This is a genomic window from Streptococcus oralis (assembly GCF_964238205.1).
In the GTDB taxonomy this organism is placed as follows: Bacteria; Bacillota; Bacilli; order Lactobacillales; family Streptococcaceae; genus Streptococcus; species Streptococcus oralis_CZ.
Genome location: NZ_CAXSLF010000001.1, coordinates 636,135 through 719,211, shown reverse-complemented (window position 1 = coordinate 719,211; position 83,077 = coordinate 636,135). Strand labels below are relative to the sequence as shown.

The window sequence follows — 83,077 nt, the reverse complement described above, 5'->3', positions numbered from 1 at the left end:
AAGTTATTTTAGACTCGTTAGCTCAGTTGGTAGAGCAATTGACTTTTAATCAATGGGTCACTGGTTCGAGCCCAGTACGGGTCATCATTGCGGGTTTGGCGGAATTGGCAGACGCACCAGATTTAGGATCTGGCGCTTAACGGCGTGGGGGTTCAAGTCCCTTAACCCGCATAATAGAAATAAGCCGGCTTAGCTCAGTTGGTAGAGCATCTGATTTGTAATCAGAGGGTCGCGTGTTCAAGTCATGTAGCCGGCATTTTTTAATATAACCAAGAGGTCGATGCGAACGTAGTTCAGTGGTAGAACACCACCTTGCCAAGGTGGGGGTCGCGGGTTCGAATCCCGTCGTTCGCTTAGAGAGGCCGGGGTGGCGGAACTGGCAGACGCACAGGACTTAAAATCCTGCGATTGGTAACGATCGTACCGGTTCGATCCCGGTCCTCGGCATATAAAGAGCACCCTTAGCTCAACTGGATAGAGTACCTGACTACGAATCAGGCGGTTAGAGGTTCGACTCCTCTAGGGTGCATTTTTCTATTTAACTCGGGAAGTAGCTCAGCTTGGTAGAGTACTTGGTTTGGGACCAAGGTGTCGCAGGTTCGAATCCTGTCTTCCCGATTGATGGCGGTGTAGCTCAGCTGGCTAGAGCGTCCGGTTCATACCCGGGAGGTCGGGGGTTCGATCCCCTTCGCCGCTATAATGATCTTGTTGGACCTTTAGCTCAGCTGGTTAGAGCTCTCGGCTCATAACCGAGTGGTCGTAGGTTCAAGTCCTACAAGGTCCATTAAATACTATGGAGGATTACCCAAGTCCGGCTGAAGGGAACGGTCTTGAAAACCGTCAGGCGTGTAAAAGCGTGCGTGGGTTCGAATCCCACATCCTCCTTTATTATTAACGCGGGATGGAGCAGCTCGGTAGCTCGTCGGGCTCATAACCCGAAGGTCGTAGGTTCAAATCCTGCTCCCGCAATAAGGCTCGGTAGCTCAGTTGGTAGAGCAATGGATTGAAGCTCCATGTGTCGGCGGTTCGATTCCGTCTCGCGCCATATTTATTTTTATGCGGGTGTAGTTTAGTGGTAAAACTACAGCCTTCCAAGCTGTTGTCGCGAGTTCGATTCTCGTCACCCGCTTTGAACATATAGTTCATTTACCAAGTTTTTAAAACTTGGGCGCGTAGCTCAGGTGGTTAGAGCGCACGCCTGATAAGCGTGAGGTCGGTGGTTCGAGTCCACTCGTGCCCATTAATAGGAGAATTACTCAAGAGGCTGAAGAGGACGGTTTGCTAAATCGTTAGGTCGGGTAACTGGCGCAAGGGTTCGAATCCCTTATTCTCCGTAATTAGAGCTTTTTAGCTCTTTTTTTGTGTTTTTGACTGTAAAATTTAGGCTTTTTGATAACTATGGTAGGGCGATGAATTGTTACAATCATGACCACCCGTCTAACGGGTGGTTTGAACCAGGGCTATAAGCCCAAATTACCAGCCAGCGCCTAAAGACGCTGGCTTTCACGTTGTTCAAGCCTCATTGCTCTTGACTCGTCACTTGCCTCTTAAAGAGGCGTGAGTATTACTTACCACTATCCCTAAAGGGATCCTCATATTCTTTTACACTCAATTTATCTAGTGCTATATCATGCTTTTCCTGATCTTGTATGTATTTCCTTATCGTGGCTTCATTGAGACCTACTGTACTCACATAGTAACCTTCTGCCCAGAAATGCCGATTCCCAAACTTGTACTTGAGATTAGCGTGTTTGTCAAACATCATGAGTGCACTTTTACCTTTTAAATAACCCATGAAACTTGAAACACTTATCCTCAGTGGAATACTGACTAACATATGTACATGATCAGGCATTAAATGGCCCTCGATAATCTCAACACCTTTATAACTACATAATCGGCGGAATATTTCTCCCAAACTACTTCGATATTGATTATAAATGACTTTTCGTCTATACTTAGGGGGGAACACAATGTGATACTTACAGTGCCACTTTGTGTGATAAACTATGTGTCTTTTGTGCCATGGTTTTCTCCTTTTGCTTTACAATTGGCTTGAACACCTTTATTGTATCGCGTTTGGAGTTTTTTTGGTATAACCTTCGATGCGCACCCGCATAGCGGGTGGTTTATTTGTCTCGCATCTCACGGAGCGAGACGGACTGAAAGTCACATAATCTGGAGTGAAACAAAAGATTCACTCTTTTTGTTTCACACTTAGGAAGTTTCTTGGTTTTATGTTATTAAACTAACCGAATATATAAGTTTTTTTAGCAATTTTGTATTTTTTTTCTAGATTCTATCTGCATTTTTATTTTGGTCTTTCGATGTGTTAATGTTCTTTTCTTTATTTCATGTAAGTTTCTATTATAATTTAATCGTATTATAAATTACCTTTAAATAATGGTTTAATCTCTTTTTGTTATAGCTCCTATTGGCCTTTCCTACATTATGTTTAGATATATAGTATTTATCGAACGTGTATCTAATATAAGAATAATAGAACTTATTTACTTAGTATTTGTATATATAAGTTTTTTTTATTTTACCGAAACTCTAAAATATTTGATATAATGTAGGCAAAGCTATGGTCACCATTCATTTCAAGAGGAGATTTTTATGGGTAATAGAAGTATAGTAGGAAATCTGTTTATTCTTATATTTAGTTTTTTAACAGTTGGTTGTAGTAATCAAAATTCTGTTGTTTCTAGTAATGATATTAGTTTATCTACTACAACTAGTCAGTCAACTACTAGTAACGAGATAAAGTCTGGGGAGTCTAAGAAAGATTACAAAGATTTATACAAGCCAGTTTTTGAGGATTACAAAAAGATATTTTCTTCTTCTAAAGATTCAAGTGCAATTGCAAATCTTTATCAAAAATTGAATGCAACTGAACGCCCTATCAATAGTTGGTCGGTTGAAAATGCGGTTTTTCAATCAGATAAAATGGGTTATGCCAATGCGGATCTTAATAAAGATGGTGTAGAGGAATTGCTAATAGGAGTTGAGCAATCTAATGGTGATTATTTTATTTCGGGTCTTTATTATCTTGTAAATGAGAAACCGGTCCTTTTAGCAGAAGGTTTTGTTGCAGGCCATGGTGGTGCTAGAAATTCTATGAATATCTATAAGGGTGGAGACATCTTAGAATTAAGCTGGTCATCTGGTACAGGTCAAGGTAGGGGAGTACTTTATCATCTGAATTCGAGCCAACAAGCAGCAAGTAAAGTTCAGGAACAGGACATTCGTGTTCCTGGTAACAAAAGTTTGCATTCTGATTTTGGTAAGACAGAGGCAGAATCAATGAATTTCAAGCAACTAGATTGGCAGAAATTTGAAGATTCTAGTAACTCGGCTATCTCGGGAGATAAGCAAAGGGCCCCTTGGAATGCTAGGAAATCTGCTAAATTAGAAGAGTTCATAAAAGGGTGGGGTGAAAGACTTGGTCAACCTAATTACGAAAAGGGAATATCAGGAGGGGATGTTGGTGCAGATAATCTCTATACCTTTGGAGATGGACCAAGCGAAAAAATGAATGCCGAATACACGGATACAGGTTTAGGAACTGCTAAGTACCGTATTGTGGAACGCTATAGTAACTGGAATAAATACCCGGACGTGCATAGCTACTTTTTTGCGATAACTGATACTGGGGAAGCGATTGTTTTTCATTCTCCAACAACAAATGGTGGGGTTATGTACCTAAAACCGACAGAGAATACAGAGATCCAAGCAGAGTTTAAACGCTTAGTTGAGGAAGACTAGAAAAATGAAGAGTTTGGTCTTGGTCAATCTCTTTTTATAAAAATCTCTTTCTTCCATTTTTATGCTTTTTGAGTGTTTAATGTTATACTTGTGTTAAGTTAGATAGAAAAGTGTCATTCGATGATGATTTTATCAGTAAGGAGAATATATGCCAAAAAGTGTGAAGTTTCATAGTATTTATTATAGATTTGTTCTATTTATAATTATTTTATATTTTTTGGGTGTTCATCAAATTGCTGGGCGAGGTATTCAAACAGTTACTATCTTTGATTACGTCTTCAACTTTCATCAAACACAGTTAGGGTATTTCCTTCTTTTATTAATTTTAGTTGGCATTGGTATTAATTTTCTTTTTCCTTGGAAATTTTATATTACTCAGGATGGGATATACATTAGAAGGTTAGATTTATTTGTTCCTTGGAGTGATATTAGTGGAGTTTCCCATGTTTGGATTAACAAAGCGAGTAATTTTAGCAGAGGGCTTGTTTTTTATAATAATAAATGTTTAGTTTTCTATCGTAATAATTATAAACCGATTTGTATCTATAATACTTCTTTATTAGCCTTATTTCTTGTCAAACTCTTTAATTCTCAGATCAAGACGAATATCATGTCAGCTAGTTTTGCTACGGGATTTAATATTCTATTGAATACATCAATTGTCTGTTATCTTTACTTTCTTGATTTAAAAACTCTTAGTTTTAGTTATTTTTTACTTTTTTGCTTACTCTACTTTATAAAAATTTTTATCATTCCTTTATGTTTGGTTTCTAGTCAAAATTCTAAGTATGGTCCTTATCTGGTCCATAGTAGTTTCTTTAAGAGGAATGCTTCAGATATGATTCATGTTTAATTTTATAAAAATGATGACTTTCTACTTTTGGGTAGGAAGTTTTTTATTATTTCTATATCGAAATAGTTGACAGATGTAATGAAAAGTCTTACAATAAATTCAGAAAGTTCGATATAGAAGTAAAGGAGACAAAATGGACAAGATGTTAGGGGGCTACCAAGCTCTACAGATTCGATTGTTGAATGGGCGTATCTTTCAAAAACTCTTGAGCAAGGAACCAGATGCCCAATACAGAAGTGAGCAGGGAAAAATTTTAACAATCTTGTGGAAGCAAGAGTTGGGTTGTGCTACCGCAACTGATATTGCTCTTGCGACAGGTCTGGCAAACAATACGCTGACCAGTATGGTTAAGAAATTAGAAGAACAGGGTTTGGTTGCGATTAAGCCTTGTACACAGGATAAAAGAAAAAAATATATCTCTTTGACAGATCTCGGTTGGGCGCAAAAAGAAATTGGAGACCGTGTCAGTAAAGAGTTAGGTGAAATTTTCTACCAAGGATTTTCGGATCAAGAAATCCAGGAATTTGAAGCTTATCAAGAGCGTATTATCACTAATTTAAAGAAAAAAGAAAACGAGGAATAAATCATGTCCATTCAAGCACAAAATGCACAAAATCTATATATTCGTGCTATTCAAGATGGCCGTGTAGCAGAAGCGCAAGCAAGCTTATTAGGGGATACCTATATCCAACACTCGACAGGAGTGCCGGATGGGAAAGAAGGATTCGCTACTTTTTTTGCAGATTTTATCAAGCGCCATCCAGAACGTGAAATCAAGATTGTTCGTACCATTGAAGATGGCAATCTGGTTTTTGTTCATGTGCACCAGTACCTAAACGGTGGAGAAGCCCAATGGGTGACTACAGATACTTTCCGTGCAGATGAAAATGGTCATATCGTTGAGCATTGGGATGTTATTGACTATTATTGTACACCTGAAAATGGCCAACTTGATCAGATCTTTGGAGATTTTGAAATCAAGGACTTGGACAAGTCAGCGGAAAATAAACAGCTGGTCCGTCGTTTCTTGACAGAAATTTTCCAAAACAAGGAGCTCGATCAATGGGAAGACTTTGTGACAGAGGATGTGATTCAGCATAATCATGAGATTGGGCAAGGGAGTCAAGCTTATAAGGATTACGTACGCGAGCACCATGTGGCCTATGACTTTGTTTTCCAACTCTTGACTCAAGGAAATTTTGCAGTGAGTTATGGTCAGGTATTGATTGATGGCGTTGCCTATGCTCAATACGATATCTTCCGTTTAGAAAATGGGAAAATTGTTGAACATTGGGATAATAAGGAAGTTATGCCCAAGGTAGAAGACTTGACCAATAGAGGGAAATTTTAAAAAGGAATACATTATGAAAGCAGTTGTTGTAAGCACTCCAGGTGGACCGGAGGTATTAGAAGTTGTCGAACGACCAAAACCAGTCCTGAAGGCAGGTTGGACCCTGGTGAAAATCCAAGGATTTGGCATCAATCATAGTGAAATTTTTACCCGTAAGGGACAATCACCATCTGTGAAATTTCCTCGTGTATTAGGGATTGAGTGTGTCGGTCTTGTGGAAGAAACGACACGACCGGATTTGAAGATTGGGCAACAAATCATTTCCATTATGGGAGAGATGGGGCGAGCCTTTGATGGAGGTTATGCAGAGTATACACTTCTTCCAAATGAACAAATTTATCCAATCAAGACAGAACTTGATTTGGAAAGCTTGATCGCCCTTCCGGAAACCTATTACACGGCATTTGGCTCTTTTCTCAATCTTAAGATTGAGGAGAAAGATAGCGTGTTAGTTCGAGGAGCAACCAGTGGTGTAGGAATTGCCTTTGCTAAACTGCTGAAAGAGAAATTTCCTAATATTCACTTGGCAGGAACTAGCCGAAACCTAGCTAAGGAAGAGAAACTGAAAGCGGTCGGATTTGATCAGGTGATTTTGGAGAAGGATGGTATCTTGCACACGAAAGAGCAGTTCGATAAGGTTTTGGATCTTGTTGGTCCAAGCGCTATTCTCGATACTTTTGCGCGGACAGCAGAAGGCGGGATTATCTGTTCTTGTGGGTTACTGGGTGGTCAGTGGACTGTTCCAGACTTTGATCCAATCGAAATGCTCTCTCGCAATCTCTACTTGACGACCTTTGCTTCTGGCAATGTGTGTCAAGACAAGCTTCAGGCTTTGGTAGATTTTGTCGAGCAGTATCATGTAGATGTAGGACCTGAAAAAGTTTATAAGATTGACCAAATTCAGGAAGCGCATGCTTATCTGGAAGGAAGCCATTCTTTTGGCAAAGTTATCGTGAAAAATGAGGTAGATTAAATGATTGAATACAAACATGTAGCCTTGCGCTATACGGAAAAGGACATTTTAAAAGATGTCAATCTCCGCATTGAAAATGGAGAATTTATGGTGCTAGTGGGCCCTTCAGGATCTGGCAAGACCACCATGATCAAGATGATTAACCGTCTTTTGGAACCGACAGATGGCAATATCTATATGGATGGGAAACGCATCAAAGACTATGATGAACGAGAATTACGTCTCAGTACCGGCTATGTCCTTCAAGCCATTGCCCTATTTCCTAACTTGACCGTTGCGGAAAATATAGCTCTCATTCCTGAGATGAAGGGCTGGAGCAAGGAGCAAATCACTTCTAAAACAGAAGAACTCTTGGATAAGGTTGGCCTGCCTGCGGCAGACTACGCTCATCGGTTACCAAGCGAGTTATCTGGTGGGGAGCAACAGCGGATTGGCATTGTGCGAGCCATCATTGGGGAACCAAAGATTCTATTGATGGACGAGCCTTTTTCAGCCTTGGATGCCATCTCTCGCAAGCAGTTGCAAGAATTGACTAAGGCATTACATAAAGAATTCGGCATGACTACCATCTTCGTAACACATGATACGGATGAGGCCTTAAAATTAGGGGATCGAATTGCAGTTTTGCAGGATGGAGAAATTCGCCAGGTGGCAGAACCTGAAACAATTTTACAAGCGCCTGCGACAGACTTTGTAGCAAACTTGTTTGGAGGTAGCCTTCATGTCTAATTTGATTTCAACATTTCAAGAGCGTTTTAGTGAATGGGTAACCGCTCTTGGGCAACACTTACAATTATCGCTTTTGACCTTATTGGTTGCTATTTTTCTGACCATTCCACTTGCTGTTTATCTAAATAGCCACAAAAAAGCGGCGAACTGGGTGCTACAAGTTGCGGGTATCTTCCAGACCATTCCCTCAATGGCTTTATTGGGGCTCTTTATTCCTTTAATGGGGATTGGAACCTTACCAGCACTCACAGCCCTTGTTATTTACGCTATTTTCCCGATTTTAGAAAATACGATTACAGCCTTGAACGGCATTGATCCTAGTCTTGAGGAGGCAGGGATTGCTTTTGGAATGACCAAGTGGGAGCGACTCAAGAAGTTTGAAATTCCACTTGCCATGCCTGTCATTGTATCGGGGGTTCGTACAGCAACCGTTATGATCATTGGGACAGCGACTTTAGCCGCTCTTGTTGGAGCTGGTGGATTAGGCTCCTTTATCCTTTTGGGAATTGATCGTCGGAATGCTAGTCTGATTTTAATCGGTGCAATCTCATCAGCCATTTTGGCCATTCTCTTTAATGTTGTTCTCAAATGGTTGGAAAAGGCAAAGTTGCGTACAATTGTTGCAGCCTTTGCTGTTATGGTGCTTGGTTTAGGAGCAAGTTATGCTCCAAGCATGATTCGAAATAAAGAGAAAGAAAATCTGGTTATAGCTGGGAAGTTGGGACCTGAACCTGAGATTCTCATGAATATGTACAAGCTTATCATTGAGGAAAATACGGATATGACGGTGACGGTCAAGCCTAACTTTGGGAAGACAGATTTCCTTTATCAAGCGCTGAAAAAGGGTGATATTGATATCTATCCAGAATTTACAGGGACTATTACAGGTTCTCTCTTGCAGCCAGCTCCTAAAGTGAGCAATGACTCTGAAGAAGTTTTTGAAGCTGCGCGTGATGGAATTAAGAAACAAGATAATCTAGTCTTACTGAATCATATGGCTTATCAAAATACCTTTGCGATTGCAGTTCCTAAAAGTATTGCGAAAGAATATAATTTGAAGACTATTTCCGATCTTAAAGGAGTTCAAGATAAACTGAAGGCAGGATTCACTCTGGAGTTTAACGACCGTGAGGATGGAAACAAGGGGTTACAGTCTGTTTATGGATTGAATCTAAATGTGGCAACAATGGAGCCAGCTCTTCGCTATGATGCGATCAAGGCTGGTGATATACAGATTATGGAAGTCTACTCGACAGATCCAGAAATCGAACGTTACCAACTTCAAATTTTAGAAGATGATCAACACCTCTTCCCTCCTTATCAAGGCGCTCCACTCATGAAAGCTGAATTACTCGAAAAACATCCGAAGTTGGAAGCTGTTCTTAATAAACTAGCTGGTAAAATCACCGAGAGCCAGATGAGTCAGATGAACTACCAGGTTGGTATTGATGGTAAGGATGCTTATACTGTTGCACATGATTTCTTGGTGGAACAGGGATTGTTGAAGAAATGATAAAGCAAGAAGAAATACAAGAAACTCTTTTGCGACTCTGTGAGCACTATGGAGAGCAAAATTGGTGGCAATCGGATAACAAGCTGGAAGATTTGGTATCGACTATTTTGATCCAGCGAACAACTGAGAAGAATGACAAGTTAGCTTTAGCTGGTCTTATGGATATCATGACAGTAGAGGGGATTCTGGATTTATCGCTAGAAGAGTTACAGGAACGTATTCGACCTGCTGGATTTTTTAAGCAAAAGTCTCAAACGATTAGGGGACTTCTGATCTGGTTAAGAGAAGTTGGTGGTTTTGAGGTTCTTGCTAGGTTTCGGACAGAAGATTTACGGAAGCAACTTTTGGAGTTAAAAGGGATTGGACCAGAGACTGCAGATGCACTTTTACTTTATCTTTTTGATCGTCCCGTTTTTATTTCGGATGAATATGCGAGAAGACTTTTTCGACGCTTAGGATTTGGAAACTTTGATACCTATAATGAAATGCATGCTGTTTATAGTGATGTCTTGGAAGGACTCACTCTCAAACAATGCCAAGAGATTCATGCTGTTATTGATGAGCATGGAAAAGCTTTTAGCAAAAGTAAAGGCCAGTTAGACGAAAGTTGGTTACGATAAAAAATTCTAAGACTTCTTGTCTTAGAATTTTGTTAGTAAATTTATTGCCTCAAAAAATCATAGTTTGATTAGATTAGTAAGTAGAAAGTAGATGTAAAATACTCGTGATGAATTGGAATATTTGAATGATAGAATGTCAACTAGTATTTTTCTTTTGAGTGGGTATGAAATCTATAGTTGTGTTTGCTACTTCATCTCCAAGACGCCTAAGTAAAAGCTTACTACTTGGTCTTCTGTATAAGATTTTCCTTTTTTGAGCCACCAGGTTAGTATTTCAATAAAGTTAGTTACAACAAAATGCTTGAGGTAGGAAGCAGGAATACTAGGATAGGAAACATGCAAGTCTTCCGCCACCATGGGATAAACATGGTGTTCCAATTCTTTCTGTAATTGGCGGAGGAAGTAGTCATTTTTAGAGAAAAGGAGGCTGGTGATCTGGTCCTGGTTTTTCTTGAAATGTGAAAAGATATGGGACAAATAAGCTTCTGTAGTTATATTTTCCTCGCGTTCAAAAAGATGATGGAAGAGATAGCGACAGAGCTCATCTAGGAGTAATTCCTTACTCTCATAGTGACTGTAGAAGGTAGAGCGACCGACATTTGCGAGGTCAATAATCTCTTGGACTGTGATGGATTCGTAATCTTCTTGATTCAATAATTGTAAAAAAGCAGTATAGATAGCTTTTCGTGTCTTGGTAATGCGGCGGTCTTGACTAGTCATATGGACACTTTGAACAAATTGTTCAGTAACTTACAAAGAGAACAGTTTGCCCCTATCCTTTCTTTTCGGAGTAAGAGATAATACTAGTAAAGGGAATATTTATACTACTATTATACCAAAGGAGGATGAAAAAATGACAACGAAAGGTGCGGTTTGGCTAGCTTTTTTCTTAAATTTGAGTTATGCCATTATCGAGTTTATCGCTGGTGGAGTGTTTAGTTCCAGCGCTGTTCTTGCTGACTCTGTCCATGATTTGGGAGATGCCATCGCAATTGGTGTATCAGCTGTTCTTGAAACAATTTCCAATCGTGAAGAAGATAGCCATTACACCTTGGGTTACAAACGGTTTAGTCTCTTAGGAGCCTTGGTAACGGCTGTGATTCTCATGACAGGCTCTGTTCTGGTTATCTTGGAAAATATAACGAAACTCTTTCATCCACAACCTGTCAATGATGAGGGAATCCTCTGGCTAGGAATCATAGCGGTCAGTATCAATGTGTTGGCGAGTCTAGTAGTTCGTAAGGGAAAAACTAAGAATGAGTCTATTTTGAGCCTGCACTTTCTGGAAGATACTCTGGGTTGGGTGGCTGTTATCCTAATGGCCATTGTTCTGCGATTTACCGACTGGTATATTCTGGATCCGCTCTTATCTCTGGTCATTTCTTTCTTTATTCTCTCAAAAGCCATTCCTCGTTTTTGGTCTACGCTCAATATTTTCCTTGATGCTGTGCCAGAAGGAGTGGATATCAAGCAAGTAAAGAGCGACTTGGAGCAATTGGACCGCGTTGCTAGTATTAATCAGCTAAACCTCTGGACCATGGATGGTTTGGAAAAAAATGCCATTGTCCATGTTTGTCTAAAAGAAATTGAACAGATGGAGGTCTGTAAAGAAGCAATCCGTGCCATGCTCAAAGATTATGGCTTTCAAAACATCACCATTGAAGTTGATGCTGACCTAGTAACTCACCAAGCCCATAAGCGAAAAATTGAGGAGTTGGAAGTAAGTCAAAGTCATGGACATGAACATCATCATTAATGAGATGTAGTATAAGTGAGCGAAAGCTAAATAAAAAGTGTATACTTAAAGTAGTTAGATACAGAGAGGAAATTTTATGAAATCAGCAGTATATACTCAAGCTGGGCAAGTGGGCTTAGCAGAAATTGATCGTCCGAAAATTGAGGCGGCAGATGATGCCATTATCCGCATTGTTCGCACTTGCGTTTGCGGTTCAGACCTATGGAGTTACCGAAATCCAGATATTAAAGCGGGTCACAAAAATAGTGGACACGAAGCAATTGGAATCGTTGAAGAAGTTGGTGAGGCTGTCACTACTGTAAAACCAGGTGACTTTGTCATCGCGCCTTTCACTCATGGTTGTGGAGAGTGTGATGCCTGTCGTGCTGGTTATGATGGGACTTGTGACCGCCATATTGGCACCAACTGGTCAGGTGGTGTCCAGGCTGAGTATATCCGTTTCCACTTTGCCAATTGGGCACTTGTGAAAATCCCAGGTCAACCTTCAGATTATAGTGAAGGCATGCTCAAGTCACTTTTAACACTTGCTGATGTCATGCCGACGGGTTATCATGCGGCGCGTGTGGCTAATGTGCAAAAAGGCGACAAGGTGGTCGTTATCGGGGATGGTGCTGTTGGTCAATGTGCCGTGATTGCAGCTAAGATGCGTGGAGCATCGCAAATTGTCCTTATGAGTCGCCACGAAGACCGTCAAAAGATGGCCTTGGAGTCAGGCGCGACAGCGGTCGTAGCTGAACGTGGTGAAGAAGGCATTGCCAAGGTGCGAGAAATTCTCGGTGGTGGAGCAGATGCAGCACTTGAGTGTGTGGGTACTGAAGCAGCCGTCGGCCAAGCTATCGGTGTACTCCATAATGGAGGACGCATGGGATTTGTCGGTGTGCCTCACTACAATAACCGTGCGCTTGGTTCGACCTTTGCTCAAAATATCTCAGTGGCAGGTGGAGCAGCATCAGTTACTACTTATGATAAACAAGTTTTATTAAAAGCAGTTCTTGACGGTGATATCAATCCGGGTCGTGTCTTTACTGATAGCTATACTCTGGACGAGATTGATCAAGCCTATAAAGACATGGATGAACGCAAGACTATCAAGTCTATGATTGTGATGGATTAATACTCTTCGAAAATCTCTTCAAACCACGTCAGCTTCACCTTGTCGTTGATATAGGTAACTGACATCGTCAGTCTTATCTACAACCTCAAAGCAGTGCTTTGAGCAACCTGCGACTAGCTTCCTAGTTTGCTCTTTGATTTTCATTGAGTATAAAAAGAAAAACCTAATAGGATTTGAGAATCTCTATTAGGTTTTTTTGTGTTTAACTATTGCGCTTAATGCAAGGTACTTTCTCTTAAAGTCAGTTTGGTTCCCAGCATGGTTAGGCTTGGGATTTTACGGCCGTGAAGGACTTCTCTGTTCAGGATATCCATTCCTGTGCGCCCCATTTCTTCGGTGTAGACTGTAATACTGGAAAGTGGTGGGAACACTTGCTTGGTTAGAATAGTATCATTAAAAGAAATAATGCTCACGCGCTCAGGTATGCTGATGCTGGCTTCTTGAAGGGCGCGAAGGGCACCAATAGCCAAGCTATCACTGGCAGCAAAAAAGGCCTGTGGAAGCTTTTCTCCTAATTTTTCGATAGCTTCCTTCATCAAGTCATATCCAGATTGGGCAGTAAATTGACCTTGAAAAACGAATTCTTCGTTATAGATTCCCTTTTCTTGCGTATAGGACTTAAAGTAATCTAAGCGTTTATCTGCGATAACTTCTTCATGGTCAGTAGTAGTTTCAAGACCGGATAAGATACCAATCTTTTTAAGCCCATGATCTGTAAAGTAATCAACAACCTGTCTAACAGCATTATAAAAATCTGTAATGACACAGGTATGACCAAGAGCAATCGTATCACTGTCTAAAAATACTAGGGGTTTGTGGTATTCCTCAAATGATGCAATCTGTGCTTGGCTAAATTTCCCAATACAAAGAATACCAATCACTTCTTCGCTAAGCGTGAAAGGCTGGTCATTAAAATAGCGCAAGATGTCGTAATCTAATTCTTGGGCTCTATTTTCAATTCCTAGTCGAATCTGATAGTAGTAGAGGTCTTCTAACTCTCCCTGTTCACTGACCCACTGGATGATGGCAATTTTCTGTTTGAGTTTATGTGATTCACCTGTTTTGAGATGTTTGGTATAGCCTAGTTCTTCGGCAACGGTTAAAATACGATGTCTGGTTTCTTCTGTCACAGATAGACTCTGATCGCGATTGAGGACACGGGATACAGTTGCGATCGAGACAGAGGCTAGCTGAGCAATATCTTTGAGTGTAGCCATAATTCCCCTCCTTTTTAGGTTATTATAGCATATTTTTCTTCCTTTTTACTCATAGTTTAGTAAAATATCGGTAAAAATGTTGACCTAAGCAAAACCCTTGGGTACAATAGAAGAAAACGATTACAGGATAAACTTTTTTACCTAATATTTCGTCAAAGGAGAATTCATATGACACAACATCTTACTGCTGAAGCACTTCGCAAGGATTTTCTTGCTGTTTTTGGTCAAGAAGCGGATCAAACCTTCTTCTCACCAGGGCGTATCAACTTGATTGGAGAACATACTGACTATAACGGTGGGCATGTTTTCCCAGCAGCTATTTCATTAGGAACTTACGGAGCTGCACGCAAGCGCGATGACCAAGTATTGCGTTTCTACTCCGCGAACTTTGAGGACAAAGGCATCATCGAAGTGCCTCTAGCTGACCTTAAGTTTGAGAAGGAGCACAACTGGACCAACTATTCAAAAGGTGTCCTTCATTTCTTGCAAGAAGCTGGTCATGTGATTGATAAAGGTTTTGATTTCTATGTTTTTGGGAATATCCCAAATGGTGCGGGCTTGTCTTCTTCTGCATCTTTGGAGCTTTTGACTGGTGTCGTGGCAGAATACCTTTTTGACCTAAAATTGGACCGTTTAGATTTAGTAAAAATCGGAAAATTGACAGAGAATAACTTTATCGGTGTTAACTCTGGTATCATGGACCAATTTGCGATTGGTATGGGGGCAGACCAACGTGCTATTTACCTAGATACTAATACTCTAGAATACGACTTGGTTCCTCTTGATTTGAAGGACAATGTTGTTGTTATCATGAATACCAACAAACGCCGTGAATTAGCAGATTCTAAGTACAATGAACGCCGCGCTGAGTGTGAAAAAGCAGTAGAAGAACTCCAAGTGGCCTTGGACATTCAAACCTTGGGTGAATTGGATGAGTGGGTTTTTGACGAGTATAGCTATCTCATCAAAGACGAAAATCGTTTGAAACGTGCTCGTCATGCTGTTCTTGAAAACCAACGTACCCTTAAAGCACAAGCCGCTCTTCAAGCAGGAGATTTGGAAAAATTTGGTCGTTTGATGAATGCATCTCATGTTTCACTTGAGCACGATTACGAAGTGACTGGATTGGAATTAGATACCCTCGTTCACACTGCATGGGCTCAAGAAGGTGTTCTTGGTGCTCGTATGACAGGAGCAGGTTTTGGTGGTTGTGCTATTGCCTTGGTTCAAAAAGATGCGGTTGAAAACTTTAAAGAAGCTGTTGGCAAACACTATGAAGAAATCGTTGGCTATGCTCCAAGCTTCTATATCGCTGAAGTTGCAGGTGGAACTCGCGTCTTAGATTAGGAGAGAAGGATATGGAAGCTGTAATATTTGATTTAGATGGCTTATTAGCCGATACTGAAATCATTTCTCTAAAAGTTTATCAAGAATTGCTTAGAGATTTTGGAATTCCTTTCACAGAAGAAACTTATTCTAGAGACTACAGTGGACATAGGGAAGAGGAGAATGTTCAACGATTTTTGGATACCTATGATTTACCCTGGAACTTTGACCAAACCTTGGATAAAGTTTATGAACTGGAAGCTCAAATCTTAGCCAAAGGTGTAAATTTAAAAAAAGGTGCTAAAAATTTGCTTACTTATTTGCAAAGAGAAGGCATTCCAATCGCTTTAGCAACATCAAGTGTTAAATCTCGAGCTAAAATGATCTTGGATAGCAATGGGATACTATCCCTATTTGACCATCTAATTTTTGCAAAAGATGTAAAGCGAAGCAAATCATACCCTGATATTTTTTTAAAAGCCTGCAGTGATTTGAACGTTTTACCAGAGAATTGCTTAGTACTAGAGGATAGTGAAGCAGGGATTGAAGCGGCATCTAGAGCTGGGATTCCAGTTATTTGTATTCCAGATTTAAAAATACCAGCACAGTCTTTCTTAAATAAAACAGAACAAGTTTTTCAAGATTTAGATGCTGTTAGAGACTATTTAGAAAGTAAGAAGGAGGTTTTCTAGTGACCTTAGTAGAAAGATTTGTTACCAAAGTCATTGCAGAAAGTGCCTTTGAAGAGTTGGATCGGATCTATCTAACCAATCATGTTTTAGCACTGGTGGGGAATGGGGTTCTTGAAGTCAATACTGACCAAAATGATTTGATTGAACTAAAAGATCAGCTTGTTGAGGAAGCAGTTCGCTTGGAAACGATTGAAGATAGTCTGGCTGCGCGTGAGATTCTCGGTGCAGACCTCATGGACTTGGTAACGCCTTGTCCAAGTCAGGTTAATCGTGACTTTTGGGCTACTTATGCCCAGTCACCAGAGCAGGCGATTGCGGACTTCTACCAACTCAGTCAGAAGAATGACTACATCAAACTAAAGGCTATCGCAAAGAATATTGCTTATCGTGTTCCTTCTGACTACGGTGAACTGGAGATTACCATCAATCTCTCTAAGCCTGAAAAGGATCCAAAGGAGATCGCGGCAGCTAAGTTGGTCAAGTCGAGCAACTATCCTCAATGTCAGCTTTGTATGGAAAACGAAGGCTACCATGGTCGTGTCAACCATCCAGCTAGGAGCAATCATCGTATTATTCGTTTTGATATTTCTGGGCAGGAGTGGGGCTTCCAATATTCGCCTTATGCGTACTTTAATGAGCACTGTATTTTCCTAGACAGTCAACACCGTCCTATGGCTATTAGTCGACAAAGTTTTGAGCGTTTGTTAGCAATTGTGGAGCAGTTCCCAGGCTATTTTGCAGGCTCGAATGCGGACCTACCAATTGTTGGTGGTTCAATCTTGACCCATGATCATTACCAAGGTGGGCGCCATGTTTTCCCGATGGAAGTGGCTCCTATTCAGAAAAGCTTTACCTTTGAAGGTTTTGAATCTGTCAAAGCAGGGATTGTTCAGTGGCCTATGTCAGTCATTCGATTGACGTCGGATTCAAAAGACGATTTGATAAATCTTGCTGAGAAAATCTTACTGGCTTGGCGTCAATACTCCGATCCAAGTGTGCAGGTCTTGGCAGAAAGCAATGGAACTCCGCACCATACTATCACACCGATAGCCCGTAAACGAGATGGACAGTTTGAGTTGGACTTGGTCTTGCGGGACAATCAAACATCTCCAGAGCATCCAGACGGCATCTATCATCCCCACAAGGATGTCCAACATATCAAGAAGGAAAATATCGGCTTGATTGAGGTTATGGGCTTAGCAATCTTGCCCCCACGTTTGAAGGAAGAAGTAGAGCAAGTAGCAGCTTATCTAGTCGGAGAAGAAGTATCAGTCGCAACTTATCACCAAGAATGGGCGGATGAGTTGAAGGAAAGTCATCCTGGATTGACTGATAAAGACCAAGCTCTCGAAATTGTCCAAGAATCTGTGGGTAAAATCTTCGCTCGGGTATTGGAAGATGCAGGAGTTTATAAGCAAACAGAAGAAGGACAAGCAGCCTTTATGCGCTTTGTGGAGCAAGTTGGTATTAGTCCCGAATAAGTGCTTCTCCCTTGCACAGAGTCTTGAAAAGTAGTATCATAGTGTCGTTTGAAATATCAGGAGGAAAGTATGAAAGATTTTCACTTTGACGCTATATCTGCCTTTGAAAACTACGAAATTGAAAAAATGAGAGATGGTCACGTTGTGGTAACGACAAAAGTAGTGGACTCCTCACTCAACTATTATGGGAATGCCCATGGAGGCTATCTATTTACCCTTTGTGACCAAATCAGTGGTCTTGTGGTGATTTCGCTTGGCTTAGATGGCGTGACACTCCAGTCTTCTATCAACTACTTGAAAGCCGGAAATCTAGGGGACCTTCTCACTATCAAGGGGGAATGTGTCCATCAAGGACGCACCACTTGTGTGGTTGATGTTGATATCATCAACCAAGATGGTAGAAATGTCTGCAAGGCAACCTTCACCATGTTTGTCACAGGACAACGATCTGAAGATAGACAGGTGAGGATATAGGAAACATAAAAAAGAGGCACATGCCTCTTTTTTTATGTTGTTTAATGTAAGCAACTTGTTTTAATCAATTTTCTTTATAAAATCACCGATTTTTCTTACAATCTCAGTAACAAGAGCATTTCCCATAAAGAACATTCTCATTTTATCAGAAACATCTACAATAGACCCATCAGTTAATTTCTTTTTAGCTGTCCAATTATCTGGGAAATCTTGAAGACGTTCTGCTTCAACTGGAGTTATAAGACGGTATTTACCATTAACTTTAAGAAAATGGGTTGAACGATTAACGGTACCTTCAGAAGTCAACATTGTACGACCAGGTAAGTTTAAATCGTCATAGGGAGCCATACCACCTTCAGAATAGATGTAAGTATGACCGTCCGCAGAAGTACGTTCAATTCGTTTTGGTCCCCTTAGAAATTGGAATTTTTCCAATTTTGCTTGGTCAGTAATGAAATATTTATCAGGAACATCCTTTTCATCCTGAAGAATTTCACCTAATGTAATTGGTCTTCCATTAAAGTTAGGCTCTGTATCGATAGAGTAGTATTTTCCATATCTCATAATACCTGTGTTCCAAACAGTACCTGTAAAATTATCAGATACCTCCACGATATCATCTCCAAGTTCATGAAAAACATGTCTATTTTTAACTGGTATATTTTTTATTGGAAATTGAGTTGCAAATAAACCTGTTTGAAATAAATACTCATCATATTTATGTTCTTCAGCTACTGCTTCATTGTTTTCATATTGTTCATCAATTGATTTTGCAAAATTAGTATCATTACGATAAACGAAGAAGAAAACACGACGACGTCTTTGGCTTCGTCCGTAATCAGCCGCATTGATGACTCTCCATTCAACTGAATATCCCAAATTATTGAAAGCTGTTAGCATGATTGCGAAGTCTCTTCCTCGTTGTTTAGAAGGGGCTTTTAGCAATCTGTCAACGTTTTCGAGGATAAGATATTTAGGTTTAATATTTTCGGTAGCACGAATGATTTCCCAAAAGAGGACTCCTTTTTTTCCTTCGATACCTTTTTCATTTTTTTTACTTCTAGCGACAGAATAGTCTTGACAAGGAAAACCTCCTACAATCATATCTGCATCCATTTTCGAAAATTCTTCGTCTGTAATATCAGAGATACTAATATTGATATTCTCGCTGTCGGGGAAATGATAATCATATACCTCAAATGCATCTTGAGATTTACGAGACGGTTCCCACTGGTTAGCCCACTTTGTTTCAAAGAACTGGTTATCAGATTTTTCTAATCCTATTCGGAATCCTCCGACCCCAGCAAATAGTTCGAGAACTTTCATCTTTTCTCCTTACAATTTTTCAGTTTAATCCATTATATACTATTTTCAACGATTGATCAAGTATTAATGCTTGCTTTGTATTTAATCTGATATAATATAGGGAGTAGGAGAAAAGAATGAAACAAAATTTATTTAATTATAACGATGAAGATATTGACAGTGTTGTAAATTACTCTCACAAACTTTTGAATAGAAAATTTGCTGAGGTTATGGAAGAATATAATCGATCTCTCTATAAAACATACGAGGATTATCAAAATCAAGAAGCTAATGAATATGAGAAAAAAGAAATTAAACCATCGTCAAAGGGACAGTATGGGAATTATATAGAACGTTATTATTATGGTTATCAGCCTAACAGTAATGCTGCAGCTGATTTTGAAAAAATTGGAGTAGAGCTTAAGGTGACTCCATTTAAAGTTAATAAGAATGGAACCATTTCTGCAAAAGAACGACTAGTCTTGACGATTATTAATTATTTTGAAGAGAACTTGGACGATTTTTATCAAACTCATCTATGGCAAAAATGTTCTAAAATACTTTTATTATTTTACAACGGTTTGATTCCTGAAAATACAGTTTTTGATTACATGATTGAAAAAGTGTTTCTGTATGAATGGTTTGAGGAAGATATGAATGTCATTTTAGATGATTACGCTCGAATTACTCAGAAAATTAAGGAGGGACGTGCGCACGAATTGTCTGAGTCCGATGGGAACTATTTATCAACTTGTACTAAAGGAGCCGGTAAAGACAAAGATTGGAAAAAACAACCTTTTAGTGATGTTTTGGCAAAACAACGTGCCTGGGAATTAAAGTCTAGTTATATGACGTATTTGATTAATCATAAAATCTTTGCTAGTCATGAACAGGAGAGTGTATTAGCTACTGCAAAAGGAACGAAAAAAACATTTACCCAGCTTATTGAAGAAAAAATTTTGAAGTATGAAGGATGGAGAGCGGAAGACTTATATGATGCGTTCGGTGTTCCTCGTCGCTCAAAATCTAGAAATAATTTACTGATTCGTAAAATGATTGGTATTACTAGTGATATAGAAAATACTCAGGAATTTCAAAAAGCCAATATGAATCTTAGAGTTATTAGTGTGAATAAAAAGGGGCTACCTACTGAAGACTCACCGTTTAAAGTTTATGATTTTATAGAATTGGCAAAAAATGACAACTGGGAAGAATCTCATGTTTATCAAGAAATTTGTGACAAACGCTATATGTTTGTTGTATTTAAGGAAGAAGAACCTGGAGAATATGTTTTAAGTCAAGTGAAGTTTTGGGGATTCCCTGAACGTTTAGTCGATGAAGCAAAACGTGTCTGGAATGAAACACGTAGCATTATTAATGAAGGGGTACAGTTAACTCAGACAAAAAAAGGTGTTTCGACAAACTTTCCTCAAAGCAAAGTAAATAAGTTCTTGTTTACCAAAATTCATGCATCAAACTCTTATTATGAAATTGAAAAAAATGTTTTTGTAGGAAAAGGAAAACTATCAGATACGAACCCTCTTCCTGATGGACGAAGAATTACCAAGCATTCTTTCTGGATTCCTAAAAAGTTCCTTAAAGATATTTTGGATGGTAAGTGGGATTAAGTGATTTTCAACAGTAAGAAAAAGAGGCATATGCCTCTTTTTTTATTACTTTCCCACTCTAATGCTTTATTATCCTATTCACTAAATCTTAAAAAATAGCCATCTGGGTCTAAAACTGCAAATTCATGAGGGTAGATATATTGTTCACCAACACGAAATTCTCTTTTAGTCAAAGGACGATAGATGGGATAGTTGGCTTCCAGCAGTTTTTGGTGGAGCTGAGGGACATCCTTGATACCAAAGGAAATATTGACACCACGCCCGAAAGGATAAGTCAGTTGGGATAATTCTTCTGCGTTGCCTTCTTCTAGCATAAGTTGGCAGTCTTCAAGCGAAAGGAAGAGAAATTTTTCCTCTGGACGCTCGTATTCGACAGAGAATCCCAATAAGTCGCAGTAGAAGTGACGCGATTTCTCGATATCCGATACGACAAATTCAGGGATGACAGCTTGATAGTCCATTCGTTTTCTCCTTAGAAATCAATCTCCAAGACAATCGGTGTATGGTCTTGGCGTGCGCCTGAGTCAATCATGTCTGACTTGGTAACCTTGTCTGCTACACGGTTACTTGTGAGCCAGTAGTCGATTCTCCAGCCTGTATTGTTGATTTTTGAAGTTTTGCTACGTTGTGCCCACCAAGTATAGCGTTCTGGCACATCGCCATGGATATGGCGGAAGGTATCTGTAAATCCTTTGGATAAAAGGTTTGTAAATCCTTCACGTTCTTCGTCTGTAAATCCTGGTGAACGACGGTTGCTGGCTGGGTTGGCAAGGTCAATTTCCTTGTGGGCAACATTGTAGTCTCCTGTTGCTAGGACAGTTTTTTGCTTGTCTAGTTGAGCCAAGTACTCTGCATATTTGACATCCCAGACTTGACGTTCTTCCAAGCGTTTGAGTCCATCACCAGCGTTTGGTGTGTAAACTTGGGTCACGAAAAATGTATCAAATTCTAAAGTGATGATACGTCCTTCCAAGTCCATGGTAGAAGGAGCACCGATTTCTGGGAAACTGATAGTTGGAGTCAGTTCTTTCTTATAGAGGAACATGGTTCCAGCATAGCCTTTACGAGCAGGTTCTTGAGAGGAACGCCAAGTATTTTCATATCCAGGGAAGAGTTCTTCTAACACCTCAAGATGTTTTTTAGTAGGCCCTGTAGCTGAAAGCTTGGTTTCTTGGATGGCGATGATATCAGCGTTTTCAGCAACCAAGGTTTGGAGGACGTCTTGTGATAATTTCGCACGCGCAGAATCGCTCGTGAGTGCAGCGTTTAGGGAATCAATATTCCATGAGATCAGTTTCATAATGTTTACCTTTTCATTCAGATTATAGACAATATTATACCAGAAAAAGAAGCAATTCCCCAGCGTATGGTTTGAAAAATCCAGGTCATTCCTATATAATAAAGAATGATTTATGTAAAAGATTGAAAATAAATGAAATGTTACTCCTTTGAGTATCTTTATCGCTAAATATGACAAAGTTTAAGTTAGTGTCATCACCTATGAATAGGAAAAACCTGAGGCAGTAGCCTCAGGTTTCCATTTGTCATTAGAAAGGAATTTTATGTCCATCATCCAAAAACTCTGGTGGTTTTTTAAATTAGAAAAACGCCGTTACCTAGTTGGAATCGTAGCTTTGGTTTTGGTTTCTGTACTAAACCTTATCCCACCTATGGTCATGGGGCGCGTGATTGATGCCATTACTTCGGGACGATTAACACAAGATGAACTCCTACGTCATCTCTTTTATCTCCTGCTGGCAGCTTTCGGGATGTACTACTTGCGTTACGTTTGGCGCATGTATATCCTAGGGACCTCCTACCGACTTGGACAAATCATGCGTTCAAGACTATTTGAGCATTTTACAAAAATGTCGCCAGCTTTTTATCAGAATTATCGAACTGGGGATTTGATGGCTCACGCAACCAATGATATCAATGCTCTGACTCGTCTAGCAGGTGGTGGTGTCATGTCGGCGGTGGATGCCTCTATCACGGCCTTGGTGACTCTGCTGACAATGCTCTTTAGCATTTCTTGGCAGATGACCTTGGTTGCCATTCTGCCCTTGCCATTTATGGCCTATGCGACTAGTCGTCTGGGGAGAAAGACCCATAAGGCTTTTGGCGAATCCCAAGCAGCCTTTTCTGAACTTAATAATAAGGTTCAAGAATCTGTATCAGGTATCAAGGTAACCAAGTCCTTTGGTTATCAGTCTGATGAGTTGGCATCTTTCCAGGAAGTCAATAATTTGACCTTCCAAAAGAATCTGCAAACCATGAAATATGATAGTCTCTTTGACCCCATGGTTCTACTCTTTGTTGGTTCTTCCTATGCCTTAACTCTCTTAGTCGGTGCCTTTATGGTGCAAGCAGGACAAGTAACCGTTGGTAATCTGGTCACCTTTATCTCTTACTTGGATATGTTGGTCTGGCCCTTGATGGCGATTGGTTTCCTCTTTAATATTACTCAAAGAGGGAAGGTTTCTTATCAACGAATTGAGAACCTCTTGTCTCAAGAATCACCTGTCAAAGATCCAGAATATCCACTTGATGGGATTGAAAATGGGCGCTTGGACTATGCCATTGATCGTTTTGCCTTTGAAGACGAAGAGACGCTGAGAGATATACATTTTAGTCTCGAAAAAGGGCAAACCTTGGGCTTGGTTGGGCAGACTGGTTCAGGGAAAACTGCTTTGATAAAATTGCTCCTACGTGAGTATGATGTTGACCAAGGAGCTATTTATCTAAATGGTCATGACATTCGTGACTATCGACTAGCTGATTTACGAAGTTTGATGGGATACGTCCCACAGGACCAATTTCTCTTTGCTAGCTCTATCTTAGAGAATATTTGTTTTGGAAATCCTGACCTACCTTTCTCAGCAGTAGAAGAAGCGACAAAGCTGGCTCAAGTCTATCAAGATATTCAAGACATGCCTGAGGGATTTGATACAGTTATCGGGGAAAAAGGTGTCAGTCTATCCGGTGGACAAAAGCAACGTCTGGCTATGAGTCGGGCCATGATTTTAAATCCTGATATCTTGATTTTAGATGATTCCTTGTCAGCTGTGGATGCTAAGACAGAGTTCGCGATCATCGATAATCTCAAGGAAACTCGCAAAGATAAAACGACTATCATTACTGCCCATCGTCTCAGTGCAGTTGTTCATGCAGATTTGATTTTGGTCATGCAGGATGGTCGCATCATTGAGCGAGGTAGGCATGAAGACTTACTAGCCTTGGATGGTTGGTATGCCCAGACCTACCAGTCTCAACAGTTAGAAATGAAAGGAGAAGAAGATGCGGAATAAACAAGAACAATGGGCTGTATTGAAGCGTTTGTTGTCTTATCTTAAGCCCTATAGTCTCCTCACCTTTTTAGCCCTTGCTTTTCTCCTCGCGACGACTGTTATTAAAAGCGTAATTCCCTTGGTAGCTTCGCACTTTATCGACCAGTATCTAAACAATCTTAATCAGCTTGCTGTTACAGTTTTGCTAGTTTACTATGGTCTCTACATCCTTCAAACTATTGTCCAATATGTGGGGAACATCCTCTTTGCACGCGTGTCCTACAGCATCGTTAGAGATATCCGACGTGATGCCTTTGCCAATATGGAAAAACTAGGTATGTCTTATTTTGATAAAACACCTGCAGGTTCCATTGTTTCGCGTTTGACCAATGATACTGAGACTATTAGTGATATGTTTTCAGGAATTTTATCCAGCTTTGTCTCAGCAGTCTTTATCTTTGTGACAACCCTTTATACCATGCTTGTTTTGGATTATCGTCTGACAGCTTTAGTATTGCTCTTTCTACCTTTGATTTTCCTTTTGGTCAATCTCTACCGTAAAAAATCGGTCAGGGTTATTGAAAAAACCAGAAGTCTCTTATCAGATATTAACAGTAAGCTGGCAGAAAATATCGAAGGGATTCGCATCATTCAAGCCTTTAACCAAGAAAAGCGCCTGCAAGAAGAGTTTGATGAGATAAATCAGGAACACCTGGTCTACGCTAACCGTTCAGTAGCTCTGGATTCCCTCTTTTTACGCCCGGCCATGAGTTTACTGAAGTTATTGGGGTATGCAGTTTTGATGGCTTACTTTGGCTATCGTGGTCTCTATCTAGGCATAACAGCAGGAACTATGTATGCTTTTATCCAGTACATCAATCGCCTCTTTGATCCCCTCATCGAGGTAACGCAAAACTTTTCTACCCTTCAAACATCCATGGTGTCAGCAGGTCGTGTTTTTGCACTTATCGATGAAACCAACTATGAACCGACCCAAGAAAATGGACAAGCGGAGATTCAAGAAGGGAATATCCGTTTTGAACATGTGTCCTTCTCCTATGATGGGAAACACCAAATTCTCGATGATATTTCCTTTACAGTCAATAAAGGTGAAACCATCGCCTTTGTCGGACATACAGGTTCTGGGAAATCCTCTATCATCAATGTTCTCATGCGCTTTTATGAATTCCAGTCTGGTCGAGTTCTCTTAGATGGTGTGGATATTCGTAAGTATAGCCAAGAGGAATTGAGAAAAAATATCGGTCTGGTTCTACAGGAACCTTTCCTCTATCATGGGACCATCAAGTCCAATATCGCCATGTACCAAGATATCAGCGATGACCAGGTTAAGGCAGCGGCAGAATTTGTGGATGCAGATTCTTTCATTCAGGATCTTCCATTAGGCTATGATGCCCCAGTGTCTGAGCGTGGTTCGAGTTTCTCTACTGGGCAACGTCAACTTCTTGCCTTTGCTAGAACCGTTGCCAGTCAACCGAAAATTTTGATTTTGGATGAAGCGACAGCCAATATTGACTCTGAAACAGAAACTCTGGTCCAAAATTCTCTAGCCAAGATGAGACAGGGCCGGACGACCATTGCCATCGCTCATCGTCTTTCTACCATTCAGGATGCTAACTGTATCTATGTCCTTGATAAGGGACGTATTATTGAGAGTGGAACCCATGAGGAACTTTTGGCCTTGGGTGGAACCTATCACAAGATGTATAGTTTGCAGGCAGGGGCTCTTTCCTAAGGAAGAATTCCTTTAAAACACAGATTTCTTGCACTGCCTCTTTCATTTTGTGGTATAATGTAGAATGTTTAAAGATTACATATTAAAAAACAGAGGAGAATGTGCATGCTGAAATGGGATGAACTACCTCAAGAGATGCAATTGAGCGAGGTAAAACCATACTACCAGCTCGTCTCTGGAAGAAAAGGTTCACTGATTCTCAAGCGTTGTCTAGATTTGTTTCTAGCCTTGGTCTTGTTAATCTTGACTTCACCCGTATTTCTAATTCTAAGCATTTGGATCAAGCTAGATAGCAAAGGTCCAGTTATTTACAAGCAGGTGCGGGTAACCCAGTACAACCGACATTTCAAGATTTGGAAATTCCGGACCATGGTAACGGATGCTGATAAAAAAGGAAGTCTAGTAACTTCTGCAAATGATAGTCGTATCACAAAAGTTGGAAATTTCATTCGACGTGTTCGTTTGGATGAATTGCCGCAATTGGTTAATGTTCTCAAAGGTGAGATGTCCTTTGTGGGAACTCGTCCAGAAGTACCACGCTACACAGAGCAGTATAGCCCTGAAATGATGGCTACCTTGCTCTTGCCTGCAGGGATTACATCGCTTGCCAGCATTAACTATAAGGACGAGGATGCCATTATCAGTCAAATGACTGCAAAAGGTATGACGGTTGACCAGGCCTATGTCGAAAGAGTCCTCCCAGAAAAGATGCACTATAATCTAGCCTACCTACGTGATTTTAATTTCTTCGGAGATATCAAGATCATGTTCCAGACTGTATTTGAAGTTTTAAAATAAAGTAGTCGTAAGATTGAAACCAATCAAAGGAGTAAAACAATGACAAAGTATAATATTCCATTTTCACCACCTGATATTACCGAAGCTGAAATTGCTGAAGTAGCAGATACCCTCCGCTCTGGTTGGATCACAACAGGTCCAAAGACAAAAGAATTGGAGCGTCGTCTATCTGCCTATACTCAGACACCTAAGACAGTCTGCCTCAACTCTGCAACAGCAGCTCTTGAATTGATCTTGCGCGTGCTTGAAGTGGGCCCTGGCGATGAAGTTATCGTTCCAGCTATGACTTATACAGCATCATGTAGCGTTATCACTCACGTAGGTGCTACACCAGTTATGGTTGATATCCAAGATGATACCTTTGAAATGGATTATGACAAGCTTGAGCAAGCAATTACTGAGAAGACAAAGGTTATCATCCCAGTTGAACTTGCAGGGATTATCTGTGACTATGACCGTTTGTTCCAAGTTGTAGAAAAGAAACGTGACCTCTTTACAGCTACTAGCAAGTGGCAAAAAGTCTTTAACCGTATCGTTGTTGTCTCAGATAGCGCCCATGCTTTGGGTTCAACCTACAAGGGACAACCAGCTGGTTCTATTGCAGACTTTACGTCCTTCTCTTTCCACGCAGTTAAGAACTTCACAACAGCTGAAGGAGGAAGTGCTACTTGGAAAGCTAATCCAGCTATTGATGATGAAGAAATGTACAAGGAATTCCAAATCCTATCTCTTCATGGTCAAACAAAAGATGCGCTAGCTAAGATGCAACTAGGTTCATGGGAATACGATATCGTAACTCCTGCCTACAAGTGCAACATGACGGATATCATGGCTTCAATTGGTTTGGTACAATTGGATCGTTATCCTGGCTTGCTTCAACGTCGTAAAGAGATCGTAAGTCGCTATGACCGTGGATTTGCAGGAACTCGTATTCACCCATTGGCGCATGAGACAGATACTGTTGAATCTTGTCGTCACCTTTACGTTACCCATGTAGAAGGTGCTAGTCTCGAGCAACGCAATCAAATTATCCAAGAATTGGCCAAAGCTGGAATCGCAAGTAACGTTCACTACAAACCGCTTCCACTTTTGACAGCTTATAAGAATCTTGGCTTTGATATGGCAAACTATCCTAAGGCTTATGCCTACTTTGTAAATGAGATTACACTACCACTTCACACCAAATTAACGGATGAAGAAGTAGATTATATCATTGAGACTTTTGTCAAAGTTTCTGATGAAGTTCTAAGTGCTTCACAAAAATAATTAAAAAAAATAGTGAAAACGGTTGACAAAGAAAAAACAATAACATATAATTAACTCAACAAATCAGAAAAGTAATTATTTTTAATCTTCAGGGAGCCTGTGGTTACTGTGAACAGGTGGTTGAAACTAGTGAAATTGGGCTGATTTTAAAAGTGAATTTGAAACAATGAAAATTCGGTAGGCACACCTTACAGTGCAACTTGTTGTTAGACAAGGCAGAGATGTAAAGGGGATATTCTCTTTACAATTGAGGTGGTACCGCGTTACAAACGCCCTCACATGGAAGTAAATTCCGTGTGTGGGCGTTTTCTTATCTTGGAAACAGTAGAAAAGAGGAATCTTATGACAACTAAAGGTTATTTTGGACAATTTGGTGGTAGTTTTGTACCAGAACCAATTCAGGCTTTATTAGATGAGTTGGAAGTGACTTTTGATAAATACAAGGACGATCCAGAATTTTTGGCAGAATATCGTCATTACTTGAAAGATTATTCAGGTCGTGAGACTCCGCTCTATTTTGCAGAAAGTTTGACGGATTATCTAGGAGGTGCTAAGATCTATCTCAAACGTGAAGATCTTAACCACCTTGGTTCACACAAACTTAACAATGTCCTTGGACAGATTCTTCTTGCTAAACGCATGGGTAAAAAACGTGTGATTGCAGAGACAGGAGCTGGCCAGCACGGTGTTGCGACAGCTGCAGCTGCAGCTAAATTTGGTATGGCATGTGATGTCTACATGGGGGCAGAAGATGTGGAACGTCAACGTCTCAACGTCTTCCGTATGGAGATGATGGGAGCAACTGTTCACGCAGTTGAAACTGGTACTCGTACTCTCAAAGATGCGGTAGATGCAGCCTTTGGAGCATGGATGAATGACCTTGATGCTTTCTACGTTTTAGGTTCGGCTGTAGGTCCGCACCCTTACCCAACGATTGTTCATGAATTCCAAAAAGTGATTAGTGAAGAGTCTCGACGTCAAATCTTGGAAAAAGAAGGACGTTTGCCAGACTACGTCATTGCCTGTGTGGGTGGTGGTTCTAATGCCATCGGTGCCTTCTCGCAGTATGTAGCTGATGAAGAAGTTAAATTGGTTGGGGTAGAAGCTGCTGGTCACGGTTTAGATACCGACAAACACGCGGCAACAATGACCAAGGGTAGTGTAGGAATTGTCGATGGAATGAAAACCTATGCAGTCTTTGGTGAAGATGGAAATGTTGCACCTGTTTACTCTATCTCTGCTGGTTTAGACTATCCAGGGGTTGGACCAGAACACGCCTTCTTTAAAGACTCTGGTCGTGTAGAGTATGTTGCAGCAACTGATGAAGAGGCTGTTCAAGCCTTGCTTCTACTTAGCAAGACTGAAGGAATTATCCCAGCTATTGAAAGCTCCCATGCTATCGCTGAAGCAGTTAAACGAGCACCAAAACTAAGTAAAGATGAGATTATCATCATCAATGTCTCTGGTCGTGGAGACAAGGACGTAGCTGCCATTGCAGACTACCTTGAAGCTAAAAAATAAAAGATGGAAAAATTATAGCTGTTTCTCTCTCAGAGAGCTTGTGGTTGCTGAAAACAAGCAGAGAAAGCTGTAAGGTTGGGTCCATCTGAATTGAGAGAAGAAAACATGATTCTCAAGGGAGTGCCCTTTATAGCACAGCCTGTTACAAGAAGATTCTGAGACGGGATTGAGAGATAGGAGAAATCCTATAATTGAGGTGGCACCGCGAATTTCGTCCTCACGCAAGTTATTTTGCGTGGGGATTTTTATATATTTTTCGTAGATATGGCTATCAGTTTTAAATTATGCTTCATCACTAGATAGATTTCTATAAAATATTTGCGAGCGAAGTGAGCATTGAACCGCTATTTCCCGCCATAGTGGTATTCTAGAGAAGCAAAGATGCTTCTCTAGAACGGAATTTTTGAGACCTAAGGCTCAAAAATTAGGGATGAAATTTCGGAGAAAGTTGCTCCCGTCCGCACTATTTAAGGGAAATAGAAAAAAGATAAAAAATTAACACTAAAGATCATAAAATAAGGAACTGAAAGGGAAATTACAATGGAACGAATCATTCATGGAGATGTTTTATCACCAATCTTGGCTTATATGCGCTTAAAGGGACAACACAAGGTCATACTTGAAAGTATCCCAAGAGAAAAGGAAAATGCTCGATTTTCTATTTTGGCTTATAATCCAGTTTTTGAGATTAAGTTTGAAAATGGGGTTCTTTATCAAAATGGGCGAGTGATTGATCGTGACCCCTTGGATTTCCTTTATGAAGTGACTCATAAAAGCCATCACCATTCAGACCTACCTTTTGGTGGTGGAGCTATCGGATTTGTTGGCTATGATATGATTTCTCTTTATGAAGAAATTGGCCAGCTTCCTGAGGATACGATTGGGACGCCAGATATGCATTTCTTCGTCTATGAAAGTTATATAGTTTTTGACCATAAGAAAGAAAAAATTCATGTCATAGAGGATGCTCTCTACAGTGAACGTAGTAATGAAGAATTAGAAGTGGCTTTAAATCAGGTTTTAGAAGAGTTGAAGATCCCTGCTCCAAATGAATTTGAAGATTTGGACGTTTCTCCACTTCAGTTTAGACCACATATTGCACCTCAAAAATTTGAAGAGATGGTAGAAACAGCGCGCGACTTGATTCGCAATGGAGATATGTTTCAATGCGTGCTTAGTCAGCGTTTCTCCGCAGAGGTAACTGGAAATCCTTTTGACTTTTACAGAAATCTCCGAGTGACAAATCCATCAAATTACCTCTACTTTTATGATTTTGGAGATTATCAAATCATCGGTGCCAGTCCTGAGAGTTTGGTTTCCGTCAAGAATGGTATCGTGACAACCAATCCAATTGCAGGTACACGACCTAGAGGTGCCAATGACGAGGAAGATGCAGCACTTGCAAGTGATCTACTTTCTGATGCAAAGGAAACGGCAGAACATCGAATGTTGGTAGACTTGGGACGAAATGATATCGGTAGAATTGCTGAGACAGCAAGTGTCCAAGTAACCAAGTATATGGAAGTGGAACTTTTCCGCTATGTCATGCATTTGACTAGCGTGGTTAAAGGTCGTTTGTTGCCAGAACTGACTGCCATGGATGCCTTGAAGGCGACTCTTCCGGCTGGAACAGTTTCTGGGGCCCCTAAGATTCGTGCTATGAAACGCATCTATGAGTTGGAAACAGAGAAGCGAGGCGTTTATGCCGGAGCTATCGGTTACCTTTCAGCAACTGGAGATATGGACTTTGCCATTGCAATTCGAACCATGATTCTAAAAAGTAAAACAGCCTACGTACAGGCTGGTGCAGGAATTGTTTATGATTCTATCGCTCAGAATGAATACCAAGAAACCATTAACAAAGCTAAATCTATGACTAGAATGGGAGAACTAAGACCATGATTTTATTGATTGATAATTATGATTCATTTACCTATAACTTGGCTCAATACATTGGGAATTTCGCAGAAGTTCAGGTTTTGAGAAATGATGATCCAAACCTTTATGAAGAAGCTACAAAGGCAGATGGACTGGTCTTTTCTCCTGGTCCAGGTTGGCCAGCTGATGCTGGGAAGATGGAAGAAATGATTCGTGATTTTGCAGGTAAGAAACCGATTCTAGGGATTTGTTTGGGGCACCAAGCCATTGCAGAAGTCTTTGGTGGCAAGTTGGGCTTGGCTCCAAAAGTCATGCATGGCAAGCAGAGTCAGATTCGATTTGAGACTCCGTCCGTTCTCTATCAAGGAATCGAGGACAATCGTCCAGTCATGCGTTACCACAGTATTTTAATTGAAGAGATGCCAGAAGAGTTTGAAGTGACAGCTCGTTCGAAAGATGACCAAGCCATTATGGGGATTCAACACAAAACTCTTCCGATTTATGGCTTGCAGTATCATCCAGAAAGTATTGGAACGCCAGATGGCCTATCTTCTATTCAGAATTTTATCGAGAAAGTTGTAAAGTGAGGAACACAAAATGAAAGAAATTATTGAAAAATTAGCGAACTTTGAAGATCTATCAGGTGTTGAAATGACGGATGTGATTGAACGCATCGTGACAGGGAGAGTGACAGAAGCACAAATTGCATCACTTCTTTTAGCTCTCAAGATGAAGGGAGAAACACCTGAGGAAAGAACAGCCCTCGCCCAAGTCATGAGAGGACATGCTCAACACATTCCAACCAACATTCAAGATGCTATGGATAACTGCGGTACGGGTGGAGATAAGTCATTTAGCTTTAACATTTCAACAACTGCAGCCTTTGTCTTAGCAGGTGGAGGAATCCATATGGCTAAACATGGTAATCGTTCAATTTCCTCTAAATCTGGTTCAGCAGATGTCTTGCAAGCTTTGGGAATCAATATTGACCTCAAGCCAGCACAATTAGGTAAGGTATTTGATCAAACAGGAATTGTCTTTCTCTTTGCCAAAAACATGCACCCAGCTATGAAATATATCATGCCAGCACGCTTGGAATTGGGAATTCCAACCATCATGAATTTGACAGGTCCACTGATTCACCCAATGGTCTTGGAAACACAGCTTCTAGGAATTAGTCGTCCAGAACTTCTGGAAAGTACGGCTCAGGTTTTGAAAAACATGGGTCGCAAACGTGCTATCGTAGTAGCTGGTCCAGAAGGATTGGATGAAGCTGGTTTGAATGGTACTACCAGCATTGCCCTTCTTGAAAATGGTGAAATCACTTTGTCAACCTTTACCCCAGAAGATTTGGGAATGGAACGCATTGCCATTGAGGACATTCGTGGTGGAAATGCACATGAGAATGCAGCCATCCTTGTTAGCGTTCTTAATAATGAACCAAGTCCATTCTTGGAAACAACCGTTTTAAATGCTGGTCTAGGATTCTACGCCAATGGTAAAGCAGACAGTATCAAGGACGGAGTTGAATTGGCACGTCAAGTGATAGCTAGTGGTAAGGCCCTTGAAAAACTCAGACTATTACAGGAGTACCAAAAATGAGTCAGGAATTTTTATCACGTATCCTAGAGCAGAAGGCGCGTGAAGTTGAAAAGATGGAGAGAGAGGAACTTCAGCCCTTGCGTGAAAGCTATCGTTTGGCTGAATATTTGAAAAACCATCAGGACCGTTTGCAAATCATTGCGGAGGTCAAGAAGGCGAGTCCAAGTATGGGTGATATCAATCTGGATGTGGATATCGTTCAACAGGCCCAGACTTACGAGGCTAACGGCGCTGTTATGATTTCTGTTCTGACAGATGAAGTTTTCTTCAAGGGTCATTTGGATTATCTTCGTGAGATTGCCAGTCAGGTAGAGATTCCGACTTTAAACAAGGATTTTATTATCGATGAAAAGCAAATCATTCGTGCTCGCAATGCAGGTGCGACAGTTATCTTGCTTATCGTAGCGGCTTTATCAGAAGAACGCCTCAAGGAACTGTATGACTATGCGACAGAGCTTGGCCTAGAAGTATTAGTGGAAACTCATAATCTAGCTGAACTAGAAGTTGCTCACCGCCTGGGAGCTCAAATTATCGGTGTGAATAATCGTAATTTGACTACCTTTGAAGTTGACTTGCATACCAGTGTAGACTTGGCCCAATACTTTAAGGACGATTGCTTCTACATTTCTGAATCTGCTATTTTTACAGAAGCAGATGCGAAACGAGTCGCACCCTACTTTAATGGAATTTTGGTAGGAACAGCCCTCATGCAGGCAGAAGATGTAGCCCAGAGAATCAAGGAGTTGCAGATTGACAAAGGTTAAGATTTGTGGGCTATCGACCAAAGGAGCTGTAGAGGCAGCTGTGTCGGCTGGAGCAGACTACATTGGTTTTGTCTTTGCTCCTAGCAAAAGACAGGTGACCTTGGCCCAGGCTGCCGAGTTGGCAAAGCTCATTCCTAGCCATATTCAAAAAGTTGGGGTATTTGTTTCACCAAGTCGGGAAGAACTACTAGAAGCGATTGAAAAGATTGGTTTGGACTTAGTTCAAATTCATGGTCAGGTGGCGGATGATTTGTTTGAGAATTTGCCTTGTGCCAGCATTCAGGCAATGCAGGTGGATGGGAATGGACATGTACCCAATTCTCAGGCAGATTATTTACTCTTTGATGCACCTGTGGCAGGAAGTGGCCAGACCTTTGATTGGGGGCAACTGGATACGACAGAATTATCTCAGTCTTTCTTCATCGCAGGTGGGCTAAATGAAGCCAATGTAGAAGAAGCAATTCAACACTTTACTCCCTATGCAGTAGATGTATCAAGTGGGGTAGAATCAAACGGACAAAAAGATCATGAAAAGATTAGAAGATTTATAGAGAGGGTAAAACATGGCATATCAAGAACCAAATAAAGATGGATTTTACGGGAAATTCGGTGGACGTTTTGTCCCAGAAACATTGATGACAGCAGTATTGGAATTGGAAGAGGCTTATCGTGAAAGTCAGGCAGATCCAAGTTTCCAAGAAGAGTTAAACCAACTTTTGCGCCAGTATGTAGGTCGTGAAACTCCCCTTTACTACGCAAAAAACTTGACCCAGCATATCGGCGGAGCCAAGATTTACCTCAAACGTGAAGATCTCAACCATACAGGTGCACACAAGATTAACAATGCCTTGGGACAAGTTCTTCTTGCTAAACGCATGGGCAAAAAGAAAATTATCGCTGAAACAGGTGCCGGTCAACATGGTGTGGCAACTGCAACAGCTGCAGCTCTCTTCAATATGGAATGTACTATCTATATGGGTGAGGAAGATGTTAAACGCCAAGCCCTCAATGTCTTCCGTATGGAACTTTTGGGAGCCAAGGTGGAAGCTGTAACAGATGGTTCGCGCGTGCTCAAGGACGCGGTCAATGCAGCCCTTCGTTCATGGGTAGCCAACATCGATGATACCCACTATATCCTTGGTTCTGCCTTGGGGCCTCATCCTTTTCCAGAAATTGTGCGTGATTTCCAAAGTGTTATCGGACGTGAAGCTAAACAACAGTACCGCGACTTGACTGGGAAAGACTTACCAGATGCTCTAGTAGCCTGTGTTGGTGGTGGTTCGAATGCTATCGGGCTTTTCCATCCATTTGTAGAAGATGAGTCAGTAGCTATGTATGGGGCTGAAGCAGCAGGACTTGGTGTGGACACAGAGCATCACGCAGCTACCTTGACCAAGGGTCGCCCAGGAGTTCTTCACGGTTCTCTCATGGATGTTCTCCAAGATGCCCATGGACAAATCTTAGAAGCCTTCTCTATCTCAGCAGGTTTGGACTACCCAGGTATCGGTCCAGAACATTCTCATTACCACGATATCAAGCGTGCGACCTATGTTCCTGTGACAGATGAGGAAGCCTTGGAAGGCTTCCAACTCTTGTCTCGTGTGGAAGGGATTATCCCAGCTTTGGAATCTAGTCACGCTATCGCCTTTGCGGTGAAATTAGCCAAAGAACTTGGTCCAGACAAGTCTATGATTGTCTGTCTATCAGGTCGAGGAGACAAGGATGTAGTTCAAGTTAAAGACCGCTTGGAAGCAGACGCAGCAAAGAAGGGAGAAGCTCATGCCTAAGACACTAACAGAAAAACTGAACGCTATTAAAGCAACCGGAAAGGGAATTTTTGTTCCCTATATCATGGCTGGAGACCACGAAAAAGGATTAGATGGTCTCGGTGAAACAATTCACTTTTTAGAAGATTTGGGTGTGTCTGCCATTGAGGTAGGAGTTCCCTTTTCTGACCCAGTTGCAGATGGTCCAGTTATCGAAGAAGCAGGCTTGCGCAGTCTAGCTAGTGGTACTTCTACACAGGCTCTAGTTGAAACTTTAAAGACTATTGAAACAGAAGTTCCACTTGTTATCATGACCTACTTTAACCCCCTCTTTCAGTACGGTATTGAGAAATTTATCAAAGAACTTTCTACTACAGCGGTTAAAGGGTTGATTATCCCAGACCTCCCTCATGAACACGCTAACTTTGTAGAGCCCTTTTTGGTGAATACAGACATTACTTTGATTCCACTTGTCAGCTTGACGACAGGAATGGAGCGTCAAAAGGAACTCATTGAAGGATCAGAAGGTTTTGTTTATGCTGTTGCCATTAACGGGGTGACAGGGAAAGCAGGAAATTACCGAGATGACTTGGACAAGCACTTGGCTCAACTGCATCAAGTAGCAGATATTCCAGTCTTGACAGGTTTTGGTGTATCCACACAGGATGATGTAGAACGATTTAATGCAGTATCAGATGGCGTTATCGTCGGTTCCAAGATTGTTAAGGCTCTACATGAAGGACAAGTAGCAGAAATCGCTGACTTTATTCGAGAAGCAGTAGCTTACCAAAAATAATCATACAAGCGGCAAGCAAGAGGAAAGGTACAAAAGGAAGTCTTTCCTTTTTCTTTAGTAGGAGAAAGGCTAGGATGCCAGTTGTGGAAGAAAATTGAATTAAAATCAGCATCTCAGTTAAGCTAAAAATAAGTGCACAGGAAGCCAGAAAGAGAAAATCCCCTGCACCTATGCGGATATCGATAAAGTGAGCCAAAATTCCCAAGATAAGAAAGAAAATCATAACTAGATTCCAACCACAGCAAACCATGAGGATTAAGTGAAAAATCAACCAGACGAGCAAGGGATATTCCTGATGACGAAAGTCGTAGATGCCCAAAGTCAAGCCGGCAGTTATCAAGATGACTTGCCCCAAAGTTAAAAATCCCACAGACTCAGCTAGAAAGAGAAGCCCCAATCCAAACTCAAAGAGAGCATACCAAAAGGGATAGCTTGAATTACAGTAGCGACAACGAAAGCGATTGAATACCTGTGAGACAATTGGAATCAAATCCAAGGGACGTAAGCGAGTATGACAGGAATCGCAGTGACTAGCAGGGAAAACAATAGACTGCTCAGGAAAGCGGTCAATGACAAGACCTAGAAAGGAAGCGATAATAGCTCCAACAAGAAAAAAGTAAAGATGAATCATACTTATTTATTCGGAAAAAATAAGAGAAAGAGTATAATAGTTGGATAAAGGAGAAATTTTAGGAGCAAATATGAAAATTCACTTTGAAAAAGGACTTCAGATAGAAAATGTCCAACTCATTTGTCGCTGGTCTAATGCTTTGGGAGAAAGTTTTCAGAAACAATGGATGGGACCCAAAATTTCTTATCCCTTGATGGTCCAATCCTTACAAAAGCTGGAAGGAATTTTTTCCATTTTTGCTGAAGAAGAGTTTGTAGGTGTCATCCAGAAAATCAGGCTAGAAGACAGGAATCTTCATATCGGGAGATTTTTTATCAATCCTCAGAAACAGGGGCAGGGCTTAGGTAGCCAGGCATTAAGGGAATTTGTTAGTTTGGCCTTTGAAAATGAAGACATAGATACTATTTCTCTAAATGTTTACGAGGCAAATCAAACAGCTTACAATCTTTACCAAAAAGAAGGATTTGAAATCGTTCAAATGGTTGAAGTACCTGTACGAAAATATATAATGAGAAAATCGAGGTAAGGACTAGTTTATATCTAAAACTGCACCCGTACAATTTTTGGTTTTCAAACTTGTTGCAGAGAAATTTTCTTGATAAAATAGATACATGACTAGATATAAAGCAATCATTTCCTATGATGGCTACGCCTTTGCTGGCTTTCAACGGCAACCACACGCGCGTACTGTCCAAGAGGAAATTGAAAAAACTTTAACCAAATTAAATAAAGGGCAGGCCATTACCATCCATGGTGCAGGGCGAACGGATAGTGGTGTTCATGCGCTAGGGCAGGTTATCCACTTTGACCTTCCCTATCAGATGAATGAGGAAAAGCTTCGCTTTGCTCTCGATACTCAAAGTCCTGAAGATATAGATGTCATTTCGATTGAGGTAGTGGCTGATGATTTTCATTGCCGTTATGCCAAGCATAGCAAGACCTACGAGTTTATCGTGGATAGAGGGCGTCCTAAAAATCCTATGAGACGTCATTATGCCACCCACTATCCCTATCCACTAGATGTGGAACGCATGCAAAAGGCAGTAAAGAAATTAGAAGGAACCCATGATTTCACCGGTTTTACTGCTGCCGGAACAAGTGTGGAGGACAAGGTAAGAACAATCACGGAAGCCAGTCTTAGGGTTGACGAGACCGGTCAATTTTTGACCTTTACTTTCTCTGGCAATGGCTTCCTCTATAAGCAGATTCGAAATATGGTCGGGACCTTGCTGAAAATTGGTAATAACAGAATGCCGATAGAGCAGATTGACCTGATTTTGGAGAAAAAAGACAGACAGTTGGCAGGTCCAACTGCAGCACCCAATGGTTTGTATTTGAAGGAGATTCGTTATGAAGAATAATCGTATTTTAGCACTTTCAGGAAATGATATTTTTAGTGGTGGTGGACTAGCTGCTGACCTCGCGACCTATACTTTAAATGGTTTGCATGGTTTTGTAGCTATGACTTGTTTAACTGCTTTGACGGAAAATGGTTTTGAGGTCTTCCCGACAGATGAGACTATTTTCCAACAACAGTTGGATAGTCTCAAGAGCGTAGACTTTGGAGGGATTAAGATTGGTCTCTTACCGACTGTTGGTGTTGCTGAGAAAGCTCTTAACTTTATCAAGGAATGCACAGGAATTCCAGTGGTATTGGATCCAGTTCTCGTTTGTAAGGAAACGCATGATGTTGCTGTCAGCGAGCTTTGTCAAGAGTTGATTCGCTTTTTCCCTTATGTGACTGTCATTACACCCAATCTTCCTGAGGCAGAATTGCTAGCAGACCAAAAGATTGAAACCTTAGAAGATATGAAGTCTGCAGCGCAGAAATTACATGACTTGGGTGTGCCAGCAGTGATTATCAAGGGTGGAAATCGTCTCAGTCAGGATAAGGCTGTGGATGTCTTTTATGACGGAGAGAATTTTACCATTCTTGAAAATCCAGTCATCCAAGGGCAAAATGCTGGTGCAGGGTGTACCTTTGCCTCAAGCATTGCCAGCCAGTTAGTCAAGGGAGAGGAGCTCTTACCAGCAATTGAAAGTTCTAAAGCCTTTGTTTACCGTGCCATTGCACAAGCAGATCAGTATGGAGTAAGACAATATGAAGCAAACAAAAACAAGTAAAATCGCCCTAGTATCCATCCTAGCAGCTCTATCCGTAGTTTTGGGCTATTTCGTAAAAATCCCAACACCAACAGGATTTCTAACACTTTTGGATGCAGGAATATTCTTTACGGCCTTTTACTTTGGGAGTCGCGAAGGAGCTGTTGTCGGAGGATTAGCGGGATTTCTAATTGACCTGATTTCAGGCTACCCCCAGTGGATGTTCTTCAGCTTGATTTTCCATGGTTCGCAGGGATATTTGGCAGGTGTTAAAGGGAAATGGCAGTGGCTAGGATTAGTCTTGGCAACCATCATCATGGTGGCAGGTTACGCTTTTGCATCGGCTTGGATGAATGGTTGGGGAGCAGCCATACCAGAAATCGTCCCAAATCTTGTGCAAAATATCGTTGGTATGACAGTAGGCTTTCTTCTTTGTCATAGTGTGAAGAAAGCTAGATAATAGTAAAAAGAGCAATCCTCCAAGGGAACTATTGAAAAAACTCTGATTTTTTGCTAAAATGAAAGCTATGAAAACACTCTACGATGTGCAACAATTTCTCAAACAGTTCGGCATTCTTGTCTATATGGGGAAACGTCTTTATGACATTGAATTAATGAAGATTGAACTATCTCGAATCTATGATGCTGGTTTGATGGATAAGCTGGATTATCTAGAAGCGGAGGCTGTTCTTCGCAGAGAGCACAAACTAGAATTAGACTATTTAGAAAAAAATGGAGATTAGGTAATATGGTAACTTGGGTATTATGGGGACTTATTGTAGCGATGTTGGCTTGGATGGGATACAACTACCTTCGCATTCGTCGTGCAGCGAAAATTGTAGACAATGCAGAATTTGAGTCTTTGATTCGTACAGGTCAGTTAATTGACTTGCGTGATCCAGCTGACTTCCACAGAAAACATATCCTTGGAGCTCGTAATATTCCTTCAAATCAATTGAAGACAAGTCTTGCAGCTCTTCGCAAGGATAAACCAGTCCTTCTATATGAAAACCAACGTGCGCAACGTGTGACCAATGCAGCACTTTTCTTGAAAAAGCAAGGCTTCTCAGAAATCTATATCCTCTCTTACGGATTGGATTCTTGGACTGGGAAGGTGAAGTCTAATTAACAATGTGAAAAAACTTGTCACATATGTTTAATATAAAGTTTCGGCTTTTTATGGTATAATTGTTAGTATAAAATTTAAGGAGTTTTTTTGAAGATGAAAGAAAAGAAAAACCATCACTTGTTTTAGGTATCCTATCTATCGTCCTTGGTTTGCTATCTCCAATCGTAGGTCTCGTTTTGGGGATCATTGGTCTAGTCTTGGCTAATTCACATCAAAAAGAATCTGAATTAGACTATAAAACAGAACGAATTCTTAATATCGTAGGGATTGTAGTTTCTGTAATTAACTGGGTTGCAGGACTCATCTTAATGATGCACTAATCAGGATTCTAACAAAAAAAGCTTTTAAAGATAAAGCTTTTTTTGTTTTATCCACTCTTCTCGGTTCAAGAACCGAATAACATAGTGCTAACATTTTTCACCCAATTGATAAAGCCGATTTTTATGGTATTATTCATTTGTGTTTAGTTTAAGGAGTTTTTAGAATATGCAAGAAAAGAAAAAAGCGTCACTTGTTTTAGGTATCTTGTCTATCATTCTTGGTTTGCTTTCGCCAGTGGTAAGTTTGATTTTGGGGATTATTGGTCTAGTCTTAGCTAGCTCACATCAAAAAGAATCTGGACTAGACTATAAGAGAGAAAAAAATTTGTCCATCCTGGGGATTGTAATTTCTGCACTTCACTTTATTTTAGGTGTTATGCTATTTGTACTCTAAAGAAGATTTAAAAAAGCTTTATTTGTTTAAAGCTTTTTTGTTTTATCCACTATTTTCTAAGTATGTTTTAATAATCTGCAGTTCTTCTTTGTTTAGAGGTCGGAAATCACCTTCTGCTAGGTCAGAGTCTAACATAAAATCTCCAAATTGAACTCGTTTTAGGGCAGTGACCTTGACATCAACAGAGAGGAACATTTTTTTGACTTGATGAAACTTTCCTTCAGAGATGGTGATAGTGGCTTTGCTGAGACTAGGACTTGAGGATAAAATCTCAAGTTGAGCAGGTTTACAGATAGTTCCATCAAGAAAGACAATCCCATCTTTAAACTCTTGAATATGGTCGGGAGTTAGTGGCCCATTGACCTCTACTTGGTAAGTTTTATCGACATGGTATTGAGGATGGAGGAGTTGAAAACCTAGAGGCCCATTGTCCGTTAAGAGGAGGAGTCCTGTCGTATCCCGATCCAGACGACCGATGGCGTAGAGTTGGTCAGACTGGAGAAGCTGAGGAAGGAGGTCCATGACCGTTGGGAGTTTCTTATCCTTGCTTGCAGTTACGACTCCATTTGGCTTATGGAGCATGAGGTAAGTGTGTTCGTATCCTTTAATTTTTTTATCTTTGAAAATCAACTCTTGCAACCCCGTATCAACATTCTGTGCAAGGGAACGAGCAGCGTGTCCATCTACAAAAATTTCTTTTTTCAGAAGAGCTTGTTTCATGGCTTTTCGACTGATTTTTTCCTGGGCTAATAATTTATCTAAACGCATACCAGCCTATCTTATCACAAGTCGCTTGCTTTGAAAAGGCTTGAAGTGAAAAGAAAAGTGCAGTGAAAACATTTACACTTACTTGAGTTAAGTCATTTGCTCAAAATTGTGGTATAATCGTTCAGTTAGAAAATAAATTTTTGAATACAATAGAGGAAATCATGACAAAATTAAGAGAAGATATCCGTAATATCGCGATTATCGCCCACGTCGACCACGGTAAAACTACACTTGTTGACGAATTGTTGAAACAATCTGAAACTCTTGACGCGCGTACAGAGTTGGCAGAGCGCGCAATGGACTCAAACGATATTGAAAAAGAGCGTGGAATTACCATCCTTGCGAAAAATACAGCAGTTGCCTACAACGGAACTCGTATCAACATCATGGACACACCAGGGCACGCGGACTTCGGTGGAGAAGTTGAACGTATCATGAAAATGGTTGACGGTGTTGTTTTGGTTGTAGATGCCTACGAAGGAACCATGCCACAGACTCGTTTCGTATTGAAAAAAGCCTTGGAACAAGACCTTGTGCCTATCGTTGTGGTTAACAAAATCGATAAGCCATCAGCTCGTCCAGCAGAAGTAGTAGATGAAGTCTTGGAACTTTTCATCGAGCTTGGTGCGGATGATGACCAACTTGACTTCCCAGTTGTTTATGCGTCAGCTATCAACGGAACATCTTCATTATCAGATGATCCAGCAGACCAAGAAAAAACTATGGCGCCAATCTTTGACACTATTATCGACCACATTCCAGCTCCAGTTGATAACTCAGATGAGCCCCTTCAATTCCAAGTGTCACTTTTGGACTACAACGACTTCGTAGGTCGTATCGGTATCGGACGTGTCTTCCGTGGTAGTGTAAAGGTAGGGGATCAAGTTACACTTTCTAAATTGGATGGTACAACTAAGAACTTCCGAGTTACAAAACTCTTCGGTTTCTTTGGTTTGGAACGTCGTGAAATTCAAGAAGCTAAAGCTGGTGACTTGATTGCCGTTTCAGGTATGGAAGATATCTTTGTCGGCGAAACCATCACTCCAACAGATGCAGTTGAAGCTCTTCCAGTTCTTCACATCGATGAGCCAACACTTCAAATGACCTTCTTGGTCAACAACTCACCATTTGCTGGTCGTGAAGGTAAATGGGTCACTTCTCGTAAGGTTGAAGAGCGCCTTCAAGCAGAATTGCAAACAGACGTTTCTCTTCGTGTTGAACCAACTGACTCACCAGATAAATGGACTGTATCAGGACGTGGGGAATTGCACTTGTCAATCCTTATCGAAACAATGCGTCGTGAGGGCTATGAGCTTCAAGTATCTCGTCCAGAAGTTATCGTAAAAGAAATTGATGGCGTCAAATGTGAACCATTTGAACGCGTGCAAATCGACACACCTGAAGAATACCAAGGATCCGTTATCCAAAGCCTTTCTGAACGTAAAGGTGAAATGTTGGATATGATCTCAACTGGTAATGGTCAAACTCGTTTGGTCTTCCTCGTTCCTGCGCGTGGTTTGATTGGATACTCAACTGAGTTCTTGTCAATGACTCGTGGTTACGGTATCATGAACCATACCTTCGACCAATACTTGCCATTGATTCCAGGTGAAATCGGTGGACGTCACCGTGGTGCCCTTGTCTCTATCGATACCGGTAAGGCAACAACATACTCTATCATGTCTATCGAAGAACGCGGTACTATCTTTGTTAATCCAGGTACTGAGGTTTACGAAGGAATGATCATCGGTGAAAACTCTCGTGAAAATGACTTGACAGTTAACATCACTAAGGCTAAACAAATGACCAACGTTCGTTCAGCAACTAAGGATCAAACAGCGGTTATCAAAACTCCTCGTATCTTAACTCTTGAAGAGTCTCTTGAGTTCTTGAACGACGATGAATACATGGAAGTAACGCCTGAATCTATTCGTTTGCGTAAACAAATCCTTAACAAGGCAGAGCGTGAGAAAGCAAACAAAAAGAAAAAATCAGCTGAATAAAAGCTAGAAAGAGCAGAAAATGGTCTATTTAATCATAGGGATTTTATTACTCTTACTCTATATATTTGCGACACCTCAAAGTATCAAGGGGACGGTTAATATTGTAATTCTTGTTTTTGGTCTCGTTTCCCTCGTGATTTTGCTCATGTTGTCCATCCTGCAAATCTTTCAGCTACCAACAGAATTCTTTATCACAGTAGCCATGCTGGTCCTTGCTTACTTTAGTTTGCGAGATATCAGTCTCATGTCGATTCGGAAAAAACACTAATCATCAATTCGAATCCTAAAATAATAAAAACTTCTATTAGCAACTAGTTGGCTGATAGAAGTTTTTTTGATTAAGATAGATTGCTTTTTTTTTCAGAATAGCGTTGATAGAAGTCAACTTTCAGTTGGATAAAGTTTTCCAATTCGCGCAGGAGTTGAAGTAATGTTGCGCGTGTTTCAAATTCTTCCCTTGTTTTAGGGAGGTTACGATTGCGAAATACCTGCAGGTAGCTTTCAATATCATTTAATAAATCGTTGGCTGGATTGGTCTGACTGAGTTGATCCGCAATTTTAGCAAATAGCTGGGCAAGGATTAGGCTTTCGCTTGCTGCTAGATTACAGGTGTTGATTTGCTGGGCCATATTGCGAAGAATGCGACTCTGTCTCTGTCTCATTTCGAAATAGTGGATATGATAGTCGGTCTGATGAAAGAGATGGTCAGAGTGATCAAGATAGACCAGTTTGAGAGCTTCTTCAAGAAGCTGATCCAGTTCCTCAACGAGTTGAGCACGGTTGCGGCCATCGCCCTTTCCAAGATAATATTCAAAACGTTGTAGAATGTGTTTGAGTTTTTCTTCTACCTTGAGATGATAGAGATGGATTTCTTCTTGTCGAGAAGGCATATAGAGATTGACAGTCAAGGCAAATCCCGTACCGATAAGAAATAGGAGAAGCTCGTTCACTAGCAGATCTGGTGATGTAGACTTCTGAACCAAGAGATGACTGACCAGGACACTACTCGGGGTAATGCCAATTTCCCAGCCGAATTTATAGGCAAGGGGAACATAGAGGGCCAAATAGAGACCGAAACTCCAGATATGGTAGCCAGTCAGGTGAAAGGAAAGGACACCAATGAAAAGAGCAAGAAGGGTAGAGAATAAACGATTGCGAGCTAGTTTTATAGTGCTTCTACGAGTATCAGACAAGCTCAAAAGGGCAATGATACCAGCTGACACTGCTGAAGATAAATCGAGAAAGTAGGCTAGGACACAGGCCAAACAGGTTGCCAGAACGAGTTTTAAAGTACGTTGGGTGATAGACATGAGATATTTCCTATAATGAATGATAGAAACCAGACAAAACAAGCCCTAAAAAGGCTTGTCTAGATTATTTTTTGTGAGCAGAGGAAAATTCTGCTACTGCTGTAAAGAGGACATCTGTTGAAGAGTTGAGGGCTGTTTCGCAAGAGTCTTGAATAACACCAATAACGAAACCAACACCCACAACCTGCATAGCAATATCGTTGGTAATCCCAAAGAGACTGCAGGCAACTGGGATAAGTAGGAGTGAACCTCCGGCGATTCCTGAAGCACCGCAGGAAGAGATGGCTGCAACGATACTGAGTACAAAGGCTGTTGCAAAATCAACTGAGATTCCTAGAGTATTGACAGCTGCTAGGGTTAAGATGTTGATGGTAACAGCAGCTCCAGCCATATTGATGGTTGATCCCAAGGGGATTGAGACAGAATAGGTATCTGGATTAAGACCTAGATCCTCACAGAGTTTCATATTAACAGGGATATTAGCAGCGGAACTTCGAGTGAAAAAGGCTGTAACGCCACTGATACGCAAGCATTTCCACACCAAGGGATATGGATTTTTCTTGATAAAGAGAAAAGCAATCAGAGGATTGATCACTAGGGCAACGAAAACCATAGTGGCAATCAAAAGTCCGAGTAGGATTCCGTAATTTGCTAAACTAGCGATACCTTGGTCTGAGATGGTTTCGAAGACCAAGCCCAGGATACCAAAGGGCGCCAGGTTGATGATCCATTCGACGATTTTTGAAGTCACACTGGCCATTGTTTTGAGTAGTTCCTTGCTATTTTTGCTAGCTTCTCGCATGGCAATCCCAAAGACGATAGCCCAAGACAAAATTCCGATATAGTTAGCTTCGATGATGGCATTGACAGGATTATCTACTATTTTTAGCAGAAGATTGCTGAGTACTTGTCCAATACCGTCTGGAGGAGTAACTTCTGTGCTAGCGCTACTCAAAACCATCTGAACAGGGAAGAGAAAGCTAGCCAAAACTGCTACAAGAGCCGCAGCAAAAGTCCCCAGCAAATAGAGGAAAATGACTCTTTTCATATTACTATCTTGGCCTTTTTGGTGTTGGGAAAGGGCGTTAGCGACTAAAGCAAAAACCAGGATAGGAGCGATAGCTTTTAGTCCTCCTACAAATAAATCTCCCAATAAACCAATGCCAGTTAGATTAGGAAAGAGTAGACCTAGAATTGCTCCCAAGACCATTCCGATTCCGATACGTTTGATCAAATTTGTTTTGTTCCAAGCACGAATGATTCTTTTCATAGAGGTCTCCTTTTTTGTGTATTGTTTATGATTATAGTATAAATATGCTTGAAAAGCAAGTGAGTTATAAGTTTCATTGGAATTAATGAATATTTATGAAAAGGATGGCTGGGAAGGATTTATGGTATAATGGATAGAAAAGGAGTTTTATATGCAAGAATTTTTTCAACGTTATTTGGATAAATTAGATCTAACAACTGTATTAGAAAATCTCTTGACCAAGGTGATTTCTCTTCTACTTCTTATCCTTCTATTTTATATAGCTAAAAAGTTCCTCCATGTTGCTGTAGGAAAGATTGTTAAACCTTCACTTAAGTTTTCAAATCGAGATGCAGGTAGACAAAAGACTATTTCTCGTTTGCTTGAAAATATTTTCAACTACACGCTTTATTTCTTCTTGATTTACTGTATCTTGTCTATTTTAGGGTTGCCTGTTTCTAGCTTGCTTGCGGGTGCAGGAATTGCTGGGGTGGCTATCGGTATGGGGGCACAAGGTTTTCTATCAGACGTCATCAATGGCTTCTTTATTCTCTTTGAACGCCAGTTGGATGTAGGAGATGAAGTTGTTTTGACCAATGGGCCTATTACCGTATCAGGAAAAGTAGTTAGTGTCGGAATTCGAACGACTCAACTGAGAAGTGACGACCAAGCCCTTCACTTTGTTCCTAACCGCAATATTACTGTGGTTAGCAATTTTTCAAGGAAAGAAGAGAACTGAAATTTTACTTGATTTATGGTACAATAGAAAGAGTTTGGTAAAGGAGAAACGATGTTTTTAGATAAGCAGTTAGGAAATGGTTGTACCTGGATTAATCTAGATGTGGAAATCATCAAAAATCTTGAAGATTTATCAGAAATCTATGGATTGGATAAAGAAACCATCGAGTATGCGCTGGATAGAAACGAACGAGCCCACATGGATTATAACCGTGAAAACGGGACAGTCACCTTTATCTATAACGTTCTTGACTTAGAAAGGGACAAGGAATACTATGAAGCCATTCCTATGACCTTTATCGTGGAAAAGCAACGAATGATTACCATCAGCAACCATAAGAATGCTTATGTCATTGATCAGATGCTAGGCTATCTTGAAAATCATGAAATCATTTCAATCTACAAGTTTCTATTTGCCGGTTTAGAGCTTATCAGCAATGCTTATTATCCTGTCATTGAACAGATGGATAAAAGTAAGGATGAAATCAGTGCCTTGTTGCGTCAAACAACCACTAAAAAAAATCTCTTTGCCCTCTCTGACTTGGAAACTGGTATGGTTTACTTGACAGCTGCGGCTAAACAAAATCGCCTCCTCTTGGAGCATATCCAAGGACATGCGCTTTATCGGAACTTTAACGAAGTGGAAAGAGAGCAGTTTGATGATGCTATGATTGAAGCTCATCAGTTGGTGTCCATGACAGATTTGATTTCCCAGGTTTTACAACAACTCTCAGGATCTTACAATAATATCCTAAACAACAATCTGAATGATAATTTGACAACCTTGACCATTATCTCAGTTTTGCTAGCCATTCTTGCAGTCATTACAGGATTTTTCGGAATGAATGTCCCTCTGCCATTTACAGAAGAGCCTAATGCCTGGATATATATTTTGATTGCTAGTTTAATTTTATGGGCAATCTTGGCTCAGTATCTAAAGAAAATTGCTAGAAACTAAAAAATAGAAAGAAAAGGAGCCAGAATGGCGATTGAAAATTATATGCCAGATTTTGCTGTGGAAGCAGTTTATGATCTGACAGTTCAAAGCTTGCAGGAGCAGGGGATCAAGGCTGTTTTGGTTGATTTGGATAATACCCTGATTGCTTGGAATAATCCAGATGGAACAGCAGAGATGAAGCAATGGTTACATGACCTTCGTGATGCTGGGATACGTATCATTGTGGTATCTAACAATACTCCCAAACGTGTCAAACGAGCAGTTGAAAAATTTGACATTGACTATGTTTATTGGGCGCTGAAGCCCTTTACTTTAGGAATTAACCGTGCCATGAAACATTTCCACTATGAAAAAGACCAAGTGGTCATGGTTGGCGACCAACTGATGACGGATATTCGAGCAGCCCACCGAGCAGGTATTCGTTCGATTTTGGTTAAACCCTTGGTCCAGCACGACTCTATTAAGACTCAGATTAACCGAGCGCGTGAGCGTCGTGTGATGAGAAAAATCGCTGAAAAGTACGGACCGATTACATATAAAAAAGGAATCTAATTATGGAAGAAATTCTCTGTATTGGTTGTGGAGCAATCATTCAGACGGAAGATAAGACTGGTTTAGGTTTTACACCTCAGTCAGCACTTGAAAAAGGTTTGGAAACTGGAGAAGTTTATTGCCAGCGTTGTTTCCGTCTTCGTCACTACAATGAAATCACTGATGTTCAGTTGACAGATGATGATTTCCTCAAACTTCTGCACGAGGTGGGGGACAGTGATGCCTTGGTGGTCAATGTGATTGATATCTTTGATTTCAATGGCTCTGTTATCCCAGGATTGCCACGCTTTGTGTCAGGTAATGATGTGCTCTTGGTTGGAAATAAAAAAGACATCCTTCCTAAGTCTGTTAAGCCTGGTAAAATTAGCCAATGGCTCATGGAACGTGCCCATGAGGAGGGTCTTCGTCCAGTCGATGTCGTCCTAACTTCTGCACAAAATAAGCATGCCATTAGAGAAGTAATCGACAAGATTGAGCACTACCGTAAGGGACGTGACGTCTATGTTGTCGGTGTGACCAATGTTGGTAAATCAACCCTCATCAACGCCATTATCCAGGAAATCACGGGTGACCAGAACGTCATCACAACGTCGCGCTTCCCAGGAACAACCTTGGATAAGATTGAAATTCCACTCGATGATGGTTCTTATATCTATGATACGCCGGGGATTATTCACCGTCACCAGATGGCTCACTACTTGACGGCTAAAAATCTCAAGTATGTCAGCCCTAAAAAGGAAATCAAACCAAAAACCTATCAGCTAAACCCTGAACAAACCCTATTTTTAGGTGGCTTGGGACGCTTTGACTTTATTGCAGGAGAAAAGCAAGGTTTTACAGCCTTCTTTGACAATGAACTCAAACTTCATCGTACCAAGCTAGAGGGAGCTAGTGCCTTTTACGACAAGCACCTTGGAACCCTCCTTACACCACCAAATAGCAAGGAAAAAGAAGATTTTCCAAAACTGGTCCAACATGTATTTACCATCAAGGACAAAACTGACCTAGTCATCTCAGGACTAGGTTGGATTCGAGTGACAGGCACCGCCAAAGTCGCCGTCTGGGCCCCAGAAGGCGTCGCAGTCGTCACAAGAAAAGCAATTATTTAAAATAAAATCACCGAGCGAACAAAGTGAGCTCATAAAAAGATAGTTATTGCCGTGGTGTCTTGCCAATCTTTAGATTAGCAAGGGGCACAATTGAGACCTAGGCTCAATTGTGAGGTCAGGAAATCCATTTTTCAAAGATGAGATCATTGAAAAATTAGTTCCGACCGTCCCCCACCACCTAAAATAACTATCAAAAAAGGAAGAAAGAATATGTCATTAACATCGAAACAACGTGCCTTCCTCAACAGCCAGGCACACACCCTCAAACCTATCATCCAAATCGGGAAAAATGGACTCAACGACCAAATCAAAACCAGCGTTCGTCAGGCACTTGATGCCCGTGAATTGATCAAGGTTACACTCTTGCAAAATACAGATGAAAACATCCACGAAGTAGCTGAAATCTTAGAAGAAGAAATCGGTGTGGATACAGTCCAAAAAATCGGCCGTATCTTGATTTTATATAAGCAATCAAGCAAGAAAGAAAATCGTAAGATTTCTAAAAAAGTTAAAGAAATCTAAGAACGATACTCCCAAAAGCTGTTTTTACAGAAGAGTAAAGGAGATTAACCTATGGCAATTGAATTATTAACTCCCTTTACAAAAGTGGAGTTAGAGCCAGAAATCAAGGATAAAAAACGCAAACAAGTCGGTATCTTGGGTGGAAATTTTAACCCTGTTCACAATGCCCATCTTATCGTGGCAGACCAAGTGCGCCAGCAGTTGGGATTGGATCAAGTTCTGCTCATGCCTGAGTATCAACCGCCTCACGTAGACAAAAAGGAAACCATTCCTGAACACCATCGTCTCAAGATGCTTGAATTGGCAATTGACGGAATCGAAGGTTTAGCTATTGAGACTATTGAGCTGGAGCGCAAGGGTATTTCCTACACCTACGACACCATGAAGATTTTGACAGAGAAGAATCCAGATACCGATTATTACTTTATCATCGGTGCTGATATGGTGGACTATCTGCCTAAGTGGTATCGAATTGATGAACTGGTCGACCTCGTTCAGTTTGTGGGAGTTCAACGACCACGCTATAAGGCTGGGACTTCTTATCCAGTCATTTGGGTAGATGTGCCTCTTATGGATATTTCATCTAGTATGGTGCGTGATTTCATCGCCCAAGGACGCACACCTAACTTTCTCCTACCCAAACCAGTGCTAGACTATATCGAGAAAGAAGGGCTTTACTGATGGCCTATCAAGACTATATCAACTGTTCCCGCGAGGAATTGTTGGAAAAAATGGCAGAGCTTCTACCTGAAAAACGTCTAACCCATTGTCTAGGTGTAGAGCGTGCAGCCATTGAACTTGCAGAACGATTCGGAGTGGATGCCGAGAAAGCAGGTCTAGCAGGTCTTCTTCATGACTATGCTAAAAAGTTGTCAGATCAGGAATTTCTAGACTTGATCGACCGTTATCAGCTAGATACTGACCTCAAAAACTGGGGCAATAATGTCTGGCATGGTATGGTCGGTATTTACAAAATTCAGGAAGATTTGAACTTGCAAGACTCTGAAATTCTGCGTGCAATAGAAATCCATACAGTTGGAGCGAGTCAGATGACGGACTTTGACAAGGTTATCTACGTCGCAGACTATATCGAGCACAATCGTGCCTTTCCAGGAGTGGATGAGGCGCGTGAAATTGCTGAACTATCGCTAAATAAGGCGGTGGCCTACGAGACAGCTCACACAGTAGAGCATTTAGCTCACAAAGGATTTCCCATCTATCCCCAAACCCTTGAAACCTATAACGCCTATGTGCACTATTTAAAAGAGGATTAAATGAACGAAAAAGAATTACTAGAACTAGTCGTGAAAGCGGCTGATGAGAAACGTGCAGAGGATATCCTTGCACTTGACGTACAAGAACTGACCAGTGTGACAGATTACTTTGTTATCACTAGCTCTATGAATAGCCGTCAGTTGGATGCTATCGCTGATAATATCCGTGAAAAAGTTGCTGAAGCAGGCTTTAAAGGTAGTCATGTTGAAGGTGATGCAACTGGAGGCTGGGTCTTACTTGACCTCGGTGGTGTAGTAGTGCATATCTTCTCAGAAGAAATGCGTGCCCACTATAACCTCGAAAAACTATGGCATGAGGCAAATTCTGTAGACATTTCAGAAGCCTTAGCATAGAAGATGAACTCAGTTGTAATCAACTGGGTTTTATTTGCTTATGTTAGAAGAAAATTGTTAGAAAGGTAAGGGCTAGTGGTGTTTACCATGGGGCTCTTGGTATCATGATTATGGCAACTTATGAAACTTTTGCGGCGGTCTATGATGCGGTTATGGATGATAGTTTATACGACAAATGGACGGACTTTTCTCTGCGTCATTTACCTAAAACCAAGGACAGAAAGAAACTATTGGAGCTTGCTTGTGGAACAGGAATTCAATCAGTGCGCTTCTCTCAGGCTGGTTTTGATGTGACTGGACTTGATTTGAGTGCGGATATGTTGAAGATTGCCGAAAAGAGAGCGGCTTCAGCCAAGCAAAAGATTGATTTCATTGAAGGCAATATGCTGGATTTATCCAAGGCTGGTCAATACGACTTTGTCACGTGTTACTCGGACTCAATCTGTTACATGCAGGATGAAGTGGAAGTTGGGGACGTTTTTAAAGAAGTCTATAATGCCCTCAATGAAGATGGTGTTTTTATCTTTGATGTGCATTCGACTTACCAGACAGATGAGGTCTTCCCAGGCTATTCCTACCATGAAAACGCCGAAGACTTTGCCATGCTTTGGGATACCTATGAGGACGATGCTCCTCACTCCATAGTGCATGAACTGACCTTCTTTGTCAAGGAGGCAGATGGTTCCTTTAGCCGTCATGATGAGGTACATGAGGAACGGACTTACGAGGTCTTGACCTATGATATCTTGCTGGAACAGGCTGGTTTCAAATCCTTCAAACTCTTTGCGGACTTTGAAGACAAGGAGCCAACAGAAACCAGTACCCGTTGGTTTTTTGTCGCTCAGAAGTAGGAGATTTCCATGACCATTACAGGTATTATCGCGGAGTTCAATCCCTTTCATAATGGCCACAAATACCTGCTGGACCAGTCGGAGGGACTGAAAATCGTTGCCATGTCTGGGAATTTCATGCAGCGTGGGGAGCCTGCTATCGTGGATAAGTGGATACGGGCTCAGATGGCGCTGGAAAATGGGGCGGACTTAGTGGTAGAATTGCCCTTTTTAGCCAGTGTCCAAGCAGCAGATTTTTTCGGTCAAGGTGCAGTGGCTATCTTGGCTCGTTTTGGGATTAACACCCTTGCTTTCGGGACAGAGGAAGTTCTGGATTATCAGAAAATTGCAGACCTATACTCAGAACGTGGTCAAGAGATGGAGAAATTTGTGGATAACTTACCTGATTCTCTTTCTTACCCTCAGAAAACGCAAGCTATGTGGAAGGAATTTGCAGGTCTTGATTTTTCAGGCAATACGCCCAATCATGTCCTTGCTCTCGCTTATGCCAAGGCAGTTTCAGGACGAAATATCAGACTTCATCCGATTCAGCGTCAAGGAGCCGGCTATCATTCTGTGAACAAGGATGTAGACTTTGCCTCGGCCACAGCTCTCCGTCAGCACCAATCAGATCAAGATTTCTTAGAACGCTTTATGCCTTCTGTTACTCTTTTTGAGCAGGCGAGTAAGGTGAGTTGGGATAACTATTTTCCACTTTTACGCTATCAAATCTTGTCAAATCCAGATTTAAGTACTATTTATCAGGTCAATCAAGAAATGGCTGTACGCATCAAGGATGCCATCAAGATAGCCCGGTCTGTTGACGAATTGGTCGAGGTGGTTGCTACCAAACGGTACACCAAAGCGCGTGTCAGACGCCTCTTGACCTATATCCTGGTACAGACCAGAGAAAGTAACTTGCCAGAAGCCATCCATGTCCTTGGCTTTACTGAAAAAGGCAGACAACATCTCAAGTCTCTGAAAGGGCAGGTCAATCTAGTCAGCCGAATTGGCAAAGAACCTTGGGATGCTATGACTCAAAAGGCAGACCAAATTTATCAACTGGGACACCCAAGTATCGCAGAACAAAATTATGGTCGAGTGCCAATTAAAATCGAATCAAACTAAGTCTACTGAGAGGTAGGCTTTTTAACTTATTTTTTTCTAAAAAAATCTTTAAAAGTTTAATAAGGGAGAATAGCCTATTTTATTAGGAAAAATAAGGATTTTTAGCCTTGAAATGACCAAAACAACTTCAAATTAAGGTTTGTTAAAAATGATTTTTTATGGTAGAATGTATAAGAATGCATATCATTCGGATAAACAAATAAATTGAGGTAAAAACATGGAAATTATGGCGATTGTTATCGTTGTTTTTGCCGTCATCATTGGTTTAGTCATTGGATATGTCAGCATCTCAGTCAAGATGAAATCATCACAAGAGGCTGCAGAGCTGATGCTTTTAAATGCTGAACAAGAAGCAACTAATTTACGAGGACAAGCTGAGCGCGAAGCGGATTTATTACTCAATGAAGCTAAGAGCGAAAGCAAGTCTCTTAAAAAAGAAGCACTATTGGAGGCCAAAGAAGAAGCCAGAAAATACCGTGAAGAAGTGGACGCTGAATTTAAATCAGAACGTCAAGAACTCAAGCAAATAGAAAGTCGTTTGACCGAACGTGCTAGCAGTCTTGATCGTAAAGATGACAATTTGACGAACAAAGAAAAAACACTTGAACAAAAAGAACAAAGTATTTCTGATAGAGCAAAAAACCTTGATGTACGTGAAGAGCAACTAGAAGAAATTGAGAAACAAAAGCAAGCTGAACTAGAGCGTGTCGGAAGTCTGACTCAGTCGGAAGCCAAAGACATTATCTTGGCCCAGACAGAGGAAAACTTGACTAAGGAAATTGCTAGTCGCATTCGTGAGGCTGAGCAAGAAGTCAAGGAACGTTCAGACAAATTGGCTAAGGATATCTTGTCCCAAGCTATGCAGAGAATTGCTGGTGAGTATGTGGCTGAGTCTACCAACTCTACCGTTCATCTGCCTGATGATACGATGAAAGGCCGTATCATTGGTCGTGAAGGACGTAATATCCGTACTTTTGAAAGTTTGACAGGGGTTGATGTTATCATTGATGATACGCCCGAAGTGGTAACCTTGTCAGGTTTTGATCCTATCCGTCGCGAGATTGCCCGTATGACGATGGAAACCTTGCTTAAGGATGGACGTATCCACCCAGCTCGTATCGAAGAGTTGGTTGAGAAAAATCGTCAAGAGATTGATAACAAGATTCGTGAATATGGTGAAGCCGCAGCCTATGAAATTGGTGCACCGAACCTTCACCCAGACTTGATGAAGATCATGGGTCGCTTGCAGTTCCGTACTTCATACGGACAAAATGTCTTGCGTCATTCGATTGAAGTTGCTAAGTTGGCTGGTATCATGGCTAGCGAACTTGGTGAAAATGCTACCCTTGCACGTCGCGCGGGATTCCTCCACGATATTGGGAAAGCCATTGACCGTGAAGTAGAAGGTAGCCACGTTGAGATTGGTACGGAATTAGCTCGCAAGTACAAGGAACACCCAGTTGTGGTCAATACTATTGCTAGTCACCACGGAGATGTAGAACCTGAAAGTGTGATTGCAGTTATCGTTGCTGCAGCGGATGCCTTGAGTGCAGCCCGTCCAGGAGCTCGTAGTGAGTCACTCGAAAGCTACATTAAACGTCTCCATGATCTTGAAGAAATTGCTAATAGCTTTGAAGGTGTTCAAAATAGCTTTGCCCTTCAAGCTGGTCGCGAAATCCGCATTATGGTAAATCCAGGTCAAATCAAAGATGACAAGGTCACAATCTTGGCTCATAAAGTTCGTGAGAAAATCGAAAACAATCTCGATTACCCAGGAAATATCAAGGTAACCGTGATTCGTGAACTTCGTGCAGTTGATTATGCAAAATAAATAAGAAAGAGCAGTTGAAAAATTACTGCTTTTTTGTTACACTAGATAGAAAGATTGTAGCGAGCAGAAATGGCTTTAGATATATAATCTTACAGAAATTTTCAAGTCATTTCACAAACTATCCAAAGGAGATATAATGGCAGACCGAGGCTTACTAATCGTTTTTTCAGGTCCTTCAGGAGTTGGAAAAGGAACGGTTAGACGAGAAATTTTTGAGAGTTCTGAAAATCAATTTCAATATTCTGTATCTATGACAACGCGGGCACAACGTCCAGGTGAAGTAGATGGTGTTGATTATTTCTTCCGTACACGGGAGGAATTTGAAGAGTTGATCCGTCAAGGGCAGATGTTAGAGTATGCAGAGTATGTGGGTAACTACTATGGAACTCCTCTGACATATGTTAATGAAACGCTTGATAAGGGAATCGATGTCTTTCTTGAAATTGAAGTGCAGGGAGCTCTTCAGGTTAAGAAAAAAGTTCCAGATGCGGTCTTTATCTTTTTAACACCGCCAGATTTGGAAGAATTGCAAGACCGTCTCGTTGGCCGAGGTACAGATAGTGCAGAAGTGATTGCTCAGCGTATCGAAAAAGCCAAGGAAGAAATTGCTTTGATGCGTGAGTATGACTACGCTATTGTCAATGATCATGTTCCTCTAGCGGCTGAGCGTGTAAAACGTGTCATTGAAGCAGAACATTTCCGCGTCGATCGTGTCATCGGTCACTACCAGGATATGCTACCAAAGTCTCCGATTATTCGATAAAATTTAGAAAACAGGTACAAACAAATGATGTTAAAACCCTCTATTGATACCTTGCTTGACAAGGTACCATCAAAATATTCACTCGTCATCTTGGAAGCAAAGCGTGCTCACGAATTAGAAGCTGGAGCACCTGCTACTCAAGAATTTAAATCAGAAAAATCAACTCTTCGTGCCTTGGAAGAAATTGAATCAGGGAATGTAACCATCCACCCAGATCCAGAAGGAAAACGCGAAGCTGTTCGTCGTCGTATCGAAGAAGAAAGACGATTGAAAGAAGAAGAAGAAAAGAAAATTAAAGAGCAAATCGCGAAAGAAAAAGAAGAAGGTGAAAAAATTTAAGGTTGGGGGGACTCAATCTTATTTTTTCTATTGCAAGAATACTCAATCAATTAAAAGGATTTAAGAAGAGAAGGAGGTGAGGATATGGGTATTGCAAAAATCATTGTGGATGTTCCCTTGATGCAGACTGATCAACCTTATAGTTACAAGGTTCCTGAGGAATTTGAAGGAATGTTGGAAGTTGGCATGCGGGTTCATGTACCTTTTGGGAAGGCCAATCGCTTGATTCAGGGAATTGTTCTTGGATTGGAGTCTCAATCTGATACAGATGTGGCAGACGAGGACTTAAAAGAAATTGCCGAGGTACTTGACTTTTCTCCTGTCTTAACGGAGGAACAACTCTGGCTAGCAGAGGAACTACGTAAATCAGTCTTCTCATACAAAATTTCTATTCTTAAAGCCATGCTTCCTGGATTTTTGAACTCTAGTTATGATAAAATCCTCTATCCTCTGGAAGGCTTGAGTCAGGAAGATAAAGAGCGATTATTCGGTTCACAGGAGTCTCTAGCATTTTCATCTCTAGACTTAGAAAAGCAGGCTGAGATGATGCAATTGACTCGGAAAGGGCTTTTGAAACTAGAGTACCAGGCTGTGGATCAGAAGAAAGTTAAGACGCAGTCTTGGGTTGAAGTGAATCTTAATCATTTAGAAAAACTAGAAATCTCAAATCGTGCCAAGAAGAAATTGGAACTGCGAGATTATTTATTAGCTCATCCTGCAAGCACTCCTTTGTCAGCCTTATTAGAAAATTACTCACGGGAACAAGTCAATTTCTTTGTGGAACAGGGTGCTTTAAGCATCCTTCAAAAAGAAGTTCAACGTTCAGCTGCTTACTTTGAAGGAATCGAGGCCAATCAAGCCCTAGAGTTAAATCCGGAGCAAAAACAAGCCTGTGAGGCAGTTGTTGGAGCGATTGGGAAGCAATATCCTCCCTTTCTTCTTCAAGGGATTACAGGAAGTGGGAAAACCGAGGTTTATTTGCAGATTATCCAAGGTGCTTTGGATATGGGAAAAACAGCGATTGTTCTAGTTCCGGAGATCTCTCTGACACCCCAAATGACAGAGCGCTTTATTGCTCGTTTTGGTGAGCAAGTTGCCATCCTCCACTCAGGCTTGTCCAATGGTGAAAAGTATGATGAGTGGCGCAAGGTGGAGCGTGGAGATGCTCAGGTAGTTGTTGGGGCCAGGTCTGCTATTTTTGCCCCTTTGAAAAATCTAGGTGTTATCATTATCGATGAAGAGCACGAGGCTAGTTATAAGCAAGATAGCAATCCTCGTTACCATGCTAGAGATGTGGCTCTTTTACGTGCCCAGTACAATCAAGCGGCTTTAGTCCTTGGTTCTGCGACACCGAGTCTGGAAAGTCGTGCGCGTGCTGGTAAGGGTGTTTATCAACATCTACGCCTGACGCAACGGGCCAATCCTTTAGCAAGTATTCCTGAAGTTCAACTGATTGACTTCCGTGACTATATCGGGCAGAATGAAACATCAAACTTTACACCACCACTGATTGAGGCCATTCAAGATCGACTGGATAAAAAAGAGCAAGTGGTTCTCATGCTCAACCGCCGTGGCTATTCTAGTTTTGTCATGTGTCGGGAATGTGGGACCGTGGATACCTGTCCTAACTGTGATATTTCCTTGACGCTACATATGGATACCAAAACCATGAACTGTCATTATTGTGGTTTTACGAAGGAAATTCCTCATGTCTGTCCAAACTGTCAGAGTCGTAGCATTCGTTATTATGGAACAGGGACTCAAAAGGCCTATGATGAGCTAGCGGAACTCTTTCCAGAGGCACGCATTCTACGCATGGATGTGGATACAACTCGTAAAAAAGGCAGTCACCAATCACTTCTTGAGCAGTTTGGCAAGGGTGAAGCGGATATTCTTCTGGGAACCCAGATGATTGCCAAGGGCTTGGACTTTCCAAATGTAACCTTGGTTGGTGTTCTCAATGCGGACACAGCCTTGAACCTGCCTGATTTCCGTTCTTCTGAGAGAACTTTCCAACTCTTGACCCAGGTGGCAGGACGAGCAGGAAGAGCTGAAAAAGCTGGGCAGGTCTTGATCCAGTCTTACAATCCTCAGCACTATGCTATTCGCTTTGCCAAGGATCAGGATTACGAAGGTTTTTATGCCTATGAAATGGGCATCAGACGTCAGTTGGGTTATCCACCTTATTATTTCACAATTGGAATTACCTTGTCTCATAAGAAAGAAGAAGAGGTTCTTAGACGTGCTTATCAAGTCATGGAAATATTGCGGTCAGGTTTGTCGGATGCTAGTATCATCCTTGGACCAACGCCAAAACCTATTGCTCGGACTCATAACCTCTATCATTATCAGATTTTAATTAAATACCGTTTAGAAGATGAGTTGGCTTCGACCCTTAATCAGGTCTTGGCTCTAACTCAAGAACGTGAGAACAGTGAACTTCGTCTCAGTATTGATCACGAACCACAGCAATTTTTATAAAAAGGAGAAAAGATGACAAAACTAATCTTTATGGGAACGCCTGAATTTTCAGCGACTGTTTTAAAGGGACTTTTGACAGATGACCGCTACGAGATTGTTGCAGTTGTAACTCAGCCAGACCGTGCTGTTGGACGTAAAAAAGTCATCCAAGAAACCCCAGTGAAACAAGCAGCCAAAGAGGCAGGACTTCCTATTTACCAACCTGAAAAATTATCGGGTAGTCCAGAAATGGAAGCCATCATGAATTTGGGAGCTGATGGGATTGTAACAGCAGCTTTTGGACAATTCCTCCCAAGTAAACTCCTTGATAGCATGGATTTTGCAGTCAATGTTCATGCTTCGCTCCTTCCTAAACACCGTGGTGGTGCTCCTATCCATTATGCCTTGATTCAAGGTGATGAGGAAGCAGGAGTGACCATTATGGAAATGGTCAAGGAAATGGATGCAGGAGATATGATTTCCCGTCGTAGTATCCCTATTACAGATGAGGACAATGTTGGCACCTTGTTTGAGAAATTAGCCATTGTTGGGCGTGATTTGCTTTTAGAGACCCTTCCTGCTTATATAGCTGGTGACATTCAGCCAGAACCGCAAGATCCAAGCCAAGTAACTTTCTCACCAAATATCAAACCTGAGGAAGAAAAATTGGACTGGAACAAGACCAACCGTCAACTCTTTAATCAAATCCGTGGGATGAATCCATGGCCAGTTGCCCACACCTTCCTAAAGGGAGATCGCTTCAAAATCTATGAAGCTCTACCAGTAGAAGGTCAGGGGACTCCGGGTGAGATTATTTCCATCGGTAAGAAAGAATTGATCGTCGCAACTGCTGAAGGGGCCCTGTCTCTCAAACAGGTTCAACCAGCAGGAAAACCTAAGATGGATATTGCTTCCTTCCTTAACGGAGTGGGACGGACTTTGGCAGTAGGAGAACAATTTGGTGACTAAAGTAGAAACGGCTAGAAGTTTAGCCTTAGAGGTATTGGAGAACGTCCTTGTCAATCAAGCCTACTCAAATATCGCCTTAAATAAACACCTCAAGGGAAGTCAACTGTCAGCGGCTGACAAAGGTTTGGTGACAGAGTTGGTGTATGGAACCGTAGCTCGAAAACTCACCTTAGAATGGTACCTATCCCACTTTATCGAGGATAGAGATAAGCTAGATAGCTGGCTCTATGTTCTTCTACTCATGAGCCTTTATCAACTCCAATACCTAGATAAGCTACCTGATCATGCAGTAGTTCATGAAGCGGTTGAAATTGCTAAAAGTCGCAAAAAAGGCAGTGAAAAATTAGTCAATGCTGTTCTGCGCCGTATCTTGCGAGAAGGTTTGCCAGATATTGCCAATATCAAACGTAAAAATAAGCGTGATTCGATCGCCTACTCTCTTCCCGTCTGGTTGGTTTCTAAGCTCAAGGAAGAGTACGGAGAAGAGCGAGCACAAGCTATTTTTGAAAGTCTTTTACAACGCAATAAAGCCAGTATCCGTGTGACAGATTTGAGTCGAAAAGAGGAAATTAAAGCTTTGCTTGGTGCAAGTGATTCGAATCTATCAGTCGCTGGCTTGGTCAAGGAGCAGGGGCATTTTGCTGGTCATGATTTGTTTGCGGATGGATCCATTACCATCCAAGACGAGTCTAGTCAGTTGGTGGCTACTACACTAGATCTGCAAGGAGACGAGCAGGTTTTAGATGCTTGTGCGGCCCCTGGTGGTAAGACTGCTCATATGGCGTCTTATCTAACTACGGGACAGGTGACGGCACTGGATCTCTACGATCATAAACTCACTTTGATAAAAGAAAATGCTCAGCGTTTAGGTGTAGCAGATCGTGTTCAAACGCAAAAACTGGATGCACGAAAAGTGCATGAGTTTTTTGGCAAGGATCAATTTGACAAGATTTTGGTCGATGCGCCTTGTTCTGGTATTGGACTCTTACGTCGAAAACCAGATATCAAATACAATAAAGACACTGCTGATTTCGCGTCATTACAGGAAATTCAGTTGGAAATATTAGGTAGTGTTTGTCAAACGCTACGTAAAGGTGGTATAATAACTTATAGTACCTGCACTATTGTCTCTGAAGAGAACTTTCAAGTTGTTCAAGCATTTTTAGAAAGTCATCCAGAGTTCGAGCAGGTTAAACTAGAACACGAATGTAAGGATATCCTGAAAGATGGCTGCATCCTCATTACCCCAGAATTGTATGGAAGTGATGGATTCTTTATCAGCCAATTTCGCAAGATATCCAAGTAGGAAGGAACTGACACAATGGAGATTTCATTATTAACAGACGTGGGTCAGAAACGTACAAATAATCAAGACTATGTCAATCTTTTTGTCAACCGTGCCGGTCGTACAATGATCATCTTGGCTGACGGGATGGGAGGACACCGTGCAGGTAATATTGCTAGCGAAATGGCAGTAACTGATTTAGGTGTTGCCTGGGTTGATACGCAGATTGACACCGTTAATGAAGTTCGCGAATGGTTTGCCCACCATCTAGAAGTTGAAAATCAAAAGATTTATCAAATGGGGCGTGATGAAGCCTACAAGGGAATGGGGACAACTCTAGAAGCCCTTGCAATTATTGATCATCAAGCTATTTATGCTCATATTGGAGATTCACGTATCGGCCTGATTCGTGGTGAAGAATACCATCAATTGACTAGTGATCATTCTTTGGTCAATGAATTGCTCAAGGCAGGTCAATTGACACCTGAAGAAGCTGAAGCACATCCACAAAAGAATATCATTACCCAATCTATCGGACAAAAAGACGAAATTCAGCCTGATTTTGGAATTGTCAGCTTGGAACCAGGTGATTATCTGGTCATGAATAGCGACGGTCTAACCAATATGATTTCAGGCAGTGAGATTTATGATATTGTGACAAGCGATATTTCGCTTGATGATAAGGCAGCCACTTTGGTACGCTTTGCCAACAATGCCGGAGGGCTTGATAATATTACAGTTGCCCTTGTTTCGATTAAGGAGGAGGCGGCAGAATGATCCAAATCGGCAAGATTTTTGCCGGGCGGTATCGGATTATCAAACAAATTGGCCGTGGAGGTATGGCAGATGTCTACCTGGCCAAGGATTTGATTTTAGATGGGGAAGAGGTAGCTGTTAAGGTCTTGAGGACTAACTACCAGACTGACCCGATTGCTGTTGCGCGTTTTCAACGTGAAGCGCGTGCAATGGCTGACTTAGATCATCCCCATATCGTTCGGATAACGGATATCGGCGAAGAGGACGGTCAACAGTACCTAGCTATGGAATATGTAGCTGGTCTTGATCTCAAGCGCTATATCAAAGAACACTATCCCCTCTCAAATGAAGAAGCTGTCCGTATCATGGGTCAGATTCTCTTAGCGATGCGCTTGGCGCACACTAAAGGTATTGTCCATCGTGACTTAAAGCCTCAAAACATTCTTTTAACTCCGGATGGAACGGCCAAGGTGACGGACTTTGGGATTGCTGTAGCCTTTGCAGAGACCAGTCTGACTCAGACCAACTCTATGTTGGGTTCTGTTCACTACTTGTCACCTGAGCAGGCTCGTGGCTCTAAGGCAACTGTGCAGAGTGACATCTATGCCATGGGGATTATTTTCTACGAGATGCTGACAGGGCATATCCCTTATGATGGCGATAGTGCAGTAACCATTGCCCTCCAGCATTTTCAAAAACCTCTTCCTTCGGTCATAGCTGAAAACCCATCTGTTCCCCAAGCTTTGGAGAATGTGGTCATCAAAGCAACTGCTAAAAAGCTTACAGATCGATACCAGTCGGTTTCAGAGATGTATGTTGATTTATCTAGCAGTCTATCTTATAACCGCAGAAATGAACCTAAACTTGTTTTTGATGATGCTACTAAGGCAGATACAAAGACATTGCCAAAGGTTTCTCAGACAACCTTGACCTCTATTCCTAAGGTTCAACCACAGACAGATAGCCATCAGGCAACTAAAACTAGCCCAGAAGCAAGTGCCAAAAAATCTGTGGAAAAATCAGTGAAAAAACGACGTTTTAAAGCACGTTATCTAGTTCTACTAGCAAGTTTCGTACTGGTTGCTGCTTCTCTGGTGTGGATTTTGTCTAGAACACCAGCTACTGTTGAGATTCCAAAAGTTGCAGGTCAAACTGTTGCTGAAGCTAAGGAAAACTTGAAAAAAGCGAATTTTGAAATTGGTGAGGAAAAAACCGAAGCGAGTGATACGGTAGAGGAAGGTCGGGTTATCCGAACAGATCCAGATGCTGGCTCAGCTCGCAAAGAAGGAACTAAGGTTAATCTCATTATTTCTTCAGGTCAACAATCCTTCAAGCTTGGAAATTATGTTGGTCGTAAATCTACAGATGTCATTGCTGAGCTGAAAGGGAAAAAAGTTCCTGAAAATCTGATTAAGATTGAAGAAGAAGAGTCCAGTGAATCAGAACCAGGTGTGGTTTTAAAACAGAGCTTAGCAGAAGGTACGACTTATGATCTTACCAAGGCAACTTCTATCGTTTTGACTGTTGCTAAAAAGGTGACAACCGTGACCATGCCAAGTTATATTGGCTCAAGTCTTGAATTTACAAAGAATAACTTAATTCAAATTGTTGGTGTCAAGGAAGCTAATATCGAAGTCGTAGAGGTTTCGACAGCACCTGAGGGCACTGCTGAAGGAACTGTTGTGGATCAAAGTCCAAAACTAGGTGAGAAAATTGATCTAAGTACGACACGTATAAAGATTTCTATTTATAAACCAAAAACCCCACCACCTTCTTCTTCTTTTTCTTCGGTTCCGTCTTCGAGCCAGCGTAACACTAACAGAGTAGATAATACAGTGCCATCACAAAGTCAATCGACTCCATCTTCGTCAACACATAATCAAACAGACGAACATAACACAGATAATTAATCAATCTTTGTCACAGTTTTTGTGACAAAGATTTTTTTTCCTTCAAATTTATGATAAAATAAAAAGGAGTTTGAAAAGGAGGGAAACATGGAAGAATCAAAAAAACTGAATGCAGTTATTGATGTCATCATGCTAGCTGGAACAATTCTGCTTCGCAATGGTTCTGAGATTTATCGTGTTGAAGATACCATGATTCGGATTGCTCATTCACAGGGTATTATGGATTGTAATGTTTTAGCCATGCCTGCAGCCATTTTTTTCTCCATTGAAAATACAAATATCTCTCGCATGAAGCGAGTGACCTCCTCTGCTTATAATATTGAGAAGGTGTGTGGTGTCAACCAGATTTCACGGCAGCTTGTAGCGGGACAGCTTGATTTGGAGACAGCCTTTATCCAATTAAAGGAATTAAATGCCAAACCGTCTCCCTACACCAATGTTCAACTAACTGCAGCAGCAACTCTCAGTGCTCCATTCTTCTCAATCATGTTTGGTGGGAATGTCTATGATGCGATTGGAGCAGGAGTAGCAACCTTGTTTGCTTTTACTTTCTCCCTTTATGTAGAAAAATTTATTCGTATTCCCTTTATGACTGCTTTCGCAGGAGCACTTGTCTTTGGTTTGATTGCACAATTTTGGGCACGCTATTCTGGTTTGCCGTCGACAGCTGATTTGGTGATAGCGGGTGCGGTCATGCCTTTTGTACCTGGAATTGCCCTGACCAATGCTGTTCGAGATATTATGACCAATCACATTAACTCTGGTATGAGCAAGATGTTTGAATCCTTGCTGATTACCCTTGCCTTAGGGGCAGGCACCTCTGTCGCCCTCGTACTCATGAACTAATATGACACTAACAACATTTTTATTGCAAGCTCTGGCAAGTTTGCTTGCCATTATTACCTTTTTAATCGTTTTAAATGTCCAGCGTTCCATGCTCATCCCTGGTGGAGTTTTGGGGATGTCCATCTGGTTACTCTATCTGATACTCAAGGAACCAACCAATGTCATTTTGGCAACCTTTATTGCTGCGGTGATTGGTTCTTGTGTCAGCCAGATTATGAGTATCCTCTATAAGACACCAGCAGTTGTTTTTGCCCTAGCCATTCTGGCACCACTAGTACCAGGTTATCTGTCCTATCGAACGACTTCCTTCTTTGTTACAGGTGACTACGGCCATGCCATTTCTAGTGCCATGCTAGTTATGATGTTGGCCCTTGTTATCTCCATTGGAATGGCCAGTGGGACAGTTTTGTTGAAATTGTATCATTATCTCAAAAAGAATCGAGCTAGCTAAGACTCGATTTTTTATAGCCCTAAAGTTCTGTTTGAAAAATGAGATAATGAACTTGATTTGGTGAATCAAGTCTTTTTTAGCTCATTTGACCTCAATTGTGATAAAATAAAGGTGAACGATTTTTTACAATGAATGATAAAAATAGAGGTAAATATGACAATCGGTATTGATAAGATTGGTTTTGCGACCAGTCAATACGTTTTGAAATTACAAGATTTAGCAGAAACCCGAGGAATTGATCCTGAAAAATTGAGTAAAGGGCTCCTTTTAAAAGAATTGAGTATTGCTCCTTTGACAGAGGATATTGTTACCTTGGCTGCCAGTGCAGGAAATTCTATCCTGACTGAAGAAGATAAGCAAGAGATTGATATGGTTATCGTAGCGACAGAATCTGGAGTCGATCAAAGTAAGGCAGCTGCAGTCTTTGTACACGGTTTGCTTGGAATTCAACCTTTTGCTCGTAGTTTTGAAATCAAAGAAGCTTGCTATGGTGCAACAGCGGCCCTTCACTATGCTAAGTTACACGTAGAAAATTCTCCAAAATCAAAAGTTTTGGTACTAGCCAGTGATATTGCAAGGTATGGTGTTGAAACTCCTGGAGAACCAACTCAAGGTGCAGGGTGTGTTGCCATGTTGATTAGCCAAAATCCACGTGTTATGGTCTTCAACAACGATAACGTTGCGCAGACTCGTGATATCATGGACTTTTGGCGTCCAAATTATTCAACGACACCATTTGTAAATGGAGTCTACTCAACACAGCAGTATTTGGATAGCTTAAAAACGACTTGGGAAGAGTACCAAAAGCGTTATGATTGCGACTTGAATGATTTTGAAGCTATTTGCTTCCATTTGCCGTATCCAAAGCTAGCTCTCAAGGGTTTGAAGAAAATTCTCGACAAATCCTTGCCTCAAGAGAAGAAGGATTTGCTTCAAAAGCACTTTGATGAATCTATTATTTATAGTCAAAAAGTTGGGAACATTTATACAGGTTCACTCTTCTTAGGTCTCTTGTCTCTTCTTGAAAATTCTGATAGCCTGAAAGCTGGAGATAAGATTGCCCTCTATAGCTATGGTAGTGGTGCTGTATCTGAGTTCTTTAGTGTAGAATTGGTTGAAGACTATGAAAAACAATTGCAGAATAATCGCTTAGACTTGCTAGACCAACGTCAAGCTTTGAGTGTTGCTGACTATGAACGAATCTTCTTTGAGGAAGCCCAATTAGATGAGTCTGGATCTGCAACGATGTCAGGTTATGAAGGGCAAGACTATGCCCTTGTTGAGATTGTAGACCACCAACGTCGCTACAGCAAGGTTGAAAAATAATGAAAAAAAATTGGAATGGATTTGCTAAAAAATCAATTCAAGAGCGCCTAGAGTTTGTTAAGTCTCAGGCGCTTACTACTATTGAAGCCCAAGAAAGTCTTGCGCAAAATGAAAATCTCAGTCTAGCAGTTGCGGACCAATTGAGTGAAAATGTGGTAGGAACCTTCTCGCTTCCTTACTCAGTAGTTCCAGAAGTTCTGGTAAATGGTCAGGAGTATACCGTTCCCTATGTGACCGAAGAACCATCTGTAGTTGCTGCAGCTAGTTTTGCCAGCAAAATTATCAAAAGAGCAGGCGGTTTTACTGCTCAGGTTCACCAACGCCAAATGATCGGTCAAGTGGCTCTCTATCAAGTCCCAGATAGGGATTTAGCTTGCCAGGCTATTCTGAGTCAAAAGTCGGAACTGATGGAACTGGCAAATCAAGCCTATCCCTCTATTGTCAAACGTGGTGGTGGAGCGAGAGAGCTAACAGTTGAAAAAATTTCTGGTGAGTCTGACTTTTTAGTGGTTTATCTCCATGTAGATACTCAGGAAGCAATGGGAGCTAATATGCTCAATACCATGCTTGAGGCCCTAAAACCTAGTCTAGAAACTCTCAGTCAAGGGCTAAGTTTAATGGGGATCTTATCCAACTATGCCACAGATTCTCTAGTAACTGCAACTTGTCGCATCGCCTTTCGTTATTTGAGCCGCCAGAAGGATGAAGCGCGTGAACTAGCGGAAAAAATGGTTTTAGCCAGTCAGTTTGCTCAGGCAGATCCTTATCGAGCAGCGACTCACAACAAGGGAATCTTTAACGGTATCGATGCTCTCTTGATTGCTACTGGAAATGATTGGCGTGCTATAGAAGCGGGAGCGCATGCCTATGCAAGTCATGATGGCGCCTATCGAGGACTTAGTCGTTGGACTATAGATTTGGGAAACGAAGAGCTTATTGGAGAGATGACCATGCCGATGCCAGTTGCCACCAAGGGTGGTTCGATTGGTCTCAATCCTCGAGTCGTACTCAGTCATGAGTTGCTAGGTCATCCATCTGCCAAAGAATTGGCTCAAATTATCGTTTCGATTGGTCTTGCACAGAATTTTGCAGCCCTTAAGGCTTTGGTCAGTACAGGGATTCAGCATGGACACATGAAACTTCAGGCAAAATCGTTAGCACTTTTAGCAGGTGCTACTGAAGCAGAAGTACCTAAGCTAGTAGAAAACTTGATTGCTGAAAAAACCTTTAATTTAGAAAAAGCGCAGACTCTTTTGAAAAAATTAAGATCATAAGAAAAACTCAGACGAATCTAGTCTGAGTTTTTTTGTTTATACTCAATGAAAATCAAAGAACAAACTAGGAAGTTAACCGCAGGCTGCTCAAAACACTGTTTTGAGGTTGTAGATGGAAGCTGACGTGGTTTGAAGAGATTTTCGAAGAGTATTAAATACTTTTACCTGGTAAGAGGCTGACTGGTAAGAAATAACCGGTTGTGGCAACTTCTTTTCCTTCGATTTTTTGAAGTAGTAAATCAACTGTCAGGCGAGCAATTTCTTCCAAAGGTTGTTTAATGGTAGTGAGGTGAGGATAGAAATTCTCGATAAAATAAGTTCCATCATAACCAATAACCTTGAGATGTTCTGGAACAGATATACCAAGCTCCTGAGCAATCTTCATCACCAAGATGGCTGTCAAATCATCCGATGCGAAAATAGCATCTGGTTTTTGTTTGGTTAGGATATTTTTGATTTCCATTTCCTTGCGGAGGGGTGAAAAGTCACTGGAAATATTGATAATGGGAGCTTTTGGGAAGATAGAAGCAAAGCCTGCATGACGAAGTCCAGTTGGAGAATTGGAGTTATCATTACCTGTAATCATAATGACAGACTTAGCTCCAGTTTTCTCTAAAGTTTGAGCTGCAAGGACTCCACCAGCATAGTTATCAGAAGAAACGACAGGAATGTCAGGCGATAGGTTTCGGTCAAAAGAAATGATAGGAGCTGTTACGCGATTGTAGTCTTCAATTCCCAAGTTATGGCTACCAGAGATAATGCCATCCACTTGATTAGCTTCTAGCATTTCAAGATACTCACGTTCTTTTTCCGAATCGTGCTCACTGTTACAGATGATCGTCTTGTAGCCTTTTTTGAAGAGTTCGTGTTCCAATTTGTCAATCAATTCAGCATAGAAAACATGGCTGATTTTTGGGAAAATCAACCCAATTAACTTGGCTGATTTTCCTTGAAGACTTCGAGCTAAGTTATTGGGTTTATAGCCCAGTTCACGCATAGCGTCATTGACCTTTTGAATGGTTTTTTCTGACAGATAACCTTTTTTATTGATGACACGTGAAACAGTAGTAGGGCTGACGCCAGCTAATTTTGCGACATCAGTTAGTTTTGCGACCATATTCTAATTCGTAGTAAGTTCCAGTTGGGTTTCCAGATTTAATGAGGATTCCATTTTGATCTTTGTGAGGGAAGACACGACCAGAAAATACTTTTTCTCCTTTATTGATGAAAATTTCAAAGACTGAATTATCGATGAAGATATTTACAGTAGTAGCTTGGTTGTCGATTGAACATGAGCGAGTAGTTCCAAATTCTTGAGCATATTGCTCACCTGCTTGACTGCGGTCAACGGTTACTTGGCCATTGACAAGATCGAAATTGATAGATAGCCCCTTTCCGTCTTTATCAGCAAGAAGGATGATTTCACTTTGGCTATTAGCCTCTAAGTTCAGCTCAAGTTCGTAGGTGTTCTTAGTTTCAGAACGATTTGAAAATTCCTCTTCTGAAGCACGGAGTTCTTTGATAGCAGCTACAGGATACTGATAGAGTTTGCCATCTTTAATGGTAAGTTCCTTGACCAATGAGAAAGTCCCTTGGTGATCAAAACGATTAGATGGATAAGACACATCTGGCAAACCAAGCCAACTAACAGCAAGAGCGCGTCCATCAGGAGCATTGAAGGCTTGAGTAGCATATGCTTCGAAACCATAGTCTAGATTCTGTAGTTCAGACACATCTACCATACGTGCATTTTCAGGATCAAAGGAAGCACCGATTTTGTACATATTTGGATAGATGTTGTCATAGTCAAGAACCTTTTTATCCAAGCCTTGTGGACAGTAGAGAAGGACAGGCTGTTCTCCGACAAAGACAAGATTTGGGCACTCCATCATATAAGCGGTACGGTCATTGTTGAAGTCAAGATCACCAACTTCTTGCCAGTTTGTATAATCATTTTCGACAGCTTTGTAAAGACGGACAAACCCTTTTTTCTCCAAGTCTTGACCACCAACGATTGCGTAGTATTGTCCTTTAAAGTTGAAAATCTGTGGATCGCGGAAGTGGTCAGTAGCATCAGCAGGTTGATCAATCAAAACTTTGTCAATTTTTTCAATCTTACCGTCCTTATCCATCAAGGCACCAATCTGATAAGGGTGGCGAACCCAATTTTCATCACGGACATTTCCTGTATAGAAGAGGAACAATTGGTTGCCAAATTGCATAGCAGATCCTGAGTAAGCGCCGTGGCTATCCAGTGGAGTATCAGGTAAGATTTTTACACCTGTTTCAGTAAAGTGCACCAAATCGTCACTCTCAAGTTGAACCCAAGATTTCAAGCCGTGGGCTGCACCAAAGGGGAAGTTTTGGTAAAAGACAATCCACTTACCATCAAAATAAGAAAAACCGTTTGGATCGTTGAGAAGTCCTTCCTTTGGTTCAATGTGATAGCTGACATGCCATGGGGATTGCGCCATCTTTTCTTGGATTTCTTTTCTTTCTTCTTGTGTCCAATCTTCGTAACGTCTGTAACGACGTTCAGTAGTCCATTCCATTTCTATTTCCTCCATAAAATTCTACTATCTTTATAGTAAACGTTTCCTTATAAAAAAGCAAGTCTTTTACACTAAATTAACGAAAAAAATGTCAAACGTTTGACAGAATGTAGAAGCGCTATTTTATGAAAAATAATGAAAATATGAAAGTTTTTGAAAATTTAAAAGTAAAAACCTTGAGTTTATAGGGTATTTATTGCTGTATTGCTGAAAAAAATAGCAAAAACAATCAAAAAATAAAAATTAGCAAAATTTTTTCTGCAAAACGCTTGACATATTTTTTAAACGTGATAGAATAATATTCGTAGGGCGGATAAAATCGCTTTCAAACATTTTACAAATTTTTTATAAGGAGATTTTTGCAAATGACGAATACAGAAATTGCAAAAAAAGTCATCGAAGCCTTAGGTGGACGTGAGAACGTTAATAGTGTAGCTCACTGTGCGACTCGTCTTCGCGTTATGGTTAAAGATGAAGCGAAAATTAACAAAGATGCTATCGAGAGCTTGGAAAAAGTTCAAGGTGCTTTCTTTAACTCAGGTCAATACCAAATCATCTTTGGTACAGGTACAGTAAACAAGATGTACGATGAAGTCGTAGCTCTTGGCTTGCCAACATCATCTAAGGATGAGATGAAGGCAGAAGCTGCTAAACAAGGAAATTGGTTCCAACGTGCCATCCGTACTTTCGGTGATGTTTTCGTACCAATCATTCCAGTTATTGTAGCAACTGGTCTCTTCATGGGTGTTCGTGGACTCTTGAATGCTCTTGGAATGACACTTCCAGAAGATGTTACAACTTACACTCAAATCTTGACTGACACAGCCTTCATTATCTTGCCAGGTTTGGTTGTTTGGTCAACCTTCCGTGTATTTGGTGGTAACCCAGCTGTTGGTATCGTTCTTGGTATGATGCTCGTTTCAGGTTCACTTCCAAATGCCTGGGCTGTTGCTTCTGGTGGTGAAGTAACTGCTATGAACTTCTTCGGATTTATCCCAGTTGTTGGTTTGCAAGGTTCAGTTCTTCCAGCCTTCATCATCGGGGTTGTCGGAGCTAAGTTTGAAAAAGCTGTTCGTAAAGTTGTTCCAGATGTTCTTGACCTCTTGGTAACACCATTCGTAACACTCCTCGTAATGTCAATTCTTGGTTTGTTTGTGATCGGACCAGTCTTCCACGTTGTTGAAAACTATATCCTTCTTGGAACAAAAGCTATCCTTAACTTGCCATTTGGTCTTGGTGGTTTCTTGATTGGTGGAGTTCACCAAGTTATCGTCGTATCAGGTGTTCACCACATCTTCAACTTGCTTGAAGTTCAATTGCTTGCTGCTGACCATGTTAACCCATTCAACGCTATTATCACAGCTGCCATGACTGCTCAAGGTGCTGCAACAGTAGCCGTTGGTGTGAAAACTAAAAATCCTAAACTTAAAACACTTGCTTTCCCAGCTGCTCTTTCTGCCTTCCTAGGTATTACTGAGCCTGCTATCTTCGGGGTTAACTTGCGTTTCCGTAAACCATTCTTCCTTTCATTGATCGCTGGTGCAGTCGGTGGTGGACTTGCTTCAATCCTTGGTCTTGCTGGTACTGGTAATGGTATCACAATCATCCCTGGTACAATGCTTTACATTGGTAACGGACAACTTCCACAATACCTTCTTATGGTAGCTGTATCATTCGCTCTTGGTTTTGCTCTTACTTACATGTTTGGTTATGAAGATGAAGCAGAAGTGGCTTCAGAAGCTACAACTGAACGTTTGGCTGACGAAGCAGTAACTGGTACTGTTGTTGCACCTAGCGAAGGTGTCATCCAAACACCAATCGTTGGTGACGTAGTTGCCCTTTCAGACGTTAATGACCCAGTCTTCTCAAGTGGAGCTATGGGACAAGGTATCGCTGTAAAACCTAGTGAAGATGTCGTTTACGCACCAGCTGATGCTGAAGTGACAATTGTCTTCCCAACAGGACATGCTTATGGCCTAAGAACAGCTAACGGAGCTGAAATCTTGATCCACGTTGGTATCGACACTGTTTCAATGAACGGTGAAGGATTCAACCATAAAGTTGCTCAAGGTGACAAGGTTAAAGCTGGAGATGTTCTTGGAACATTTGACTCAGCTAAGATTGCCGCTGCAGGACTTGATAACACAACTATGGTTATCGTAACAAACACTGCAGACTTTGCTTCAGTAAATCCAGTTGCTTCTGGATCAGTTGCTAAGGGAGATGCAATCATCGAAGTTAAAGCTTAATACTCTTCAAAAATCAAATTCAAACTGCGTCATACTTGCTTTGCCGTACTTAAGTGTTGTCTGCAGCTCGATTCCTAGTTTGTTCTTTGATTTTCATTGAGTATACTACTGTCGATTTAATAAATCAAAAAACGAACAAATGTCATGTTTGTTCGTTTTTGCTTGAATCTTAAAATTTACAGAGGAAAAACTAAAATATTGAGCAACTTTCCTTCTGGAAATATGCTATAATAGAGAAAATAAAAACTAGAGGTTTATCATGACAAAATTATATGGAAGCTTGGAAGCGGGCGGTACAAAATTTGTCTGTGCTGTCGGTGATGAAAACTTTAACGTTGTAGAAAAGGTACAATTTCCAACAACAACACCTATCGAGACAATCGATAAAACAATTGAGTTCTTTTCAAAATTTGATAATCTTGCAGGACTAGCAATCGGTTCATTTGGTCCGATTGATATCGATAAAAATTCAAAAACATATGGCTTTATCACAACTACACCAAAACCTCACTGGGCAAATGTTGACTTGCTTGGTGCTCTACGTCGCGCTTTGAACGTACCAATGTACTTCACAACAGACGTTAATAGTTCTGCCTACGGTGAAGTGGTGGCACGTAATAACGCAGGTGGACGAATCGAAAACTTGGTTTATTACACAATCGGTACAGGTATCGGAGCTGGTGTTATCCAACGTGGTGAGTTTATCGGTGGTGTTGGTCACCCTGAAATGGGACACTACTATGTAGCTAAACACCCAATGGACGAGGAAAAAGAATTCAACGGTGTTTGTCCATTCCATAAAGGATGTTTGGAAGGCTTTGCGGCTGGTCCAAGCTTGGAAGCTCGTACAGGTGTTCGTGGTGAAAACATCGAACTTAACAACTCTGTATGGGATGTTCAAGCCTACTATATCGCTCAAGCTGCCGTTAATGCGACCGTGACTTTCCGTCCAGACGTGATCGTCTTTGGTGGTGGGGTTATGGCCCAACAACACATGCTTGATCGTGTACGTGAAAAATTCACAGCTCTTCTCAATGGCTACCTACCAGTACCAGATGTACGTGACTATATCGTAACTCCAGCAGTTGCTGGCAATGGTTCAGCGACACTTGGAAACTTCGTTCTTGCTAAGAGTGTAGCAAAATAAGCAAAAAAATGAGGTCGGGATTTATCCCGGCCTCTTTCTTTAGTCTTTTTCTATTTTGGTTTCTTGATGGAAAATATTTTGCCAAGTTTCGTGGCGGCGCCAGATACTGGTATGAATGGTATCACCGACTTGGTAGCGGATGAGTTTAGTCTTTTGACTGATAGAAGTTAGATGAAGCTCCTTGATAGCAGAGGTTAATTCTTTTTCAGCCGTATAGGCATCCTTGTCCAGTTCTTGTCCGTCCTGGCGGATATAAATGAAGTCTTCTGCAAGTAATTCTTCCAGTTGATTTCCTTGGTCAATCAGTTGCTCTCTCATGAGCAATTTTTTATAGACATTATCTAGAATTTCATCCTCAGGGATTGGTGCTGGTTCGATATGAATGTCTGTATCAAAGACACCAAAGCGTTCTGATAACATGGATTCGACCTGATCCGCAATTTCGTGACTTTCAAAAACAGACAGATCTGGGTTCATCTCAAGTGTGATGTCCAGATAAATATTGCTTCCGTAGGTACGACCCCTTTGAGATTTGACCTTGCTAATCTTAGGAATTTCCATGATAGCTTTTTGATAATCTTCTAGCAAGTGTTCATCAAAACCATCAGAAAGGCTGAAGGATGACTCGATAAAGATGTCATAGGCTGTTTTGAGGATAAAGAAGGTGATGATAATCGCGACCAACTTATCCACGATTGGATAGTTGAAGCTACTAGCCAGGATAGCAATAGAAGTTCCAAGAGATGTCACAGCATCTGACAGATTGTCCTTAGCTGCAGCCTTGAGGGCCTTTGATTTAGCTTGCTTACTCAGATGGGTATTGTAGAGATAAACGGCGAACATGATGATAGCAGAGATGACTCCCAGAGTCGCACCAAGTGGGTCAATAACCGTTTGTTCTCGGCTGAGTATCTTTTGAATGGTGTCACGTAGAACATCAAAGCCAACGTAAAACATGATGATGGAAGTGATGAGACTTGCCAAATCCTCTATTTTCCAGTGGCCGAAGCGATGATCTCTATCTGCCGGTTGGCGAGCCAAACGAATCCCGATGAGGAGGGCAACATTTCCAACAATATCTGAAACGTTGTTAAAACCATCTGCTACCAAACTGGATGAATGGAGGAGGTGTCCGGTCGCTAGCTTAGCTGCAGACAAGAATAGATAAGTCAAGATGCTGATAATGGCACCACGCTCAGCTAATTTTAAGTTTGAAACCGATTGATTCATCTAACTCCCCTTCTAGCATTTTAGTATTCTTTCATTATACTGGTTTTCCAAGGAAAATTCAAATGGAGCGCGAATAATCCCACCCCAGCACTTGAAAACTTTTGAAATTCTGATATAATAGAACTACTCAAGGGAGTAGCTGGCGGGAAACCGCGATAGTGTCGTCATTACGAATTATTTCCGGCACTATATTAAACAGCGAGACTTGTTTTTTTAAAAAACAGGTCTCTTTTTTTGTAAAAAGAGGCCAAAAAGGAGGAGACTGTTTTGTCAAAAGAACAAAATAAAGACTTGTTTTACACACAAACCTCAGAAGAAGTCCTAAAGAACTTGGACTCATCTATCGAAGGTTTGTCAACTGCTCAAGCTCAAGAACGCTTAGCGACTTATGGTCGTAATGAGTTAGAAGAGGGTGAGAAACGTAGCCTACTAGCTAAATTCCTTGATCAATTTAAGGACTTGATGATTATCATCTTGCTTGCGGCAGCGGCACTTTCTGTGATTACAGAAGGAATGGACGGTCTAACGGATGCTATTATCATCTTGGCCGTTGTTGTCTTGAATGCTGCCTTTGGGGTTTACCAGGAAGGGCAAGCAGAAGCAGCCATTGAAGCTCTGAAAAATATGTCTAGCCCGATGGCTCGTGTTCGTCGTGATGGTCATGTTATTGAGATTGACTCGAAAGAATTGGTACCTGGGGACATCGTCTTGCTAGAAGCTGGAGATGTGGTGCCTGCCGATATGCGTTTGCTTGAAGCGGCGTCTCTTAAAATTGAAGAAGCAGCTCTTACAGGGGAGTCTGTCCCAGTTGAAAAAGATGTGACAGGACTTGTTGAAGCAGATGCAGGTATCGGGGATCGTGTTAACATGGGTTACCAAAACTCAAACGTAACATACGGTCGTGGGATTGGTGTCGTAACCAATACTGGTATGTATACAGAAGTTGGTAAGATTGCAGATATGTTGGCTAATGCAGACGAGACAGAGACACCATTGAAGCAAAGCTTGGAACAATTATCTAAGGCCTTGACTTACTTAATCATTGTGATTGCAGTGATTACCTTCTTGGTTGGTGTCTTTGTTCGTGGAGAACATCCATTAGAAGGCTTGATGGTGGCGGTTGCCCTTGCAGTAGCGGCTATTCCAGAAGGACTTCCTGCCATTGTAACTATCGTTCTATCTTTGGGAACTACAACCCTTGCAAAACGTAATTCGATTGTCCGTAAATTGCCAGCGGTTGAAACGCTTGGTTCAACAGAAATCATTGCATCTGATAAAACAGGTACCTTGACTATGAACCAAATGACTGTTGAAAAGGTTTATACCAACGGTCAATTGCAAAGCTCTGCAACAGAAATTGCGGCTAGCAACAATACCCTCCGTATCATGAACTTTGCCAATGACACCAAGGTGGATCCATCTGGTAAGCTGATTGGTGACCCAACTGAGACAGCTCTTGTACAGTTTGGTTTGGACCACAACTTTGATGTTCGTGAAGTCTTGAAGGATGAGCCACGTGTGGCTGAATTGCCATTTGACTCAGACCGTAAGCTTATGTCGACTATCCATAAGGAAGCAGACTGTTCTTACTTTATCGCTGTCAAGGGTGCTCCTGACCAATTGCTCAAGCGTGTAACTCGTATCGAAGTAAATGGGGAAGTTCGCCCAATCACTGAGGAAGACAAACAAGCTATCCTTGCCACCAACAAAGACTTGGCTAAACAAGCCCTCCGTGTCTTGATGATGGCTTACAAGACAAGTAACGAAATTCCAACCTTGGAATCTGAAATTGTTGAATCTGACCTCATCTTCTCTGGTTTGGTCGGAATGATTGACCCTGAGCGCCCAGAAGCTGCAGAAGCTGTTCGTGTTGCTAAGGAAGCGGGTATCCGTCCGATTATGATCACGGGTGACCACCAAGATACTGCTGAAGCTATTGCTAAACGTCTCGGTATCATCGATCCAAATGATACAGAAGACCATGTCTTCACTGGTGCTGAGTTGAATGAACTCACGGATGAAGAATTCCAAAAAGTCTTCAAGCAATACTCTGTCTACGCGCGTGTATCTCCTGAACACAAGGTTCGTATCGTGAAAGCATGGCAAAAAGAAGGTAAGGTTGTTGCCATGACAGGTGACGGGGTCAACGATGCACCATCACTTAAGACAGCTGACATCGGTATCGGTATGGGGATTACAGGTACAGAGGTTTCTAAGGGAGCTTCTGATATGGTCCTCGCCGATGATAACTTTGCAACCATTATCGTAGCGGTAGAAGAAGGACGTAAAGTCTTCTCCAATATCCAAAAATCAATCCAATACCTCTTGTCTGCTAATATGGCTGAAGTCTTCACCATCTTCTTTGCTACCTTGTTAGGTTGGGATGTGCTTCAACCAGTGCATTTGCTATGGATTAACTTGGTAACAGATACGCTACCAGCCATCGCCCTTGGTGTGGAACCAGCTGAGCCAGGCGTTATGACTCACAAACCGCGTGGCCGTAAGTCTAACTTCTTTGATGGTGGTGTCTTCGGAGCAATCATTTATCAAGGGATCTTCCAAACGATGCTAGTTTTAGGTGTTTATGGTTGGGCTCTTCTCTTCCCAGAGCACCAAAGTCATACTGAAATCCATGCGGATGCCCTTACCATGGCTTTTGCAACTCTCGGTTTGATCCAATTGCTCCATGCCTTTAACGTTAAGTCGGTTTACCAATCAATCTTTAAAGTGGGACTCTTTACCAACAAGACCTTTAACTGGTCTATCCCAGTTGCCTTTGTACTCTTTGTGGTGACAATTTTGGTTCCTGGATTTAATAATCTCTTCCACGTTTCAAACTTGAGCTTGACTCAATGGATGGTTGTTGCCGTAGGAGCACTTATGATCGTGGTCCTTGTTGAGATTGTTAAAGCAGTCCAACGAGCGCTTGGAAAAGATAAAAACGCTATTTAAACAATCATGAAAAGTCATCTTCGGATGGCTTTTTGTTTATATATAAAGATAAACTGCCAAAGATTTTGTGCTATAATCAAGTAGACTGATATCGTATGGAGGAAAGAGTCTTGGAAAAGAAAATTGTAAAAGATATCTTGTTTTTGTCGCAGGTATCCCAGCCTGCAAGTCAGGAAGATCTACCCCTAGCAAAGGATTTACAAGATACTCTGCAGGCTAATCGAGAGACCTGTGTTGGACTAGCAGCCAATATGATTGGGGTGCAAAAGCGAGTGATTATTTTTAATATCGGCATGATTCCCATGGTCATGTTTAACCCCGTTCTCAAGTCTTTTGAAGGGCCATATGAAACGGAGGAAGGATGTTTGTCTTTGACAGGAGTAAGACCGACGACTCGGTATGAAAAAATTACAGTAAGCTACAGAGATATTCATTGGAAAGAACAGACCATTACCCTGACAGGTTTTCCGGCTCAGATCTGTCAGCATGAACTCGATCATTTAGAAGGTCGTATTATTTAGGCTCAAATTCTTGGTGCACCTAGAAAAATATGTTACACTAAGACTATGAAAATTCTAATCCCAACTGCAAAAGAAATGAATACAAATGTTCCTAGTTTAGATGCAAATCCCTTGCGTCCTGAAAGTCAGGCTGTACTAGACGAACTAACTATATATTCTGCTCAAGAACTGGAAAATTTTTATAAAATTTCTGCTGAAAAAGCACAAGAAGAGTATGAACGCATCCAAGCTTTAAAAAATGGAACTGCAAGCTCTTATCCTGCCTTGCACCTCTTTGATGGACTTATGTATCGTAACATCAAACGGGACAATCTAACCAAGGCTGAACAAGCCTATCTGGAGAAACACCTCATGATAACGTCAGCTCTTTACGGTGTGATTCCAGCCTTTGCACCGATTGCACCTCACAGACTGGACTTTTTGATGAAGCTTAAAATCGCTGGGAAAAGCCTGAAAAGTCACTGGCAGTCAGCTTATGAAGAGTCGGTGAAGGGTGAAGAACTAATCTTTTCACTCTTGTCTTCGGAATTTGAAACTGTCTTCTCTAAAGAGGTTCGCGAGCAAATGGTGACCTTTAAGTTTATGGAGAACAGAGATGGAAAACTTAAAGTCCACTCAACCATTTCAAAGAAAGCTAGGGGTGCTTTCTTAACAGCCTTGTTGGAAAATCAGGTGACTTCGGTAGAAGAAATCAAAAAGCTCAGCTTTGCAGGTTTCCACTATCGAGAAGACCTGTCTACTGGCAAGGAATTGGCTTTTGTGAAATAGATTGAAAATAGAGTCTGCCCTAGGTTGTATCAGGGCAGGCTTTTTTATGATTTGACGCTTCTATTTTTAGTTCAGAATGGTAGGAATTTTCTCACAATTTTGGTATAATAGGACTATTAGAAAATTTCGAGGAGACAAATATGTCAGTTAAGATTGCTTTACTTGGATTTGGTACAGTAGCCAGTGGTGTACCATTCTTACTAAAGGAAAATGGAGAAAAAATTGTTCAAGCAGCACATTCAGAAATTGAAGTAGCTAAGGTTTTGGTCAAAGACGATGAAGAGAAATCACGCTTGCTTGAGGCAGGAAATGATTTTAATTTTGTAACAAATATCGATGAAATCTTGTCAGACAAAGACATCACTATTGTTGTTGAGTTGATGGGACGTATCGAGCCTGCTAAAACATTTATCACTCGTGCATTAGAAGCAGGGAAACATGTCGTGACAGCCAACAAGGACCTTTTGGCTGTTCATGGTGCAGAATTGCTTGAGATTGCCAAAGCTCATAATGTTGCTCTTTACTATGAAGCAGCTGTTGCGGGAGGAATTCCAATCCTTCGTACCTTGGTTAACTCACTAGCATCAGACAAAATCACTCGTGTTCTTGGTGTTGTCAATGGAACATCTAACTTCATGATGACCAAAATGGTAGAAGAAGGCTGGTCTTATGCAGATGCCCTAGCTGAAGCTCAACGCCTTGGCTTTGCTGAGAGCGACCCAACCAATGACGTTGACGGGATTGATGCAGCCTACAAGATGGTCATCCTCAGCCAGTTTGCTTTTGGAATGAATGTCAAATTTGAAGATGTGGCCCATCAAGGAATCCGCAACATCACTCCAGAGGATGTGGCAGTTGCCCAAGATCTTGGGTATGTGGTTAAATTAGTAGGTTCTATCGAAGAAACACCATCTGGAATCGCTGCCGAGGTTACACCAACCTTCCTTCCTAAGGCTCACCCACTTGCAAGTGTCAATGGGGTCATGAATGCAGTCTTTGTAGAGTCTATCGGGATTGGTGAATCAATGTACTACGGACCAGGTGCTGGACAAAAACCAACTGCAACGAGTGTCGTAGCTGATATTGTTCGTATCGTTCGTCGCTTGAATGACGGTACCATTGGAAAAGCCTTTAACGAATACCATCGTGACCTTGTTTTGGCTCAGCCAGAAGATGTCAAAGCCAACTACTATTTCTCAATCTTGGCTCCAGATTCAAAAGGTCAAGTCTTGAAATTGGCTGAGCTCTTTAATGCAGAAGATATTTCCTTCAAGCAAATCTTGCAAGATGGTAAGCAAGAAGGCAAGGCTCGTGTTGTTATCATCAGCCATAAGATCAACAAGGCGCAACTTGAAAATATTACATCAGCTTTGAAGGGTGTATCTGAGTTTGAACTTCTCAATACCTTCAAGGTTTTAGGAGACTAAGATGAAGATTATTGTACCTGCTACAAGTGCTAATGTGGGTCCTGGTTTTGACTCAGTTGGTGTAGCTGTAACTAAGTATCTAGAAATTAAGGTTTATGAAGAACGTGAAGAATGGATGATTGAGCACCAACTAGGTAAATGGATTCCACGTGACGAACGTAATCTTTTGCTGAAGATTGCTCTACAAATTGTTCCAGATCTACAACCAAGACGTCTGAAGATGATCAGTGATATTCCACTTGCGCGTGGACTAGGTTCATCGAGCTCTGTCATCGTTGCAGGGATTGAACTGGCAAATCAATTAGGAAATCTTAAATTAAGCGATCACGACAAATTGCAATTGGCGACTAAGATCGAAGGGCATCCTGACAATGTTGCGCCGGCTATCTATGGTAATCTGGTCATTGCAAGCTCAGTAGAAGGTCAGGTTTCAGCAGTAGTAGCGCCTTTCCCAGAGTGTGCTTTCCTAGCTTATATTCCAAACTATGAATTGCGAACTCGCGATAGTCGTGGTGTCTTGCCTAAGAAATTATCATACAAGGAAGCTGTTGCAGCAAGTTCAATCGCCAATGTGGCTATCGCAGCTCTATTGACAGGAGATATGGTCAAAGCTGGTCAAGCTATCGAGAGTGACCTTTTCCACGAGCGTTATCGTCAAGATTTGGTGCGAGAATTTGCGACCATCAAAAAAGTTGCCAAGAGAAACGGTGCTTATGCGACCTACTTGTCTGGCGCTGGGCCTACTGTCATGGTTCTAGCTGATCCTGATAAGATGCCGAAGATTAAGGCAGAGCTTGAAAAACAACCGTTCAAAGGCAAGCTTCATGATTTGCAAGTAGACACACAAGGCGTTCGCGTCGAAGAAAAATAAATATAGCGATAGGATGGGGAAACTCTCTATTAGAGGGCTTCCTGTCCTTTTTTTGAAAATGAAACGTGGGAACTGATACTCAATGAAAATCAAAGAGCAAACTAGGAAGCGAGCTGTAGGTTGCTCAAAGCACTGCTTTGAGGTTGTAGATAAGACTGACGATGTCAGTTACATATATCTACGGCAAGGCGAAGCTGACGTGGTTTGAAGAGATTTTCGAAGAGTATGAAATGTTTCCCGTGTTTATCGACCGATAGAAGGTCAAGGAGGTATGAGATGGCAGAAATATATCTGGCAGGTGGTTGCTTTTGGGGCTTAGAGGAATACTTTTCCCGTATTTCTGGAGTGTTGCAAACCAGTGTTGGTTATGCTAATGGTCAGGTAGAAACTACCAATTATCAATTAATTAAAGAAACAGATCACGCAGAGACTGTGCAAGTTATCTATGATGAAAAGACAGTGTCGCTCCGTGAGATTTTGCTCTATTATTTCCGAGTCATTGATCCTTTATCTGTCAACCAACAAGGAAATGACCGTGGTCGTCAATACCGCACAGGAATTTATTACCTAGATGAAGAGGATTTGCCAACTATCTATGCTCTTGTCCAAGAGCAGGAGCGCATGCTCGGTCGCAAGATAGCGGTAGAAGTGGAGAAGCTTCGTCACTATATCTTGGCTGAGGACTATCACCAAGACTACCTCAAGAAAAATCCTGGTGGTTATTGCCATATCGATGTGAGAGATGCAGAGAAACCACTGATAGACGCAGCTAACTACGAAAAACCTAGTCAGGAAGTATTACGAGAACAACTGTCTGAAGAGTCCTATCGAGTCACGCAAGAGGCAGCGACGGAAGCTCCCTTTAGCAATGCCTACGACCAAACCTTTGAGGAAGGAATTTATGTCGATATCACGACAGGAGAGCCCCTCTTCTTTGCCAAGGATAAGTTTGCATCAGGCTGCGGTTGGCCAAGTTTTAGCCGTCCTATTTCCAAGGAACTCATTCATTACTATCAGGACTTGAGTCATGGAATGGAGCGAATCGAAGTCCGTTCACGTTCTGGCAATGCTCACTTGGGACATGTCTTTACAGACGGACCTCAGGAACTAGGTGGTTTACGCTATTGTATCAATTCTGCATCCTTACGATTCATTGCTAAGGATGAAATGGAAGAGGCTGGTTATGGCTACCTGCTTCCATATTTGAATAAGTAAAAAGATGGTGGTTTTTCCACCTTCTTCATTTTGGAAATAGAAGGGACACATGAAACAATTACTTTCTTACTTTAAACCTTACCTCAAGGAGTCGTTTCTAGCGCCCTTGTTTAAGCTGCTAGAAGCCGTTTTTGAACTCTTGGTTCCCATGGTGATAGCTGGGATTGTCGACCAATCTATCTCCAAAAAAGATCAGGGTCACCTCTGGATGCAAATGGGTTTCCTCTTTGTTTTTGCGGTTATCGGAGTTTTGGTAGCCTTAGTTGCTCAATTTTACTCAGCCAAGGCAGCAGTAGGATTTGCCAAGGAGTTGACCAATGACCTCTATCGTC

The 83,077-nt window shown here is 41.3% G+C and carries 80 protein-coding genes, 15 tRNA genes, 1 pseudogene and 2 other annotated features (1 of these 98 running past the window's edge); of the genes and pseudogenes, 83 read left to right on the top strand and 13 right to left on the bottom strand.

Annotation, left to right across the window (positions count from 1 at the left end):
- Nucleotides 1-11 precede the first annotated feature (11 nt).
- From ACESOD_RS03680 to ACESOD_RS03610, 15 genes are all read left to right on the top strand, one after another.
- Nucleotides 12-84: transfer RNA gene (locus ACESOD_RS03680), tRNA-Lys, on the top strand.
- Nucleotides 85-89: 5 nt separating this feature from the next.
- Nucleotides 90-171 (top strand) — tRNA-Leu (locus tag ACESOD_RS03675).
- A 12-nt stretch (nt 172-183) separates the two neighbouring features.
- A tRNA-Thr gene (locus ACESOD_RS03670) sits at nt 184-256 on the top strand.
- A gap of 26 nt (nt 257-282) precedes the next feature.
- Nucleotides 283-354 (top strand) — tRNA-Gly (locus tag ACESOD_RS03665).
- A 7-nt stretch (nt 355-361) separates the two neighbouring features.
- Nucleotides 362-447, top strand: a tRNA-Leu gene (locus ACESOD_RS03660).
- Nucleotides 448-455: 8 nt separating this feature from the next.
- Nucleotides 456-529, top strand: a tRNA-Arg gene (locus ACESOD_RS03655).
- Nucleotides 530-544: 15 nt separating this feature from the next.
- Nucleotides 545-618, top strand: a tRNA-Pro gene (locus ACESOD_RS03650).
- A gap of 5 nt (nt 619-623) precedes the next feature.
- Nucleotides 624-697 (top strand) — tRNA-Met (locus tag ACESOD_RS03645).
- Between the two features lie 13 nt (nt 698-710).
- Nucleotides 711-784, top strand: a tRNA-Ile gene (locus ACESOD_RS03640).
- Between the two features lie 11 nt (nt 785-795).
- Nucleotides 796-885 (top strand) — tRNA-Ser (locus ACESOD_RS03635).
- 10 nt (nt 886-895) lie between these two features.
- A tRNA-Met gene (locus ACESOD_RS03630) sits at nt 896-969 on the top strand.
- 3 nt (nt 970-972) lie between these two features.
- Nucleotides 973-1,045 (top strand) — tRNA-Phe (locus ACESOD_RS03625).
- A gap of 13 nt (nt 1,046-1,058) precedes the next feature.
- A tRNA-Gly gene (locus ACESOD_RS03620) sits at nt 1,059-1,129 on the top strand.
- A gap of 37 nt (nt 1,130-1,166) precedes the next feature.
- Nucleotides 1,167-1,240 (top strand) — tRNA-Ile (locus ACESOD_RS03615).
- Nucleotides 1,241-1,246: 6 nt separating this feature from the next.
- Nucleotides 1,247-1,334 (top strand) — tRNA-Ser (locus tag ACESOD_RS03610).
- A gap of 230 nt (nt 1,335-1,564) precedes the next feature.
- Here ACESOD_RS03610 and tnpA read toward each other — a convergent pair.
- Nucleotides 1,565-2,027: pseudogene (tnpA, locus tag ACESOD_RS03605) on the bottom strand (IS200/IS605 family transposase).
- 592 nt (nt 2,028-2,619) lie between these two features.
- Between tnpA and ACESOD_RS03600 the strand changes: the two are divergent.
- From ACESOD_RS03600 to ACESOD_RS03565, 8 genes are all read left to right on the top strand, one after another.
- A complete protein-coding gene (locus ACESOD_RS03600) occupies nt 2,620-3,768 on the top strand; it encodes a DUF4767 domain-containing protein (protein ID WP_373094052.1) in 1,149 nt (382 codons plus the stop codon).
- A 148-nt stretch (nt 3,769-3,916) separates the two neighbouring features.
- On the top strand, nt 3,917-4,621 hold the full coding sequence (locus tag ACESOD_RS03595) for a hypothetical protein (RefSeq protein ID WP_373094050.1): 705 nt from the start codon (nt 3,917-3,919) through the stop codon (nt 4,619-4,621).
- Between the two features lie 133 nt (nt 4,622-4,754).
- On the top strand, nt 4,755-5,204 hold the full coding sequence (locus ACESOD_RS03590; RefSeq protein WP_000359847.1) for a MarR family winged helix-turn-helix transcriptional regulator: 450 nt from the start codon (nt 4,755-4,757) through the stop codon (nt 5,202-5,204).
- A 3-nt stretch (nt 5,205-5,207) separates the two neighbouring features.
- Nucleotides 5,208-5,972: a nuclear transport factor 2 family protein gene (locus ACESOD_RS03585; protein WP_373094049.1), complete on the top strand. Its 765-nt coding sequence runs from the start codon at nt 5,208-5,210 to the stop codon at nt 5,970-5,972.
- Nucleotides 5,973-5,985: 13 nt separating this feature from the next.
- Entirely contained in the window at nt 5,986-6,945 is a 960-nt protein-coding gene (locus tag ACESOD_RS03580; RefSeq protein ID WP_373094047.1) for a zinc-binding dehydrogenase, read from the top strand.
- Nucleotides 6,946-7,674, top strand: a complete 729-nt coding sequence (locus ACESOD_RS03575; protein WP_049525697.1) for an ATP-binding cassette domain-containing protein — start codon at nt 6,946-6,948, stop codon at nt 7,672-7,674.
- Nucleotides 7,667-9,187 (top strand): ABC transporter permease/substrate-binding protein, encoded by a 1,521-nt coding sequence (locus ACESOD_RS03570; RefSeq protein WP_373094046.1) that lies wholly within the window; start codon nt 7,667-7,669, stop codon nt 9,185-9,187. Before ACESOD_RS03575 ends, ACESOD_RS03570 begins: the two co-directional genes overlap by 8 nt.
- A complete protein-coding gene (locus ACESOD_RS03565) occupies nt 9,184-9,807 on the top strand; it encodes an endonuclease III domain-containing protein (protein ID WP_373094045.1) in 624 nt (207 codons plus the stop codon). The genes ACESOD_RS03570 and ACESOD_RS03565 overlap by 4 nt, the downstream gene beginning before the upstream one ends.
- A gap of 186 nt (nt 9,808-9,993) precedes the next feature.
- Here the strand turns inward: ACESOD_RS03565 and ACESOD_RS03560 are convergent, their stop codons facing one another.
- Complete coding sequence (locus tag ACESOD_RS03560) at nt 9,994-10,527, bottom strand: TetR/AcrR family transcriptional regulator (protein WP_373094044.1); 534 nt, start codon at nt 10,525-10,527, stop codon at nt 9,994-9,996.
- Nucleotides 10,528-10,660: 133 nt separating this feature from the next.
- Here ACESOD_RS03560 and ACESOD_RS03555 point away from each other — a divergent pair, with 133 nt between their 5' ends.
- Nucleotides 10,661-11,563: a cation diffusion facilitator family transporter gene (locus ACESOD_RS03555; RefSeq protein ID WP_373094043.1), complete on the top strand. Its 903-nt coding sequence runs from the start codon at nt 10,661-10,663 to the stop codon at nt 11,561-11,563.
- Between the two features lie 76 nt (nt 11,564-11,639).
- On the top strand, nt 11,640-12,677 hold the full coding sequence (locus tag ACESOD_RS03550) for a zinc-binding dehydrogenase (protein ID WP_373094041.1): 1,038 nt from the start codon (nt 11,640-11,642) through the stop codon (nt 12,675-12,677).
- Between the two features lie 215 nt (nt 12,678-12,892).
- On the opposite strand, the gene ACESOD_RS03545 is transcribed toward ACESOD_RS03550, so the two are convergent.
- Nucleotides 12,893-13,894, bottom strand: a complete 1,002-nt coding sequence (locus ACESOD_RS03545; protein WP_373094040.1) for a LacI family DNA-binding transcriptional regulator — start codon at nt 13,892-13,894, stop codon at nt 12,893-12,895.
- A gap of 168 nt (nt 13,895-14,062) precedes the next feature.
- Between ACESOD_RS03545 and ACESOD_RS03540 the strand changes: the two genes are divergently transcribed.
- The 4 genes from ACESOD_RS03540 to ACESOD_RS03525 all read left to right on the top strand — a co-directional run bounded on the left by ACESOD_RS03540 (nt 14,063) and on the right by ACESOD_RS03525 (nt 17,867).
- A complete protein-coding gene (locus ACESOD_RS03540) occupies nt 14,063-15,241 on the top strand; it encodes a galactokinase (protein WP_373094038.1) in 1,179 nt (392 codons plus the stop codon).
- A gap of 11 nt (nt 15,242-15,252) precedes the next feature.
- Entirely contained in the window at nt 15,253-15,912 is a 660-nt protein-coding gene (locus ACESOD_RS03535; RefSeq protein ID WP_373094037.1) for an HAD family hydrolase, read from the top strand.
- Nucleotides 15,912-17,393, top strand: a complete 1,482-nt coding sequence (locus ACESOD_RS03530) for a UDP-glucose--hexose-1-phosphate uridylyltransferase (RefSeq protein WP_373094035.1) — start codon at nt 15,912-15,914, stop codon at nt 17,391-17,393. Before ACESOD_RS03535 ends, ACESOD_RS03530 begins: the two co-directional genes overlap by 1 nt.
- Nucleotides 17,394-17,462: 69 nt before the next feature.
- Nucleotides 17,463-17,867, top strand: a complete 405-nt coding sequence (locus ACESOD_RS03525) for a PaaI family thioesterase (RefSeq protein ID WP_075229354.1) — start codon at nt 17,463-17,465, stop codon at nt 17,865-17,867.
- A 60-nt stretch (nt 17,868-17,927) separates the two neighbouring features.
- Here ACESOD_RS03525 and ACESOD_RS03520 read toward each other — a convergent pair whose 3' ends face one another.
- Nucleotides 17,928-19,193, bottom strand: coding sequence for a DNA cytosine methyltransferase (locus ACESOD_RS03520; RefSeq protein ID WP_049528106.1), 1,266 nt, complete (start codon nt 19,191-19,193; stop codon nt 17,928-17,930).
- 116 nt (nt 19,194-19,309) lie between these two features.
- Here ACESOD_RS03520 and ACESOD_RS03515 point away from each other — a divergent pair, with 116 nt between their 5' ends.
- Nucleotides 19,310-20,800 carry a Sau3AI family type II restriction endonuclease gene (locus tag ACESOD_RS03515; protein ID WP_049528104.1) on the top strand — a complete coding sequence of 497 codons (1,491 nt, stop codon included), beginning with the start codon at nt 19,310-19,312 and terminating at the stop codon, nt 20,798-20,800.
- A gap of 74 nt (nt 20,801-20,874) precedes the next feature.
- Here ACESOD_RS03515 and ACESOD_RS03510 read toward each other — a convergent pair whose 3' ends face one another.
- Nucleotides 20,875-21,261, bottom strand: a complete 387-nt coding sequence (locus ACESOD_RS03510; protein ID WP_004251499.1) for a bleomycin resistance protein — start codon at nt 21,259-21,261, stop codon at nt 20,875-20,877.
- 11 nt (nt 21,262-21,272) lie between these two features.
- Nucleotides 21,273-22,100: an exodeoxyribonuclease III gene (locus ACESOD_RS03505; RefSeq protein ID WP_373094032.1), complete on the bottom strand. Its 828-nt coding sequence runs from the start codon at nt 22,098-22,100 to the stop codon at nt 21,273-21,275.
- 262 nt (nt 22,101-22,362) lie between these two features.
- On the opposite strand from ACESOD_RS03505, the gene ACESOD_RS03500 reads away from it, so the two are divergent.
- From ACESOD_RS03500 to trpA, 12 genes are all read left to right on the top strand, one after another.
- Entirely contained in the window at nt 22,363-24,108 is a 1,746-nt protein-coding gene (locus tag ACESOD_RS03500; RefSeq protein WP_373094030.1) for an ABC transporter ATP-binding protein, read from the top strand.
- On the top strand, nt 24,098-25,840 hold the full coding sequence (locus ACESOD_RS03495) for an ABC transporter ATP-binding protein (protein ID WP_373094029.1): 1,743 nt from the start codon (nt 24,098-24,100) through the stop codon (nt 25,838-25,840). The genes ACESOD_RS03500 and ACESOD_RS03495 overlap by 11 nt, the downstream gene beginning before the upstream one ends.
- Before the next feature lie 105 nt (nt 25,841-25,945).
- A complete protein-coding gene (locus ACESOD_RS03490; RefSeq protein ID WP_006149937.1) occupies nt 25,946-26,638 on the top strand; it encodes a sugar transferase in 693 nt (230 codons plus the stop codon).
- A 39-nt stretch (nt 26,639-26,677) separates the two neighbouring features.
- Nucleotides 26,678-27,904 (top strand): DegT/DnrJ/EryC1/StrS family aminotransferase, encoded by a 1,227-nt coding sequence (locus ACESOD_RS03485; RefSeq protein ID WP_373094028.1) that lies wholly within the window; start codon nt 26,678-26,680, stop codon nt 27,902-27,904.
- A gap of 55 nt (nt 27,905-27,959) precedes the next feature.
- Nucleotides 27,960-28,184: a binding site (T-box leader), on the top strand.
- A gap of 62 nt (nt 28,185-28,246) precedes the next feature.
- Complete coding sequence (gene trpB / locus ACESOD_RS03480; RefSeq protein ID WP_061863621.1) at nt 28,247-29,425, top strand: tryptophan synthase subunit beta; 1,179 nt, start codon at nt 28,247-28,249, stop codon at nt 29,423-29,425.
- Nucleotides 29,422-29,647: a binding site (T-box leader), on the top strand. Its footprint overlaps the gene before it by 4 nt.
- Before the next feature lie 318 nt (nt 29,648-29,965).
- Nucleotides 29,966-31,327: an anthranilate synthase component I gene (gene trpE / locus ACESOD_RS03475; RefSeq protein WP_373094027.1), complete on the top strand. Its 1,362-nt coding sequence runs from the start codon at nt 29,966-29,968 to the stop codon at nt 31,325-31,327.
- The gene (locus ACESOD_RS03470; RefSeq protein WP_373094026.1) at nt 31,324-31,890 is read left to right on the top strand and encodes an aminodeoxychorismate/anthranilate synthase component II; all 567 of its coding nucleotides are present in this window, start codon (nt 31,324-31,326) and stop codon (nt 31,888-31,890) included. The genes trpE and ACESOD_RS03470 overlap by 4 nt, the downstream gene beginning before the upstream one ends.
- Nucleotides 31,891-31,900: 10 nt before the next feature.
- Complete coding sequence (gene trpD / locus ACESOD_RS03465) at nt 31,901-32,905, top strand: anthranilate phosphoribosyltransferase (protein WP_373094024.1); 1,005 nt, start codon at nt 31,901-31,903, stop codon at nt 32,903-32,905.
- Nucleotides 32,902-33,669, top strand: a complete 768-nt coding sequence (trpC, locus tag ACESOD_RS03460; RefSeq protein WP_373094022.1) for an indole-3-glycerol phosphate synthase TrpC — start codon at nt 32,902-32,904, stop codon at nt 33,667-33,669. Before trpD ends, trpC begins: the two co-directional genes overlap by 4 nt.
- Nucleotides 33,656-34,255 carry a phosphoribosylanthranilate isomerase gene (locus ACESOD_RS03455; RefSeq protein WP_373094020.1) on the top strand — a complete coding sequence of 200 codons (600 nt, stop codon included), beginning with the start codon at nt 33,656-33,658 and terminating at the stop codon, nt 34,253-34,255. The genes trpC and ACESOD_RS03455 overlap by 14 nt, the downstream gene beginning before the upstream one ends.
- Nucleotides 34,233-35,456, top strand: coding sequence for a tryptophan synthase subunit beta (gene trpB, locus ACESOD_RS03450; RefSeq protein WP_373094018.1), 1,224 nt, complete (start codon nt 34,233-34,235; stop codon nt 35,454-35,456). Before ACESOD_RS03455 ends, trpB (ACESOD_RS03450) begins: the two co-directional genes overlap by 23 nt.
- Nucleotides 35,449-36,231 (top strand): tryptophan synthase subunit alpha, encoded by a 783-nt coding sequence (gene trpA / locus ACESOD_RS03445; RefSeq protein WP_373094016.1) that lies wholly within the window; start codon nt 35,449-35,451, stop codon nt 36,229-36,231. The genes trpB (ACESOD_RS03450) and trpA overlap by 8 nt, the downstream gene beginning before the upstream one ends.
- Here the strand turns inward: trpA and ACESOD_RS03440 are convergent.
- Nucleotides 36,200-36,862, bottom strand: a complete 663-nt coding sequence (locus ACESOD_RS03440; RefSeq protein WP_373094014.1) for a prepilin peptidase — start codon at nt 36,860-36,862, stop codon at nt 36,200-36,202. The two genes, trpA and ACESOD_RS03440, sit on opposite strands and share 32 nt — an antisense overlap.
- Before the next feature lie 70 nt (nt 36,863-36,932).
- Between ACESOD_RS03440 and ACESOD_RS03435 the strand changes: the two genes are divergently transcribed.
- The 8 genes from ACESOD_RS03435 (at nt 36,933) to ACESOD_RS03400 (ending at nt 40,808) form a co-directional block, all read left to right on the top strand.
- On the top strand, nt 36,933-37,388 hold the full coding sequence (locus tag ACESOD_RS03435) for a GNAT family N-acetyltransferase (RefSeq protein ID WP_373094012.1): 456 nt from the start codon (nt 36,933-36,935) through the stop codon (nt 37,386-37,388).
- 85 nt (nt 37,389-37,473) lie between these two features.
- Nucleotides 37,474-38,223, top strand: a complete 750-nt coding sequence (gene truA, locus ACESOD_RS03430) for a tRNA pseudouridine(38-40) synthase TruA (RefSeq protein WP_373094011.1) — start codon at nt 37,474-37,476, stop codon at nt 38,221-38,223.
- Entirely contained in the window at nt 38,213-38,986 is a 774-nt protein-coding gene (locus tag ACESOD_RS03425; protein WP_373094009.1) for a bifunctional hydroxymethylpyrimidine kinase/phosphomethylpyrimidine kinase, read from the top strand. Before truA ends, ACESOD_RS03425 begins: the two co-directional genes overlap by 11 nt.
- A complete protein-coding gene (locus tag ACESOD_RS03420) occupies nt 38,964-39,425 on the top strand; it encodes an ECF transporter S component (RefSeq protein ID WP_070677715.1) in 462 nt (153 codons plus the stop codon). The genes ACESOD_RS03425 and ACESOD_RS03420 overlap by 23 nt, the downstream gene beginning before the upstream one ends.
- 58 nt (nt 39,426-39,483) lie before the next feature.
- Complete coding sequence (locus ACESOD_RS03415) at nt 39,484-39,708, top strand: YqgQ family protein (protein ID WP_024053574.1); 225 nt, start codon at nt 39,484-39,486, stop codon at nt 39,706-39,708.
- Nucleotides 39,709-39,713: 5 nt separating this feature from the next.
- On the top strand, nt 39,714-40,094 hold the full coding sequence (locus ACESOD_RS03410; protein WP_000259323.1) for a rhodanese-like domain-containing protein: 381 nt from the start codon (nt 39,714-39,716) through the stop codon (nt 40,092-40,094).
- Nucleotides 40,095-40,222: 128 nt separating this feature from the next.
- Nucleotides 40,223-40,414: a DUF4190 domain-containing protein gene (locus tag ACESOD_RS03405; protein WP_373094076.1), complete on the top strand. Its 192-nt coding sequence runs from the start codon at nt 40,223-40,225 to the stop codon at nt 40,412-40,414.
- A 166-nt stretch (nt 40,415-40,580) separates the two neighbouring features.
- Nucleotides 40,581-40,808: a DUF4190 domain-containing protein gene (locus ACESOD_RS03400; protein ID WP_373094006.1), complete on the top strand. Its 228-nt coding sequence runs from the start codon at nt 40,581-40,583 to the stop codon at nt 40,806-40,808.
- A gap of 42 nt (nt 40,809-40,850) precedes the next feature.
- Here the strand turns inward: ACESOD_RS03400 and ACESOD_RS03395 are convergent, their stop codons facing one another.
- A complete protein-coding gene (locus ACESOD_RS03395; protein ID WP_373094005.1) occupies nt 40,851-41,576 on the bottom strand; it encodes a pseudouridine synthase in 726 nt (241 codons plus the stop codon).
- Between the two features lie 161 nt (nt 41,577-41,737).
- Here ACESOD_RS03395 and typA point away from each other — a divergent pair, with 161 nt between their 5' ends.
- A complete protein-coding gene (typA, locus tag ACESOD_RS03390) occupies nt 41,738-43,579 on the top strand; it encodes a translational GTPase TypA (RefSeq protein WP_049503436.1) in 1,842 nt (613 codons plus the stop codon).
- A gap of 19 nt (nt 43,580-43,598) precedes the next feature.
- Nucleotides 43,599-43,847, top strand: a complete 249-nt coding sequence (locus ACESOD_RS03385) for a DUF3165 family protein (RefSeq protein WP_000262655.1) — start codon at nt 43,599-43,601, stop codon at nt 43,845-43,847.
- A 70-nt stretch (nt 43,848-43,917) separates the two neighbouring features.
- Here the strand turns inward: ACESOD_RS03385 and ACESOD_RS03380 are convergent, their stop codons facing one another.
- Nucleotides 43,918-44,889: an aromatic acid exporter family protein gene (locus ACESOD_RS03380; protein WP_373094004.1), complete on the bottom strand. Its 972-nt coding sequence runs from the start codon at nt 44,887-44,889 to the stop codon at nt 43,918-43,920.
- 64 nt (nt 44,890-44,953) lie between these two features.
- A complete protein-coding gene (sstT, locus tag ACESOD_RS03375) occupies nt 44,954-46,159 on the bottom strand; it encodes a serine/threonine transporter SstT (protein WP_373094002.1) in 1,206 nt (401 codons plus the stop codon).
- A gap of 151 nt (nt 46,160-46,310) precedes the next feature.
- Here sstT and ACESOD_RS03370 point away from each other — a divergent pair, with 151 nt between their 5' ends.
- From ACESOD_RS03370 to ACESOD_RS03265, 22 genes are all read left to right on the top strand, one after another.
- Nucleotides 46,311-46,877 carry a mechanosensitive ion channel family protein gene (locus tag ACESOD_RS03370; RefSeq protein ID WP_001154834.1) on the top strand — a complete coding sequence of 189 codons (567 nt, stop codon included), beginning with the start codon at nt 46,311-46,313 and terminating at the stop codon, nt 46,875-46,877.
- A gap of 51 nt (nt 46,878-46,928) precedes the next feature.
- Nucleotides 46,929-47,834, top strand: a complete 906-nt coding sequence (locus tag ACESOD_RS03365) for a magnesium transporter CorA family protein (RefSeq protein WP_049508908.1) — start codon at nt 46,929-46,931, stop codon at nt 47,832-47,834.
- Between the two features lie 24 nt (nt 47,835-47,858).
- On the top strand, nt 47,859-48,386 hold the full coding sequence (locus ACESOD_RS03360) for a YqeG family HAD IIIA-type phosphatase (protein WP_281335335.1): 528 nt from the start codon (nt 47,859-47,861) through the stop codon (nt 48,384-48,386).
- A 2-nt stretch (nt 48,387-48,388) separates the two neighbouring features.
- Entirely contained in the window at nt 48,389-49,495 is a 1,107-nt protein-coding gene (yqeH, locus tag ACESOD_RS03355) for a ribosome biogenesis GTPase YqeH (RefSeq protein WP_373093999.1), read from the top strand.
- A gap of 210 nt (nt 49,496-49,705) precedes the next feature.
- Complete coding sequence (yhbY, locus tag ACESOD_RS03350; protein ID WP_000060171.1) at nt 49,706-50,017, top strand: ribosome assembly RNA-binding protein YhbY; 312 nt, start codon at nt 49,706-49,708, stop codon at nt 50,015-50,017.
- Between the two features lie 51 nt (nt 50,018-50,068).
- Nucleotides 50,069-50,698 (top strand): nicotinate-nucleotide adenylyltransferase, encoded by a 630-nt coding sequence (locus ACESOD_RS03345; RefSeq protein ID WP_036759262.1) that lies wholly within the window; start codon nt 50,069-50,071, stop codon nt 50,696-50,698.
- Nucleotides 50,698-51,291: a bis(5'-nucleosyl)-tetraphosphatase (symmetrical) YqeK gene (gene yqeK, locus ACESOD_RS03340; RefSeq protein ID WP_373093997.1), complete on the top strand. Its 594-nt coding sequence runs from the start codon at nt 50,698-50,700 to the stop codon at nt 51,289-51,291. The genes ACESOD_RS03345 and yqeK overlap by 1 nt, the downstream gene beginning before the upstream one ends.
- Entirely contained in the window at nt 51,292-51,645 is a 354-nt protein-coding gene (gene rsfS / locus ACESOD_RS03335; protein WP_373093995.1) for a ribosome silencing factor, read from the top strand.
- Between the two features lie 110 nt (nt 51,646-51,755).
- Nucleotides 51,756-52,496, top strand: coding sequence for a class I SAM-dependent DNA methyltransferase (locus ACESOD_RS03330; protein ID WP_049549289.1), 741 nt, complete (start codon nt 51,756-51,758; stop codon nt 52,494-52,496).
- A gap of 9 nt (nt 52,497-52,505) precedes the next feature.
- Entirely contained in the window at nt 52,506-53,603 is a 1,098-nt protein-coding gene (locus ACESOD_RS03325; protein ID WP_373093993.1) for a nucleotidyltransferase, read from the top strand.
- Between the two features lie 217 nt (nt 53,604-53,820).
- Complete coding sequence (locus ACESOD_RS03320) at nt 53,821-55,434, top strand: ribonuclease Y (protein WP_373093991.1); 1,614 nt, start codon at nt 53,821-53,823, stop codon at nt 55,432-55,434.
- Nucleotides 55,435-55,570: 136 nt separating this feature from the next.
- A complete protein-coding gene (gene gmk, locus ACESOD_RS03315) occupies nt 55,571-56,197 on the top strand; it encodes a guanylate kinase (protein WP_373093989.1) in 627 nt (208 codons plus the stop codon).
- 24 nt (nt 56,198-56,221) lie between these two features.
- Nucleotides 56,222-56,536, top strand: a complete 315-nt coding sequence (gene rpoZ / locus ACESOD_RS03310) for a DNA-directed RNA polymerase subunit omega (RefSeq protein WP_006146546.1) — start codon at nt 56,222-56,224, stop codon at nt 56,534-56,536.
- An 84-nt stretch (nt 56,537-56,620) separates the two neighbouring features.
- The gene (locus ACESOD_RS03305; RefSeq protein WP_373093987.1) at nt 56,621-59,017 is read left to right on the top strand and encodes a primosomal protein N'; all 2,397 of its coding nucleotides are present in this window, start codon (nt 56,621-56,623) and stop codon (nt 59,015-59,017) included.
- 12 nt (nt 59,018-59,029) lie between these two features.
- On the top strand, nt 59,030-59,965 hold the full coding sequence (gene fmt, locus ACESOD_RS03300; protein ID WP_373093986.1) for a methionyl-tRNA formyltransferase: 936 nt from the start codon (nt 59,030-59,032) through the stop codon (nt 59,963-59,965).
- The gene (rsmB, locus tag ACESOD_RS03295) at nt 59,958-61,271 is read left to right on the top strand and encodes a 16S rRNA (cytosine(967)-C(5))-methyltransferase RsmB (protein ID WP_373093984.1); all 1,314 of its coding nucleotides are present in this window, start codon (nt 59,958-59,960) and stop codon (nt 61,269-61,271) included. Before fmt ends, rsmB begins: the two co-directional genes overlap by 8 nt.
- Before the next feature lie 15 nt (nt 61,272-61,286).
- A complete protein-coding gene (locus ACESOD_RS03290; protein WP_070461160.1) occupies nt 61,287-62,027 on the top strand; it encodes a Stp1/IreP family PP2C-type Ser/Thr phosphatase in 741 nt (246 codons plus the stop codon).
- Nucleotides 62,024-63,916, top strand: a complete 1,893-nt coding sequence (pknB, locus tag ACESOD_RS03285; RefSeq protein ID WP_373093982.1) for a Stk1 family PASTA domain-containing Ser/Thr kinase — start codon at nt 62,024-62,026, stop codon at nt 63,914-63,916. The genes ACESOD_RS03290 and pknB overlap by 4 nt, the downstream gene beginning before the upstream one ends.
- Before the next feature lie 87 nt (nt 63,917-64,003).
- Nucleotides 64,004-64,762 carry a threonine/serine exporter family protein gene (locus tag ACESOD_RS03280; RefSeq protein ID WP_373093980.1) on the top strand — a complete coding sequence of 253 codons (759 nt, stop codon included), beginning with the start codon at nt 64,004-64,006 and terminating at the stop codon, nt 64,760-64,762.
- Between the two features lies 1 nt (nt 64,763).
- Nucleotides 64,764-65,213 carry a threonine/serine exporter family protein gene (locus tag ACESOD_RS03275; protein WP_049503410.1) on the top strand — a complete coding sequence of 150 codons (450 nt, stop codon included), beginning with the start codon at nt 64,764-64,766 and terminating at the stop codon, nt 65,211-65,213.
- A gap of 153 nt (nt 65,214-65,366) precedes the next feature.
- Nucleotides 65,367-66,539 carry a hydroxymethylglutaryl-CoA synthase gene (locus ACESOD_RS03270; RefSeq protein ID WP_373093979.1) on the top strand — a complete coding sequence of 391 codons (1,173 nt, stop codon included), beginning with the start codon at nt 65,367-65,369 and terminating at the stop codon, nt 66,537-66,539.
- Nucleotides 66,539-67,813, top strand: coding sequence for a hydroxymethylglutaryl-CoA reductase, degradative (locus ACESOD_RS03265; RefSeq protein WP_373093978.1), 1,275 nt, complete (start codon nt 66,539-66,541; stop codon nt 67,811-67,813). Before ACESOD_RS03270 ends, ACESOD_RS03265 begins: the two co-directional genes overlap by 1 nt.
- A 151-nt stretch (nt 67,814-67,964) precedes the next feature.
- On the opposite strand, the gene ACESOD_RS03260 is transcribed toward ACESOD_RS03265, so the two are convergent.
- Nucleotides 67,965-68,930 (bottom strand): LacI family DNA-binding transcriptional regulator, encoded by a 966-nt coding sequence (locus ACESOD_RS03260; RefSeq protein ID WP_373093977.1) that lies wholly within the window; start codon nt 68,928-68,930, stop codon nt 67,965-67,967.
- Nucleotides 68,911-70,365, bottom strand: coding sequence for a sucrose-6-phosphate hydrolase (locus tag ACESOD_RS03255; protein ID WP_373094074.1), 1,455 nt, complete (start codon nt 70,363-70,365; stop codon nt 68,911-68,913). Before ACESOD_RS03255 ends, ACESOD_RS03260 begins: the two co-directional genes overlap by 20 nt.
- 365 nt (nt 70,366-70,730) lie before the next feature.
- Here ACESOD_RS03255 and ACESOD_RS03250 point away from each other — a divergent pair, with 365 nt between their 5' ends.
- Together ACESOD_RS03250 and scrK are read left to right on the top strand one after the other, a co-directional pair.
- Nucleotides 70,731-72,614: a sucrose-specific PTS transporter subunit IIBC gene (locus tag ACESOD_RS03250; RefSeq protein ID WP_373093976.1), complete on the top strand. Its 1,884-nt coding sequence runs from the start codon at nt 70,731-70,733 to the stop codon at nt 72,612-72,614.
- A gap of 259 nt (nt 72,615-72,873) precedes the next feature.
- Nucleotides 72,874-73,761, top strand: a complete 888-nt coding sequence (scrK, locus tag ACESOD_RS03245) for a fructokinase ScrK (RefSeq protein ID WP_223338668.1) — start codon at nt 72,874-72,876, stop codon at nt 73,759-73,761.
- Nucleotides 73,762-73,800: 39 nt separating this feature from the next.
- Here scrK and ACESOD_RS03240 read toward each other — a convergent pair whose 3' ends face one another.
- The gene (locus ACESOD_RS03240) at nt 73,801-74,991 is read right to left on the bottom strand and encodes a cation diffusion facilitator family transporter (RefSeq protein WP_373093974.1); all 1,191 of its coding nucleotides are present in this window, start codon (nt 74,989-74,991) and stop codon (nt 73,801-73,803) included.
- A gap of 267 nt (nt 74,992-75,258) precedes the next feature.
- Here ACESOD_RS03240 and ACESOD_RS03235 point away from each other — a divergent pair, with 267 nt between their 5' ends.
- The 7 genes from ACESOD_RS03235 to ACESOD_RS03205 all read left to right on the top strand — a co-directional run.
- Entirely contained in the window at nt 75,259-77,943 is a 2,685-nt protein-coding gene (locus tag ACESOD_RS03235; protein WP_373093972.1) for a cation-translocating P-type ATPase, read from the top strand.
- Between the two features lie 110 nt (nt 77,944-78,053).
- Complete coding sequence (locus ACESOD_RS03230) at nt 78,054-78,464, top strand: peptide deformylase (RefSeq protein ID WP_316107657.1); 411 nt, start codon at nt 78,054-78,056, stop codon at nt 78,462-78,464.
- A 45-nt stretch (nt 78,465-78,509) separates the two neighbouring features.
- Entirely contained in the window at nt 78,510-79,232 is a 723-nt protein-coding gene (gene yaaA / locus ACESOD_RS03225; protein WP_373093970.1) for a peroxide stress protein YaaA, read from the top strand.
- Nucleotides 79,233-79,372: 140 nt separating this feature from the next.
- The gene (locus ACESOD_RS03220) at nt 79,373-80,659 is read left to right on the top strand and encodes a homoserine dehydrogenase (protein ID WP_373093968.1); all 1,287 of its coding nucleotides are present in this window, start codon (nt 79,373-79,375) and stop codon (nt 80,657-80,659) included.
- 1 nt (nt 80,660) lies between these two features.
- Nucleotides 80,661-81,530, top strand: coding sequence for a homoserine kinase (gene thrB, locus ACESOD_RS03215; protein ID WP_373093966.1), 870 nt, complete (start codon nt 80,661-80,663; stop codon nt 81,528-81,530).
- Nucleotides 81,531-81,806: 276 nt separating this feature from the next.
- Complete coding sequence (msrB, locus tag ACESOD_RS03210) at nt 81,807-82,745, top strand: peptide-methionine (R)-S-oxide reductase MsrB (RefSeq protein ID WP_373093964.1); 939 nt, start codon at nt 81,807-81,809, stop codon at nt 82,743-82,745.
- Nucleotides 82,746-82,794: 49 nt separating this feature from the next.
- Nucleotides 82,795-83,077, top strand: the start of a protein-coding gene (locus tag ACESOD_RS03205; protein WP_373093963.1) for an ABC transporter ATP-binding protein. It continues 1,442 nt past the right edge of the window; 283 of the gene's 1,725 nt are visible here — the first part of the coding sequence; it begins with the start codon at nt 82,795-82,797; the stop codon falls past the right edge of the window.

Bases quoted from the DNA above. Each gene is read 5' to 3' on its own strand.
- ACESOD_RS03600 (WP_373094052.1), top strand. From the start codon at position 2,620: ATGGGTAATAGAAGTATAGTAGGAAATCTGTTTATTCTTATATTTAGT.
- ACESOD_RS03595 (WP_373094050.1), top strand. From the start codon at position 3,917: ATGCCAAAAAGTGTGAAGTTTCATAGTATTTATTATAGATTTGTTCTA.
- ACESOD_RS03590 (WP_000359847.1), top strand. From the start codon at position 4,755: ATGGACAAGATGTTAGGGGGCTACCAAGCTCTACAGATTCGATTGTTG.
- ACESOD_RS03585 (WP_373094049.1), top strand. From the start codon at position 5,208: ATGTCCATTCAAGCACAAAATGCACAAAATCTATATATTCGTGCTATT.
- ACESOD_RS03580 (WP_373094047.1), top strand. From the start codon at position 5,986: ATGAAAGCAGTTGTTGTAAGCACTCCAGGTGGACCGGAGGTATTAGAA.
- ACESOD_RS03575 (WP_049525697.1), top strand. From the start codon at position 6,946: ATGATTGAATACAAACATGTAGCCTTGCGCTATACGGAAAAGGACATT.
- ACESOD_RS03570 (WP_373094046.1), top strand. From the start codon at position 7,667: ATGTCTAATTTGATTTCAACATTTCAAGAGCGTTTTAGTGAATGGGTA.
- ACESOD_RS03565 (WP_373094045.1), top strand. From the start codon at position 9,184: ATGATAAAGCAAGAAGAAATACAAGAAACTCTTTTGCGACTCTGTGAG.
- ACESOD_RS03560 (WP_373094044.1), bottom strand. From the start codon at position 10,527: ATGACTAGTCAAGACCGCCGCATTACCAAGACACGAAAAGCTATCTAT.
- ACESOD_RS03555 (WP_373094043.1), top strand. From the start codon at position 10,661: ATGACAACGAAAGGTGCGGTTTGGCTAGCTTTTTTCTTAAATTTGAGT.
- ACESOD_RS03550 (WP_373094041.1), top strand. From the start codon at position 11,640: ATGAAATCAGCAGTATATACTCAAGCTGGGCAAGTGGGCTTAGCAGAA.
- ACESOD_RS03545 (WP_373094040.1), bottom strand. From the start codon at position 13,894: ATGGCTACACTCAAAGATATTGCTCAGCTAGCCTCTGTCTCGATCGCA.
- ACESOD_RS03540 (WP_373094038.1), top strand. From the start codon at position 14,063: ATGACACAACATCTTACTGCTGAAGCACTTCGCAAGGATTTTCTTGCT.
- ACESOD_RS03535 (WP_373094037.1), top strand. From the start codon at position 15,253: ATGGAAGCTGTAATATTTGATTTAGATGGCTTATTAGCCGATACTGAA.
- ACESOD_RS03525 (WP_075229354.1), top strand. From the start codon at position 17,463: ATGAAAGATTTTCACTTTGACGCTATATCTGCCTTTGAAAACTACGAA.
- ACESOD_RS03520 (WP_049528106.1), bottom strand. From the start codon at position 19,193: ATGAAAGTTCTCGAACTATTTGCTGGGGTCGGAGGATTCCGAATAGGA.
- ACESOD_RS03515 (WP_049528104.1), top strand. From the start codon at position 19,310: ATGAAACAAAATTTATTTAATTATAACGATGAAGATATTGACAGTGTT.
- ACESOD_RS03510 (WP_004251499.1), bottom strand. From the start codon at position 21,261: ATGGACTATCAAGCTGTCATCCCTGAATTTGTCGTATCGGATATCGAG.
- ACESOD_RS03505 (WP_373094032.1), bottom strand. From the start codon at position 22,100: ATGAAACTGATCTCATGGAATATTGATTCCCTAAACGCTGCACTCACG.
- ACESOD_RS03500 (WP_373094030.1), top strand. From the start codon at position 22,363: ATGTCCATCATCCAAAAACTCTGGTGGTTTTTTAAATTAGAAAAACGC.
- ACESOD_RS03495 (WP_373094029.1), top strand. From the start codon at position 24,098: ATGCGGAATAAACAAGAACAATGGGCTGTATTGAAGCGTTTGTTGTCT.
- ACESOD_RS03490 (WP_006149937.1), top strand. From the start codon at position 25,946: ATGCTGAAATGGGATGAACTACCTCAAGAGATGCAATTGAGCGAGGTA.
- ACESOD_RS03485 (WP_373094028.1), top strand. From the start codon at position 26,678: ATGACAAAGTATAATATTCCATTTTCACCACCTGATATTACCGAAGCT.
- trpB (WP_061863621.1), top strand. From the start codon at position 28,247: ATGACAACTAAAGGTTATTTTGGACAATTTGGTGGTAGTTTTGTACCA.
- trpE (WP_373094027.1), top strand. From the start codon at position 29,966: ATGGAACGAATCATTCATGGAGATGTTTTATCACCAATCTTGGCTTAT.
- ACESOD_RS03470 (WP_373094026.1), top strand. From the start codon at position 31,324: ATGATTTTATTGATTGATAATTATGATTCATTTACCTATAACTTGGCT.
- trpD (WP_373094024.1), top strand. From the start codon at position 31,901: ATGAAAGAAATTATTGAAAAATTAGCGAACTTTGAAGATCTATCAGGT.
- trpC (WP_373094022.1), top strand. From the start codon at position 32,902: ATGAGTCAGGAATTTTTATCACGTATCCTAGAGCAGAAGGCGCGTGAA.
- trpB (WP_373094018.1), top strand. From the start codon at position 34,233: ATGGCATATCAAGAACCAAATAAAGATGGATTTTACGGGAAATTCGGT.
- trpA (WP_373094016.1), top strand. From the start codon at position 35,449: ATGCCTAAGACACTAACAGAAAAACTGAACGCTATTAAAGCAACCGGA.
- ACESOD_RS03440 (WP_373094014.1), bottom strand. From the start codon at position 36,862: ATGATTCATCTTTACTTTTTTCTTGTTGGAGCTATTATCGCTTCCTTT.
- ACESOD_RS03435 (WP_373094012.1), top strand. From the start codon at position 36,933: ATGAAAATTCACTTTGAAAAAGGACTTCAGATAGAAAATGTCCAACTC.
- truA (WP_373094011.1), top strand. From the start codon at position 37,474: ATGACTAGATATAAAGCAATCATTTCCTATGATGGCTACGCCTTTGCT.
- ACESOD_RS03425 (WP_373094009.1), top strand. From the start codon at position 38,213: ATGAAGAATAATCGTATTTTAGCACTTTCAGGAAATGATATTTTTAGT.
- ACESOD_RS03420 (WP_070677715.1), top strand. From the start codon at position 38,964: ATGAAGCAAACAAAAACAAGTAAAATCGCCCTAGTATCCATCCTAGCA.
- ACESOD_RS03415 (WP_024053574.1), top strand. From the start codon at position 39,484: ATGAAAGCTATGAAAACACTCTACGATGTGCAACAATTTCTCAAACAG.
- ACESOD_RS03410 (WP_000259323.1), top strand. From the start codon at position 39,714: ATGGTAACTTGGGTATTATGGGGACTTATTGTAGCGATGTTGGCTTGG.
- ACESOD_RS03400 (WP_373094006.1), top strand. From the start codon at position 40,581: ATGCAAGAAAAGAAAAAAGCGTCACTTGTTTTAGGTATCTTGTCTATC.
- ACESOD_RS03395 (WP_373094005.1), bottom strand. From the start codon at position 41,576: ATGCGTTTAGATAAATTATTAGCCCAGGAAAAAATCAGTCGAAAAGCC.
- typA (WP_049503436.1), top strand. From the start codon at position 41,738: ATGACAAAATTAAGAGAAGATATCCGTAATATCGCGATTATCGCCCAC.
- ACESOD_RS03385 (WP_000262655.1), top strand. From the start codon at position 43,599: ATGGTCTATTTAATCATAGGGATTTTATTACTCTTACTCTATATATTT.
- ACESOD_RS03380 (WP_373094004.1), bottom strand. From the start codon at position 44,889: ATGTCTATCACCCAACGTACTTTAAAACTCGTTCTGGCAACCTGTTTG.
- sstT (WP_373094002.1), bottom strand. From the start codon at position 46,159: ATGAAAAGAATCATTCGTGCTTGGAACAAAACAAATTTGATCAAACGT.
- ACESOD_RS03370 (WP_001154834.1), top strand. From the start codon at position 46,311: ATGCAAGAATTTTTTCAACGTTATTTGGATAAATTAGATCTAACAACT.
- ACESOD_RS03365 (WP_049508908.1), top strand. From the start codon at position 46,929: ATGTTTTTAGATAAGCAGTTAGGAAATGGTTGTACCTGGATTAATCTA.
- ACESOD_RS03360 (WP_281335335.1), top strand. From the start codon at position 47,859: ATGGCGATTGAAAATTATATGCCAGATTTTGCTGTGGAAGCAGTTTAT.
- yqeH (WP_373093999.1), top strand. From the start codon at position 48,389: ATGGAAGAAATTCTCTGTATTGGTTGTGGAGCAATCATTCAGACGGAA.
- yhbY (WP_000060171.1), top strand. From the start codon at position 49,706: ATGTCATTAACATCGAAACAACGTGCCTTCCTCAACAGCCAGGCACAC.
- ACESOD_RS03345 (WP_036759262.1), top strand. From the start codon at position 50,069: ATGGCAATTGAATTATTAACTCCCTTTACAAAAGTGGAGTTAGAGCCA.
- yqeK (WP_373093997.1), top strand. From the start codon at position 50,698: ATGGCCTATCAAGACTATATCAACTGTTCCCGCGAGGAATTGTTGGAA.
- rsfS (WP_373093995.1), top strand. From the start codon at position 51,292: ATGAACGAAAAAGAATTACTAGAACTAGTCGTGAAAGCGGCTGATGAG.
- ACESOD_RS03330 (WP_049549289.1), top strand. From the start codon at position 51,756: ATGGCAACTTATGAAACTTTTGCGGCGGTCTATGATGCGGTTATGGAT.
- ACESOD_RS03325 (WP_373093993.1), top strand. From the start codon at position 52,506: ATGACCATTACAGGTATTATCGCGGAGTTCAATCCCTTTCATAATGGC.
- ACESOD_RS03320 (WP_373093991.1), top strand. From the start codon at position 53,821: ATGGAAATTATGGCGATTGTTATCGTTGTTTTTGCCGTCATCATTGGT.
- gmk (WP_373093989.1), top strand. From the start codon at position 55,571: ATGGCAGACCGAGGCTTACTAATCGTTTTTTCAGGTCCTTCAGGAGTT.
- rpoZ (WP_006146546.1), top strand. From the start codon at position 56,222: ATGATGTTAAAACCCTCTATTGATACCTTGCTTGACAAGGTACCATCA.
- ACESOD_RS03305 (WP_373093987.1), top strand. From the start codon at position 56,621: ATGGGTATTGCAAAAATCATTGTGGATGTTCCCTTGATGCAGACTGAT.
- fmt (WP_373093986.1), top strand. From the start codon at position 59,030: ATGACAAAACTAATCTTTATGGGAACGCCTGAATTTTCAGCGACTGTT.
- ACESOD_RS03290 (WP_070461160.1), top strand. From the start codon at position 61,287: ATGGAGATTTCATTATTAACAGACGTGGGTCAGAAACGTACAAATAAT.
- pknB (WP_373093982.1), top strand. From the start codon at position 62,024: ATGATCCAAATCGGCAAGATTTTTGCCGGGCGGTATCGGATTATCAAA.
- ACESOD_RS03280 (WP_373093980.1), top strand. From the start codon at position 64,004: ATGGAAGAATCAAAAAAACTGAATGCAGTTATTGATGTCATCATGCTA.
- ACESOD_RS03275 (WP_049503410.1), top strand. From the start codon at position 64,764: ATGACACTAACAACATTTTTATTGCAAGCTCTGGCAAGTTTGCTTGCC.
- ACESOD_RS03270 (WP_373093979.1), top strand. From the start codon at position 65,367: ATGACAATCGGTATTGATAAGATTGGTTTTGCGACCAGTCAATACGTT.
- ACESOD_RS03265 (WP_373093978.1), top strand. From the start codon at position 66,539: ATGAAAAAAAATTGGAATGGATTTGCTAAAAAATCAATTCAAGAGCGC.
- ACESOD_RS03260 (WP_373093977.1), bottom strand. From the start codon at position 68,930: ATGGTCGCAAAACTAACTGATGTCGCAAAATTAGCTGGCGTCAGCCCT.
- ACESOD_RS03255 (WP_373094074.1), bottom strand. From the start codon at position 70,365: ATGGAATGGACTACTGAACGTCGTTACAGACGTTACGAAGATTGGACA.
- ACESOD_RS03250 (WP_373093976.1), top strand. From the start codon at position 70,731: ATGACGAATACAGAAATTGCAAAAAAAGTCATCGAAGCCTTAGGTGGA.
- scrK (WP_223338668.1), top strand. From the start codon at position 72,874: ATGACAAAATTATATGGAAGCTTGGAAGCGGGCGGTACAAAATTTGTC.
- ACESOD_RS03240 (WP_373093974.1), bottom strand. From the start codon at position 74,991: ATGAATCAATCGGTTTCAAACTTAAAATTAGCTGAGCGTGGTGCCATT.
- yaaA (WP_373093970.1), top strand. From the start codon at position 78,510: ATGAAAATTCTAATCCCAACTGCAAAAGAAATGAATACAAATGTTCCT.
- ACESOD_RS03220 (WP_373093968.1), top strand. From the start codon at position 79,373: ATGTCAGTTAAGATTGCTTTACTTGGATTTGGTACAGTAGCCAGTGGT.
- thrB (WP_373093966.1), top strand. From the start codon at position 80,661: ATGAAGATTATTGTACCTGCTACAAGTGCTAATGTGGGTCCTGGTTTT.
- msrB (WP_373093964.1), top strand. From the start codon at position 81,807: ATGGCAGAAATATATCTGGCAGGTGGTTGCTTTTGGGGCTTAGAGGAA.